This window comes from Nocardia callitridis, assembly GCF_039543305.1.
Lineage (GTDB): Bacteria > Actinomycetota > Actinomycetes > Mycobacteriales > Mycobacteriaceae > Nocardia > Nocardia callitridis.
In genome coordinates, this window is sequence record NZ_BAABJM010000002.1 from 1186223 (window position 1) to 1301565 (window position 115343).

The 115343-nt window shown below is 66.8% G+C and carries 97 protein-coding genes and 1 pseudogene (1 of these 98 cut by a window edge); 31 read left to right on the forward strand and 67 right to left on the reverse strand.

Annotated features, from left to right (window positions below):
• The first annotated feature begins 239 nt into the window (after positions 1–239).
• Complete coding sequence (locus ABEA50_RS14165) at positions 240–467, forward strand: hypothetical protein (protein WP_345495797.1); 228 nt, start codon at positions 240–242, stop codon at positions 465–467.
• Positions 468–674: 207 nt separating this feature from the next.
• On the opposite strand, the gene ABEA50_RS14170 is transcribed toward ABEA50_RS14165, so the two are convergent.
• From ABEA50_RS14170 to ABEA50_RS14200, 7 genes are all read right to left on the reverse strand, one after another.
• A complete protein-coding gene (locus tag ABEA50_RS14170) occupies positions 675–1508 on the reverse strand; it encodes a shikimate dehydrogenase (RefSeq protein ID WP_345495798.1) in 834 nt (277 codons plus the stop codon).
• Between the two features lie 29 nt (positions 1509–1537).
• The gene (gene mltG, locus ABEA50_RS14175; protein WP_345495799.1) at positions 1538–3163 is read right to left on the reverse strand and encodes an endolytic transglycosylase MltG; all 1626 of its coding nucleotides are present in this window, start codon (positions 3161–3163) and stop codon (positions 1538–1540) included.
• Complete coding sequence (gene ruvX / locus ABEA50_RS14180; protein ID WP_345495800.1) at positions 3160–3684, reverse strand: Holliday junction resolvase RuvX; 525 nt, start codon at positions 3682–3684, stop codon at positions 3160–3162. Before ruvX ends, mltG begins: the two co-directional genes overlap by 4 nt.
• 59 nt (positions 3685–3743) lie before the next feature.
• Complete coding sequence (alaS, locus tag ABEA50_RS14185) at positions 3744–6407, reverse strand: alanine--tRNA ligase (protein WP_345495801.1); 2664 nt, start codon at positions 6405–6407, stop codon at positions 3744–3746.
• 580 nt (positions 6408–6987) lie between these two features.
• Entirely contained in the window at positions 6988–8331 is a 1344-nt protein-coding gene (locus ABEA50_RS14190; RefSeq protein WP_425577610.1) for a replication-associated recombination protein A, read from the reverse strand.
• Positions 8332–8415: 84 nt separating this feature from the next.
• Positions 8416–8745: a hypothetical protein gene (locus tag ABEA50_RS14195; RefSeq protein ID WP_345495802.1), complete on the reverse strand. Its 330-nt coding sequence runs from the start codon at positions 8743–8745 to the stop codon at positions 8416–8418.
• A gap of 196 nt (positions 8746–8941) precedes the next feature.
• Positions 8942–10111, reverse strand: coding sequence for a phosphotransferase family protein (locus ABEA50_RS14200; RefSeq protein WP_345495803.1), 1170 nt, complete (start codon positions 10109–10111; stop codon positions 8942–8944).
• A 192-nt stretch (positions 10112–10303) separates the two neighbouring features.
• On the opposite strand from ABEA50_RS14200, the gene ABEA50_RS14205 reads away from it, so the two are divergent.
• Entirely contained in the window at positions 10304–11530 is a 1227-nt protein-coding gene (locus ABEA50_RS14205) for a DUF2189 domain-containing protein (protein ID WP_345495804.1), read from the forward strand.
• Between the two features lie 36 nt (positions 11531–11566).
• Here ABEA50_RS14205 and ABEA50_RS14210 read toward each other — a convergent pair whose 3' ends face one another.
• Positions 11567–12535 carry a DUF389 domain-containing protein gene (locus ABEA50_RS14210; protein ID WP_345495805.1) on the reverse strand — a complete coding sequence of 323 codons (969 nt, stop codon included), beginning with the start codon at positions 12533–12535 and terminating at the stop codon, positions 11567–11569.
• An 87-nt stretch (positions 12536–12622) separates the two neighbouring features.
• Positions 12623–14428 carry an aspartate--tRNA ligase gene (gene aspS, locus ABEA50_RS14215; protein WP_345495806.1) on the reverse strand — a complete coding sequence of 602 codons (1806 nt, stop codon included), beginning with the start codon at positions 14426–14428 and terminating at the stop codon, positions 12623–12625.
• 161 nt (positions 14429–14589) lie between these two features.
• Between aspS and ypfJ the strand changes: the two genes are divergently transcribed.
• The gene (ypfJ, locus tag ABEA50_RS14220) at positions 14590–15516 is read left to right on the forward strand and encodes a KPN_02809 family neutral zinc metallopeptidase (RefSeq protein WP_345495807.1); all 927 of its coding nucleotides are present in this window, start codon (positions 14590–14592) and stop codon (positions 15514–15516) included.
• A gap of 391 nt (positions 15517–15907) precedes the next feature.
• Here the strand turns inward: ypfJ and ABEA50_RS14225 are convergent, their stop codons facing one another.
• Together ABEA50_RS14225 and ABEA50_RS14230 are read right to left on the reverse strand one after the other, a co-directional pair.
• The gene (locus ABEA50_RS14225) at positions 15908–17500 is read right to left on the reverse strand and encodes a hypothetical protein (protein ID WP_345495808.1); all 1593 of its coding nucleotides are present in this window, start codon (positions 17498–17500) and stop codon (positions 15908–15910) included.
• Complete coding sequence (locus ABEA50_RS14230; RefSeq protein ID WP_345495809.1) at positions 17497–17826, reverse strand: type VII secretion target; 330 nt, start codon at positions 17824–17826, stop codon at positions 17497–17499. The genes ABEA50_RS14225 and ABEA50_RS14230 overlap by 4 nt, the downstream gene beginning before the upstream one ends.
• 283 nt (positions 17827–18109) lie before the next feature.
• Between ABEA50_RS14230 and ABEA50_RS14235 the strand changes: the two genes are divergently transcribed.
• From ABEA50_RS14235 to ABEA50_RS14265, 7 genes are all read left to right on the forward strand, one after another.
• A complete protein-coding gene (locus ABEA50_RS14235) occupies positions 18110–19114 on the forward strand; it encodes an NAD-dependent epimerase/dehydratase family protein (RefSeq protein WP_345495810.1) in 1005 nt (334 codons plus the stop codon).
• Positions 19115–20123: 1009 nt separating this feature from the next.
• Positions 20124–22763 carry an aminotransferase class III-fold pyridoxal phosphate-dependent enzyme gene (locus tag ABEA50_RS14240; protein WP_345495811.1) on the forward strand — a complete coding sequence of 880 codons (2640 nt, stop codon included), beginning with the start codon at positions 20124–20126 and terminating at the stop codon, positions 22761–22763.
• A 105-nt stretch (positions 22764–22868) separates the two neighbouring features.
• Entirely contained in the window at positions 22869–25214 is a 2346-nt protein-coding gene (locus ABEA50_RS14245; protein ID WP_345495812.1) for an MMPL family transporter, read from the forward strand.
• Positions 25215–25244: 30 nt separating this feature from the next.
• A complete protein-coding gene (locus ABEA50_RS14250) occupies positions 25245–26447 on the forward strand; it encodes a saccharopine dehydrogenase family protein (RefSeq protein ID WP_345496564.1) in 1203 nt (400 codons plus the stop codon).
• Positions 26448–26500: 53 nt separating this feature from the next.
• Positions 26501–27550, forward strand: coding sequence for an Rv2578c family radical SAM protein (locus ABEA50_RS14255; RefSeq protein ID WP_345495813.1), 1050 nt, complete (start codon positions 26501–26503; stop codon positions 27548–27550).
• Between the two features lie 124 nt (positions 27551–27674).
• Entirely contained in the window at positions 27675–29612 is a 1938-nt protein-coding gene (locus tag ABEA50_RS14260; RefSeq protein WP_345495814.1) for a 2-oxoacid:acceptor oxidoreductase subunit alpha, read from the forward strand.
• On the forward strand, positions 29609–30688 hold the full coding sequence (locus ABEA50_RS14265; protein WP_345495815.1) for a 2-oxoacid:ferredoxin oxidoreductase subunit beta: 1080 nt from the start codon (positions 29609–29611) through the stop codon (positions 30686–30688). The genes ABEA50_RS14260 and ABEA50_RS14265 overlap by 4 nt, the downstream gene beginning before the upstream one ends.
• On the opposite strand, the gene ABEA50_RS14270 is transcribed toward ABEA50_RS14265, so the two are convergent.
• The 3 genes from ABEA50_RS14270 to hisS form a co-directional block, all read right to left on the reverse strand.
• Entirely contained in the window at positions 30685–31707 is a 1023-nt protein-coding gene (locus ABEA50_RS14270; protein WP_345495816.1) for a malate dehydrogenase, read from the reverse strand. The two genes, ABEA50_RS14265 and ABEA50_RS14270, sit on opposite strands and share 4 nt — an antisense overlap.
• Positions 31708–32014: 307 nt before the next feature.
• Positions 32015–32662 (reverse strand): hypothetical protein, encoded by a 648-nt coding sequence (locus ABEA50_RS14275; protein WP_345495817.1) that lies wholly within the window; start codon positions 32660–32662, stop codon positions 32015–32017.
• Between the two features lie 59 nt (positions 32663–32721).
• Positions 32722–33999: a histidine--tRNA ligase gene (hisS, locus tag ABEA50_RS14280; protein ID WP_345495818.1), complete on the reverse strand. Its 1278-nt coding sequence runs from the start codon at positions 33997–33999 to the stop codon at positions 32722–32724.
• Positions 34000–34166: 167 nt separating this feature from the next.
• Between hisS and ABEA50_RS14285 the strand changes: the two genes are divergently transcribed.
• Together ABEA50_RS14285 and ABEA50_RS14290 are read left to right on the forward strand one after the other, a co-directional pair.
• A complete protein-coding gene (locus tag ABEA50_RS14285; RefSeq protein ID WP_345495820.1) occupies positions 34167–35024 on the forward strand; it encodes a peptidylprolyl isomerase in 858 nt (285 codons plus the stop codon).
• Between the two features lie 347 nt (positions 35025–35371).
• Complete coding sequence (locus ABEA50_RS14290) at positions 35372–35935, forward strand: hypothetical protein (RefSeq protein ID WP_345495821.1); 564 nt, start codon at positions 35372–35374, stop codon at positions 35933–35935.
• A gap of 73 nt (positions 35936–36008) precedes the next feature.
• Here ABEA50_RS14290 and ABEA50_RS14295 read toward each other — a convergent pair whose 3' ends face one another.
• The 17 genes from ABEA50_RS14295 to ABEA50_RS14375 form a co-directional block, all read right to left on the reverse strand.
• Positions 36009–36395, reverse strand: a complete 387-nt coding sequence (locus ABEA50_RS14295) for a DUF4913 domain-containing protein (protein ID WP_345495822.1) — start codon at positions 36393–36395, stop codon at positions 36009–36011.
• Positions 36392–38233 carry a type IV secretory system conjugative DNA transfer family protein gene (locus ABEA50_RS14300; RefSeq protein ID WP_345495824.1) on the reverse strand — a complete coding sequence of 614 codons (1842 nt, stop codon included), beginning with the start codon at positions 38231–38233 and terminating at the stop codon, positions 36392–36394. The genes ABEA50_RS14295 and ABEA50_RS14300 overlap by 4 nt, the downstream gene beginning before the upstream one ends.
• Positions 38234–38275: 42 nt before the next feature.
• A complete protein-coding gene (locus tag ABEA50_RS14305; RefSeq protein ID WP_345495825.1) occupies positions 38276–38944 on the reverse strand; it encodes a hypothetical protein in 669 nt (222 codons plus the stop codon).
• Positions 38941–40665, reverse strand: coding sequence for a peptidoglycan DD-metalloendopeptidase family protein (locus tag ABEA50_RS14310; protein ID WP_345495826.1), 1725 nt, complete (start codon positions 40663–40665; stop codon positions 38941–38943). The genes ABEA50_RS14305 and ABEA50_RS14310 overlap by 4 nt, the downstream gene beginning before the upstream one ends.
• Before the next feature lie 91 nt (positions 40666–40756).
• Positions 40757–41065 carry a transposase gene (locus tag ABEA50_RS14315; RefSeq protein ID WP_345495827.1) on the reverse strand — a complete coding sequence of 103 codons (309 nt, stop codon included), beginning with the start codon at positions 41063–41065 and terminating at the stop codon, positions 40757–40759.
• A gap of 73 nt (positions 41066–41138) precedes the next feature.
• Positions 41139–43214, reverse strand: coding sequence for a hypothetical protein (locus ABEA50_RS14320; protein ID WP_345495828.1), 2076 nt, complete (start codon positions 43212–43214; stop codon positions 41139–41141).
• 7 nt (positions 43215–43221) lie between these two features.
• On the reverse strand, positions 43222–44709 hold the full coding sequence (locus ABEA50_RS14325; protein ID WP_345495829.1) for an SCO6880 family protein: 1488 nt from the start codon (positions 44707–44709) through the stop codon (positions 43222–43224).
• Positions 44706–46175 (reverse strand): hypothetical protein, encoded by a 1470-nt coding sequence (locus ABEA50_RS14330; RefSeq protein WP_345495830.1) that lies wholly within the window; start codon positions 46173–46175, stop codon positions 44706–44708. Before ABEA50_RS14330 ends, ABEA50_RS14325 begins: the two co-directional genes overlap by 4 nt.
• A gap of 169 nt (positions 46176–46344) precedes the next feature.
• A complete protein-coding gene (locus tag ABEA50_RS14335; protein WP_345495831.1) occupies positions 46345–47163 on the reverse strand; it encodes a hypothetical protein in 819 nt (272 codons plus the stop codon).
• The gene (locus ABEA50_RS14340) at positions 47160–47843 is read right to left on the reverse strand and encodes a hypothetical protein (RefSeq protein WP_345495832.1); all 684 of its coding nucleotides are present in this window, start codon (positions 47841–47843) and stop codon (positions 47160–47162) included. Before ABEA50_RS14340 ends, ABEA50_RS14335 begins: the two co-directional genes overlap by 4 nt.
• Before the next feature lie 29 nt (positions 47844–47872).
• Positions 47873–48148, reverse strand: a complete 276-nt coding sequence (locus tag ABEA50_RS14345; protein WP_345495834.1) for a hypothetical protein — start codon at positions 48146–48148, stop codon at positions 47873–47875.
• An 8-nt stretch (positions 48149–48156) separates the two neighbouring features.
• Positions 48157–48453, reverse strand: coding sequence for a hypothetical protein (locus ABEA50_RS14350; RefSeq protein ID WP_345495835.1), 297 nt, complete (start codon positions 48451–48453; stop codon positions 48157–48159).
• A gap of 55 nt (positions 48454–48508) precedes the next feature.
• Positions 48509–49180, reverse strand: a complete 672-nt coding sequence (locus ABEA50_RS14355; protein WP_345495836.1) for a hypothetical protein — start codon at positions 49178–49180, stop codon at positions 48509–48511.
• Complete coding sequence (locus ABEA50_RS14360) at positions 49177–50052, reverse strand: MinD/ParA family ATP-binding protein (RefSeq protein ID WP_345495837.1); 876 nt, start codon at positions 50050–50052, stop codon at positions 49177–49179. Before ABEA50_RS14360 ends, ABEA50_RS14355 begins: the two co-directional genes overlap by 4 nt.
• 15 nt (positions 50053–50067) lie before the next feature.
• Positions 50068–51081 carry a hypothetical protein gene (locus ABEA50_RS14365; protein WP_345495838.1) on the reverse strand — a complete coding sequence of 338 codons (1014 nt, stop codon included), beginning with the start codon at positions 51079–51081 and terminating at the stop codon, positions 50068–50070.
• Positions 51082–51138: 57 nt separating this feature from the next.
• The gene (locus tag ABEA50_RS14370) at positions 51139–52800 is read right to left on the reverse strand and encodes a cutinase family protein (RefSeq protein WP_345495839.1); all 1662 of its coding nucleotides are present in this window, start codon (positions 52798–52800) and stop codon (positions 51139–51141) included.
• Positions 52801–53207: 407 nt separating this feature from the next.
• Complete coding sequence (locus ABEA50_RS14375) at positions 53208–55670, reverse strand: RelA/SpoT family protein (protein WP_345495840.1); 2463 nt, start codon at positions 55668–55670, stop codon at positions 53208–53210.
• 558 nt (positions 55671–56228) lie between these two features.
• Between ABEA50_RS14375 and ABEA50_RS14380 the strand changes: the two genes are divergently transcribed.
• On the forward strand, positions 56229–56600 hold the full coding sequence (locus tag ABEA50_RS14380) for an MmcQ/YjbR family DNA-binding protein (RefSeq protein ID WP_345495841.1): 372 nt from the start codon (positions 56229–56231) through the stop codon (positions 56598–56600).
• A 290-nt stretch (positions 56601–56890) separates the two neighbouring features.
• On the opposite strand, the gene ABEA50_RS14385 is transcribed toward ABEA50_RS14380, so the two are convergent.
• Entirely contained in the window at positions 56891–58480 is a 1590-nt protein-coding gene (locus ABEA50_RS14385; RefSeq protein WP_345495842.1) for an ATP-binding cassette domain-containing protein, read from the reverse strand.
• A gap of 161 nt (positions 58481–58641) precedes the next feature.
• Entirely contained in the window at positions 58642–59928 is a 1287-nt protein-coding gene (locus ABEA50_RS14390) for a M20 metallopeptidase family protein (RefSeq protein WP_345495843.1), read from the reverse strand.
• A gap of 164 nt (positions 59929–60092) precedes the next feature.
• Between ABEA50_RS14390 and ABEA50_RS14395 the strand changes: the two genes are divergently transcribed.
• From ABEA50_RS14395 to ABEA50_RS14405, 3 genes are all read left to right on the forward strand, one after another.
• A complete protein-coding gene (locus ABEA50_RS14395; protein WP_345496566.1) occupies positions 60093–60746 on the forward strand; it encodes a trimeric intracellular cation channel family protein in 654 nt (217 codons plus the stop codon).
• Between the two features lie 372 nt (positions 60747–61118).
• Positions 61119–62303 carry an aminoglycoside phosphotransferase family protein gene (locus ABEA50_RS14400; RefSeq protein WP_345495844.1) on the forward strand — a complete coding sequence of 395 codons (1185 nt, stop codon included), beginning with the start codon at positions 61119–61121 and terminating at the stop codon, positions 62301–62303.
• Between the two features lie 208 nt (positions 62304–62511).
• On the forward strand, positions 62512–63768 hold the full coding sequence (locus ABEA50_RS14405) for a cytochrome P450 family protein (RefSeq protein ID WP_345495845.1): 1257 nt from the start codon (positions 62512–62514) through the stop codon (positions 63766–63768).
• A gap of 43 nt (positions 63769–63811) precedes the next feature.
• On the opposite strand, the gene ABEA50_RS14410 is transcribed toward ABEA50_RS14405, so the two are convergent.
• Positions 63812–64633, reverse strand: a complete 822-nt coding sequence (locus ABEA50_RS14410; RefSeq protein WP_345495846.1) for an SDR family NAD(P)-dependent oxidoreductase — start codon at positions 64631–64633, stop codon at positions 63812–63814.
• 113 nt (positions 64634–64746) lie between these two features.
• On the opposite strand from ABEA50_RS14410, the gene ABEA50_RS14415 reads away from it, so the two are divergent.
• Positions 64747–65361: a TetR/AcrR family transcriptional regulator gene (locus tag ABEA50_RS14415; RefSeq protein ID WP_345495847.1), complete on the forward strand. Its 615-nt coding sequence runs from the start codon at positions 64747–64749 to the stop codon at positions 65359–65361.
• A 43-nt stretch (positions 65362–65404) separates the two neighbouring features.
• Here the strand turns inward: ABEA50_RS14415 and ABEA50_RS14420 are convergent, their stop codons facing one another.
• The 3 genes from ABEA50_RS14420 to ABEA50_RS14430 are packed head-to-tail and all read right to left on the reverse strand — an operon-like array spanning position 65405 to position 68160.
• Positions 65405–65995: an isochorismatase family protein gene (locus ABEA50_RS14420; protein WP_345495848.1), complete on the reverse strand. Its 591-nt coding sequence runs from the start codon at positions 65993–65995 to the stop codon at positions 65405–65407.
• Between the two features lie 3 nt (positions 65996–65998).
• Entirely contained in the window at positions 65999–67726 is a 1728-nt protein-coding gene (locus tag ABEA50_RS14425; protein WP_345495849.1) for an MFS transporter, read from the reverse strand.
• On the reverse strand, positions 67723–68160 hold the full coding sequence (locus tag ABEA50_RS14430) for a MarR family winged helix-turn-helix transcriptional regulator (protein WP_345495850.1): 438 nt from the start codon (positions 68158–68160) through the stop codon (positions 67723–67725). The genes ABEA50_RS14425 and ABEA50_RS14430 overlap by 4 nt, the downstream gene beginning before the upstream one ends.
• 551 nt (positions 68161–68711) lie before the next feature.
• Here ABEA50_RS14430 and ABEA50_RS14435 point away from each other — a divergent pair.
• The 4 genes from ABEA50_RS14435 (at position 68712) to ABEA50_RS14450 (ending at position 74581) form a co-directional block, all read left to right on the forward strand.
• Positions 68712–70118 carry a family 2B encapsulin nanocompartment shell protein gene (locus tag ABEA50_RS14435; protein ID WP_345495851.1) on the forward strand — a complete coding sequence of 469 codons (1407 nt, stop codon included), beginning with the start codon at positions 68712–68714 and terminating at the stop codon, positions 70116–70118.
• Between the two features lie 62 nt (positions 70119–70180).
• Complete coding sequence (locus tag ABEA50_RS14440; RefSeq protein ID WP_425577649.1) at positions 70181–71236, forward strand: polyprenyl synthetase family protein; 1056 nt, start codon at positions 70181–70183, stop codon at positions 71234–71236.
• Between the two features lie 28 nt (positions 71237–71264).
• Positions 71265–73958: a terpene synthase family protein gene (locus ABEA50_RS14445; RefSeq protein WP_345495853.1), complete on the forward strand. Its 2694-nt coding sequence runs from the start codon at positions 71265–71267 to the stop codon at positions 73956–73958.
• A 254-nt stretch (positions 73959–74212) separates the two neighbouring features.
• Positions 74213–74581 (forward strand): hypothetical protein, encoded by a 369-nt coding sequence (locus ABEA50_RS14450; protein WP_345495854.1) that lies wholly within the window; start codon positions 74213–74215, stop codon positions 74579–74581.
• Positions 74582–74639: 58 nt separating this feature from the next.
• Here the strand turns inward: ABEA50_RS14450 and ABEA50_RS14455 are convergent, their stop codons facing one another.
• The 5 genes from ABEA50_RS14455 to yajC all read right to left on the reverse strand — a co-directional run bounded on the left by ABEA50_RS14455 (position 74640) and on the right by yajC (position 80599).
• Positions 74640–75212, reverse strand: a complete 573-nt coding sequence (locus ABEA50_RS14455; protein WP_345495855.1) for an adenine phosphoribosyltransferase — start codon at positions 75210–75212, stop codon at positions 74640–74642.
• Between the two features lie 36 nt (positions 75213–75248).
• Positions 75249–76967 carry an ABC transporter substrate-binding protein gene (locus ABEA50_RS14460; protein ID WP_345495856.1) on the reverse strand — a complete coding sequence of 573 codons (1719 nt, stop codon included), beginning with the start codon at positions 76965–76967 and terminating at the stop codon, positions 75249–75251.
• 18 nt (positions 76968–76985) lie between these two features.
• On the reverse strand, positions 76986–78212 hold the full coding sequence (secF, locus tag ABEA50_RS14465; protein ID WP_345495857.1) for a protein translocase subunit SecF: 1227 nt from the start codon (positions 78210–78212) through the stop codon (positions 76986–76988).
• A gap of 5 nt (positions 78213–78217) precedes the next feature.
• A complete protein-coding gene (gene secD / locus ABEA50_RS14470; protein ID WP_345495858.1) occupies positions 78218–80044 on the reverse strand; it encodes a protein translocase subunit SecD in 1827 nt (608 codons plus the stop codon).
• Positions 80045–80215: 171 nt separating this feature from the next.
• Complete coding sequence (gene yajC / locus ABEA50_RS14475) at positions 80216–80599, reverse strand: preprotein translocase subunit YajC (RefSeq protein WP_345495859.1); 384 nt, start codon at positions 80597–80599, stop codon at positions 80216–80218.
• 305 nt (positions 80600–80904) lie between these two features.
• Here yajC and ABEA50_RS14480 point away from each other — a divergent pair, with 305 nt between their 5' ends.
• A complete protein-coding gene (locus ABEA50_RS14480) occupies positions 80905–81222 on the forward strand; it encodes a hypothetical protein (protein ID WP_345495860.1) in 318 nt (105 codons plus the stop codon).
• An 88-nt stretch (positions 81223–81310) separates the two neighbouring features.
• Here ABEA50_RS14480 and ABEA50_RS14485 read toward each other — a convergent pair whose 3' ends face one another.
• On the reverse strand, positions 81311–82822 hold the full coding sequence (locus ABEA50_RS14485) for a flavin-containing monooxygenase (protein ID WP_345495861.1): 1512 nt from the start codon (positions 82820–82822) through the stop codon (positions 81311–81313).
• 53 nt (positions 82823–82875) lie between these two features.
• Between ABEA50_RS14485 and ABEA50_RS14490 the strand changes: the two genes are divergently transcribed.
• Both ABEA50_RS14490 and ABEA50_RS14495 read left to right on the forward strand, forming a co-directional pair.
• Positions 82876–83541 carry a TetR/AcrR family transcriptional regulator gene (locus ABEA50_RS14490; protein ID WP_345495862.1) on the forward strand — a complete coding sequence of 222 codons (666 nt, stop codon included), beginning with the start codon at positions 82876–82878 and terminating at the stop codon, positions 83539–83541.
• A 108-nt stretch (positions 83542–83649) separates the two neighbouring features.
• A complete protein-coding gene (locus ABEA50_RS14495) occupies positions 83650–84207 on the forward strand; it encodes a DivIVA domain-containing protein (RefSeq protein WP_345495863.1) in 558 nt (185 codons plus the stop codon).
• A gap of 242 nt (positions 84208–84449) precedes the next feature.
• On the opposite strand, the gene ruvB is transcribed toward ABEA50_RS14495, so the two are convergent.
• The 3 genes from ruvB to ruvC are packed head-to-tail and all read right to left on the reverse strand — an operon-like array spanning position 84450 to position 86722.
• Complete coding sequence (gene ruvB, locus ABEA50_RS14500) at positions 84450–85547, reverse strand: Holliday junction branch migration DNA helicase RuvB (protein WP_345495865.1); 1098 nt, start codon at positions 85545–85547, stop codon at positions 84450–84452.
• A gap of 6 nt (positions 85548–85553) precedes the next feature.
• Positions 85554–86156 (reverse strand): Holliday junction branch migration protein RuvA, encoded by a 603-nt coding sequence (ruvA, locus tag ABEA50_RS14505; protein WP_345495867.1) that lies wholly within the window; start codon positions 86154–86156, stop codon positions 85554–85556.
• Positions 86153–86722: a crossover junction endodeoxyribonuclease RuvC gene (ruvC, locus tag ABEA50_RS14510; protein ID WP_345495869.1), complete on the reverse strand. Its 570-nt coding sequence runs from the start codon at positions 86720–86722 to the stop codon at positions 86153–86155. The genes ruvA and ruvC overlap by 4 nt, the downstream gene beginning before the upstream one ends.
• Before the next feature lie 132 nt (positions 86723–86854).
• On the opposite strand from ruvC, the gene ABEA50_RS14515 reads away from it, so the two are divergent.
• Both ABEA50_RS14515 and ABEA50_RS14520 read left to right on the forward strand, forming a co-directional pair.
• On the forward strand, positions 86855–88348 hold the full coding sequence (locus tag ABEA50_RS14515; protein WP_425577611.1) for an alpha/beta hydrolase: 1494 nt from the start codon (positions 86855–86857) through the stop codon (positions 88346–88348).
• Between the two features lie 97 nt (positions 88349–88445).
• Entirely contained in the window at positions 88446–88652 is a 207-nt protein-coding gene (locus ABEA50_RS14520; RefSeq protein WP_345495871.1) for a DUF5988 family protein, read from the forward strand.
• Positions 88653–88718: 66 nt separating this feature from the next.
• On the opposite strand, the gene ABEA50_RS14525 is transcribed toward ABEA50_RS14520, so the two are convergent.
• The 5 genes from ABEA50_RS14525 to aztB all read right to left on the reverse strand — a co-directional run bounded on the left by ABEA50_RS14525 (position 88719) and on the right by aztB (position 94882).
• Positions 88719–89471 carry a YebC/PmpR family DNA-binding transcriptional regulator gene (locus tag ABEA50_RS14525; RefSeq protein WP_345495872.1) on the reverse strand — a complete coding sequence of 251 codons (753 nt, stop codon included), beginning with the start codon at positions 89469–89471 and terminating at the stop codon, positions 88719–88721.
• Between the two features lie 115 nt (positions 89472–89586).
• On the reverse strand, positions 89587–90237 hold the full coding sequence (pdxT, locus tag ABEA50_RS14530; RefSeq protein ID WP_345495873.1) for a pyridoxal 5'-phosphate synthase glutaminase subunit PdxT: 651 nt from the start codon (positions 90235–90237) through the stop codon (positions 89587–89589).
• Between the two features lie 544 nt (positions 90238–90781).
• Positions 90782–91948 carry a zinc metallochaperone AztD gene (aztD, locus tag ABEA50_RS14535; RefSeq protein WP_345495874.1) on the reverse strand — a complete coding sequence of 389 codons (1167 nt, stop codon included), beginning with the start codon at positions 91946–91948 and terminating at the stop codon, positions 90782–90784.
• Positions 91949–91979: 31 nt separating this feature from the next.
• Positions 91980–92888, reverse strand: coding sequence for a zinc ABC transporter substrate-binding protein AztC (aztC, locus tag ABEA50_RS14540; protein WP_345495875.1), 909 nt, complete (start codon positions 92886–92888; stop codon positions 91980–91982).
• Complete coding sequence (gene aztB / locus ABEA50_RS14545; protein WP_345495876.1) at positions 92885–94882, reverse strand: zinc ABC transporter permease AztB; 1998 nt, start codon at positions 94880–94882, stop codon at positions 92885–92887. Before aztB ends, aztC begins: the two co-directional genes overlap by 4 nt.
• Before the next feature lie 50 nt (positions 94883–94932).
• On the opposite strand from aztB, the gene aztA reads away from it, so the two are divergent.
• The gene (gene aztA / locus ABEA50_RS14550; RefSeq protein WP_345495877.1) at positions 94933–95583 is read left to right on the forward strand and encodes a zinc ABC transporter ATP-binding protein AztA; all 651 of its coding nucleotides are present in this window, start codon (positions 94933–94935) and stop codon (positions 95581–95583) included.
• On the opposite strand, the gene ABEA50_RS14555 is transcribed toward aztA, so the two are convergent.
• Positions 95580–96011 (reverse strand): helix-turn-helix domain-containing protein, encoded by a 432-nt coding sequence (locus ABEA50_RS14555; RefSeq protein WP_345495878.1) that lies wholly within the window; start codon positions 96009–96011, stop codon positions 95580–95582. The genes aztA and ABEA50_RS14555 overlap by 4 nt on opposite strands.
• Before the next feature lie 50 nt (positions 96012–96061).
• Between ABEA50_RS14555 and ABEA50_RS14560 the strand changes: the two genes are divergently transcribed.
• Complete coding sequence (locus ABEA50_RS14560) at positions 96062–96697, forward strand: class I SAM-dependent methyltransferase (protein ID WP_345495879.1); 636 nt, start codon at positions 96062–96064, stop codon at positions 96695–96697.
• 100 nt (positions 96698–96797) lie between these two features.
• Here the strand turns inward: ABEA50_RS14560 and ABEA50_RS14565 are convergent, their stop codons facing one another.
• Positions 96798–97619: an acyl-CoA thioesterase gene (locus ABEA50_RS14565; protein WP_345495880.1), complete on the reverse strand. Its 822-nt coding sequence runs from the start codon at positions 97617–97619 to the stop codon at positions 96798–96800.
• A 110-nt stretch (positions 97620–97729) separates the two neighbouring features.
• Between ABEA50_RS14565 and ABEA50_RS14570 the strand changes: the two genes are divergently transcribed.
• A complete protein-coding gene (locus ABEA50_RS14570; protein ID WP_345495881.1) occupies positions 97730–98338 on the forward strand; it encodes a nucleoside/nucleotide kinase family protein in 609 nt (202 codons plus the stop codon).
• Positions 98339–98364: 26 nt separating this feature from the next.
• On the opposite strand, the gene ABEA50_RS14575 is transcribed toward ABEA50_RS14570, so the two are convergent.
• The 14 genes and pseudogenes from ABEA50_RS14575 to ABEA50_RS14640 form a co-directional block, all read right to left on the reverse strand.
• Positions 98365–98874 carry a hypothetical protein gene (locus tag ABEA50_RS14575; protein ID WP_345495883.1) on the reverse strand — a complete coding sequence of 170 codons (510 nt, stop codon included), beginning with the start codon at positions 98872–98874 and terminating at the stop codon, positions 98365–98367.
• 101 nt (positions 98875–98975) lie between these two features.
• Positions 98976–99878: a pyridoxal 5'-phosphate synthase lyase subunit PdxS gene (gene pdxS, locus ABEA50_RS14580; RefSeq protein WP_345495885.1), complete on the reverse strand. Its 903-nt coding sequence runs from the start codon at positions 99876–99878 to the stop codon at positions 98976–98978.
• A 461-nt stretch (positions 99879–100339) separates the two neighbouring features.
• Positions 100340–100759, reverse strand: coding sequence for a PIN domain nuclease (locus ABEA50_RS14585; RefSeq protein WP_345495886.1), 420 nt, complete (start codon positions 100757–100759; stop codon positions 100340–100342).
• Positions 100756–100971, reverse strand: coding sequence for a type II toxin-antitoxin system VapB family antitoxin (locus ABEA50_RS14590; RefSeq protein ID WP_345496567.1), 216 nt, complete (start codon positions 100969–100971; stop codon positions 100756–100758). Before ABEA50_RS14590 ends, ABEA50_RS14585 begins: the two co-directional genes overlap by 4 nt.
• Before the next feature lie 123 nt (positions 100972–101094).
• Complete coding sequence (locus ABEA50_RS14595) at positions 101095–102138, reverse strand: NUDIX hydrolase (RefSeq protein ID WP_345496568.1); 1044 nt, start codon at positions 102136–102138, stop codon at positions 101095–101097.
• Entirely contained in the window at positions 102138–103262 is a 1125-nt protein-coding gene (locus tag ABEA50_RS14600) for a glycosyltransferase family 4 protein (protein WP_345495887.1), read from the reverse strand. The genes ABEA50_RS14595 and ABEA50_RS14600 overlap by 1 nt, the downstream gene beginning before the upstream one ends.
• A 365-nt stretch (positions 103263–103627) precedes the next feature.
• A pseudogene (locus ABEA50_RS14605) lies at positions 103628–104560 on the reverse strand (phosphatidylinositol mannoside acyltransferase); the annotation flags it as partial.
• A gap of 29 nt (positions 104561–104589) precedes the next feature.
• Positions 104590–105273: a phosphatidylinositol phosphate synthase gene (gene pgsA / locus ABEA50_RS14610; RefSeq protein ID WP_345495888.1), complete on the reverse strand. Its 684-nt coding sequence runs from the start codon at positions 105271–105273 to the stop codon at positions 104590–104592.
• Positions 105267–105863: an ATP adenylyltransferase gene (locus ABEA50_RS14615; protein WP_345495889.1), complete on the reverse strand. Its 597-nt coding sequence runs from the start codon at positions 105861–105863 to the stop codon at positions 105267–105269. The genes pgsA and ABEA50_RS14615 overlap by 7 nt, the downstream gene beginning before the upstream one ends.
• Positions 105863–107947, reverse strand: a complete 2085-nt coding sequence (gene thrS / locus ABEA50_RS14620) for a threonine--tRNA ligase (protein WP_425577612.1) — start codon at positions 107945–107947, stop codon at positions 105863–105865. The genes ABEA50_RS14615 and thrS overlap by 1 nt, the downstream gene beginning before the upstream one ends.
• A gap of 232 nt (positions 107948–108179) precedes the next feature.
• Complete coding sequence (locus tag ABEA50_RS14625) at positions 108180–109169, reverse strand: (2Fe-2S)-binding protein (protein ID WP_345495891.1); 990 nt, start codon at positions 109167–109169, stop codon at positions 108180–108182.
• Positions 109142–109570 carry a TIGR02611 family protein gene (locus tag ABEA50_RS14630; protein ID WP_345495892.1) on the reverse strand — a complete coding sequence of 143 codons (429 nt, stop codon included), beginning with the start codon at positions 109568–109570 and terminating at the stop codon, positions 109142–109144. Before ABEA50_RS14630 ends, ABEA50_RS14625 begins: the two co-directional genes overlap by 28 nt.
• A gap of 93 nt (positions 109571–109663) precedes the next feature.
• Complete coding sequence (locus tag ABEA50_RS14635) at positions 109664–111898, reverse strand: bifunctional SulP family inorganic anion transporter/carbonic anhydrase (RefSeq protein WP_345495893.1); 2235 nt, start codon at positions 111896–111898, stop codon at positions 109664–109666.
• A 316-nt stretch (positions 111899–112214) separates the two neighbouring features.
• Complete coding sequence (locus ABEA50_RS14640) at positions 112215–114443, reverse strand: SulP family inorganic anion transporter (RefSeq protein ID WP_345495894.1); 2229 nt, start codon at positions 114441–114443, stop codon at positions 112215–112217.
• Between the two features lie 247 nt (positions 114444–114690).
• On the opposite strand from ABEA50_RS14640, the gene ABEA50_RS14645 reads away from it, so the two are divergent.
• Together ABEA50_RS14645 and ABEA50_RS14650 are read left to right on the forward strand one after the other, a co-directional pair.
• A complete protein-coding gene (locus ABEA50_RS14645; RefSeq protein ID WP_345495895.1) occupies positions 114691–115146 on the forward strand; it encodes a helix-turn-helix transcriptional regulator in 456 nt (151 codons plus the stop codon).
• 10 nt (positions 115147–115156) lie between these two features.
• Positions 115157–115343 carry the 5' portion of a VOC family protein gene (locus ABEA50_RS14650; RefSeq protein WP_345495896.1) on the forward strand. The gene runs 218 nt beyond the window's last position, so the window shows 187 of its 405 coding nt (coding positions 1–187); it begins with the start codon at positions 115157–115159; its stop codon lies beyond the right edge, outside the window.

A 115343-nucleotide genomic window follows, 5' to 3' on the forward strand; every position in this document is an offset into this window, starting at 1 on the left:
CACTCGATGCCACTCGATGCCACTCGATGCCACTCGATGCCACTCGATGCCACTCGATGCCACTCGATGCCACTCGATGCCACTCGATGCCACTCGATGCCACTCGATGCCACTCGATGCCACTCGATGCCACTCGATCACCCGCACGAACCCTGAACTGCCCGCTCCGAATTCCCGCCCGGCTCACCCGGACCACTCCGCTAGGCGCATCGCTCCCGAGCGTCACCCGAGACTCGGGGGTGACATCGGCGAGAGCGCGGGTCGCCTGGCACGGCCGGTTCCTCGCGGCGGCGGTCGGCTCGGCCGCCATGCACCAGGCTGATCAGCGAATGCGCCGACTCGACGAGTTGGTCGCCGCCGCACCGATTGTTCGTCGGCCTTCCTTCGGTACGTCGAAGTGCACGGACGTGCGGCTCGAGACCGAAATGCAGTGGCAACTGACGCATCCGAAGGTCTCGCAGGGGTAGCAGAGCGAAACCTCGCCTGCTCATTTCACCCACTCAGCTGCGGTACTCGATCAGCCCGAATTCACCAAGCCTGGCTGAACTCGCCGCCGACCAAAGGTAGTGGGCAGCGGGTCGGTTCGACTCAGCTCGAGCAGGATCGCCGACCACCACGGTACCTACTACCGTGGCCGAGGTGGCGACGACGAAGGCTGCCGAGCGGGGCCAGCACTACGCCTCGGCCAGTGCCTCTGACATCGCGGCGCGCGGCGCCCGCTGTCCGGTGAACTGTTCCACCTGGCCGTATGCCTGGTTCAACAGCATCCGCATCCCGCCGACCACCGTATGACCGGCACGTTCGACCGCCTCCGCCAGCGGCGTCGGCCACGGGTGGTAAATCGCGTCCAACACGACGGGTGCGGCCGAAACCGCCTCGGCCACCAGCGCGGCCGCCGTCGCGGGGATGGTGCTCACCACCGCGTCCGCGTCGACACACGCTCGGCGCAGCGGCCGCTCGGCGAAGTCGATCACCTGCGTGGCGAGCCCGAGTTCGACGGCGAGATCTCTTGTGCCAGAAGCTCTTGCGGCATCGCGAGCGACTATGGTCACCGATTCGGCGCCCAACTGCCGCAGGGCGAGCAATGCCGGACGAGCGGTGCCACCCGCACCCAGCACCACGGCCGCACCAGCCTCGGTCACCCCGCCCTCGCGCAGCGCGCCGAGCACACCGTCGACGTCGGTACAGTCGGCACGCCACCCGTCCTCGGTGCGGACCAAGGTGTTCGCCGAACCGACGAGTACCGCGCGCTCGCTCCGTTCGGTGGCGTAGGCCAGCGCGGCTTCCTTGCCCGGCATCGTCACCGAAAGGCCCACCCATTCCGGCCCGAGCCCGTCGACGAACGCGGGCAACTGTTCGGCCGTGCACTCGACGCGCTCGTAGGTCCAATCCAGGCCGAGCGCGCGGTAGGCGGCCAGATGCAGCTGCGGTGAGCGCGAATGCGCGATCGGCTTCCCGAGCACCGCCGCCTTACGCACACCGGTCACCCGGCCCACCTGCTTCCTCACGATCGATCCGAACTTCCCGTGCGGCTAACTCAGCGCCCGCTGTCGAGAATCCCGCTCTGCCTTGCCTTCTCGATATTGTTCAAGTGCTCCTGGTAACCGTCGGTGAACAGCGTGGTGCCGTCCTTGTCGACGGTCACGAAGTACAGCCACGGTCCCGGTTCCGGATTCTCGATGGCGCGCAACGCATTCAGTGACGGCGAGGCGATCGGCGTCGCGGGCAGGCCGGGTGAGGCGTAGGTGTTCCACGGGGTGACCGCCTCCCGGTCCACATCGGTGGTCGCCACCTCGGTGCGATCGAGCGCGTAGTTGACCGACGAATCGAACTGCAACGGCTGATCGATATCCAGCCGGTTCATGATCACCCGCGCGACCTTGGACATGTCCTGTGGCAACGCTTCTCGCTCCACCAACGATGCCGCGATCAACGCCTCGTACGGTGAAAGCTTGGTCTGTGCCCCGGTGGGCTGCAAACCGGTCGACTCGTATTGCGCCGCGCTCGTGGACACCAACTGCTTCAGAATACCGAGCGGAGTGCCGCTGGGGTCGAAATCCCATGTGCCCGCGGCGATCAGGCCCTCGAGCTGCCGTGCGTGATCAGGAACCTTACGCACCGCGTCCTGCGCCCAGGTCGGGACACCGAGCGCGTCGAGGTCGGCGCTGGCACCGGCCTGGTCGAGCTCTTCGTAGGTCACGCACTTCTTCGCAGCCGCGTCACCGACACAGCTGGCGTCGGCGATCTTTCGGTAGATGCCTTCCTTGCGCGCGCCGGTCGTCACATCCCGCTGATCGTGCAACTGGCGCCCCTCCGAGATCACCAGATTGCCCACCCGCGACATCGGGGCGATCAACGCGGTGACCGCCTCGGCCGCGGGACTGTTGCTCGGGATGCCGTAATAGCCGGGCTGCACCGAGTTCATGTTCGAGTTCCGCACCGCCGCCTGCACGAACGCCCCCGTGCTTGCGACCACACCGCGCTCGACCATCGTCGAGGCGATCTGCTGCGAGGTGTCCCCCGGTTCCACCTGCACCACGACGATCGGTCCCGCCGGTCCGGCGAAATCCTCCGGCCCGCTGAACGAATCCACCAGCTTCATGGCGCCGTAAACCACGACACCGCCGACCACCAGCACCGCGACGATCGCGAGCAACCATAGGTTCCTGCGGCGACGCTTACGCTCGGCGGCTTTGCGCGCCGCGGTACGCGAGCGTCGACCACGTGTCGACCGCGCGCGCTCGGGTGCCGCGCGCCGGGTCCCGCGCTGGGGACGCTCCGCGCGCTCGGGGGGCGGACGCTGCGCGCGACGGCGCGGCGGCGGGGGCGGGGCGATGACCGGCGCGTCATCGTGCAGATAATCCTCGTCCTGGTACTGCTCGCCCGGATATGCCTGATCGGGATACACCTGGTCCGGGTAGTCGTCGTCCAGGAAGCCGCCATCGATGAAGTCCGGCTCGTCGCCGTAACGCGGGATCACCGTGGTCTCGTCGGCGAATTCACCCCACTCGTCGTCGGGTTGGTGCGCAGCAGGGGCCTGACTGTGACGACCGTGGCGGCCGTCGCTTTCCTGCGCACCCCACGCCGAGTCGTCTCGCCGGTAGCGGCGATCGGCCTCCCGTTGCCGAAAACGCTCCTCGGCCTGTGCCCACCGGTCCGTCATTCCTCGTCCTCGGACGAATCAGGTCGCACCGCTTCCACCGACCTCAACACCGCACTCCGTTCGTCCAACCATCCTTGCAGGATCGACACAGCCGCCGCCTGGTCGATCACCTGCCGCTGGCCACGTGCGCGAACTCCACTGTCCCGCAATGCACGTGCAGCTGTCACCGTAGTCAAACGTTCGTCGGAAAGTCGTACCGGGACCGGCGCGACAATTTCCCGCAACCTCTTGGCAAATGCGTTGGCCAGTGTCGCAGCGGAACCGCTCTCCGCACGCAATGTTCTGGGCAACCCGACGATCACTTCGACCGCCTCGTATTCGCGAACGATATCGGCGATCCGCGCGACATCGGCGGACACCGTGTCGCGTCGCGTGTTCTTCTTCACCGTCGCCACAGTTTCCACGGGAGTGGCCAGGATGCCGTCGGGGTCGCAGGAGGCGACTCCGATCCGCACGCTGCCCACGTCGACGCCGATCCGCCTACCCCGCCCCGGATCGGTCTCGGGGTCGGGTCGATCCACGACGAAACGAGGATCGGGCGACGACGAACGCGGTAGCCGAGGGCTGCCAGGGTCGTCCATCACCCGGCGAGTTCAGCCACCCGGGCACGGACAGCGGCCAAGCCCTGCGGGATGCCAGAAGGCTGCGAACCCGCGCCCTGCGCCATCTCCGGCTTGCCGCCGCCACGTCCCTCGATGCTCGGGCCGAAGCTGGATACCAGCTCACCCGCCCGGAATCCGAGCTCCTGCGCGCCCTTGTTCACCGCGACCACGAACGGCACCTTGCCCTCGACAGTGCCGAGCAGCACCACCACGGCGGGATCGGTACCGAAACGACCCTTGATGTCGGTGGCCAACGTGCGCAGATCACCAGCGGCGACACCCTCGGGGGCGGCGACCGCGACCAACAACACCGAACCGAAACGCTCAGCCTGGTCCACGAAGCTGCTCGCCGAGGAGAGCACCGCCGCCATCTTCGTGCGCTCGAGCTCCTTCTCGGCCACCTTCAGCCGCTCGACCAGCTGCTCGACACGTCCTGGCACTTCCTCCGACGGCACCTTCAGCGACGACGCGACACCCGCGAGCAGCGCGCGCTCCTTGGCCAGGTACCGGTAGGAATCCAGGCCGACGAACGCCTCGACACGGCGCACCCCCGAACCGACCGACGACTCACCGAGCACCGTGATCGGGCCGATCTGCGAGGAATGCCGCACGTGCGTCCCACCGCACAGCTCCATCGAGAACCGTCCGCCGATCTCGACGACACGCACCTCGTCGCCGTAGTTCTCGCCGAACAGCGCCATCGCGCCCATCTGCTTGGCCTTCGGCAGATCGGTGACAAAGGTGTTCACCGGGAAGTCCGCGCCCACCGCGTCGTTGGACACCGCCTCGATATCGGCCCGCTGCTGCTCCGAGAGCTGCCCCTGCCAATTGAAGTCGAATCGCAGATAGCCCGGCTTGTTCAGTGATCCCGCCTGCACCGCGTTCGGACCGAGAACCTGTCGCAACGCGGCATGCACCATGTGGGTGCCGGAATGTCCCTGGGTGGCACCGCTGCGCCACGCCGGATCCGCCTGCGCCAGCACCACATCGCCCTCGGTGATCTGGCCCTGCTCCACCGTCGCCTTGTGGACCCACAGCTGCTTGGCAATCTTCTGCACGTCGTTGACCCGCAATCTCAGCCCCGAGGCGGTGATCGTGCCACGGTCGGCGATCTGACCACCGGACTCGGCGTACAGCGGACTGCGATCGAGGATCACCTCGACGTCATGGCCTTCGGTCGCGACCGGAACCCGCACGCCCTCGGCGATCAACGCCAACACGTTCGCCTCGGAGGTCAGCTCGTCGAAGCCGGTGAACTCGGTGGCGCCGCGATCGAGCAGTTCCTTGTAGATGGTGAGATCGGCGTGCGCGTGCTTACGCGCGTTCGCGTCGTCCTTCGCGCGCTTGCGCTGCTCGGCCATCAGCGAACGGAACCCGTCCTCGTCGACGGCGAGACCGGCCTCGGCGGCCATCTCCAGCGTCAGATCGATCGGGAAGCCGTAGGTGTCGTGCAGCGTGAACGCCTCCGAGCCGGGAATCGTGGTTCCGCCCTCGGCGCGCACCGCATCGGCGGTGTTCTCGAACAGGGTGGAGCCGGTACTCAGCGTCTTGAGGAACGCCGTCTCCTCACCCACCGCGACGGTCTCGATGCGCGCGAAATCCGTGGCCAGCTCGGGATAGGACGGCGCCATCAGCTCGCTGACGTCCTTCATGAACGTGCCCATCACCGGCTGCTCGGCGCCCAGCAACCGCGCCGAACGCACGATGCGACGCAACAGGCGGCGCAGCACGTAGCCGCGCCCGTCGTTGCCGGGATTCACGCCATCGGCGATCAGCATGGCACCGGTGCGCGCGTGGTCGGCGATGACGCGGAACCGGACGTCGTCCTCGGCGGAAACGCCGTAGGTCCGGCCGGTGACCTGCTCGGCACGCTCGATGATCGGGCGCAGCAGGTCGGTCTCGTAGACGTTGTCGACACCCTGCAACAGGAACGCCACCCGCTCGATACCGAGGCCGGTGTCGATGTTCTGGCGTGGCAGCGGGCCGAGGATCTCGAAATCGTCCTTGCTGATCCCCTCTCCGCGCTCGTTCTGCATGAAAACGAGGTTCCAGATCTCGAGGTAGCGGTCCTCGTCGGCCTCGGGACCGCCGTCGACACCGAACTCCGGGCCGCGGTCGTAGTAGATCTCCGAGGAGGGACCGCACGGGCCGGGGATACCCATCGACCAGTAGTTGTCGGCCATGCCGCGCCGTTGCAGACGCTCATCGGGGATACCGGTCTCGCGCCAGATCTGCGCCGCCTCGTCGTCGTCGTAATAGACGGTGGCCCACAGGCGTTCGGGATCGAAACCGTAACCACCGTCCTCGACACTGTCGGTCAGCAAAGACCAGGCGTGCTCGATGGCGCCGCGCTTGAAGTACTGGCCGAAGCTGAAATTGCCCGCCATCTGGAAGAAAGTGTTGTGCCGGGTGGTGATGCCCACGTTCTCGATATCACCGGTGCGCACGCACTTCTGCACGCTGGTGGCCAAGTCCCACGGTGGGGTCTGCTGCCCGAGGAAGAACGGGACGAACTGCACCATGCCCGCGTTGACGAACAGCAGGTTCGGGTCGGCCAGGATCAACGAGGCGCTGGGCACCTCGGTGTGGCCGGCCCGGACGAAATGGTCCAGGAAGCGCCGTCGAATCTCGTGGGTCTGCACAGGTATCCAGCTTACCGGTGGGGTGCACGTCATTTTTCATCGACTCGGCGGTGCATGCGTTGACTCCCCGTCGCGCATGCTCATCGCGGTTCGCTGTCCCGTGTTTCGCACCCGGCAACAGCACACGACCCGCCGTCGACCTCGACCGATACGAGCGGTCAGCCGGTGACAGCACTCAGCCACATTCGGCGAGGCCACCCTTCCCGCCCCGTCAGACCGCCCTCGCGATCGACTCGCTGCCAGCCATGTCCGACTCGTTGCCAGCCAGCTCTGCTGTGCGGCGTCCGACACGTGGAACTGGCATCGGTCGCGGATACGGTAACCGCGGGTCACCAGCATCATCCTGCGCGCGGGCATTGGCTCGCCGAGCGCGGGTTCGAGCAGCAGGCAGCGACAGCGCCCCGTGCACGCCGCGACCTCGAACCAGCACCCCGGCAACGGCAACCCATCAGCACACCCAGACCATCTTCGGGCGGCTCTGCGACCGGGTTTGATCTACCGCGCCGAGCGACTGGTCAACCGGTCGCCGCAACTGCGGACCGCGATATCGAGGTCATATAACGCGGCACACCCAGCACACTCAGCCGCGGATGATGCGCCGCAGTTTCTCGACTCGCGGTCCGACCTCGCGTTCGTGCCCGTGATCGGTCGGCGCGTAGTAATCGACGCCGACCAGCTCGTCCGGGGGATATTGCTGGGCGAGCACGCCGTCGGGATTGTCGTGCGGGTAGCGGTAGCCCTTCGCGTTGCCCAGTTTCGCCGCGCCCGCGTAGTGCCCGTCACGCAGATGCGGCGGCACCGCCCCGGCCTTGCCAGCGGCCACGTCGGCCATCGCCGCACCGATGGCCGCCACCACCGCACCCGACTTCGGCGCGGTCGCCAGATGAATCGTCGCCTGCGCCAGCGCGAGTCGACCTTCCGGCAAGCCGACCATGGCTACGACCTGCGCGGCGGAGGAAGCCACCTGGAGTGCGGTGGGATCGGCCATGCCGACGTCCTCGCTCGCGTGAATCATCAAGCGGCGGGCGATGAAGCGCGGGTCCTCCCCCGCGCTCAGCATCCTCGCCAGATAGTGCAGCGCGGCGTCGACATCCGAGCCGCGAATCGATTTGATGAACGCGCTGATCACGTCGTAGTGCTGGTCGCCGCCTCGGTCGTAGCGCACCGCCGCCTTGTCGACGCTGGCCTCGACGAGCTCGAGGTCGACGGTGCCGTCGAGCGAGGATTCGGCGGAGGCCTCCAGCGCGGTGAGCGCACGTCTGGCATCACCACCCGCCACCCGGACGATGTGCTCGGTGGCCTCGGGAGTGATCGTGTACTCGTCGGCAAGTCCGCGTGGATCGGCGGCGGCGCGGGTGAGTACCGCGCGGATGTCGGCGTCGGTGAGCGAGTGCAGTTGCAAGACCAGCGAGCGCGACAACAGCGGCGACACCACCGAGAACGACGGATTCTCCGTGGTCGCGCCGACCAGTAGGACGATCCGGTTCTCCACCGCGGCGAGTAGGGCGTCCTGCTGGGTCTTGGAGAAGCGATGCACCTCGTCGATGAACAGCACGGTCTGTTCGCCCGCCGTCAGCCTGCGCCGGGCCAGGTCGATGACCGCACGCACCTCCTTGACCCCCGCCGACAACGCCGACAACGCCTCGAACCTGCGTCCGGTCGCCTGCGAGATGAGCGCGGCGAGCGTGGTCTTTCCCGTCCCCGGTGGACCATAGAGCAGCACGGACGCCGCGCCCGACCCTTCGATCAGCCTGCGCAGCGGCGACCCGGGCCCGAGCAGATGGCCTTGGCCGACCACCTCGTCCAGTCCTGCGGGCCGCATTCTGACCGCGAGCGGCGCGCCGGTATCCCGGCGTACCACCGCATCGATCGAGTGGCCCGCGTCAGCGGTGTCGCCGGGCACGTCGAACAGACCATCGCTCACGGCAAGCAGGTTACCGAGCGGCACCGACAGCACGGCGAGGCCATAGCGGCACCGCCGCGCACGTCCGTAGTTCGACCGCGCGGCCTATCCCCCGCCGCCGCAACCACCCCCACCACCACAGCCACCGCCGCCACCACTACAGCCACTCCCACCGCCACCGCACCCGTTGCCCGAGTTCCCGCCTCCGCTACCAGCACCGAAGGCCGCTACCCCGGCCGCACCGAGGCCGTACTGCCCCGCACGGCGATGCTTGCCACGCCTGCCGATCTGCTTACCCAGATCGACTCCGGCCTGGCCTGGAGACCCCGGCGGCCGATGGCGTCGACGCATTCCGCGCAGCACCAGCATCAGCACCACTCCGTCGACCACCAAGAATGCGCACACGGCAAAAACCACGATCAGCACAGTGTTCACACCAGTTCCCCGCTCCCGGCGCAGTAGCGGTCGAATACCGCCTCTGAGCTGCGCCTCCACGAGAAGAATACCAACGGGCACCGACAAGTTTCGGGCTCAAATCTCCTGCACAGCGACTCTGCGGAACTGGCACCTCGAGAGAGGTCGGCCCGACCATATCCGCATCGTCACCGACCACATCATCGCCGAGTTCGACCTAGTCGCCCCAGCGCTCTTCCAACCGCGCCGACACATCCTCGGCGAAGTCGCCGACGGCATCGTCGCCGAAGCACCGTGCGTCCTCGGCCAGCGCCGCCCAACGATTGATCAGCGCCTCCGAACGTGGCACCGACAATCCGTGCTCGCGGGCGGCGGCGATGCGGCCGTGGTCGGCGGGCAGGAACCAGTAGGTCGACAACCACACCCAGATCAGGCGCGCCTCGAGGATGCGTTCGGCGAGAAGTTCGTCGTCGGCCAGCGCGGGCCAGACTCCCACCACTTCGGCACGCCAGGCTTCCACCATCAGTGCCGCGCGTTCCCTGGACAATTCGATATCGCACAGGCAACCGGGGAACGAGACGAGCGCGTAGGCGATGTCGAGGGTCGCGTCCCGGAATCCACCCCACTCGTAGTCGAGGAAGCGCGCGCCTTCCTCATTGAGGATCACATTGTCCGGGCACAGGTCCGACGGGCTGAACGCGCGGAAACGCCCCGCGGAGAACAGGCGGTTGCCTCGGACAATACGTTCGGCGATCTCGCCGGGCACGTCGATACCGAGTTCGTGATCGAGCAGGCCGGGCACCTCGGCGATCGCCGATTCGGCCTGTTGGGCGATGCCGTCGACCCGATGCGCGACGTCCACCCTGCGCAGCAAGGCGACGAAATCGGCCTCGCGACCCACGGTCGCGGCGTGCATCCGCCCGAGCGCTTGCGCGAACGCCATCAGGCCATTGCCGACGGCGGGTTCGATCCTGGCCTGGAGCACGGAGGTGAGTCTGCTGTTGTCACCGAGGTCGCTGAGGATCAGCAGCCGCTCGGGAAGACTGTGTGCGATCAGGTAGGCGCCGGGACGGTGCTCCCGACTGAGCGCCGTGCTGAACTGGTAGGACACCGCCTCGCGGAGGAATGCGGAATCGATGCTGACGACACCCGGCGCCAAGCCGCCGATTCTGGGGTCGCGAGCAGAACCTCGGACCTGCTTGATAATGAGGGTTCGCGGTAGCGAGAAGGCGTTCTCCGCTACCCGTACACGCAGGACGGTGGTCCTGCCACTTCCACTGAGTTCCATCGGATCGCTCAGCTTTACCGGAGCACCCATTCGCTTTGTGAGCAACTGCTGCGCTGCGGACACGACTTCGGCGGCGCGTTCGGCCAATAGTGCGGTCATCGCCCTTCAAGCTACTCGCATCCGGTCACTTCTAGCGAGCGGTTCGACAACCTTTCCGTGTCGCCCGGCGTGTCCACCGCACGCCTGGTGCACGCGGGGCCGCCCGCTTGACACCATTGCAGCCGTCAGGTTCTCTCATCGTCAACTGCTCTGCGCCACACCGCAAACCAGTTGAGTGGAAAGGTCCACCGCATGACCGACACACCGCCGCACGCCCCGAAGGACTCCGGCGGCACGGCCCCCGATCCCGCCGACGAGCACACCCGTGCCGAGCCGGAGCGCCGCGGCAGCGCCAGCGCACCCGAGCCCCCCGGGCCAGGTACGGGGTACCCGCACCTGGAAGGGAGCGGCACCGTGCAGTACGGCGTCGAGCAGCCGGAGACCGCTTCCGCGCACCAGGCGCCACCGAGCCACGCGCAGCCGAGTACGGCGCCCCCTGCTGCCGAACAACCCGGTACCGAACACCACGGTGGCGCGCAAACACCTTCCGGCACCGGACAATACGACCAAGGGCCCGACACCGGCTACCCCCGAGCCGAGCCGACCTACGGCCCACCAGGAACGGGCCCGCAGGCAGCGGCTCAGCAACCCGCAGCACCGACGGCAACCCCGGTCGCACCCGCCAGGGGCCAGCAGTATCAGACCCCGCAGTACGCCGACTATCAGCAGTACAACCCGTATCCGGAATACCCCGAGCAATCCGGATATCAGCAAGGACAACAGGAATACCACCAGGCTCAGACCATGCCGATCGGCGACCAGCCGACCTACGGCTACCAGCGCGCCAAAGGCAGATCCGGCAATCTCGATGTCGGCCAGGCACTGAGTTACGGCTGGGACACCTTCCGCACCAACGCGGGCGCATGGCTCGGCGTCACCGCGATCGGGTTCGTCATCTACCTGGCGTTCGTCATCGTCGTCCAACTCACCGAACCGACCTCGATGCTGCCGGTGCTACTGCTCTTCCTCGCGGTCTCGGTGTGTTTCTGGTTACTGCAAGCCGCCATGCTTCGCGGCGCGCTGTACGAATCCGACGGCAACCGACCACCTTTCGGCTCGTTCTTCCGAAACCTCAACGCGGGCAATGTCCTACTCACCGCGGTGCTGGTTCTGGTGCTCGCGAGCATCGGCGCCCTGTTCTGCGTCATCCCCGGCATCGCCGTCGGCGTCCTGTGCATGTTCTCGCTGAATTTCGTGCTCGATCAGGACATGGGGCCGTTCCAGGCGATCAAGTCCAGCGTGCTGCTCGTCGTCGCCAACCCCGTTCAGGTATCGCTGCTGGCGCTGGCGGTCCTGCTCATGACCGTCGCGACGGTATTCACCTGCGGTATCGGCCTGCTGGTGGTGGGCCCACTGTCCGCGCTCGCGGTGACCTTCTCCTATCGCACACTCAACGGTGGCCGAATCACGGCCTACTGACCCGTTCACACACGTCCTGTTCGCGTCGCTGGCGCGTTATCGGTTGCGGGACAACCGACTTCGCAGCCAGCGCGCGAACCGGCCGATCGGCCCGCGCTCGCTACCCGCGCCGGGACGAAACACCAACACCAGCGTCGCCGCGATCACGATGCCCGCGAGATTCACGGCCAACTGACCGGCGGACAGGAACGCGATATGCCACTGCCCCAACGTCGCCGCGATCACGGCGAAACCCGCGGCGGGGACGGTGGTCACCGAGATGAACACGCCAACCAGTGCCGCGGATTTCTCCGAGACCAGCGACAACATGCCCGCCGCACCGGCGAGCAACGCGACGACCAGGGAAAATGGGCCGACCTTGTAGATGAAGTCGACATTGCGCACGCTCTCCACCCCCGCCAGCGTGATCCACCCGAGCTTTTCCCACACCAGGGTCGCCAGCAACGTCACCACCATGGCCACCGGAAAGCCCACCAGCAGCGCGATCGCCGACCGCCGCGCGAGTCGAGAGTCCCTGCGCACCAACCCGACCGCGAACGCGGCCAACGGGCCGAACTCCGGCCCCACCACCATCGCGCCGACAATGGTCACCGGCGAATCCGTCGCCACACCCACCGCCGCGAGCAGGCAGGCGATCGTCAGGAACGCCAGGAAGGTGACGTTGAGGGTCGACTCCTCATGCGTTTGCGTGAGGAGTTCTTCCCACACCACCGCATCCGACGGATCGCCCGGCGACTCCTTGGCCGCAGTCTTGCTCGCCTCCGACAACACCGTCTCCACCGGTGTCAAGGTGATCGCGCCGTCGCGGCAAATCCCCAGTGCCGTGAGGTGTTCCAACACGTCGTTGGCGCCCTCGCGGGCGATATCGGCCTGGATGAGGTCGCCCGAGGGAGCAACGGCGATTCCCCGCGCCAAGGTCACATGGGTGATGCCGGGGTCCTCGGCGAGGACCGCCATCGCCTGGTCGGTCGTCTCCGCCGGGCTGATCACACGAAGATGAAGCACGGCGCTCCCCTGTAGTCTCGGCGCGGTAGGTGGTCTCGCGGGTGCGCACACCCGCGAGACCGTCCAGCCCGCGAGGGATCGAGCAGGTTACTTCTCCGGCGGTGCCGCGGCGACCTTCGCGTCCGCACCCTTCGGCGTCGGCTTGGCGTCGATGCCGGATTCCCGCCGCTGCTGCGGCGTGATCGGCGCGGGCGCGTCGGTCAACGGGTCGACACCGCCGCCGGTCTTCGGGAACGCGATGACCTCACGAATGGAATCGAGTCCGGCGAGCAACGCGACGATCCGGTCCCAGCCGAAGGCGATGCCGCCGTGCGGCGGTGCGCCGAAGGCAAAGGCGTCCAAGAGGAATCCGAACTTCTCCTCGGCTTCGGCCGGACTGATGCCCATCACCTGGAACACCCGCTCCTGCACGTCACGTCGGTGGATGCGGATGCTGCCGCCGCCGATCTCGTTGCCGTTGCACACGATGTCGTAGGCGTAGGCCAGTGCGGAACCGGGGTCGGTGTCGAAGGTGTCGACCGATTCCGGCTTCGGCGAGGTGAACGCGTGGTGCACCGCCGTCCACGCCGAATGTCCCAGCGCCACATCGCCGCTCGCGGTCGCCTCGGCGGCGGGCTCGAACAGCGGAGCGTCCACGATCCAGACGAACGCCCAGGCGTTCTCGTCGATCAGACCGACCTTGCGGGCGATCTCACCACGCGCCGCGCCCAGCAGCGCACGCTGGGCCTTCGGCTCACCCGCCGCGAAGAACACGCAGTCGCCCGGCTCGGCGCCGACGTGCTTGGCCAGCCCCTCGCGCTCGGCCTCACTCAGGTTCTTGGCCACCGGGCCCGCCAGCGTGCCGTCCTCGCCGACCAGGATGTAGGCCAAACCCTTGGCGCCGCGCTGCTTGGCCCATTCCTGCCACGCGTCGAGCTGACGCCGCGGCTGACTCGCACCACCCGGCATCACCACGGCGCCGACGTACGGCGCCTGGAATACCCGGAACGGGGTGTCGACGAAGTAGTCGGCGCATTCGGTGATCTCGACACCGAAACGCAGGTCCGGCTTGTCGGAGCCGAAACGACGCATCGCCTCCGCGTAGGTCATGTGCTGGATCGGGGTGGGGATCTCGTGGCCGATCAGCTTCCACAGTGCCGACAGGATCTCCTCGGCCAGCACAATGACGTCTTCCTGACGCACGAAGCTCATCTCGACATCGAGCTGCGTGAACTCCGGCTGCCGGTCGGCGCGGAAGTCCTCGTCGCGATAGCAACGCGCGATCTGGTAGTACCGTTCGATGCCTCCGACCATCAGCAGCTGCTTGAACAGCTGCGGGCTCTGCGGAAGCGCGTAGAAGCTGCCCGGCTGCAACCGTGCCGGCACCAGGAAGTCGCGGGCACCTTCGGGGGTCGACCGGGTCATCGTCGGGGTTTCCACCTCGACGAATTCGTGTCCGGCCAGCACCGAGCGCGCCGCGGCATTCGCCTTGGACCGCAGGCGGATCGCGTGTGCTGGGCCCTCGCGGCGCAGGTCGAGGTAGCGGTGCTTGAGTCGCACCTCTTCGCCGGGCTGCTCGTCGAGCTGGAACGGCAGCGGCGCGCTCTCGTTGAGCACCTCCAGCTCGGTGACGTTGACCTCGATACTTCCGGTCGGCAGTTCCGCGTTCTCGTTGCCCTCCGGTCGCAGTTCAACGATGCCGGTGATCCGCACGCAGAACTCCGCGCGCAGTCGGTGCGACTGCTGCGCGGGTTCACCTTCGCGGAAAACCGCCTGCGCGACACCCGACGCGTCGCGCAGATCGATGAAGATCACGCCACCGTGGTCGCGCCGCCTGGCCACCCATCCGGTGAGGGTGACGGTCTGACCGGCATGCTCGCTTCGCAGCGAACCAGCCAAGTGGGTGCGCAGCACGGGGTTCCTTTCGACGGCTCGGGCACCTGTGTCGTGCGACCGGGTGCGGTCTCATCGTAGTGAGACGAATGCGCCGGGCGGAAACCGATATCGCCGTGCCCGTGCCAAGCTATATCGGCACCGCATAACCCAGATGTAGCCACGACGAGAAAGTGACGACGATGACCTTCAACGAGGGCATGCAAATCGACCCGAATCGGGCCTCCTCGGGGGGCGGCCCGGGAAGGGGCGGCAAGCTCGCCCTCGGTGGCGGCGCCGGCGGTCTCATCGTGCTGGTATTGACCTTGTTGCTCGGGGGAGATCCCGGTTCGGTCCTCGGTCAATTCACCGGGGCGGGCAGCGATCAACAGACTACGGCGGGCACCGAGGGCACACCGGAACACTGCAAGACCGGCGCGGACGCCAACCGCTACATCGACTGCCGCGTGGTGTTGACCGCGCAGAGCCTGGACACCGTGTGGGGCGCTCAGCTCCCCGAGCAGACCGGCACCCGGTATGTGGCGCCCGCGCTGCGCCTGTTCTCCGGCGCCGTCTCCACCGGGTGCGGCAACGCCACCAGCGAGGTCGGCCCGTTCTACTGCCCCGCCGATCAGACCGCCTACTTCGACACCAGCTTCTTCCAGGAGCTCACCGCCCGTTTCGGTGCCAGCGGCGGACCACTGGCCGAGGAGTATGTGGTGGCACACGAGGTGGGCCACCACATCCAAACCCAACTGGGCGACATCAACCGCGCGCAGAACGACCCGAAGGGTGCCGAGTCCGGCGCGGTGCGCACCGAGCTGCAGGCCGACTGCTACGCCGGTGTCTGGGCGCATTTCGCCGACAAGTCCCCCGCACCGGGCAGCAGCCAACCGTTCCTGAAGCCCTTGTCGGACACCGACATCAAAGACGCCCTCTCCGCCGCCTCCGCGGTCGGCGACGACCGTATCCAACGAGCCGCCCAGGGCAGGGTCAACCCGGAAGCGTGGACCCACGGCTCCTCGGACCAACGCCAGAAGTGGTTCCTCGCGGGATACAAGTCCGGCCAGGTGAACGCCTGTGACACCTACTCGGCGCGCAGCCTGGACAACCCCGCCGGAGCACGCTGACCGCGGGCCTGCCGTCTGCCGAAGGGTCGGTGATCATCCACGTGGAGCGGGAACCCACAGGTCCCTGAGCGCCGGACGCGGCGACGCGGGCCTCGCCTAGGGGCGTGGCCACGTGCCGAAAATTCAGCAGAGCCCGACTGCGCCAAGTGTTATCTACACACCACAGCACGGCCTGTTGCGGCCGCTGAACTCGGCGCGGCCGATGGAACTAGGTAGATACACCGGAGGCGGCAGAAAAGCAGCCGCACTTCGCCTTTCGGCACTCAACGCGAAGGGTCTTTCGCAGAGTGGCAGCCTACCTACCGGACGTACCAGGACGCAGTTTCTCGAGTCGCCGCTCTCCGACATGGCAATGCCGGAGAGCGGCGCTACTCGAAGTTCTTGCCACCGACTAGAACTGGTCGTTCTCGTAGTCCGAGCCCACCATTTCGTCGGAGTGCGTCGCACCGATGACGTCCGGGGTCGATTCGCCGAGTGGGCCGGTGAGGTCGTCGTTGCCGGTGCGGCTCTGGTAGGGCTGCACGGTACGCCCGTGCTCGTCGTCACCACCGCCACGGCCGGGACCCGGGCCGGGGCCCATGAAGCTGCTACCTCCCGGCGCGGTGCTTCCCGCGCCGGGACCGAACGGCATGCCCGCCATTCCTGGCACGCCTGGCATCCCTGGAATCGATGGCAATCCGCTACCTGGCAAGCCGGGGATCTTCGGCATCGAGGACAGGCCGGGTCCAGGGCCGGGGCCGGGCGCACCGGTGGACAGGCCGGGAATATGCGGGGAGCCGGCCGAGGCCGTGGTGGTGGACAGGCCGGGCGACGAGGAATCCAGCCCGGAGGAGGACAGGTTGCTCCCCGCCTCGGACGCCATACCCTGGGCCTGGTCGAGCACCGGCTGACCGATGTTCTCGGCGGCCGACTGCGCCGCCTGCTGCGCTTCCGGCCCCATCAACTGCGAGACCGCGCCGTTGAGTTCAGCGGTCTTTCCCGCGAGATCGCCCCTGGTCGAATTGACGACGCTGACAGCGTGTCCGAGGTGATCGGTCGCCAACCCCATCAGGTACGCCTGCGCGGGCGGGGTGAGGATCACCGGAGCGACCGTCGAGGCCTGGGTCGCGAACGAGGCGGCGATGCTGAGCAGCTGCGAATTGCCCTGTTGCACCACCGAAGCGGCGCGCTGGGTGATCTCGGAGATATCGATGCCGCGCTGGCTGGTCTCCTGCCCTTCGGTGGTCGCCTGCTGGCTCGCGGTCTGCGCACTGTTGGCCGCCTTGCCTTGCCAGACCTGTTCCACCGTGCTCATCGCACCTTTGCCCACCTGCATGGCGGAATCGATGAGCTTCGAGGACTGATTCAAGATCTGGGTCGGGTCGAGGGCGCCCATCACGCCGGTGCCGAAGCTGTTGAGCAGATCGAGGATCGGCTTCATCAGCACGTCGACGCCCGGCAGCCCGGCCACGGCGAGGCCCTGGGTCAGAGCGGCGGCGGGGTCGGCGGGCATCGCGGCGATATCCGGTGCCGCGGCCGAGGCCGGTGCCGCGCCGGAGGAACTGGCGCCGCCGAGCGCGTTGTTCAGCGCGCCCCGCGCGGAACCGAGTGCGCCGTTGGCGAATTCCGTGAGCGGCGCGGCGGCCTGCTGAATACTCGCTCCGGTGTCACCGAGCAACGCGGACACATCCGACGGCAGGCCGGATGGATCGCCACCGTCGAGCCCACCGGGACCCGGCATGCCGCCGGGCACCCCTGCGCCGTTCTGCGTGTCCTCGGAGACCTTGCGCGACAACCAGAATTCCGGCGGCTCGACCGGCGGCAGGTCTTCGGGCAGTTGTGGCAGCGAGACGTCGACGAACGCCTGGTTGGCGGCGTCCTGCATGCCGTCGGCCGCGGCCTGCTCACCGACGGACTGGCTGGCGGAGTGGTCGACGGCGTGCAGCGCCGACTGACTCTCGGGCGCGATCACCCCGGTATCGACGCCGGTATCGAGTGACCTCATACCGCGCCGCCGATCTCCCCGGCGATCGCGCCGAGCGCACCGGCGTTGTCCCAGTCGACACCGTCGAAGGCAGCGGCCGAGCTGAACGCCGATTCCGAGAGCTTGTTGTATTTGCCAGCGAGGTCGTTGATGTCCTTGGCCTGCAACACCTGTGCGGCCGCGAACATCGCCAGATAGTCGGCGCCGATCAGGCCGAATACCGGCACGAGCGCGGAAACATTGCGCACCGCATCGAAATTCGCCGCCCCCGCGATATCGCCGGCGATCCCCTGGTTCGTCGCGGCGAACGCGCGAACAGCTTCGGTCTCTACCGAGAGATCACTCATCGAGTTGCCCCCCAAATCGTTGTGAACATCGTGTCGTGAACATCATCGCCCGTTGACGTGTCGGGAACATCGGCGGTCATGGCCGTGTGCTCCCTGCTGAACGGCATGCGCGCCGAACCGGCATGGCCGCCACGGTTGGGCCCAATATAGCCGACGTCACCGACAACTTTCGAGTGGAGCGACCGACCGAATCCCGAACCAGCCACCCGAGGCGGGCCCGCACGAAAGAACCCGAAGGGCCGGTTCGGGTTACAAATTAGAACCTGTTCTATATTCTCGAAGCATGAAGGTCGCAGTCACCGGCGCAGCCGGGTACCTAGGCACCAACCTGCTCCGCCTGCTCACCGAGCGCGGCGACGAGGTCGTCGCCATCGATCGAGCGATACCCGACACCCCGGCACACCCCAACGTCACCTGGGTCACCGGGGATGTCCTCGACCCGGAATCGATGCGTGCCACCCTGACGGGCGCCGAAGTCGTCTACCACCTGGTCGCGGTGATCACCCTGGCCGACAAGCACGACCTGGCCTGGCGGGTGAATACCGAGGGCGTACGCGTCGTCGCCGAGGCCGCCCTGGCCGTGGGTGCCCGCCGCATGGTGCACGCCAGCTCGATCCACGCATTCGATCAATACGGCTGCGGCGGACACATCGATGAAACGGCCAGCCGTTCGACAGATCCCACGCTTCCGGTCTACGACCGCTCCAAGTGGAACGGCGAAATCGCGCTGCGCTCGGTGATCGATCGCGGCCTCGACGCGGTGCTGTGCAACCCGACCGGCGTCTTCGGCCCCCTCGATTACAGCAAGCCGCTGTCCAGGATCAATCGCAGCCTCAAAGACGCCGCGCGCGGCCGCATTCCCGCGATGGTCGGCGGCGGATTCGACCTGGTCGACGTGCGCGACGTGGCCAAGGGCCTGGTCCTCGCCGGCGAACACGGCCGCACCGGCGAGAACTACCTGCTCGGCGGGTCGATGGTCTCGATGTTCGACCTCTGCCGCCTCGCCGCGCGCCACGGCGGCTCGAAGGGCCCTCGCTTCACCATCTCCCCCAAGCTCATCTCCGGCTTGATTCCGGTACTCGCGCCGATCGGCAAGCTGCTCGGCTCCGATGTCGTCTCGAAGGCCGCGCTCGGCGCGCTCGTCTCCGCTCCCGTCGTCGACCACGGCAAGGCCGAACGCGAACTCGGTTACCAGCCGCGCCCGTTGGACGAGACGGTCCGCGACCTCGTCGCCTTCTTCGCCGACCCGGAGGACGCGACTCACTCGGCCCCCGCCTCGGTCGGGTAACCCCACCCGCCCGAGCCCGATCAGCACACCCCGGATATCGCCGCGTCGACACCGCACCGTCGACGCGGCGACTCACGTCCAGGGGAGAGCCAACCCGCCCCGGTCATCGCGCAAGCGAACGGCACTGAGCCGCCTAATGATTCACGGCCAGCCAACAGACCCGGCAGCTGTGCGATGTTCATTTCACCGACATCTGTCGGCACACCACGAGTCACCTTTCCCGAACATATTGTCGCGACCGCGTTGTCGCCGAAACGGCCCAGCCCGTGAGCCGAGACCCGGTGTGCGACACCGAAATCGGTGCCAACCTCGGCATTTGCGCCGGTCGTGGTGACCCGGAACACCAGACCTTGCGTGTTACTGAAAGTATCGGCTACTTTTGGGATGTGTCAGGGGTTCGTCACGGAATCTTCGCCAACGCGAGGATCCGCTGGAGAGGGGTAAATCCACATGTTCAATGGATGTCCGTCGCGGTGAATCGGTAGCTCTCGGCATACCGAGCCGTAGGGAGAACCCCTACGGAAAATGGTTCACCGCGCCACATTTCGGTCACCGGCCGTGCGACGACCACGGGTGGCCGCACACGACACAGCAGGCACAACTGCCGCCGTGTCCTTTTCCGCATACGCGATCCGCACCGAAACCAACGGTACGGCAGCGCGCATGCGGCTGATTTTCTCGTGCGTCGAACACGCAGTGCCGCGCGTCTTCACGATGCGAATCAATCGGATCAGCTACGGGGTACCACCATGCCTCCACTCGGCGGCATGTGACGTAAACCACTGTGCCACAACGTATTCAGAGCGCTCCGAACACACCCGGAACCACTCCTTCCTGGCATAGCTCAGCCACTACCGCGCAGCGACGCGCAGCTGTTCCTCGCGAGTACAGCCCATTCAATTCCTGTGAACATCTGGTACATGAGAACCGGTTCTCCGACGGAAGCACGTTCGGGTCAACGTGGATTTGCAACAACCGTCTGCGGAAAATCGGGGGAGGAATATCTACTATGTCTGATCTGACCGGTAAACGTGGTGCGGTCCAAGAGGTGGGCCGCCTCGCCACGTGGCTCCCCTATTACGGAGCGCGCGGCTACCGAAACTATCGGCGCGACGGGTCGAAACAACGCGTCGCCGCCGACCTGCGGGAATTCCTGCTGCGCATGGGCCCGATGTACACCAAGGCGGGACAGATTCTCGGCACACAGACCGGCCTGTTCGACGCGGACGCCATCGCCGAGTTCCGCGACCTGTTCGCCGACATGCCCGCCATGCCACCGGCGCAGACCGAACGACTCTTCTATGAGGTCGCCCATCCCGATCTGCTCGACCGGTTGATCTCGTTCGACCCGGTCGCCCTCGCCGCGGGCACGGTGGCCCAGGTACACAGGGGCCAACTGGACACCGGCGAACACGTCGCGCTGAAAATAGTGAAATCAGGTGTTCGCGAACGTCTTTCGGCCAGCACCGTCGCCACCTCGGCGATGCTGGCAACGCTGCAGAAACTCATCCCCGCCGCACGGTCCTACGACGCGCTCAGTCACTTCGCGCAACTGCGCCCGTTCCTCATCGAACAATGCGACATGCGCCTGGAGGCGCAGCGTCAGGAGCAGGTCGGACAGAACTTCGCGGCGCACCCGTTCGTCCGGGTTCCGCACGTACACCGAGACCTGTGCTCGGAAAACATTCTGGTGATGGAGTTCATCGACGACGCCGTCCCCGGCACCGAGTTCGAGAAGTGCACCTACCCCAGGGCCGAACTCGCCCGCCGCATGCAGGACACCTTCTACACCATGGCGTTCTTCCACGGCCTGTTCCACGTCGACCCGCACCCAGGAAACATGATGCTCACCAACGACGGCGAGATCATCATGCTGGACTACGGTCTGGTCGGCTCGCTCTCCGAAGACGGCAAGTGGGCATTGGCCTCGTTCTATTACGGCTGCATCCAAAAGCAGTGGGACCGCGCCGTCGACCGCTTCATCGCCGCGTTCACCGTGGCGCCGAAACCGGATTCGACCCTGGCGTCGCGGTATCGGCGCCAACTGATCAACGTGTTGCGCTACCACTTCGAGGAAAAGGCCGACACGTGGTCGACCATGGGTTTCTTCGACGACGCCACCAGGGTGCTTCGCACCGCGAATTGGCGTCTGACCACCGATTTCACCCTGCTCGGCCTGGCATTCCTCACCGGTGAGGGTCTGATCAGCGCGGTCGACCCCGAGATAGACATCTGGACCAACGCCCGCCGATTCACCGACCGCTTCTCGCCCTTCATGAGCGAGGAACTCGAGACACTGTTCGACACCAAGATCGCCGACCACATGCCGAAGTCGATGGCGATCAAGCGCGATCGCGACCGCGCGTTGATCGCCCAGACCCATATGGACCGCTACGTTCTGCCCAGTGCCTATCCGCTCATCGTCGAGAGCGCCGAGGGCAGCACGATCACCGATATCGACGGTAATACCTACATCGACCTGGCCAGCGGTTTCGGGCCACACATCCTGGGCTACCGACCGAAGGTCGTCGTGGAGGCGGTGAACGCGGCCATGGCGAAGGGCGCGGTCAACGCGATCGGCAATACCGCCGAGGTCGACCTCGCACAATTGATCAGCGAAGCCTTCGGCGGCGAAAAGGCCGTGGTATTCACCAATTCCGGGACCGAATCGGTGCTCACCGCGTCCAGGATCGCCAGGGCCGGCACGGGAAAGGACCGGATAGCGAAGTTCGAGGGTCACTACCACGGCTGGTCCGACCAGGGCATGGTGTCGTCGTGGTTCCGCTACAGCGGCACGGCGAGCGAACCACTGCCGATCAGCAATTCGGCTGGCGCACAACGCCATGTGGTCGACAACACCCTGGTGTTGCAGTACGGGTCGCCGTTGTCGATCGAACGCATTCGCGCGAACTCCGACTCGTTGGCCGCGGTGTTGATCGAGCCGATGCCATCGATGGCCGTCGACTACGACGTCGAATTCCTGCGCGCGTTGCGCGCGGTTTGCGACGAGTGTGGCGTGCTGCTGATCTTCGACGAGGTAGTCAGCGGTTTTCGGGTCAGCTACGGCGGCGTGCAGACCTTGACCGGCGTCTCACCCGACATCACCTGCCTCGGCAAGATCGTGGGTGGCGGTCTGCCCGGCGGCGCGGTGGTCGGTGATCTGCGGTCGATGTCGACCGCGCGGACCACCAACGATCCCTTCGAGGACTGGGCCACCCGCGCCTTCTGCGGCGGCACCACCAGTGGGAACTCCGTCTCCACCGCGGCGGGTGCCGCGACACTGCGTCATCTGCGGGACAACCCGAGCATCTACTCCGAACTCGACGCACGCACCGATTACCTGCGCGAAGGCCTGCAACGGGTCGCCGAGCGGGAAGGTGTGCCCGCCACGGTGAGCGGAAAACACACCCTGTTCAGCATCGGCTTCGACTACGCCAAGCCCGCACTGGCGCGGGATCAGACCGCGGGAAGCCACGTCAAAGCGACCCTCGCACTGGCCTATTACATGCGCCTGAACAAGGTGTATCTACCCGAACTGCACACCATTCTGCTCAACGACGCACACACCTACGACGATCTCGACACCGTCATCGACTCGTTCGGCACCAGCGTCGGAGAAATGAAGCGGCACAAGTTCTTCGTGTACTGACCCGCCGCACGCGTCCCGCGACGCGGTCCGAACCCGGCTGTCGCACAGTCGGATTCGGCCCGCGCCGCGACACCACTTCCCTCGATACACGAAGGCGATATCACGATGCGAACCCGTTCTGCGGACGGACCCGATGTGGGCCACGGCGACGTAGGAACCCCGCGACCCGGCCTCGCGGCCACCTGGGCGCGACTGTGTTACCGCTTGCGCTGGCCGATCCTCGTGGCCTGGGCGGTGATCGCCGTCTGCGGCGGCAGCCGATTCGACCACCTGGAGGACCATCTCCGATTGCCCGACTACTCGATCTCGGGTTCGGATTCGCAGCGCACCGCCGACCTGATCACCGAGCGTTTCCCCCGGTTGGGCACCGAACAGGTCGCCATCGTGGTAACCGGTGACGATACCGACGCCCTCGCGCGAGCGGTCGGCAGTATCACCTCGGCACTGCACGGCATCGAGGGTGTCGGTGACATCGTCGACCCGACGACGCCGCAGGTCGGTCCGGAATTGTTGGCCGACGACAGCCGCACCGCACTCGTCCTCGCGCCGTTGAACGGTTCGGTCTCCGAACGTGACACCCGCACCGACCGCATCGAATCCGCGCTCCACGAGGTGGCACTGCCCGCGGGGGTAGCCGCGGACCTGACCGGCGAGACACCGCTGAACAAGGCGCTCGCCGATGTGGAAAGACAGGATCAACTGCGTGCGGAGATCATCGGACTCACACTCGCGGTGCTGTTGCTGCTGTGGGGGCTGCGTTCGCTGCTCGCCGCGGTGCTCGCGGTCGGCTCGGCGGCCATGGGCGTCACGCTGAGCAGCATCGGCATCGCCGGTGTTTCGGGAGTCGCCGAGACCTCCCAGTTCGCGCTCGTCGTCGCCACCATCATCGGGTTGGCGGTGGGTGTGGATTACGCGTTGTTCATGATCAGCCGGTTCCGCGAGGGGCTGCCGGGGCGCGGTGCGCCCCCGGCGCGTCCTGAGCAGGTGATCGCCGCGCTGCGCACCTGCATGCGGACCTCGGGTCACACGGTGATCGTCTCCGGGGTCATCGTCATGGTCTCGTTGTGCTCCATCACCGTCATCGACGGGCCGGTGTTTCGCGATATCGCCATCGCCGCGGCGCTCGTCGTGTTGTGTTCGCTCCTCGCGGCGATGACGGGATTGCCCGCGCTGCTGTCGGTTTCGGCCACACGGCTACGGCCTCGTGCGACGCGTCACACCGACTCGCCGGAGGGCACCTGGTATCGCTGGGTGGCGTTCGTGCAGCGACGACCCGCGTCGTTGGGTATCCCGGCGGCGGCGTTGCTCGTCGCGTTGGCGATACCGGCGGCGGGGATGCGCCTCGGCCTCGACCTCGGGATTCCTACCCTGTCCCACACCTCGGCCGGTTCCGGATACTCCTCGGCCGCAGCGGCTTTCGGCGGTTCGGCCGTCGCACCGATCCATGTGTCGGCGTGCACCGATGACGCACAGCCGTTGTCCGACAACCAAACCGCGGCGGTCCGCGAGTATTTCGACGACGTGCGGAAGGCCGAGGGGGTGCTGTCGGTGGCCTCGGCATTCGACGCCACCTTCGGGCGGCCCGGCCAACCGGATCCGCGTCGGCTCGCCGGTACCCCCCTCGGGTCCGAACTCGATGACGTCCTCGTAGACGACATCGGCGCGCCGTCGTGTCTGCTGGGCGTGGTGCAGTCCGATCAAGCGGTGGACTCCCCCGCGACCACCCGACTGGTCGGACACCTGCGTGATGCGGGCGCTCGACTCGCACCGCTGGGCGTCACGACCGGCGTCGCCGGAATGGCCGCGCAGTACCGCGACATCGCCACCGAGACCAGCAGGATGTTCCCCGTGGTGATCGCGCTGGTTTTGGCGTTGTCGCTGGTCTATCTGATCGTGATGCTGCGAAGTATCGTCATCCCGATCAAGGCGATCGTCCTGAACGCGTTGGCCACGGCCGCCGCACTCGGCGCGACCGTCGCGGTGTTCCAGTACGGGTATGGGGAGTCGCTGCTCGACTTCCACAGTGTCGGAACGATTCAGGCGTTCCTGCCGGTCGCGATGTTCGCGGTGTTGTTCGGCTTGTCCATGGATTACGAGGTGTTCATGGTGCAGCGCGTGCGCGAGGAGTATCTGCGCTGCGGAGACAATCGGGAGGCGGTGCGCCGGGCGATGGGCGCGGTGGCTCCGCAGATCACCATCGCGGGTCTGATCATGATCGCGGTGTTCGGCGCGTTGACGGTGGCCGATGTCCTCGAGCTGCAACAGATCGGGTTCGGCCTGGCGATCGCCATCGCGATCGACATCACGGTGCTGCGACTGATCGTCGTCCCCGTGCTCATGTCCGTGGCCGACAAGTGGAACTGGTGGTTGCCCTTTCAGGGCGCGACGTCACACGAACAATCCCCGAAAGACCATCCGTTACCGAAAGTTACAGATAAAGTACCGGGGTAGCCGAACAGCGTAAGGGGACTTCAGGTGCGGGTGCTGGTACTGGGTGGAGCTGGGGAAGTGGGGCGAGCGGCCGCACGGGTGCTCGCCGCCGACAAGCAGGTCGATCACCTTGTCGTGGCCGATCTTTCCGAGGCGCGGGCACGGTCGGTCGCCGCCGAACTCGGCGCGCACTGTAGCGCGCAGGCGCTCGATGTCACCGACCATGCCACCCTCGTCGCGACAATCCGACAGTCCGACATCGTGGTCAACACGGTCGGACCGTACTTCCGTTTCGGGCCCGGCGTGCTGCGCGCGGCGATCGAGGCGAGACGCGACTACATCGACGTCTGCGACGACCCCGCACCCACCCTGACCATGCTCGACATGCACGCCGAGGCCGAGGCGGCCGGCGTGACCGCGGTCCTCGGCATGGGCGCCAGCCCCGGCCTCGCCAATCTGCTTGCCGCGCAGAGCATCGCGAACCTGGATCACGCCGACACCGTGATCACCGGATGGAACCTGGCCATGGCGCAGCCCGAGACCCGCTCGTGGACACCGAGCGCCGCGATCAGCCACGGGATCGAACAGGTCAGCAACACCATTCCGGTGATCCGCGACCGGCAGCGCGTATGGGAGAAACCGCTACGCAAAACCGTCGTCGACTATCCGGGACTCGGCGCCGCGACCGGCTGGACGTTCGGGCATCCCGAGCCGCTCACCCTCGCCCGCACGTTCCCGCACCTGGTCGAGAGCGTGAACGTCGCACTCGCACCCCGGCATGTCGCGGGTGTCTTGAACCTGCTCGGGCGCGGCGTGACCCACCGCATCCTGAACCACTCGACCGCGGCGTCGCTCGCGGCCGTCGCCGAGAATCTGCTGCCGGCGGGAACGGTGTCCGTCCTCGCCGATTCCGGCCTGCCACCCCTGTTCGCGTTGAGCCGAGGCATCAAGGACGGGGCACCCGCGACGGTGGCCTGCGCGCTCGGCCAAGTCCCCGGGCTCAGCATGGCCGAGGTAACCGGCATCCCGCTCGCCGTCGGCGCCCTGCTGCGCGCGAACCGGCCGGGCGTGCACCCACCCGAAGCCGTTTTCGTCCCGGAGCAATTCCTCGCCCGCCTCGCACCGCAGTGCCTCGGACGCCCGAGCGCGGACTCACTGACGGTCACCACCTCGACCTTCGCCACGGACGCCGCCAATTCCGCGGCGCTACGACGCGGCTCGCTGATCACCGCACTGATCACGGCGGGACGGTAGCGCCCCGACGGAGATCGCTTGACACCGATTAGAACACATGTTCGACTGACGGGGTGCGTTGGCAAAGTCAAACCCTCGACGCCGATGACGGCGCCCTGCCCGGCCTGTCCAGGGCGGGATTCGTGCGCACGGTGCGCACCCCGGAATTCGACGGCGTCACCTTTCACGAAGTGCTCTGCAAGAGCGCGCTGAACAAGACACCGTCGGCGTCGAACCTGCCGTTCGGCTGGACCATCAATCCGATGCGTGGCTGTTCGCATGCCTGCCGCTACTGCTTCGCGCGCGGCACCCACGAGTACCTCGAACTGGACGCGGGCCGCGACTTCGATTCGCAGATCGTGGTGAAGACCAACGTCGCGGCCGTGCTGCGCAAAGAACTCGGCAGACGTTCCTGGCAGCGCGAGCCGGTCGCGCTCGGCACCAATACCGATCCGTACCAGCGCGCCGAAGGCCGCTACCGGCTGATGCCGGGAATCATCCGGGCGCTCACCGATTCCGGCACCCCGTTCTCGATCCTCACCAAGGGCACCCTGCTGCGCAGGGACCTGTCGTTACTCACCGTCGCGGCGCGTACGGTGCCGGTGCGGATCGCGGTGTCCCTCGCGATTCTGGATATGGACCTGCACCGTGGCCTGGAACCGGGGACGCCGTCGCCCAGGGGCAGGTTGGAGCTGGTGCGCACGCTCACCGAGGCGGGATTCGCGGTGAATGTGATGGTGGCGCCGGTGATTCCGTGTCTCACCGATGGCAGCGCGCACCTGGACGCGCTGTTCGCCGCGATCGCCGAGGCCGGTGCCACCTCGGCACTCGCGATTCCGATGCATCTGCGCGGACCCACCAGGGGATGGTTTCTCGGTTGGCTCGCCGAACAGCATCCCGCGCTCCTGCCACGCTATCGGCAGCTCTACGGCCGCGGCGCCTACGTGACACCGGAGTACACCGCCTGGCTGCGCGCACGCGTCGACCCGCTCTTGGACCAGCACGGTCTGCGCCCGCACAGCCCCGACGAACCGGCCCCCGAACGCGACGAATCCGCGCGTGAACCGCAGTCCCGACCGGAAACTCCCGCGCGCGGCGACCCGCAGCTGGCATTGTTCGCCTGAGCCATCACCGGCTGGGCCACCACCGATTCCCCAGCGACCCGCTCGCTTCGGGGCCGCCACGGCCTCGATCGGAGTACGTTGGCGACCAGCACCCTCGCTTCGACAGAGGAAGTGATGCAGGCACATGGATTCGCACCAGAACAGTGTCGGCGCAACGACATTGGAGAAGGTCGTCATCCGGTTCGCCGGCGACTCCGGCGACGGCATGCAGCTCACCGGTGACCGGTTCACCCATGAAGCCGCCGCGTTCGGCAACGACCTGGCCACCCAACCCAATTTTCCCGCCGAGATCCGAGCACCGCAGGGCACGCTGCCCGGCGTCTCGTCGTTCCAGATCCAGATCGCCGACTACGACATTCTCACCGCGGGCGACCAGCCCGACGTGCTGGTCGCGATGAACCCCGCCGCGCTCGCGGCCAATCTCGGCGAACTGCCGCGCGGCGCCACGCTGATCGTCAACACCGACGAGTTCACCAAGCGCAATCTCGGCAAGGTGGGTTACCGCACCGACCCGCTCGACGGCGACACCCTCGCCGGTTTCGTGGTGCACCGCGTCGCCATGACCACACTCACCCTCGGAGCCGTCGCATCCACCGGTATCGGTAAAAAGGACGGTCAGCGCGCGAAGAACATGTTCGCCCTCGGCCTGCTGTCCTGGATGTACGGGCGACCGATCGGCGGGACGGAGAAGTTCCTGCGCACGAAGTTCGCCGCGATTCCCGAGGTCGCCGAGGCGAACGTGCTCGCATTCCGCGCGGGCTGGAATTACGGCGAGACCACCGAGAGCTTCGCCACCACCTACCGGGTTGCCCCGGCGAAGCTGCCGCAGGGCACCTACCGGCAGATCACCGGCAATACCGCACTCGCCTACGGTGTGGTCGCCGCAGGGCAGCTCTCGGGACTACCGGTTTTTCTCGGCACCTACCCCATCACTCCGGCCTCCGACATCCTGCACGAGCTGAGCAAACACAAGAACTTCGGCGTCACCACCTTCCAGGCCGAGGACGAGATCGCCGGAATCGGTGCCGCGCTCGGCGCTTCGCTGGGCGGCGCGCTCGGCGTCACGAGCACCTCGGGGCCCGGTCTCGCGTTGAAGAGCGAAACCATCGGCCTCGCGGTGATGACCGAGCTGCCGTTGCTGGTCATCGACGTGCAGCGCGGCGGACCGTCCACGGGTCTGCCCACCAAGACCGAGCAGGCCGACCTCACGCAGGCGCTCTACGGCCGCAATGGCGAATCGCCGGTGGCCGTGCTCGCACCCCGCTCACCCGCCGACTGCTTCGCGACCGCACTGGAGGCGGCCAGGATCGCGCTCACCTATCGGACACCGGTGCTGTTGTTGTCCGACGGCGCGATCGCCAACGGGTCCGAGCCATGGTCGATTCCGCGTGTCGCCGACCTGCCCACGATCGATCCAGGCTTCGAGCCGGACCACGATCCCGGTCCCGACGACGAACCCTTCCAGCCCTACGCGCGCGACCGCGACACCCTCGCCAGACCACTCGCGGTGCCGGGAACAGCGGGCCGCGCGCACCGCATCGGCGGTCTGGAGAAGTCCGACGGCAGCGGTGACATCTCTTACGACCCCGCCAATCACGAGCTGATGGTGCGGCTGCGTCAAGCCAAGATCGACGGCATCACCGTGCCCGACCTCGAGGTCGACGACCCCGGTGACGCGGCCGACGTCCTGCTGATCGGCTGGGGCAGCTCCTACGGTCCGATCGGTGAGGCCTGCCGCCGCGTGCGCCACCGAGGCATGTCGGTCGCCCAGGCGCACCTGCGGCATCTGAATCCGTTGCCCGCCAACCTCGGTGCGGTGTTGCGCGGGTATCGCACCGTGGTCGCGCCGGAGATGAACGGCGGTCAACTCGCCGGATTGTTGCGGGGAAAATACCTGGTGGATGTGCGGCCGTGGACGAAAATCGCCGGGACCGCGTTCGGCGTACGTGAACTCGTCGGCGTCATCGAGGCGGCGCTGGACGGTTCGTTGACCGATCGAGAAGAGCAGAAGGTTACCGCCGCGCTCGCGCGGGCCACCTATCGCGGCGGGAGTCACGCATGACCATCATCGAAACACCCTTCGTGGGAACCGATCTCGGTATCACGGGAGTCTCGGAGGTGCCAACGGCGACGACGAAGCAGAAGCCGAAGGACTACACCTCGGATCAGGAGGTGCGCTGGTGCCCGGGCTGTGGTGACTACGTGATCCTGGCGACGGTGCGCGGATTCCTCGCCGATCTCGGATTGCGCAGGGAGAACATGATGTTCGTCTCGGGGATCGGCTGCTCCAGTCGGTTTCCGTACTACTTGGAGTCCTACGGTCTGCACTCCATCCACGGTCGCGCGCCCGCGATCGCGACCGGTCTGGCGGTGACCAGGCCGGACCTTTCGGTGTGGGTGGTGACCGGTGACGGCGACGCGCTCTCGATCGGCGGCAATCATCTGATCCACGCGTTGCGCCGCAATGTGAACATGACCATCCTGCTGTTCAACAACCGGATCTACGGCCTCACCAAAGGGCAGTATTCGCCCACCTCGGAGGAGGGCAAGGTCACCAAGTCGACCCCGATGGGTTCGGTCGATCACCCCTTCAACACCCTGTCGGTGGCGCTGGGCGCCGAGGCGAGTTTCGCCGCACGCGCCATGGATTCCGATCGGGCCGGACTCACCGAGGTCCTGCTCGCCGCCGCGCGACACCGAGGCACCTCGTTCGTGGAGATCCTGCAAGACTGCCCGATCTTCAACGACGGTTCGTTCGACCAACTGCGGCGCGACAATGCCGCCGACCACCTGATCCCGCTGCGACACGGGGAACCCATAATTTTCGGCGCCGACAACGAATTCGCCGTCGTACAAAGCGGTTTCGGACTGGAGATAGTCTCGACCAGGACGGTGCGCGAGTCCGACATCATGGTGCACGACGCCCACGCCGACGGCCCGGAATACGCCTACGCACTGTCGCGACTCTCGGATCAGGACCTCGGGCACGTGCCCACCGGGATCTTCCGCAGCGTCCGCAGACCCACCTATGACGACGCCATCCGCGCGCAATCGGAGTCAGCGGCTGAACGCGCACCGCTCGGCGACGACTCGCTCCAGCGGCTACTCAGCGGCCCGGAGACCTGGACCGTCGACTAGCCCCTGTCGGACACGGGTTTGGCGAAACCGAGGCCGATCACCGCGTCGCGTTCCTGACGCAACTCCGCCACACTGACATCGATGCGCGCTCGGGCGGCATCGTCGATCGCCAGATCCGGCACGATCGTGTATTCCCCCGCGGCGCAGGTGACGGGGAACGAACTGATCAGTCCTTCGGGAACGCCGTAGGAGCCGTCGGAAGGCACCGCCATCGACACCCAGTCCCCCGCCCGACTGCCGAGTGCCCAATCATGGATGTGGTCGATCGCCGCGCTGGCGGCGCTGGCCGCCGAGGACGCGCCGCGCGCCTCGATAATCGCGGTTCCCCGTTGCTGCACGGTCGGAATGAAGTAGTCGTCGAGCCAGGTGGGGTCGCCGATCACCTCGGACACCGGTCGACCGCCGATGGTGGCGTGCGCGACGTCCGGGTACTGCGTCGCGGAGTGATTGCCCCAGATCGCGACGCGGGCGATGTCCTCGGCGGGTGTCGCGCTCTTCCTGGCCAGCTGTGCGAGGGCGCGGTTGTGGTCGAGGCGGGTCATCGCGGTGAACCGCTCGCCCGGCACGTCGGGCGCGTTGCTCTTGGCGATGAAGGCGTTGGTGTTGGCCGGGTTGCCGACCACGAGCACCCGCACGTCATCGGCGGCGTTGGCATTGATCGCGGCACCCTGCTCGGTGAAGATCGGACCGTTGGCGGCCAGCAGGTCGGCCCGTTCCATCCCGGCTGTGCGCGGGCGGGCACCGACGAGCACCGCAACATTCGCCTCGGAGAATCCGGCTGACGTGTCGTCGCTGATATCGATCGATTCCAGCAGTGGGAACGCGCCGTCCTCCAACTCCATGGCGACCCCTTCGAGGGAGGCGACCGCGGCGGGAATCTCCAATAAGCGCACCCGTACCGGCGTGTCAGGACCGAGCAGCGCGCCGGAGGCGATACGGAAAAGCAAACCGTAGGCGATCTGCCCCGCGGCTCCGGTCACGGTGACGGTGACGGGCGAGGTCCGTGCGGCGGCGCTCACGACAACTCCTTGCGGTAGGCGGATTCTCGCGCTCAACACTAACGACGGTCATGCGGGAGCCGAGCGCACGGTGAGCAACACGACAGTGGGTTCCCCGGCACTGTTTCGGTCTGGCGAAATGCGCTTGTACAGGGAAAACGGTCCCGCGCATCACGGTCGGTCCGTATCACGACTGTGGCACGTCACTCACCTGCCGGAGCCTTCGAACGCGGCTCGGAGGAGCCGTTCGGTTCGCCGACTCGGCGACTGCCGCCCGTGCGCGACCCGCGCTCGAGGCGGCGGCGACCGAACGCTGCGGCGCCCTTACTCAGACCAGGGTCGCGATCTCACTGTCGGTCAGCACGATCGGCGACACGTAGTCCTTGCCCCGCGCCAACTGCACGGCCCGATACAGCGGTCGCTGTTCCAGCCCCGCGTCACGTGCCTCGGTGCGCAGTTGCTGCACCAGCATCTCCGAGACCGCGATGGCGGCGGCGAGTTCGCTCGTGGCCAGAGCGTCCGCCAGGGTGCGCAGGCCGAGCAGGTGCAGTTCGCGACCGCTGCCCGCGTCGGTGTACATCGCCAGTGGGATGAGCTGGGTGTCGGCACCGGCCGTGATGCGCAGGGCGATGCGGCTCAGGCGGCCCGGATACACCAGCACCTCGACGCCGTTGGCCGCCGAGACCACCAGCTGCCGCTCCCCCAGCACCTTGCGGGCGTGGATGGTGTTGTCGATCAACCACATTCGGCGCCGCCGCACCCCGATCGCGTAGCCGACGGTGGGAACGGCCACGGCCAACCCGATGCCGACGGCGATCGGCAGACTCACCACGGTCGCCGCCAGCAGGGCGGCACCCACGCCGATTCCCGCCGCGGCCAAGGCGAGCTTGCGCAGCATCGGCGCGTATACCTCGGGTGCGACCAGGTCCAGCCCGACCGCCGGAGCCGGTTGCCCGCCACCAGAATTCGTCGACAACGCTCCGCCTCGCCTCCGGCACGGGACCCGAGTGTCCCGCGACCAACCCGATGAGCGTACTAGTCGGCCGCTGCCACGGCAGTACGGATCTCGGCGAGTACGTCCGCCAGCGCCACCTGGCGTTGCTCTCCGGTCGCCATGTCCTTGAGGCCGATGCTGCCTTCGAACAGGTCGCGGTCACCGAGCACGAGGGTGAATTTCGCACCGGAGCGGTCGGCGGCCTTCATCGACCCCTTCACACCGCGACCGCCGTAGGCCAGGTCGACCCGAATCCCCTCGGCGCGCAACCGCGCGGCAAGCACCACCATGTGCTGCCTGGCGGCTTCGCCCAGCGGCACGCCGAATACCTCGCAGCGACTCGAATCACCCGCGGACTTGCCTTCGGCGGCGAGCGCGAGCATGGTCCGGTCGACGCCGAGTCCGAACCCGATGCCCGACAACGGTTGCCCACCGAGCTCTTGCATCAGCCCGTCGTAGCGGCCACCACCACCGATGCCCGACTGCGCGCCGAGCCCGTCGTGCACGAATTCGAAGGTGGTCTTGGTGTAGTAGTCGAGGCCGCGCACCATGCGCGGGTTCACCACGTAGGGCACGCCGAGGGCGTCGAGATAGCCGAGCACCTGATCGAAGTGCTCCTTCGCCGACTCCGAGAGGTGATCGATCATCAGCGGAGCGTTCGCCGTGAGCGCGCGCACCTCCTCGCGCTTGTCGTCGAGTACCCGCAGTGGGTTGAGCTGCGCCCTTCGTTTCGTCTCTTCGTCCAGCGGCAGGGCGAACAGGAACTCCTGCAACAACTCTCGGTACTGCGGCCGACAGGTACTGTCACCGAGCGAGGTGAGTTCCAGTCGGAAGCCGGTGAGCCCGAGTGCGCGGAAACCCGCGTCGGCGACGGCGATCACCTCGGCGTCCAGCGCGGGATCGTCGATGCCGATCGCCTCGACGCCGACCTGTTGCAGCTGACGGTAACGTCCCGCCTGCGGGCGCTCGTACCGGAAGAACGGCCCGGCGTAGGAGACCTTCACCGGCAGTTGACCGCGATCGAGTCCGTGCTCGATCACGGCGCGCATCACTCCCGCGGTGCCTTCCGGGCGCAACGTGACACTACGGTCACCGCGGTCGGGGAAGGTGTACATCTCCTTCGCGACCACGTCGGTGGATTCGCCGACGCCGCGCGCGAACAGGGCGGTGTCCTCGAAGACCGGCAGCTCGATATGTCCGTAACCGGCCAGTCGAGCGGCGTTGACCAGGCCGTCGCGTACCGCGACGAACTCGGCCGAGCCTGGTGGCACATAGTCCGGTATCCCCTTCGGGGCACTGAAGCTGCTGGTCTTGGTCACGAACGTCAGTTTTCCCCACTACGCCCCCGCAAGTCCAACCGATCGCACCGAACCACGGGCGGGGTCGGCCCTGGACGCGGGCCCTGGACACGGGCACTGCCGAGCACTCACAGGAACAAGTGGCACACTCGTATCCCGATGTCACCGGATACGGGAGGAACGTGGTAGTGCCGAGCAACGAAGAGCGACGGGCAGCGGCGAAGCAAAAGCTGGAACATCAGCTCGCCGACCGGGCCGATCGGGCACGTAAGCGCAAACGACTCACCATCGCCGGGTCCGCACTCGGCGTCGTCGTGGTCGTCGCGGCTGTGACCGGCGTGTACTTCCTGACCAGGAGCGACGACTCCGCCGACAGCGCGCAGCCCAACGCACAGCTCGCGGCCCAGGCGCCGGAGGCCAAGGCGAAGGCGGCGACGGTGAACTGCACCTATCGCGACGGACAGAAGCCCGCGGACAAGCCGGTCGACAAGCCCAAGGGCGACGCCATCCCGACCACCGGCAAGAACGCCGAGGTCAGCGCCAGCATGGTCACCAATCAGGGCCCGTTGGGTCTGACGCTGAACAACGCGGAATCGCCGTGCACGGTGAACAGCTTCCTCAGCTTGTCGTCGAAGAAGTTCTACGACAACACCGAGTGCCATCGCATGACCGCCGACGACGGCCTGAAGGTGCTCCAGTGCGGCGATCCGACGGGTTCGGGCGCGGGTGGCCCCGGCTACGAGTTCGACAACGAGTACCCCACCGATCAGTACGCTCCCGAGGACCCGAAGGCGCAGGAACCGATCACCTACGAGCGCGGAACGCTGGCCATGGCAAATGCCGGTCCCGGCACCAACGGCAGTCAGTTCTTCCTGGTCTACGGAGATTCGAAGCTGCCGCCGCAGTACACGATCTTCGGCAAGATCGACGACAACAGCTTGCCCACCCTGGACAAGATCGCCGAACTCGGTCAGGACAATGCCAACGGCCCCGGCGATGGCAAGCCGAACCAACCGGTGAGCATCCAGTCGGTGGACATCGACTGATCGTCTCCTGATCACCGCCGCGGCGGGCGAGAAGTGATCTTCCGACAGACGCGCTCGCCCGCCGAAGATCATCTCGGCGGTTGGCCAGCACACGAAAAATGTGCGATTCAAGCTGATGACAGACACGGCCGTACCGCCGTGTTCGGTGCTCGTCGGGTAATCTCGAACGAGGAGTTTTCGTCCGAGGTTTCGTGTCTTCGATGCTTTCGTGGCGGGGGCTCCGTGGTGTCACGTTTGGCAGGCGGGACATCGCTTCGTCGAACGAGTGATCGGCGTTCGCGTCGCGGTGTTCGGAACATCGCACCACCAGCAGACCATCACGATCACTGCGATATCGGGGAGCAGCCATGTCCGAAGAACTGGACGACATCGGCCGCGAAACAGCGGCCATGATGAAGACCATGTTGCAGATAGCGACCCTGGTCGCCTTGAAGGCCCGTGAGCGTGGTCAGAAGGAAGCCGAAGCCCGCGTCAAGGTCACCCAGGCCCGCATGAAGGAGCAGCGGGAGCTGCAAATTCGCGAGGCTCGTGACTCCAAGGCGAAAGATCCACGCAATACCGAACTGTCGCGGATGATGGTCGATCGGCCGTTGGAGCGCAAAGGTGTTTCGTTGGACAAGGATCGGTCGATGGACCAGTCGAGAATCGGCGCAGCAGCCGCAGCGAGTGCCAAGCCGGTGATCCGCTACGACTCCCCAGAACGCCGCATGGCTATCGCCGCGCATCTCGCGAAGGCCGGTGTCGCACCGGAATTGGCCGCGGTACGCATGCTCGCCGAGGTCGGCCAGGCAAAGCCGCTGACGGCATTACAAGAACGCTCCCAGGAGCCGCCGATGGTGACTCGTGCTCGCGAGATGGAAGAGCGCGCCCGAGCACGCGCCCAAGCGTTGGAACGCGCACGCACGCGCTAGCGGTTCACGCACTCGCCACAAAGGCCCGCCGCCACGGCGGGCCTTTGTCATTTCTGTCCCGAACGTGGCCGGCTTACTCCGGAAAGTGACTGCCTTCCGGGTCGGTGAAGAGGTCGTGCGGAGGTGGTGTGACCGGCAGTGGCGCCAGCATGTCCTTGTGACCATGGCGGACGCTGCAATACTGGAACGGTCCTCGGGGGCTGAACAGGACTTCCATATGCCTGTCGGCGTGGTCGAGGAACCACACGCTGTGTCCGGTTTCGCGGTATCCCCGCAGGTATTCCCAAGATCGCCACAGTGCCTCCAGGCGCGCGATCGCCTCCGCGTGGCGCCACCACTCCGGGCACCACACCGTGTCACCGACGTCGGTAACCTGGCGCCGGTACACCATCGTGAGGTAGTTCTCGACGAAATCGGCCACCCCTGAATAGACCGTCACGCGCTCGCTCAGCTCGGTCACAGTGGACGAACCTCCTCGACCTGTCCGTATTCCTGCGGCGGCTCATTCTTGTTCAACGACAGCTGCCTGTCCAGGACAAGGTCCGAGATCAGCGTCTTGCGTTGCGGATCATGTTGCGAAATGGACTGTTTCACCTCGTCAGCGTACTCGCCCTCCCACCACGGGACCGTTCGCACGAGCACAGGCGGTGCGCCGGAAGGGAATACGATGATTCGTCCGCGCGGCAAGGTGGCAAGCGCGTTCACCGAGAACGTCTTGGACGAGCCGAGCGAACGCGAATAGCTTTTGCCGCCTTTGGATTCCGACATCGACTGCGAGATGGAGTCGTAATCGCCGAGCACATCGGAGCGCTCCTGGAGGAACTTCGTGTCATCGACACCGCTGCCGAGGACCTTGATATTCGCGGCCGCCCAGAGCGCGTTCATGCCACTGTCGCCCCAGCAGCGCACACCCTGCGCCCAGGATTGCAGCACCGTCATCACCACGATGCCGCGCGAGCCGAAGTGGCTGTACTGCTTGGGCAAATCCTTCCAGCGCACCACGTTCGCGGCCTCGTCGAGCACCGCGAGCAGCGGAATGGCAAGGCGCCCGCCCGGCGACAGCGACGCCTTGCGCATCGCGACGTCGATCACCGCCTCGGTGAGCGCACTGACCAGTGGTCCCGCCGAGCCGCGCCCCTCCAACGACAAGCAGTAGAGGGTGCCGTTGCGTTCGATGAATTCCAGCTCGTCGAACTGCCTGCGATCGCCGCCGGGGGTAATCCACGCGTGCACGTTCGAGAGTTTGAGGCAGCGGAGCATCTTCTTGGCGGTGCCGAAGATACCGCTGCGGGTTCGTGGGTCGGTGTTGTACTGAGACGCCAGCCCCGAAGCGCTGAAGTGGTGCTGCGTCGCACGCAACAACTGGATGGGCTCCGAATTCTGCGGGTCGGTGACCCACTCCCACACCTGCGTGATCGGCCTACTCCTGGTGCCGTCCCCGACCGCGGCGGCGAGAAACAGTCCGGCGAGCAAGTCCTCGGCCTCTGGGTCGAAGAACGAATCGCTGTCGTTGTCGGAGCCGTCGTCTCCGTCGGCGAAGTGCCCCGCCAGCCGCGCCGCGCGCATCTCGCAGCCCTCGTGGCGCGCGTCCACCCAGGCCAGCGGGTCCCAGAACCAGGTGGCGTCTTCGTCGGCAACACCCTGCGGGTCGAACACGAATGTGGGACTCCCCTTGGCCTCGCGCACATCACGCGTCGCATCGACCACGTCACGCTTGTTCGAGGTGGCCAGTACCGGCCCGATCGCGGTGAGGATCGCCGGGATCACTCGCGAGGTCGACTTGCCCTGGCGAGGACCCCAGATGTCCAGGTGCAGATCCTCATACGAGCCGTACAGCATCACGCCGTCGGCCACACCCACGCCGATCGGGACGCCGGGAATGTCGTCGTAGCCCAGGCGCACGCCGAGCTGGTCGGCCTTCGCCCGCACACCCGCCTCGGTGAGCATGGAGATCGCGCCGCCGTTACCCATCACGTCGGCCTTGTCGTCCACGCCGAGTCGGCCCGCGCTGGCGCGCTTCTTCCGGTACCTGCGGAAGACGACATAACCGATGCCGAGCGCGACGACGAGCAACACGATCACCGTCGAGGCACGCGGCCAATGCAGGTTCCCGCGCACGAGGTCGGCGATGATCGCGATCGGGTTGATCGGGATGTTCTGTGGTGTCACCGCGAGCTGGTTGCCCAATTGCAGTGCGCCCCAGAGCACGACGACGAGCACGAAACCGGCGTATGTCGCATACAGCCCGACGTCGGGTAAGGCCGCGGCCGGGTCCTTCACCGGTTTCTTCTTCGCCATCTCTGCCTCCTGTTTCGGCCGTCCTGGTAAAGCTTTGCTCGATCAGCGGAACGCGTCCAGTCGCCAGCCGTCGGGTGTGGCCACGACGGTAGCGATGACCGTAGCGGGCGGCAGTGGTTCCTTGCGCCCGTCCGGGTAGACGACGGTCTGCTCGATGCCGATCTTGAACTGCTGCACATTCGGGTCGGTATTCGGCGGTCGTTCGCCCGCGGCGAAGGTGAACGCCTCGATCCTGGCGCCCGCCGCACCCCAATCCGCCCACTGTAGGGAGGGATTCGGGGTGGACTCGGCCGCCGGTGGAGTGTTCAGCATCCGGGTCAGGCTCGGCCCCAGCCATTTTCGCGCCCGCGACAACGAATCCCCCTGACTCTCCGTCGCGGGCAGCCAAGTGTAGATCTCGCGCAGTGCGGTGACGGCGACACCGTCGGGCGTGGTCGGATCCGGCGCGGGCGCCTGCTCCAGCAAGCGGGTCGTCGAGGTGGGCGACTGCGGCCCACTCGATTCCGAGTCGCCGCTGCCGCATGCCGAGCCGAGCATCGCAACGCTCACCACCAGCATCACCACCAGCTTCGCGCGTGCCTTATGACTGTCTTTCCAGGGTAGACCGTCACCGCGAGACGAAGGGCGCGATGAGCGGTGCGCGTCTCGCGTCGCAAGCACCCGGATCGCCGCCGCACGAACGTGAATCGCCGCCGCACGAACGTCAATCACAGCACCCTCCTCGCCCTGGCATCACCAGGGACCGCCAATTCACCGACACCACCACCGGATCGAGCGTCGGCGCCCGGCACGGCCTGCAGCATCCTTCCCGCACCGGTGTAGATGCCGACTTCGGCGGGGCCGCGCGACCCGAATTCACTGAATACCAGGTCACCGGGCTGCACAGCGTTCAACGACACCTCGCTGCCCGCCTCCCACTGCTGCTCGGCGGTGCGCGGCAAGGTGACGGTGCCCGAGGACGCCGCGAACACCGCGGCCGCGGTCAAGCCGGGCGCGTCGAGTCCACCACCGGTGGGTCCCTCCGGTCCGCCGCCACCCCACACATACGGCGTGCCGCGCCACTGATCGGCGGCGCGCACGATCTCGCTGCCACCGGAGCCCTCCTCGGGAGAAAACCGTCCCATCGAACCGGGCGCCCGATACTGCGCCTCCATCGCCAGAATATTGCGCACATAGGGTTGAGTCTCGGAGTAGTGCGCCGCAAGCTGATTAGGCATGCCGCCGGAGGCGAGCACCGCACCTTCACCGGCGTTGTAGGCAGCCAGGGACAGCGCGGCGACATCGCCCTGCACCCTGCCTTCGGATTTCCAGCCCTCGATCTTGTGCGCGATCGCGCACATGTAGCGGCCCTGACCGATGATGGCATCGCCGTCGTCCCACACGCTGGCGCTGCCGTTGCCGTCGGCGTCGATCACATACGGCTGGCCGTCATCGGGATTGGTGGAGGCGGCGGTCCCCGGCAGGAACTGCGAGAGCCCCTGCGCACCCGCGGGTGAGGTCGCGCCACGCCGAAAACCCGACTCCTGCTTGCCCTGTGCCGCCAGCAGTGACGGGCTGATCTGCGGGCAGAGCGAACCGGCGCGGCGGTACCAGATCTCCAATTCCGGGGGCACCTTGCCTTCGGCGAGCGCGCCACCGGCGGTGCCGAAGCCGAGGTTGCACCGTGGGTCGGTCGAATACGCCTGGGCGCCACCGACATCCGGGGTCGGCGCACCGTCGAGCCATGGCATCGGGTCGATCTGGCGTCCCCCGGTGAAGCGGCCACCCGGCACGATCTCGAAATGCAGGTGCGGGCCGCTGGATTCGCCGTTGGAACCCACCGCACCGATCGGCTGGCCCGCGCTCACGGTGTCGCCGACGTGCACCCCGACTCCCGAATCCCACATGTGGCCGTACACCGCGGAGTACGAACGGCCATTGGTGTCGACCGAGTCGACCACGATCCAGTTGCCGAAACCGGAGGCGGGCCCCGCGGCGACGACGCGACCATCCGCGACCGAGTAGAAGGGGGTGCCGTCGGCGGCGGCGAAGTCGACACCCTTGTGCGCACCGCCGCGCGAACCGAAGGTGTCCGAGATCGTGAAATCGCCCGTGGCCAACGGCATCGTGCGTCGCACGCCGAGACCGGCGGCCAGCGAGGGCACCGCGGTACCCGTGGCAGCGCTGGTGCTCGTACCGGGTGCGGTGGTGGGCCCCGGCGGTGCGGCCGCGCCTTGCGCACGCGGATCACCCGGCGCGTAGCCGCCCAGCGGCGGGAGGCGCGATTGTGAGCCGAGCACCGAGGAGCCCTCGCACGGATCATCCACCGAGGGCAGCACGATCACCAGCACGACGGTCATCAGACCGAGCACCGCGCCGAGTGCACCCCACAGCAGTCCGCGCCCACTCACCCGCGCCCACGCCTCTCGCTCACCGGTCCCCCTTCGGCCCATGCACCGAATCGCCCTTGCTCGCAAATCATTTCACGACAGCACAGGCCGAGGCGCCGCACCTCGACCACCGCCGTCGTCACCGACGGCAATGTCACGTTCGGCGCCGGGATTCGTTGAGCGTGTCGGCCAATGCCCGGTTCACCTCGGCGGCCGCGGCCAATTGTTGCTGCAACGCGGCGACCTTGCGGCGCAGCGCGGAGGCGTCCATGCGTTCCAACCCGGGCCCTTCGGCCGCGCGCACCCAGTTACGCACCGAGTTCGTGTGCACGCCGATCTGATCGGCGACAATCCTGCACGCCTCCGACTCGCTGCGCAGCCTTCCGGTCAGCGCCACGACCTGCGCGACCGCGGCGTCGCGCACCTCGGGCGAGACCCGACGGTAGGAACGGTGCGGCATCATCTCACCCACCGCCTGCCTTCGACCACTTGCCCAGCGGCGCGCCACCCCTCGGGTTCCTCGCGCCGCCGGGTGCTCATGCGCCGCTCCTATCCGGCAAATCCGTTCCTGGCGAGCTGAATTCACTGAATCGCTGATTGGTGTCGTGCACGCCGCTGTCCTTCTCCGAGGCGGTGAACTCCATATGGAACGGGATGCCCGGCCGACGGTCCTCGCCGATCTTCAGCAGGAATTTACCCGTCCCCGGCGGTGAGGGACGCTGCTGTCCCGGCTTGAGCGCCTCACCCGTCAACGCTTGCGGCGCCGACCAGCCGGTGACCATCTCCGACTCCGCCGAGGTGAACGGCACCGTGCTGTCGAGGCGCTTGAGTTCCTCCGCGGGGAGCGCGCCGAAGATCTTGGCGCGCGCGCGTTCCAGGAAGCCGAGCGCCTTCGCGATCGAGGCCTCGGAACCGAGTGATTGCAGGTCCTTGATGGTGTGGCTGATCATGATCAGCGCCGTCGCGATGCCACGTTGCAGGCGGGTCAATTCGTCGACCCGGTCGACCATGAAGTCGCCTAGTCCCAGCACCTGCCACAGCTCGTCCATCACCACCTGGAAATACCGCTGCGGCCCCAGGTCGGCGTCGGCGAGCACGTGTGCGGCCTCCACCGAGGCGAACCCGTCGGCCCAGCAGGCCAGCATGACGGCGGCCTTGAGTTTCTTGTCGCCGGTGGGGATATGCGAGACGTCCATGCACACCGCGACCGCGCTGGTGTCGATCGGCACCGTGGTCTGCCCGTTGAAGATCGCGCCGAACGGCCCCTGGGTGAGCGCGCGCAACGACCGTCGCAGCCCCTTGATCGCGCCCTGGTATTCCGCGACACCATCGCAACCGGCGTCGAGCATCAATTCCTCACCGCCCGCGACGATCACCTCGAGCAGGTTCTCCATGATCGGCGGCCGATCCGGGGTGTAACCGCTGCCCTCGCGGTAGAGGATGCGCAACGCCGTGGAGATCAGCGTCTCCTCGTAATCGCGCACCCGGTCGCCACGCACCAGCTCGACCAGCCCGGCGATCAAGGTCACCTGCCGCGCGCGCAGGTCCTGGAACACCTGCAGCTGCAGGTCCGGGAATTCGGCAAGCCGAGGCACCACCGCGCCGAGCACGCCCGCGGCCAGCGGATTCAGCTTGCCGTGACCGTAACCCAGGTCGATGACCTGGCCGCCCACCATCTCGACCAGCTTGCGGTAGTCGGGTTTCACGTCGGCGAGGATCATCGGGGTGATGCCCTGCGCGATGCCGCCGAGCACGATCCGGCGCACCAGCGAGGACTTACCGAAACCGTTGAGCCCCAGCACGAACAAGCTGGGCGCGGTGATGAAGCTGCCGCGCATGAACCAGTTCATCGGGTCGAAGCAGACCGGTGACCCGGTGTGCAGGTGCGAGCCCAACGGCGTACCGATCAACGGCGCACCCGCACCGACCGACCACGGCCAGAGCCCGGCAACCTGCGCGGTGGTGGCGCGATATTCGACGGTGCGGCCGACCACGTTCATCCGGCCGCCGCCCGCGCCGACATAACCACGATCGGTGAGTTGCGCTGTGCTGCGGTCGAACCCGTCCTCGTAGGCCTGTTCGGCACGCGCCGCGTAGTTGCGCCGACGAATATCGTCGGTGCGCACACGGAACTGCGCCCAGGCCCCGCGCAAACCGGACTGCTCGCGGGCGATCATCTCCAGCTTGGTGCGGGTCGCCTCGTCGAGCAGTGGCGGGCCCGACTGCTTGCGCTTGTCGGCGCGCGCCTTCGCGCGTAGTGCCGCCTTGTCCGTCTGCGGGGTGCCCATGGCCCGGTCCGCGGCGTAATCGGTCCGAGGCAGGCGAGGACCAGGCGCACGACGTTGATTACCGCCGCCGCGCGGATCCTGCTGGCGCGGCATGCGCTCGGTACGCGCCGCGCCGCCCTCGCGGACCGGCCTGGTGGTACGGGTGCCACGGCCGGCGCCATCGCGCGCGGCCCTGCGCTCCCGATCGGACATCTCGGAGGTGCCGAGACCCGACCTGTCCTCGCCGTTCACCCGCGCCGCGTCGCCGCGACGCGGACGGTCGACACCGCCGCGTCTGCGCCCCGCGTCTCGGTCGCGAACGGGTGGCTCGTACTCACCTGCCATGAATTACTCACCCCGCCAGTGCCTTCGGAATTGTCGCGTGTTCGGGCAGGATCACACCGCACCCGAGGGAGGCCGCGAAGGCCGCCGACTGGTAGCGGTAACACCGCCGAATCTTCAAGCGCGCCTGGGTCGACAGGTCGCGCGTGATGGCCTCGATCCGGGGCAGATCACCGCGCAACGGCTCGGTGATCGTGACCAGCGCACCGAAGCGGGTCACACCGTGACCCCGTGCTTGCTCCTCACGCGCCTGCTGGGTAGCGCCCACCCGCAGGGTCGCGGACGCGGACACCACGCCGCGTTCGCTCTGCTGTGCCACCAACGCGTTCTTGAAGTCGTCGTCGACGATCTCGGCGGCGTCCGCGGCCGAATGCGGCCGGTAGACGATCGCGATGCGCTTGCGTGGCACTTCGGGATTCGGCGCGAGCAGGCGCTGCAACACCCGCTCGTCCACCGCGCCCTCGGGTGCGGCGTCCATCTCCCAGGTGACCGAACGGCCGCCGTCGTGCACCAACTGGTCCCACTTCTCGTCGTGCGAGATCGGTCCGGCGTCGGCCCAGTCGAGGCCGTGGCCGCCCGGCTCGCCCGCGGCGACCTCGAGGTCCGCTTGGGAAGCAGGATCGTAGCTGCGCCGGATGAACGAGATCACCTCGTCGGCCGACATCGGCTGCGCGCGCACACCCGCCTCGGCCAACGCCGCGCAGATGCCGGGCAGGCGACGACCGATCTCGACGGCCTCCTCGGCGGGATTCCTGCGCCGCTCGGCGGTGGTGGCCTTGAAGGTGATCGACACCCTCGGCAGCAGTTGTACCCGCTCCTGCGGCAGCTCGGTGGCCAGCTCGTACATCACCTGTTGCGCGAGATCCGGCGCGTCCGGCCTCGTGATCGTGGAAACCTCGGTGAGCAGCCGGTTTCCGGTCTCGGGCACGGTGTCGATCACCGGGACGACGGCGACGATGTCGCTGGTCTGCCCGACCGAGGCGAGGAACGTGCCCCACGCCGAGACCCACCGATCGATCACCGGTTGGTCCACCGCCTCATGGCCCTGCGGCCATGCCCGCAGCACCACCGTGTACTGCGCGAACTGCGGCAGGTGAATCATCCCGAAGCTGTAACCGCCCGCGTCGATGCCCTCGTAGAGCTTCGACGGCGCAAGCAGACCCGGCAGTCGGGTGACGCCGCCGGGAATCCGGGAGAACCGCCCGCCGCGATACACGTGTTCGCCGCGCTTGCGCGACTGCATCCAGTTGAACATCATCAATCCCGTCTCGTAGCCCGAGCGGCCCCCCGTCCGCCACACCAGTGGAACCATGATGACGACGCCGGTGCCACCGACAATGAACCCCCACTGGAAACCACCGACCATCGCGGTGATCAGCGCCGTGATCACGACCGCGAAGCCGATCACGGTCTCCTCCCAGCGCAGGCCGAAAAGGCCTGCGCTGCGGGGCTTCTGCCACAAACCGTAGGAGCGGCGCTCGTAAGTGTCGGTCGTCATCGTGGAATGGTGCTCCTCCCGAGGTCGGGCGAGCGGTTCGTCCAGCGGTCGCCGGCGACATCACCCATCGTTTCGTCGGCCCGGTTCATTCCGCTCGTCGCGGCGCGGGCCGCGCCGATCCTGCCAGCGGCGCTGGCAGCACCGGACGGGGCCGAGCCCGCCGGTCCCGACGCGCGCGGCGGTCCTTGCGGCTGTCCACCGCCACCCCCACCGCCGCGCGGTGGTGTCGGCGGCCCTCCGCCACTACGCATCGCACCCGAACCACCCGGCGGGCGCGGGGTGTTGCTTCCGCTGAAGTATCCGGCCGAACCCGGTTGTGCCGCGGCCTTGCTCGCGACCGCCTTGGTACCCATGGCACCGAGACCAGCGGCGGCGATCAACGTGCCACCGGTCGCGGTGAGACCGGAGCCACCGCTACCGACGATCGCGACGGCGGGCGTCACCAGTCGCATCAAAGCGGGCAACACGAACGCGACGCTGCACAGCAGCACGATCGCCACCAACATCCGTTGCGCCTGTTCGCCATCGGGCAATCCGCTGGTCGAGGTGAGCGAGTCGACGTGGCCCGCCGTGGTGAACGCGATCATGTACACGATCGCGGCCACCGGTTTCCAGAGCATGAACGCGATCAACCAGCCGATCAGCTTCTGATAGGACTGCTTGCCGACGTTCATTCCCGACGCGGCCGCCGCCAACGGAAGCACACCCGCGGCGATCACCAGCAGGCCCTGCCGCACGATCGCGAGCACGATCTGCGCCAACGCTCCGAGCAGGCCGACGATCGCGATGATCAACACCAAGCCCGGCGAGAACGCTTGCAACTTACTGGTTTTCACCATCAGCTCGGCCAAACCCTTGGCATTACCGTTGGTCGAGTCGTTGATGATCCACTCCGAGAAGCGATCCGAGGCCTGCGTCCCCGCGACGATCACCGCGCCGAGCATCCACGAGCTGAACACCACTCTGGCGAACATTCTGAAAGACTCGGCCGCCTCGTTCATCGCGGCCCCACGTCTGGCTTCGGCCAATCTGGCGCCGGACAGGATCACCGAGGCGATCAGCAGCAGGATCTGTGCCTGATAGGTGTAATCGTTGATCTTGGTGAACAACGAACCCGAGTCGCTCACCGCCTCGTTGGGCACCTTCATCCAGAAGGTCAGCGCCAGGATGATGGCCTCACCGAGACCGTTCATCAGCGAGTCGACCACCTTGCCGAAGGTCGAATCCCACGCCTTGTCCTTGACCGCGTCCGCCGCCTGACCGGGATGTGATCCGGCATTGCTCGCCTTGCACGCGGCCGACGCGGCGTCACCGAGCGAAATGCCGGGGATGCCGAGATTGTCCAGGGTGTCGTGAATCTCGTTACAGGTCTGGTCGTAGCCGTAGGTCTGGCCGTAGGCCACGGTCGGTGTCGCGATGATCACCGTGAACATCACGGCGAGGATCGTGACCAGTCGTCTCAGCATTGCGTCCACCCCTCGATACCGCGCAGGGACTCGATTCGGACTCGTTCGCCCATCATCGTGGTGCGCCTCCGATCTGCGTAGCGCCACCGGCACTCAACTATTTCTCGAGCCTTTCTCGTGCACTGAACCATCGTGAAATCCGCTGCGTGGCTTTCGGTTCCGAGGACGGTCACCATAAGGTCCACCCCTGGAGCGTCTCGAGGTACTCCGATTGCGCCGCCGCCGAGGCCGAGGTCGGCTTCAGTCGCCAATCTCCCGCGTCCCAGACCATGACCAATCGGATGGCCGCCCAGAGTTGCTTGCCATCGACCACGGGACCACGGGTGGCGAGCCGGACGATCGCCAGGTCGTCGGCGTAGTCGTCGATCTTGAACGCATCCGAGGCGGTGAAGTATCTGGTGATGCTCTCCGGTTGCTGCTTCGGCAGCCGGTCGGACGCCAAAGCCTGGTCGTAGGAGGCGATCTGCTGAGCCGAGACCCGCACCTGCCGCACATACAGGTCACGGTCGGCCGGGCGCGCGTTGAGCCGATAGGTGATCTGGGCCGCCGCCAGCGCCGCACCCTGCGGGGTATGCGAGTAGCCGACGGCGAGATCGTCCTCGATCCGAGTCGGGCCATCGGAGGTGGAGAAGGGAACCGAGGCACCGTAAACCCGCTGCCAACCCCGTGGCTCGGTGGTGCCAGCGGGCGCCGCGGTCAACCAGTCCGGGTCCGCGGAATTGTGTTGCAGTGCGGGATCTTGCGGAAGTGGTTGTCCCGCCGAGTTGTTCGGCACATCGATGCGCCTGCCGAAGATGTCGGTATCGGCGGCGGCGAACCCTTCCCCGCCGGAGGCCACGGCGACCGGCGGTGCGGCGCCGGGCTTTTCGTCGTCACGGCCGATGAACACGAACAGTCCGACGATCACGATCAGCGCGAGCACGGCCGCCGAGGCCACGACACCGAAGGAGACGCGGTCGCGCTGATACGACTGCTCCTTCTGACTCACTTCGGTGCCTCCAATGTCACTGTGTCTACCGGCAATTCGTCGATCGGGTCGATCGGCCTCGTGGGTGATCCCTGGTCGGGCAGACGTAATCGCCAGTCCCGCGCGAACCACTCGACGGCGGTGTGGTTCACCGCTTTCGAGTTGTCGGAGTATTCGGTGAACACATCGACGGTGGATCTCTGCTCGGTGTAGTCGGTGATCTTGTACCCGAGCAGCCGTGGCGCGTACTCCGGCGCGGCCGGCCCGGTGATCGACAACTGGATCCGATTGACCGCCCACTCGTCCTTGGCCGGGCCCGGCACCAATTCCCCTGCCGCGATCTGCGCCCACTGACTGTCGGCCGCGACCGCGAGCCGCACCGCATGGGTGAGCGCGGCGACCGCGGCGCCACGCGGCGAGTGCTCGAAGCCGGTCGCCGCCCCGGCGGCAGTCGAGGTCGGGCCCTGGTCGGTCTGCGGCAGCGGCACCCCTTGAAAGGGTTGCCACCGCACATTCGACGGTGCCGCCGACAAGTCGGGGCCCGCCGCGTCCGCACCGCCACACCCGACCGCGGCCAACAACACCGCCGCGGCGCCGAAAGCGCCCGCCGCAGACCTACTCGGCCGCACGGCATGCGACGACGCCAAGCCGCGCCGCGCCGTCAGGACGCCGCCATCGCTCGCCGCGTCGTCATTGCTCACCGTGTCAGTTCCCGTCCCGATTCGATGATTCACCCGGGCAGGAACGCGAGCGCGATCCCGGAAGCCGTGCTCGCCACCGAGGCGCCGAGCAGGCTCATCAACACGCCGTGCGAGGAGTCGTTCATGGCCAGATCGCTGCGAAACGCCATCCACAGCTTGCCCGCGGACACGATCATCCAGGTGAGGCAGACCAGCAGCACGAACCACAGCAGCCAATTCAGCAGCTGCATCAGTGGTGCGAGCACCTCCGCGGGCATCTGCTTGTAGGCGAGCAGTTCGGCCGCGGCTAAGCGCACGGTTGACATCGTGAACCTCAGGTCCCGATGACGGCGTTCATGATGGTGCCCGCGCTGGTGGCGATCACGCCACCGATCATGGCGCCCGCCACCATCTTCGGCGACTCCAACCCGCCGCCGGTCCACTTCTCCCAGGCGAACTTGCCGCCCGCGTAGACGATGCCGCAGATGCCGGACAACAGCACGAACCAGGTGAGGTATCGCACCAGCTGAAGAATCTTCTCCGAGCCAGGAGGCGCCTCGGGGGTCGGATTACCGACCTGCGCGAGGACAGTGCCGTACGTGTCCTGCACGGCGAGGAGGATCATGCTCATCGGGGTGCCTTTCTCGAAAATGGTTGGGTTTTCGCCGATTTCGATGCGCGTACGTTCACTGATCGCGCGGCTTCCTGCTGCCGGGGCTCGGTGCGCGTTGTGCTGTCGCCGATTCCGCCAGCGCCGCTCGTGCGGTGGCGACGATGTCGACACCGAGGCTCATCACCTCGGGCGGCACCTCGTCGAGGGGGTCGATCTTGCGTTTCTTCTGCGGCGCTTGGTCGCCGGGGGTCCACACCGGCAGATTCTCCGGCTCGACCAGCATCCACTCCTCGTACCAGGGGACCTGCCAGACCGGGCCCGCGAGCGAACCGACCACTTCGCGGTAGCGCCGGATCTCGGCGGGCATCCGCCCGGGCCGCGCGGCGACGGTGACGAGGCCGAGCACGTCCGCAGGACCGGCGAAGCCTGAAAGGTGTTGGCGCAGAAGGTCGTGCGCTCTGGTGAGTCCGGCAATGGTCTCCCTGGCCACCAGGACGACAAACGGTGATTCGCGGTCGAAGACGCCGGGCCAGCGGCGGCCCGAATCCGCCGCGGGCGCAAGCACATGCGCGAGAGTACTGGCTCCGGCACCGCCGTGCACACCCAACATCCACACCAGCGGGGCGCGTCCGATTCCCGGCACCGGCCGGTCCCAGATGCGCGCACGACGAGACTCCGGCGGTGCGACGACACCCGCGGGCGCGGCGGGATCAGGCTGGCGTGGGAATGGCATGGCGGCGGTCATGATGCCACCCCGTCGAGCAAGCGCCGGTACGCGCGACGCGTCGGCTCGGCGAGCTGTTCGTGCCGCACGAGCTCACCGCGCGCGAGATGCGGGTCGTAGGGAATCTCCCTGATCTCGCGAACCCAACCCGAAAGGTGCTCACGCAAATGCTCCGCAACCTGCGGCGGCTCATCCGGATACTGGTGTGAGACAACAATTGTGGTGTCGCCGACGATTCCGGTGCCCTGCCCTTCCTCGGTGTCGCCGAACTGGTCGTCGAGCCACTCCAGGGTGACCCGCAGCCGATTGGCCGCATCCGTACGCGCCGGAATCGCGAGGACGAGCGCGACCTCCGCGTCATCGAGCAGTGGTCGCAGCTGACGCCCGGCTATCGGGCTGCCGCCGTCGTAGACCCCGGTGTAGCCCGCGTCGTGGACGGCCCGCGCCACCGTGAGATATGTCGCACGTCTGCGCAGCGGATCGGCGTCGCGCCACAGCAGGCCGAACCCCGAGGTCGCCCGCGACATGCACTCCTTCAGCGGTGCCGGTTCACCGTCGCCAGCGCCGTACAACCACGACTGCAAGTTGATCGGGTGCAGATGTTCGTCGGCGCCACGCAACGCGAGGTCGCTGCCCGCCATCGTCGCGTCCACCGCCACCGTCGACGTCCCCGCGGCACCGAGCTCGCCGGCGAGACCGAGCGCCGTCGTGGTGGTGCCGGAACCCCCGCATCCGCCGACCACCAGAATCGGCCGCTGGACCGGCTGCTGCGCACCGGAAACACCTCTGCCACGCCGCAACCGCACTACCGGAGCCTTGGCGCGCGCGGACCGCCCCGACGACGCACCCTCCTCGGGTGCCTCGTCGAGCCAGCGGCTCCAGTCCTCGCCCATCGTCTTCCGCTCCTTCTATCCGGCCCGAATGCCCGTGATGAGCGTCCGGCCGTCGATCACCGTGGTGCCGACCGTCTGCTTGCTGTAGGTGGCGGCGGCACCGCCCGGCCGGTACTCGGTCACCTCCACCGAATACTCGTTCGCACCGAGCCGAACGACCCGCACACAGTGTGTGGTTCCCGCCGGAACCGAATCGATGCCGCGTTGAATCGCCTCGACGGGCGCGACGGCGGCATTCGGGGCCAGCACGGCTCGTGCTCGCTCGGCGGAACGCTCCACGTAGTAGGCGTATTGGAAGGCGAGCACCACGTCGGGACCGGAGTCGGTGGAACCGGCGTCCGCGCCACGCACGATCGAGTTGTCCCGTTCGGTCGGACACGCGGTATCGGCCTTGCTCGAATCCCCGCCCGAGTACAGGCTGTTCGCGGTGAAGCGCACATCGGCCGTCGAGGGCAGGTTCGGCGAACTCGCCGCACCGACCCCCGCCGAACCGTGCAACAACCACACCGCGGCGGCCGCGGCCACCACGAGCACGAGCACCGCCGCGATCAAGGCCACTACGGCACGACCGCGACGGGCGGCCAGCTCACGGTAGGCCTGCTGTTTGGCGCGACGCCGCAGCGCGGGCGAAGCCAACGGGCGCGCGCCCGAGTCCTCGTCGTACTCGCCGCCGTAGGCACCGTCGTCCGACCACGGAAACCGGACCAGATCGGCGTTCCTGCCCACCGGATACTCGTCGTCGGGGCCCGGCGCGTGGCCGACCACCCAATCCGACCAACCGCCGACGAACTCGCTGCGCTGCGCGGGCAATTCGACGGGCACGTTCTGCGGTGGTCGGTGCCACTCGGGTTCGTCGTCGGGACGCGGGTCGGTGCTCGGTCGGCCGCGATACCGCGCGGGCGCCTCGTCCTCGCCGGAGCCGGGCGCGGCCGTGGTCGCCTCGTCGTCGGGCTGGCTGGTGACCGGTGAGCCGGTCTCCGGTTCCAGCGCGCCATACCAACGCGAAAGCTGTTTGTACGACTTCAACATTCCCCCATTCCCGCTGAGCCAGGCACGTGGTGTCGCATGGTCGGACCCTCTCGGCGATCAGTTCATGGAGAACGGTTGGGTGTCGGATACGTCGGGGCGCTCGGTGGACGGGATCAACCTCGCGCCATCGGATAAGACGCCATCGGCTCCTGTCCCAAACGGAAATTGTCCCGTACCGGACGAATTCGGCGTAGTCGACGCGCCGGGCTCCGTTCCTGAGAATCCGTAGGGTGCCGACCCCGATCCGCCCGTGTCGGAGCCACCTTTCGGGGCGCCGTCCGAGCCGTATCTGGCCGAGACATCCCGCGCCGCCGCGGCGAACCAGTCGGCGACGAATCGGGTCGGCGCGTCGCCGTTCGCCGACACCGCGGCGGTGCCGTACGCGCCGTGACGCTGGATGGTGTCCCAATAACGCACCCAGGTCGTCGTATTCAGCAACTCGCTGTTGTCGGTGATGTTCTGCACCACCGCGTCGAACGCCTGGGTCACCAATCGCACGCCGGTGGTCGGTGGAATCAATTGTGGAACGGCGCCGACCAGTTTGGCGCCGAGCGAGAGCAACGCGGCGGGCGGATTCGCCAACCCGACCGTTGCCAACTCGGAGATGGCCGCGGGATTGATGACCGTCTTCGCCACGGTGACCACGGCGTTGAGCCCGATCATCCCGACCTTCAGCAACGCCTGGAGTGCGCCGGGCAGGTCCAGTGGGGTGCGCGGATCGGCCGCGTCGGCCAGGCGTTGGGAGATCGACTTCTTCGGCGAGATCGACAGCGTGGCCAGCGAATTGCCCTGGAAATCCTCGTTCACCACCTTGGTCGCGGTCTTGATCGAGGTGAACGCGAGCGCCTGCGCGATGGACGACAGCGAGGCGATCGGATCGCCGCCGCTGAGTTTCGCCTGGCCGGCGACCTCCGCGACGGCCTTGAGGATCGGGGCGCCCTCCGGCGCATCGCACGCGAGATCGCCCGAGGCGCAGAAGCTGGCGACACGCCCGGTGAGCGCACCGAAATTCGCCGCGGTGTCCCGCGAGGGGCCGATACCGCCACCCGCCGCCGGTTCCTGCGGGAGCGCCGCGAGCGCGGACAATTCGTCGCCGGAGGTCCCCGGCGCGGCATCCGGGGTCTGCTTTCCTGGCGAGCCGGGAAACAGCGGTGCGCCGGGGTTGCGAGTCGGGTCGGCGAACAACGCGACCGCGGCGACCTTGTCCGCGGGCAGCACGCCGCGATCGGCGCCGATCTCCTGGGCGAACATCGAGGCGACGTGCGCACCTTGCGAATACCCGACTACCGCGAAGCGGGTCTCGGGACACTTGGCGGCGATATCGCCCGCCATGGTGCGCAGCCGGGTCAGCCCACCCTGCACCGATTCCGAATACGGCACCGCGCCACCGGCGGTCGCGCCGCCGAAGCCGGATTCGTAGGGGACGTAGGCACGGTCGACCATGCCGGGGTCGGGTTCCTGGGCCAGCAGCGGACGAAAGACCGTCGACAGCATGCCGGTGTCGGTGGTGGGCGCCGCATCCGGCGACGATTCGCCGGTGCCCTGAATGCCCAAGGCGTACAATGCCGGGCAGGAGTTGATCGCCAAGGTGGTCGAAGGGCCCGCCGGATTCGGGGGCTGCGCCATCGCCGTTCCCGCGGCACCGAGGGTGAGACCTGTACTGATGGTGAGACTCAGTGCGATCACCACTCCGGTGATTCTTGCCGTGCAAACAGTCATAGCGACCCACCATCAAGTCGTGTTGCCCGCATACTCAACGCCGTGAAACGCCTTAGACCGTAACAGATTCCGGCTATGACCGCCCAGCCCGTGTAAATCTTCCGTGGAACCTCGCGCGCCCGGCGAGGAGTGATCGCGCGTCACCGGGAACGCACCGGCAAATTTCCGGTAAGCCCAGCTTGTTTCGACGGAAGCGGCCGTAAAAATGTTCGTGCGACAACGGAAACCCGTTGTCGCACCAGCTAATTCGAAGTTACACGCCGACCGGATGATACTCGGCGCAGCGCGGCCACCCACCCCGGCAGCGGATTTCAGCGAACTTCGAGTTCATGCGAGTGCCGACCCCGCGCCGCCGAGGAGATGCCACCCCGGTGGCATCTCCCGACCGTTCAGGCGAACCGCCCGTGTCAGGTAGCCGAGGTCACCCGGTAGACGTCGTACACGCCCTCGACATTGCGGACCACATTCAGCAGGTGCCCCATGTGCTTGGGATCACCCATCTCGAAGGTGAATTTGCTGATCGCGACCCGATCACCGTGCGTGGTCACCGACGCGGACAGGATATTCACCTTCTCGTCGGCCAACGCCTTCGTCACATCCGAGAGCAACCGCGTGCGATCGAGCGCCTCGATCTGAATCGCCACCAGGAACATCGAGGACGGCGACGGCGCCCACTCCACGTCGATGATGCGTTCGGGCTGCTCGCGCAGCGAGTCCGCGTTCGTGCAGTCCGTCCGGTGCACGCTCACCGCGCCGCCGCGAGTCACGAAGCCGAGGATCTCGTCGCCGGGCACCGGGGTGCAGCACTTGGCCAACTTCGCCACCACACCCGTCGCGCCGGGAATCAGCACACCCGCGTCGCCGGTGACGCGCTGACGCGCCGGTGTCCGCGACGGCGTCGAGCGCTCGGCGAGCTCGTTCTCCACATCGCCGATGCCACCGAGCTGGGCCATCAGCCGCTGTACGGCGTGATGAGCCGAAACCTGGTTCTCGCCGACGGCGGTGTAGAGCGCGGAGATATCGGTGTAATGCAACTCGTTGGCGACAGCGTTCATCGCGTCGACGCTCATCAACCGCTGCAGCGGCAGACCGACCCTGCGGACCTCCTTGGAGATCTGCTCCTTACCGCTTTCCAGCGCCTCCTCGCGGCGTTCCTTCGCGAACCATTGGCGGATCTTCGCCTTGGCGCGCGGCGAGACCACGAACTTCTGCCAGTCCCTACTCGGGCCCGCGTTCTCGGCCTTCGAGGTGAACACCTCGATGACCTCGCCGTTTTCCAATTGACGTTCCAACGCCACCAGACGTCCGTTGACGCGCGCGCCGATGCACTTGTGCCCGACCTCGGTGTGCACCGCGTAGGCGAAGTCGATCGGCGTCGACTTCTGCGGCAGCGTGATCACATCCCCCTTCGGGGTGAACACGAAGATCTCCGGCGACTTCAGGTCGAAGCGCAGCGACTCCAGGAACTCGGCCGGATCGGCCGCTTCCCGCTGCCAGTCGAGCAGCTGGCGCATCCACGCCATGTCGTCGACCTCGGCGGTGTCGGTGGTGTGGCGCCCCTTGGTCTCCTTGTAACGCCAGTGCGCCGCGATGCCGAACTCGGCGGTGCGGTGCATGTCCTGGGTGCGGATCTGCACCTCGAGCGGCTTGCCGTCCGGGCCGACCACCGTGGTGTGCAGCGACTGGTAGACGCCGTAGCGCGGCTGGGCGATGTAGTCCTTGAACCGGCCGGCCATCGGCTGCCACAGCGAGTGCACCACGCCGACGGCCGCATAACAGTCGCGCACCTCGTCGCAGAGGATGCGGATGCCGACCAGGTCGTGGATGTCGTCGAAGTCTTTGCCCTTGACGATCATCTTCTGGTAGATCGACCAGTAGTGCTTCGGGCGACCCTCGACCACCGCGTTGATCCGCGACGCGGCCAGGGTGTTGACGATCTCGGCGCGCACCTTGGCCAGGTAGGTATCGCGCGAGGGCGCGCGGTCGGCGACCAAACGCACGATCTCGTCGTACTTCTTGGGGTGCAGGATCGCGAACGCGAGGTCCTCCAGCTCCCATTTGACCGTCGCCATACCCAGGCGATGAGCAAGGGGCGCAATGACTTCGAGGGTTTCCTTGGCCTTCTTCGCCTGCTTCTCCGGCGGCAGGAACCGCATGGTGCGCATGTTGTGCAGGCGATCGGCCACCTTGATCACCAGCACGCGCGGGTCGCGCGCCATCGCGATGATCATCTTGCGGATGGTCTCGGCCTCGGCGGCGGCGCCGAGGTTCACCTTGTCGAGTTTGGTGACGCCGTCGACCAGGTGCGCGACCTCGGGGCCGAAATCGTCGGTGAGCTGTTCGAGCGAGTAGCCGGTGTCCTCCACCGTGTCGTGCAGCAGCGCGGCCACCAGGGTGGTGGTGTCCATGCCCAGCTCGGCCAGAATGTTGGCGACCGCGAGCGGGTGGGTGATGTAGGGGTCGCCGGATTTGCGGAACTGGTGGCGGTGCTTCTCGTCGGCGACGTCGAACGCGCGTTGCAGCAGCGTCAGGTTCGCCTTCGGGTAGAGCTCGCGGTGCACCGTCGCCAAGGGCTCAAGCACCGGCTTGACCGCGGCGATGCCGCGCTGACCGGTCATCCTGCGCGCGAGGCGGGCGCGCACCCTGCGCGAGGCCGAGGACGGCACCGACGACGGCGCCAACGCCGCACCGGGCGGACGCGGCGGTGCGGAGTTCTCGGCCGGTTTCGGTGGGGCGCTCGGCTTGCTCTGCTTCGGCGCTGGACCAGGTTTGGGCGGCGTCGCCTGCCCTTCGTTGGTGGATTGTGCGCCGTCGAACGACGAGCCGCCTGTCGATCCCTCGACATTCGTCTCGTCCAGATGCTGAGTCATGCCACCACCTCTCAAGCCGCGAACGGCCCACCCTACCCGCACGCGGCAACCGCCCAACCACCAACTTTAGTCCCGTGAGCGCGCTCGCGTCGGGTGTCGGCCCACCTGCGGGAATCCCGATGTCGCTGGTCGGCCCGGTTCCTGGTCGGCGCGAGCTCGCCAGGGCGAGCCCGGCGACCCGATACCAGGACACCTGCGGACACTCCGTGTCGATCACACGCGAAGGCTGAAGCGGCCGGTTCGACCCAACCAGGGTCGTGTGCGCGGTGCACGGCGCCACGATGGAGCCCCGGCGTCAGCAACCCGGTCATCCCCCGAGGGCAAAGCAGCACGTCAGGCCGACCAGCTCGCATGCGGACCACTCACCACGGTGCACGGCGGCCGCGATGGATCACCGGAGTGAGCAACCTTGTTCACGGCCCCGAAGTCGAAGTGCCCGTCAGGCCAGCCGAGCCGCTCACCGTGCGGCGGCGCCAGATCGAGCGCCCCGCCTCAGCAACCTGTACACGACCCCCTGAACCGCGGGTCGGTGTCGGTGCCCCGTTTTACACTCCGGTCGTGGACCCGTTGACGCGCGTCAGGAAAGCATGCCTGCGACTGCCGGAGACAGGCGAGCGCCTGTCACACGGTGCGCCGACCTTCTTCGTCCGCGCCAAGACCTCCTTCGCCAAGTACGTCGAGGGCTCGCACAACGAGGCCGGTCCGACCATCTGGTGTCCCGCGCCGCCCGGCGTACAGGGTGAGGTGGTCGACGCCGAACCACACCGGTTCTTTGTGCCGCCCTATGTCGGCCCGAGCGGGTGGATCGGCGTGCGGCTGGACGTGGACCCCGATTGGGCGGAGGTCACCGCGATCATCCGCGACGCCTACCGGATGAAGGCGCCGAAGAAGCTGAGCGCGCAGCTCGACCGAGCCGAGCGCCCGGCATAGGAACCGCTGGGCTGCCGAAATGGTGCAGCACGCTAGCTTGGGTGCGGCCCGCCCGTCCCGCGATCTCGCGGAGCGAGCCGCCCCGCGATCCGGTAGTCACCACTTCACCACCGCGTCGCCACCGATAGTTGTTCCGGCAGGCATCTCAGGCGCGGTCGCCGCCTGCTGTAGTTCAACGACGACCTCGCCGTAGTTCGACGACACGGCACGTACCGCACCAACGCTTCGCCAGGACCGAGGACCGGATCGGGCATCTCGGCCAGCACAAGGTGGCGCGGCGGTGCACCGCGTCAATCGAGCGTTCCCTCGACCAGTCCTGTCTCGGTCAACTCCACCCTGCGGGTGACGCCGAGGTCGGCGAGGAAGCGTTCGTCGTGGCTGACCACGATGAGCGCACCCTCGAAGCTCGCCAACGCCTGGGTGAGGTGGGCGAGGCTGGGTAGGTCGAGGTTGTTGGTCGGCTCGTCGAGCAACAACAATTTCGGTGCGGGGTCGGCGAGCAGAAGCATCGCCAATGCCGCACGCAAGCGTTCACCGCCCGACAGCGCCGCTGCCGCGACATCGGAATCCGTGCCACGGAACAGGAATCGCGCCAACTGGGCGCGCACCCGCTCCGCCGACGCGTGCGGTGCCGCGGCGGCCACGTTCTCGAACACGGTGCGGTCCGGATCGAACAGGTCGAGCCGTTGCGGCAGCATCCGCCACGCCACGCTCGGTGGTGTCTCGACCAGCCGACGCAACAGCGTCGTCTTGCCGATCCCGTTGCGGCCGGTGAGCGCGATTCGTTCCGGACCGGTCACCCGCCACGTCACGGTCGGGCCGCACGACAGCCTGGCCTCGGTCAGTTCGACCACGTTCTGGCCCGGATACAGCCGGGTCCCTGGCAGGTCCACCCGGATCTCGCGGTCGTCGCGCACCGCGTCCTCGGCTGAGCGCAGCTGTTGTTCGGCGGAGTCCAGCCTCTCGATGTGGGTGTTGCGCAATTTCGCCGCTGAGACCTCGGCCTGCCTTTTTCGTTGTCGCATCACGATTCTCGGCTCGTGCTTGGTGTCGTACATCTTCTGCCCGTAGCGCTGCCGACGCGCCAGTTTGATTCTGGTGTCCACCAACTCCCTTGACTGCTTGCGCACATCGCCGCGTGCGTCGCGGACCGCGGCTGCGGCAGCGTGCTGCTCGCCCTCGATAATGCGTTCGTATTCATCGAAATTGCCGCCGAACACCCGCAGTTCGCCCGCACGCAACTCCGCGATGGTGTCCATTCGCGTCAACAGTTCTCGGTCGTGGCTGACGATCAACACGGTGCCGGAGAACTGGCGCACCACGTCGTAGAGTCGTGCGCGCGCGAGGTGGTCGAGGTTGTTGGTCGGTTCGTCCAACAACAGCACCTCGGGCTCGGTCAGCAGTTCGGCGACCAGACCGAGCAGGACCGTCTCGCCGCCGGACAGCGTTTCCAGCGTGCGGTCCAGTCCCGACACCGCGTCGGCGACGTAGTGCAACCCGAGTCGCCCGAGCAGGGCGAGCGCGCGTTCCTCGATATCCCATTGCTGGCCGACGATCTCGAAGTCCGCCGCGGCGACGGAACCGGATTCGATGCGGTGCAACGCTTCTCGGATCTCACCGATGCCGAGCACGGTGTCGACACGGTGCCCGCCGCCGAGGCCGAGATCTTGGCGCAGATAGCCGAGTCGCCCGCTGTGACTGATCGAACCGCGCTCGGGTGCGAGGTCACCCGCGATCAGCCGCAGCAGCGTCGACTTGCCTGCCCCATTGCTGCCGACCAAGCCGATCTGCGCGGCGCCGAATGTCGCGTCGAGCCCGTCGAACACAGGGGTGCCGTCGGGCCAAGCGAAAGTGAGGTCGGAAAAAGACAGAGTGCCCATGCGTACTCCAGAGGTGGCTACGGATACGCGGCGCGCGAATGCGGACCGCCCGAGTGGCTACCTCATGAGAGCAACGGCTGACTCCGTTCGACGGGAACAAGACCACAGAAGAATAAACCTCGCCTACCGCACGCGGCAACCCCTTTATTCCCGCAGCGGGATCATGAGATCGTCAGCGCTCCCGAGAGATGATCGTAAGCGGCGTAGGTGTGCAATCGCACCCCGTCGCGCAGGGTGTCGTCATCGGCGTAGAAATGCGGATTATGGTTCATGACCATCCCACGACCGCCGGGGATCGCCGTCGGTTGGCCATCCGAGCCGAGTTCACAATCTTGCACGCCGAGCGTGACGTAGAGACCGCCGTACTTGTCGATGAATTCGGCGACGTCATCGTAGGCGAGCGTCGGTTGCGTCTCGACGACCCGATCGTCACCGGCGACCCTGCGCAACGTCGGCAGCGCGGCATCCAGCCATTCCTGCCGGTTATACACCGGCGGGACGTCCTGCAGGTGTTGGACGTCGGCCGAGCAGTTATAGGCCTGTGCGGTGTGCTCGGCAAGAGTCGCGAGCCGACGCCGCACCTCGGCCATATCCCCGCCGACCGAACAACGCACAGTGCCCCAGAGCGTTACCTGCGAGCCGATGATGTTGAACCGACCGACATCCTCGATATGACCGATGCTCACCGTCACCGGATCAAAGGCGGGAACTTGCCGATAAAGCTGCCCGATGCCGGACAGAATGGCGCCCACCGCCGGCATCGGGTCGGCACCGAGCCACGGCATGGATCCGTGTACCTGCTGACCGGATATGGTGATCTTGACGAGCCCGGAGGCGGCGAACTGGTTCCCGGCCCGGTACCCGATATACCCCTTGGGATACGGCATGACGTGGAATCCGAAGGCCATCGTCGGGGTCTGGTCACCGAAGACGTTCTGAGCGAGCATTTCCCGCGCGCCGCCCTTCTCCTCGACCGGCGGCCCCTCCTCCGCGGGCTGGAATACGAACAGCACCGTTCCCGCCAATTTGTCACGCACGTGCGCCAGCACCGAAGCCGCGCCGAGCAGCATGGCGGTGTGGCAATCGTGCCCACAGGCGTGCGACACCGGAAACGGGCCGCCGGGATAGTCCTCGTCGACCGTCTGGGAAGCGAACTCCACTCCCGAAAGATCTGGGACAGGGAGTGCGTCCATATCGGCGCGTAGCGCGATGACCCGAGCACCCGACATGCCGCCGCGCAGCACACCGACCACACCGTGCCCAGCGATGTCGGTGCGTACTTCGTCCAGACCGAGGCTGGTCAGGTGGTCGGCGACCAGCTTCGCTGTCTCGACCTCCCGATTGGAGAGTTCAGGGTGCCGATGCAGGTGGTGGCGCCACCGCACCACCTGCTGCTGGATCTTCCCCGCGGCCCGATCAAGCTCGTCGTAGATCGTGCGGTCGGACATGTGGGCTCCGATCTGTCGGGGAAATTCTTCGAATCACACCGGCCGATTTTCGGGAACTCGTGATCCATCATGCATAATTTCCGAATGCTCGACGGTGGAACGGCCGATATCACCGTTCGACACGACAGGCAGGGATTCTCGACGATGGCACCTCCGTGACACACATGATCGATATCGGTGCGGCGGCGGGGATCGCCACGCAGGTCGGCGATCTGCTCGGCACCTTCGCGTTCGCGATATCGGGCGCGCTCATGGCGGTTCGCAAGAATTTCGACATCGTCGGCATCGCCGTGCTCGCGTGCGCGACCGCCGTGGGCGGGGGCATTATCCGCGACCTCGTCGTCGGTGTGACTCCGACGGCGTTCGTCCAGCTACGTTATCCGGCCGTGGCACTGCTGGCAGCCCTACTCATCTTCCTGTGGCATCCGCCGCGACGACTCACCCACCGGCCGCTCGACGTCGCCGACGCGATCGGCCTCGGGGTGTTCTGCGTGACCGGGACCGTCACCGCCTATACCCACGGTCTCGGCGCCCCGTCGGCGGCGGCGCTGGGCGTGGTGACCGCCGTGGGCGGCGGCATCATTCGCGACATTCTGGCCGGGGTTCGACCGAGCATCTTGCATCCCGAACAGGAGATCTATGCGGTGCCCGCGATGCTCGGCGCGGTGATCACGGCGCTGCTGTTGCATGTGGGTCATTCGACGGTGATCACCGGCACCTTGGCCTCGCTGGCCGTGGTGGTGCTGCGCGTACTCGCGTTGCGATTCCATTGGCGCGCACCGTTGGCGCGACCTACCTCGCGGCGCCCGAAGGACTGAAGCGCGAGCACCGGGGCCCGGCGCGGGCAGTGTCCACTGGCGGCCGGTGCCTACCCGGTCGACAGCACAGCACGAATTACCCGTAACCGAGATACACCGAAAAACATTGCCGCGCAAATAATCTTGCACGCCCACTTGACACGATCGTGGTTGCCCGCATCCGCACGGCGGGAGTCGCCGTAGCCACCGCCTCTACCAGCACATTGGTCAGCACCGACCCGCCCGACGGCCGTCTCGGACACAGACTGGATGTGTCATCAAACTCGTTGTCGTGCAATCTTTTTCGTCTTGCTCATGTACTGTCCTGCGTGCTGCGCACCGACGGCAGCCAGTGGGGACAGTCGCGTCACAATCCGGGAATCGAGGCACCACATGCACCACAAGCTCTGGCTACTAGGACGATCCGCCACCGTAGGCGGACATCTGTTGCGCGAGAGCGTCGTCCGGCCCAGAGCACGGGTCATCGAGGACGTTCCGATCTCCGGCGAGACCCTCACCCCACAGTGGCTCACCGCAGTGCTGTGCCGTACAACCGAAGGCGCGGAAGTACTTTCGTTCCGCACCGAGAACGGCAGCAAGGGCACCGCCACCCGCGTGGCGCTGCGCGTCGAATACAACGACGCGGGCACCGAGGCCGGGCTGCCGACCGAATTGTTCGCCAAGACCACCACGGCCTTCAGCCAGCGCATCCTGCTCGGCGGCGGAAAGATGATCGAGGGCGAGACCAGGTTCTTCCGCGACTTCCGTCCGCTGGTCGAGATGGAGGCACCGATCGGGTACTGGGGCGCGGCCGACCCCGGCTCATGGCGATCGATCGCGCTGATGGAGGACATCGCTGCCACCCGAGGCGCGGTGTTCAGCGAACCGAACGCCCCCATCGGCCGCGACCAGATCGAGGATCTGGTCCGTAATCTGGCTCGACTACACCGGACGTTCTGGCAGCACCCGGCCATCTCGGTCCTCAACGACCCGAACTACATGCTCCAGGCCTACCTCGCCGCGATCGACATGAAGAAGCGCTGCGCCGTGGGACTGCGGCGCGCCGAGGAAGTGGTCCCCGAGGCGCTGCACGGACAGAGCGAACGCCTGTGGCGTGGCGTCGAACGCGCACTCGACATCGCGACGACCGACCTCCCCCCGACACTGCTGCACGGCGACCCGCACATCGGCCAGACCTACCGCACCGCCGACGGGCGCATGGGCTTCGTCGACTGGCAGGTGGTGATGCGCGGGGGCTGGGCGCACGATTTCGCCTACACCGTCAATTCCGGGTGCGAACCGGAGGATCGCCGCGCCTGGGACCACGACCTGTTGAAGGCGTATCTGGACGAACTCGGCGACCTGGACGGCGCGGCACCTTCGTTCGATGAGGCATGGCTGACCTATCGACGCCAATCCCTGTTCGCCTACGCCGCTTGGGCTTTCACCATCGGCCGCGCCACCTATCAGCCGAAGATGCAGTCCGAGCAGACCTGCCTGACGCTGTTGCAGCGCATCACCACCGCCATCGACGACCACGATTCGTTGGGCGCGCTCGACATCCCGGCCTCGGTGTAGTGCGGTGCTGCGCACACCGCTACCCGTCGTCGATCCGAACCGTCCCGCCGCCGCGCGGCCGGGTCGTCCCGAAGGCGTTCGTCCGCGCGGCGGGAGCCCGCGCGTGTTCCGCCACCGATTCCGGCCGAGTCCGGCTCATGCGCTCCCCGAGGCAGTGACTCGACCCGGAGCAGGTGTACCGCCACTCGAATAGTCTGGAGTTCACCCTTTGAATACGCCGCAATCGCGCTGGCCGCTGCACACCTCCCCGGTACAGCAGGGCTCACCCTTCGAAAACAGCGACCAGCGCGTACCGCTGCACACCGCCGAGTTCGCCGCCGACCCACACACCGCCTACGCCGAGATGCGTCGGCGCTACGGCTCTTTGGTCCCGATCGAACTCGCGCCCGACGTCCCGGCGACGCTCGTGGTCGGCTACAACACCGCGGTGCGGATTCTCAACGATCCCGAGCACTTTCCCGCCGACCCCCGCGCCTGGCAGCAGAACGTCCCCGCCGACTGTCCGATCCTGCCGTTGCTCGAATGGCGGCCGATGGCCAGCCGGTGCGCCGGTGCCGAATTCGTCCGATATCGCGGGGCGATCACCGCGAGCATGGCCGAAGTGGACCTGTACGCCCTGCACAATACGGTCGAGCGGATCGCGGTGCCGCTGATCAACTCCTTCTGTGAGGACGGCGCCGCGGATCTGATTCGCCAGTATGTGTTCCCGCTGGCCTTCGAGGTGATCAACGCGATGCTGGGTTGTCCGCCGGAGATCGGCCAGCAGGTCGCGGCGGGCACCGCGGCGCTACTGGAGGGTGTCGACGCGGAGAAGGGCAATCAGATGCTCGGTGAGGCGTTGATGCAACTGGTGCAGCTCAAACGCAGCGAACCCCGCGCCGACATCACCTCGGTGCTGTTGCAGCACCCGGCCGGGCTCGACGATGTCGAGGTGTCCCACCATGTTTCGCAGGTCTACGGCACCGGCATCGAGTTCCAGCTGAACCTGATCGTCAACACCCTGCTGCTGATCCTCACCGACGAGCGGTTCGGCGACAGCGTGATGGGCGGAAACCTTTCCTCCCGTGACGCGATCGACGAGGTCCTCTTCAACGACCCGCCGTTGGCGAATCTGCTCATCACCTACCCTCGGCAACCGATGCTCATCAACGACGTGTGGCTGCCCGCGCATCAGCCAGTCGTCATCAGCATGGCCGCCTGCAACAACGACCCCGCGATCCGCACCGACACCGTGTCGGGCAATCGCGCCCACCTGGCCTGGGGCATCGGCCCGCACGCCTGTCCCGCGCAAGCCCCCGCCTACCTGATCGCCCAGAACGCCATCGATCAACTCCTCGACGCGCTACCCGAGATGCGTCTCGACCGCTCCACCGGAGCGCCCGAATGGCGACCGGGCCCGTTCCATCGCGCGCTCACCGCGCTACCGGTGACCTTCCCGCCTACCGCACCGATGCCAGCACTGTAGGCGGAGCGACCACACGATCCGGCCCGACCGGTCGGCGCCGAGCTCAGCCCGGTGCCATCCGGCTCAGCTGTTCCCACTCCCGGTGCACGGCGGCGCGCGCCTCGTTCATCTCGTGCACCTGGTCGTAGGACACGCTGCCGACGATGAGCCGACGGGGCGGGTCGGCTAATGCGGCCAGCTCCCTGATGACCGGTGCCGCCGTGCTCGGGTCGGGGCCCGCGTCCGTACCCCACATCCGCGCCAGTTCGTCGCGCAGGGCGTCGTAATGCGGCAACGGCTCGGTGGCAGTGGCGCCGGTGGTGAAAAGGCCGGTGGCGTAACCACCCATCTCGACGTTGGTGACCTTGATGCCGAGTCCGGCCACCTCCATCGCCATGGCCTCGGTGAGCGAGGCCAGCGCCGCCTTGCCCGCACCGTAGAAGCCGACCGATGCCATGCCGGCACCGGCCGCCATCGAGGTGACCTGTAAGAGGTGACCGAATCCCTGTGCACGCAACCGGGTGAGCGCGGCCTGCGCCACCCACACCGCGCCGAAGAAGTTCACGTCGAGGTGTGCCCGGATCTGCTCCTCGGTGGCTTCCTCCACCATCCCGTACAACATGCCGCCCGCATTGTTGACCACGACGTCGACGGTGCCGAACGCGGCGAAAACCTTTGGTACCACGGCGAATACGGCGCCACGGTCCGCGACGTCCAGCGCGAAGCGAACCAAACTTCGGCCGTGCTCCTCGGCAAGTTCGTCGAGCGGCGCGGTGTCGCGAGCGACGGCGACCACGCGATCGCCCGCATCCAGCGCGGATTCGACGAAGGCCCGGCCGAGTCCACGGGACGCTCCGGTGATGAACCACACTTTGGCGGTCGTCATCTGCTCTACCTCCTTTGTCGAGACGGTGCGTCTCGGTTCACCAAAAGATAGACCACCCGCCACCACAAGTCAAGACGGACCGTCTCGTCTCGATTACTGGTACGCTGGCGACCATGCCGAACGCCTCGACTTCCGATGGCCCCCGACGCAGCGAACGCGCACGTCAGGCAATCCTCACGGCCACAAGGGAACTGGTCTCCGAAGTGCCGTACGCCAAGATCTCGATCGAATCCATCGCCGCGCGCGCGAAGGTCGGTAAGCAGACCATCTACCGGTGGTGGCCATCCAAGGGCGCGGTGATCGTCGATTCGTTCCTCGCGCTGAGCGAGGCGACGACCGACCCGGAGTCCGCCGGATCGGCGATCACGTTGCCCGACACCGGCGACCTCGAGGCCGACCTGAAACTTGTCCTGCGCGCCACCGTCGCCGAGTTCGCCGACCGAGACTTCGAGCAGCCGATTCGCGCGCTGACCACCGAGATCGTCAACGACCCCTCGCTCGCCGCGCTGTACCGGGAGAAATTGGCGCACCCGGTGGACGAGGCGAAAAAGACCCGGCTCCGCAGCGCCCAACGGGCAGGTCAGCTCGCCGAGGACGCGGATCTCGAGCTGGTCCTCGAAGTGCTCTACGCGCCGCTGTTCCAGCGGTGGCTGTACCGCTCGGGTCCGCTCACCGCGCAGTACGCCGACTCACTCGTCGAGGCCACTCTCCGCGCCTTCCGACCGTGACACATTCCCCGACGCACAGCGAAACCGCTTGTCGATCAACCGATCACAGCGACTCGCGGGTCTTCGTCAGCAGCTCGATGACCTCCTCCGCGCTCCCCCGCTCCCCCAGATGCGGGAAGGTCACCTCGACGCTGTGGCGGTGTACCTCGGTGCTGCGATCGGCCATGGCGTCGGTGGCCAGCGTGACGTGATAGCCGTGGTCGTAGGCGGCACGCGCGGTGGACTCCACCCCGATGCTGGTCGCGATGCCGCCGAGCACGATCTGGGTGATGCCACGCCGACGTAGTTGCACGTCCAGGTCGGTGCCGTGGAAGGCACCCGGATTGTGCTTGGTGACAAGGAGATCCTCGGGGTGTCCCCACAGTTCGTCGACGATCAGGTCCCAGCCCTCGGGGAAAGCGCGGCCACCGCGCCCGTGCTCGGTGCGACCCACCGGCGCGTCGGCGCCGTCGGCGGCGAAGCTGACCCGCACGAGGACGACGGGTAACCCGTGTGCGCGAAAGGCTTCCGCAAGCCGGACCGAGCGGTCGATCACCTCGGCGGCGGGGTACGGCTCGGTCGGTATGGTCGCGATGCCGCGCTGGAGATCGATCAGAACCAGCGCGGTACGCGGGTCGAGCGTGGTCATGGTCATGAATTACTCCTCAGGATCAGGGTTTTCGACAGATCTTTTGGTGGCGGGACCTCCTGCGCGCAGGACCGCGACACCGGCGAGCAGCGCCAGCGTCGCGCCGAAACCGAACACGATCATCAGGCCGGAATGGAACGGCCCGGAGATCAACTGCGGGAAGAACTCTCGCCCGGTCAGCGTTTGCTGCTGTTCGGCGCTGAGCGTGGGCAGCACGCTGCTGGGTTGCAGCAGGTGCGCGATCGGGTTCTCGCCGAGTTGCGCGGCGAACAGTGTCGCGACCGGTGGCAGGGTGGACACCTCGCCCGCCACCTGGGCCGACACGCCCTGCTGTTGCAGTCCGGTGGCCATGGTGTGCGGCAGGCTGCTGGCCAACCCGGCGACCATCAGCGCGAAGAACACGGCGATCGACACGGCGGTGCCGGTGTTCTGGAAGGTCGAACGCACCCCCGAGGCCACGCCGCGCTGGTGTGCGGGCACGCTGCCCATGATCGAGGACGAATTCGGCGAACCGAACATACCGCTGGAGACGCCGTTGATCAGGATCAGCAGCGCGAAGATCCAGTAGTCGAAGTCGATCGGCAACAGCAACAGCCCGACGAAGCTGGCACCGAACAACCAGGCTCCACCGGTGGCGAGCCCGCGTGAGCCGACCCGGTCGGACAGATAACCGCTCACCGGTCCGGCGATCAGGAATCCCACGGTGAGCGGGAGCATGAAAATCCCCGCCCACAAGGGTGTTTCGCTGTAGTCGTAGCCGTGCAGTGGCAGCCAGATGCCCTGTAACCAGATGATCAGCACGAACTGCATACCGCCTCGGCCGATGGAGATGGCGAGGCTGGCGAGATTGCCCGCGGTGAACGCGCGCACCCGAAAGACATCCAGCGGAATCATCGGCGCGCTGACGCGCTGCTCGATCAGGACGAACGCGACCAACAGCGCCAGTCCACCGATACCCATGCCGAGGACGAGCGGGTTGGTCCATCCCATGGCGTGCCCGCCATGCGGCTGGAGTCCGAAGGTCACCGCGATCAGCACCGAGGACAGTCCGACCGCGAAGGTGAGGTTGCCCCACCAGTCGATACGGCCGCCGCCGCGGCGGCCGGTCTCGCGCAGGGTGCGGTAGGCCCAGATGGTGCCGAAGATGCCGACCGGCACATTCACCCAGAACACCGCACGCCAATCCCATGCCGCGAGCAGTCCCCCCGCGACCAGGCCGATGAACATGCCGGCCAGCGCCGCGACCTGGTTGACGCCGAGCGCGAATCCGCGTTGGTTCGCGGGAAACGCATCGGTGAGGATGGCAGCCGAGTTCGCGGTCAGCATCGAACCACCGACGGCTTGCAACACCCGCCAGCCGATCAACCACATGGCGGCGTGCCCGCCGACCAACGGGTCGAACGACAGCAGCACCGACGCGATGGTGAACACGACGAACCCGGCGTTGTAGATCTTGACCCTGCCGTACATGTCACCGAGTCGCCCGACGGTCACGGTGAGCACGGCCTGCACCAGTCGGTAGCCCATGATCATCCACAGCAGGTAGGCGATATTGCCCGGCGCCAGCGGGTCGAGGTGGATGCCGCGAAAGATAGCGGGCAGCGCGATGAGCACGATCGACCCGTCCAGGCCCGACATGAACACCGCCGCCGTGGTGTTGGTGAGCGCCGCCCATTTGTAGCGGCTGGTCGGTTCCTGTTGCTGGCGAGCCCCTTCGGTGATCTGGCGAGCAGTCACAGTGCGCGTGCGATTCGTTCCAGCAGGGGTGCCGCCGCGGCGAGCTGCGCCACTTCCGTGTCGGAGAATTCCCGCGCGAGCGCGTCGGCGATCAGCTCGACGCGGATTCCGCGCTTCTCGTTCAGCACCCGCAGCCCTTCTTCGGTGAGGGCGAGTACCACGCTGCGGCCGTCGTTGGGATCGGCGCGCCGTTCGATCAATCCGCGCGCCTGCAGGCCGCTGAGCGTGACGCCCATGGCTTGCGGGGTGATCTGCTCCATCCTGGCCAGTGCCGCCGAGGTCGCGGGACCGCCGCGATCCAGCCGCGCGAGCGCCGTGCGTTCGGGCATGGTCGGCTCGCCGGGCACGCGTACCTGCCGGATCCGCCGCGCCACCGCGCCCACCCCGACCATCAAGGCGCTCGCGATCTCGACGGCCTCGTGCTTCTCGGACATATCATCAGGCTAACTGATCAGTTTAGTTTATCAACTCGGGCAAAAACCCCATCCGGGACCATCGCGACATCGAGTTGCGCTCCGTGCCCCTACCGCCCCGAGTTCACGTCGACGACGTCACCAATGACATTGCGGCACACCGGGTCGGTCACCCGGAGGTGGGCCCTTCCGAGCCATGCAGAGTGCGACATCCGGCGACGAACCTTGCATTACGAGACCGACAACGATCCCGACATCACCGGACTAGACGGTATGCCGCCGCCATATTTTTCGGCGCGCGCCAGCGAATTGCCGCGACATAACCGCCGAATAGCTGTGACACGCCGAGGATCTCGTTGATCTTCCGGGTTTCCATTGCGCCGACCCGATTCCAGGGCCTACCATCGACAGAGTCTTCGAACGCGCTCTAGCGCAAGACATTTCATCGAGCACCCAGGATATATGAGCACACGTAGGTGTGCCTTTTTCGTTGTGGCAGAACCGTTTTCATTCCCTGTCGGCTCCGACAATCTCATCACGTCTCGGCGAGCATCTCGAGGTGAGGATCACTTATGACCATCGAACTGTCGACGTCCGCGCAAGACCAGATCCGTAAGAGTCTCGGCACCGCCGCCGCCCAGCGGTTGGCGACCACCACGAAGTCCGAACCGCAGATGCAGGGAATCAGCTCGCGCTGGCTCACCCGCATGCTGCCGTGGACGCAGGTCAACGGCGGTGTTTATCGTGTCAACCGTCGACTCACGCATACCGTCGGCAACGGCGAAGTCGAATTCGTCATCGAAGGCGGTTCGGCCCGCGTCATCCCCCAGGAGCTGCGCGAACTCCCGCAGCTACGAGATTTCGACGACGAGGAAACGCTGCGTGCGCTCGCCGAACGTTTTCAACAGCACAACCTCGATCCCGGCACCGTGGTCGCGGAAATCGGCAACCCCATCGACCGGGTATTACTCGTCGTCCACGGAAAGCTCAACAAGATCTCTGCCGGCGAATTCGGTGAACAAACCAAAGTGGGCATGCTGGGCGGCGGTGACTATTTCGGCCACGACGCACTGGGGGAGGATTCGGGCACCTGGCCAGTCACCATCAAGACGGTCACCAGGACAACCCTGCTCGCGCTGCCGAGAACGGCACTCGAGCCGCTGCTCGAAGCTAATCCCGCACTGCGCGAACAGATATCGCGTGCACAGAGCGCCGCGAGCAACCCGCAGAACAATCGGGGCGAGGCCGATATCGAGATCGCCTCGGGCCATCACGGCGAACCACTGCTCGGCGGAACCTTCGTCGACTACGACGCGAACCCGCGCGAATACGAGTTGGGTCTCGCACAAAGCCTGCTGCGGGTACATACCCGAGTCGCGGATCTCTTCAACGACCCGATGAACCAGATCGAACAGCAGCTGCGATTGACCATCGAGGCCCTCTACGAACGCCGCGAAAACGACCTCGTGAACAATCCCGATTTCGGCCTGCTGCACAACTGCGATCTCAAACAACGCATCTACACCGAATCGGGCCCGCCCACCCCGGACGATCTCGACGAATTGCTCAGCATGCGCCGCAGCACGGAATTCTTTCTCGCGCATCCGAAAGCGATCGCGGCGTTCGGCAGGGAATGCAGCAAGCGCGGCATCTATCCGGACCCGGTGAACATCGACGGCCACCGGGTTCCGGCATGGCGCGGCGTCCCGATCTATCCGTGCGGAAAGATTTCGGTGAGCGATACCCAGACCACCTCGATCATGGCACTGCGCGTCGGGGAGAAGAACCAGGGCGTCATCGGATTGCACCAGACCGGCATTCCCGACGAGTACGAGCCGAGTCTCAATGTTCGTTTCAAGGGGATCGACGACCAATCGATAATCTCCTACCTCGTCAGCTGCTATTACTCCGCCGCCGTCTTGGTTCCCGACGCGCTCGGCGTGCTCGACAACGTCGTGGTATCGCGCCAAGCGGACTGACGAGACTCGCGCGGTCGCGGCGTGGATCCGCGGTGTGTCATCGGTGATATTCGAGGAGAAGAATTGGGGGCAGAGTGATGGTCGATATCGTGTCGACACCACCACAACAGCGGGCCGCGGTAATTCTGCGTCATGCCCGCACCCTGTGTGAACCTGTTCTGCGGGAAGCGATTCGCACGCTACCCGAACCCATGTCCACCATGGCCGGATATCACTTCGGTTGGTGGGACACCGCGGGATCACCGGTCCACGCCGCGGGCGGAAAGGCGCTGCGTCCGGCACTGACTCTCGGTGCCGCCCTCGCCTGCGGGGCGAGGGCGCACGACGCGGTGCCCGCGGCGGTCGCGGTGGAATTGGTACACAATTTCACGCTGCTGCACGACGACATCATCGACACCGATCGGACACGGCGTGGACGTCCGACGGTGTGGGCGGTGTGGGGCAGCGCCGATGCGATCCTGCTCGGCGACGCTCTCCATGCGCTCGCGATGCGCGTCCTGGTAGCGGGACTGCCGGATACCGTGGCCGCTGCGGCGGTCGCGCGATTGTCGGGCGCCGTGGTCGACATGTGCATCGGTCAGCACCTCGACACCGGATTCGACGCCGGTACACAACACGCCGATACCTCCGAGTACGTCCGCATGGCCACCGGCAAGACCGGCGCGCTCATGGGGTGTGCCGCCGCCCTCGGCGCGCTCTGCGCCGGGGCGGACGGCGCCACGGTCAGCACGCTGGAGTGCTTCGGCCGCGAACTCGGCCTCGCGTTCCAGTTCATCGACGACCTGATGGGTATCTGGGGCGATCCCGCGGTCACCGGTAAACCGGCCGACGACCTGGCCCGCCGCAGCATGTCGCTTCCGGTGATCGCCGCGCTCGAGTCGGGCACACCCGCCGCACGGGAGCTGGCCGCCCTTTACCGCACCGAGGGACGCGCGGGGTCGATCGACAGCACACGGGCCGCCGCGTTGGTCGAGGCGGCGGGCGGTCGACGATCGGCGCAGGAATTCGCCGACCGACGGGTGCGCTCGGCGATCGCGGCCATCTCGGTCCTGCCCGATCGAGACGCGGCGGGCGATCTGATCGCGCTGGCGCAACTCGCCTCCCACCGCGAGCGATAACCATCAGGCCCACCGACGAGGAGTGACGATGCGCCCCTTCGAGCTTCCCGAGTTCTACCTGCCCTATCCGCCGAGGCTCAACCCGAATGTCGACCGCGCGCGGGCGCACGCGCGCGGGTGGGCCGAGGAGATGGGTTTCTTCGAAGACCAGCAGGGCCGCCATATCTGGGACGAGACCGACCTGGAACGCCACGACTACGGTCTGCTGTGCGCCTACACCCATCCCGATTGCGATGGCGACGAGCTGGACCTGATCACCGACTGGTACGTCTGGGTGTTCTACTTCGACGATCACTTCCTCGAGCTGTTCAAGCGCACCCGAGACAACAGGGGCGCCAAAGATTATCTGGATCGCCTGCGCGCGTTCATGCCACTGCACGGCGAGGCGATGCCCGAGCCCACCAATCCGGTGGAACGTGGCCTCGCCGACCTGTGGGTGCGCACGGTGCCGCAGATGTCGGTGCACTGGCGACGACGTTTCGCCGCCACCACGCGTGCCTTGCTCGAGGAATCGCGCTGGGAACTGACGAACATCTCCGAAGGGCGGGTTGCCAACCCGATCGAATACATCGAGAAGCGCCGCATGGTGGGTGGCGCACCGTGGTCGGCGAATCTGGTGGAACACGCTGTGGGTGCCGAGATTCCGCCCTCGCTCGCGGACGCGCGCGCCCTTCAGGTGTTGCGCGACACCTTCTCCGACGCGGTGCACCTGCGCAACGACATCTTCTCCTATGAGCGTGAGGTGCGCGCCGAGGGCGAGAACGCCAACGGAATCCTCGTTATCGAACGGTTTTTCGGCTATCCCACGCAACGGTCGGCGGAGGTGGTCAACGACCTACTCACCTCCCGGCTACAACAGTTCGAGCACACCGCGCTCACCGAGCTGCCGGTGCTGTTCGCCGACCGCGCGGCGGGGCCGCTCGAGCAAGCCGCGGTGCTCACGTACGCGAAAGGGTTGCAGGACTGGCAATCCGGCGGCCACGAGTGGCACATGCGGTCGAGCCGGTACATGAATTCCGGTTCGACGGGTGGCGCGAATCCATTGGCGCGCGCGTTCAAACCGTTCGGGGTCGGCAGTTCCGCGGCCTACCTGTTCGCACCCGTCAGCACGCCGAGCCTGCGCAGAATCACCCGATTCACCAATCCGCCGTCCGAGCCCGTCGGCCCGACACCGCTGCCCGAGATCTGCATGCCGTATCGGTTGCGGCTGAGCCCGCACCTCGACGCCGCGCGAACGAACCTGACGCACTGGGGCGCATTGGTCGGCTTGCACGACCCGATACCCGACCTGGCGGGCCAACCCCTGTGGAGCCCACAGGATCTCGTCGACTTCGACTTCCCGCTGTGCTCGGCGGGACTCGACCCGGATGCCACCCCCGCCGAACTCGATCTCTCGGCCAACTGGCTCACCTGGGGAACCTTCGTCGACGACTACTACCCGCAGGTGTTCAGCCGCCGTAAAGACCTGGCAAGCGCGATCGCCCAGGGCAAGAGATTCCACGTGATCATGACCGCCACTCCCGGCTCCGCGCCCGTGCCCGCCAACGCGATGGAGCGCGCATTCGCCGACCTGTGGCGGCGCACCACCGCGGTACTCGACGCCACGCAGACCGCCGAATTCGCCGCGGCGGTCACCGCTTTCACCGACAGCTGCGAATGGGAGGTGGCCAACGAGATCACCCATCGCATTCCAGACCCGGTCGACTACGTGGAAATGCGCAGGCGCACTTTCGGTTCCGATCTCACCATGGCACTGTCGCGGTTCTCGCACGGCGGGCTGGTACCGCCGAGGGTGTATCGCACCCAGACCATCCTCGACCTGGAACATACGGCCACCGACTACGCGACGCTCCTCAACGACCTGTTCTCCTACCAGAAGGAAACGCAGTTCGAGGGCGACTTCCACAATGCGGTGCGGGTGATCCAGAACTTCCTGGAATGCGGGCGTGACGAGGCAGTCGAGACCGTGAACAACCTGATGACGGCACGGATTCAGCAGTTCGAACGCATCGTCACCACACAGTTGCCCGTGCTTTACCAGGAATACGACCTCGACGCCGACGCACGGGCCGCCCTGGACCGACGCGCCAGCGAACTCGAGGACTGGATGGCGGGCATCCTGCACTGGCACCGGGAATGCTTCCGCTACGACGAACCCCACCTGCACGCGCGCTACGGACCCGACACCGACGCCTCCGCAACCACACCCGAGCCACCGGAGACTCCCGCGCACCCTACCCCGCACCGCCCGACCGGCCTGGGCACCACCGCGGCCCGCGTACACGACCTGCGTCCTACGACGGCTACCGCGGAAACCGCACCGGACACCACACCCACGTCGGAAGTAGCGCAGGAACCACCCGCACGCCATTCCCCGCACCACCCAACCGGCCTGGGCACCACCGCGGCCCGCCTACTCGACCTTCGTCCCGCGGCGGCCCCCGCACCGGACACCACACCCGCGTCCGAGGTAGCGCAGGAACCACCCGCGCACCCGTCCTCGCACCGCCCAACCGGCCCGGGCGCCACTACCCGAGCACCCGACCCCCGCACCGCGGGCGTCTCGACCGACGGAACCGAGCTGGACGCCGCGCCCACACCCGAACCGCGACATGCGCCCGTGGGCCACTCGCACCGCCCAACCGGGCTCGGCACCGCCGGGACACGAGTGCACGACTTCCGTCACGCGGCATTACCTACGTCCGGCGTCGCCTCGGGATAACGCAAGGACCCGTGGGCGGACGCGGAGCCGGCCTTCTCGGTGTCGTTGCGACGGGAAAGTCGTCACGACATGAGCGAGATGAGCGGGTGATGCCCCGGTGTCTCGTCCGAGTGGCCCGGATTCGGAAACCACGATCGCCGAGTACACGGCACCCACATCCGACGGCTGGGGGTCGTCACGGCGCTTCCACCACCTCGGTCGCCGAGCGCGCAGGCCGGATTCCCCAACGCTGGTGACCGATTACGGTACCGATCATGGACACGAAGACCGTGGAGCGCCCGCTTCTGTGCGTGGCGCTCTACGTCGTGGTCTCGGCCGCACTGGGTCCCGCGACCTATATCCTGGGCTTCAGCCTGTTCACCAACGGGAGCTGGGATTACTGCGGGCGTGTGCAATCCGGCCCGAATTCCGAGGACGCCGCCTTCCGGTACGCCGAGATCTTCCAGATCACCAGCGCCACAGCGCTGCTCATCCTGGGAGTAGTCGTTCTCGTCGCCCTGTGGCTCCCCCGCCAGCACATCAGCATCCTGCGACGCGGCATCGCCACGCTCGGGATACTCCCCATGCTCTGCGGCTACGGCTTCGTCATTCACATGGCCGGCTACTCGGGACTGAGCTGCTGACCCGGCCACAACCCGGCGCCACCACCACGGCGACGCGGTGCCGCTGGGAACCGAAGACTCAGATCTTCACGATCGAGGTGAGCGGATAATCGCCCTGGCGTTCCCGACCGCTGAGCTCCTCGAGCTCCAAGACCACGGCGGCGGCGACGATCTCGGCACCCGCGTTGGTGAACAGCGACGCCGCCGCGGCGAGGGTGCCGCCGGTGGCGAGCACGTCATCCAGGAGCAGAATGCGGCGGCCGGTGAGGTCTACCCCGTCCGCGGGGATTTCCAGTGCGGCCGAACCGTATTCGAGGTCGTATTCGCGAGCGAGGACCGGGGGCGGGAGCTTCCCGGCCTTACGCACCGCGAGGACGCCGGTACCGAGCGTGGCGGCGACGCCGGCGCCGAGCAGGAACCCACGCGCATCGATGCCCGCCACCAGATCCACCTCGGGGGTGCAGTGCGCGAGGCAGTCCAACACGTCACGAAAGCCCTCCGCGTCGGCCAGCACCGGCGTCAGATCCGCGAAACGCACGCCGGGAGTGGGGAAATCATCGCGCCAGCGAGTCAGGCGCTCGACCGACTCGGCAGCTCTGGTCAGCCGTTCGTCGACCAGTTCGTCGGACTCGATCGCCGCGTGCTTGCTCATCGATACCTCTCCATGTCACGTCACCCTCGACACCTGTTACCGCGTCAGTACCCAGCGGTCCATATTCCACCCGGACCCCGCCTGGGTGGGGCCCGCGACACCATTGCGCAAACCGTTGTGGAAAGCGATGGTGCGGGGGGTGGCGAACAGTGGAATGCTCGGCAGGTCCGCCCACAACACGTTTTCCGCTTCGGTGAGCAGACTCAGTTTTGTGGCCGAATCATCATCGGCCGCAAGCTGATTGGTGATCGTATCGTAACGACCGTTAGCGTAACTTCCGAAATTGAGGCCATCGCCGGCCACCAAAGCGCTGGTCGCGGCCACTCCGTCGGCCGAGCCGGACGGGCCGGGCGCCGACGCGGTGCCGCCGAGCACGGCATCGACCTGACCACCGGTCAGCTGCGCGGGCGTGAACTCCGGACTTCCGGCGTCGACCACGTTGATACCGGCCGGTTTACACGCCTCGGCGATGATCGACACCGTCCTGGCACGCCGGTCGTCCGGAAGCTGGTAGCCGATGCGGACGGTCGGATTCTTCGTTCCCGACGCCGACGCCGCCTTGATCGCCGCGCCGACATCCGGGTTCGCGTACTTGTTGGCACCCCCGGTGACGGCCGCGTAGTACAGCGAGTCCTGTTGCACCACATGCGCGTTCAGCGGACCGGAGCCGAGACCGTTCGGCGGGGCATCCTTGGCCCTGCCCACGTCGTTGAACAGCTGCTGCCTCGGCACGCACAGGGCGAACGCGCGCCGCAGATCGGCGGAGCCGAACACACCCCCGGTAGCCAACGTCAACTGCTCGGCACCGCGACTCGGCACGTCCTGGGCGGTGAACCCGTCCAGCTGCAGGCCGTTCACCGACCCCATGCCGACATCGACCACACCGACGGCGTTGTCGGCGATCTTCTGCTGTACATCGACGCCCTTGGGCCACACCACGATCCGTGGGGTTTCGGGCTTCTCCCCCCACCATCGTTCGTTGGCCACGAGCACCAAGCCGTCCTCGGCGCTGTAGGACTCGATCCGGTAGGGACCCGAGGAGGGGAAGTTCGCGATGTCGATATCGCCGGGTTCCAGCTTCCATCCGGTATTCCAGAACTCGGCGACCCGGCCGATCGCGCTGGGGTCAGCACCCGACACCGCGGTCACCACATCGGAGACATTCGCCGCCCGAGCCGCCACATGCGCGGGCATCAGCTCGCCCGCGGCGAAGAGCGTGCGCCACGGTAGGTAGTGCCGATCGGGCCGGAAGACCACCGTCGCGTCCTTGGAGCCCGGCTGGCAGTCCACCCGCTCGATATCCGAGTACCCCGCGGTGGTCGCGGCGTCGAACAACGGAACCTCACCGTGCTCACCGGGTTTGGTGTACTTGCCGCTGTGCGCGGCCCAGGCGAGCACCAGGTCGTCGCACGAGGTCGGCACACCGTCGGAGTACGTGCTGGCGGGGTTCAACCGATACTGGATGGTCTGCGCCTCGCCCGGCACCTCCTTCGCGGTCCCGAGGTCGGTGTCGGCGACCTGCTGTCCGGCCGGACCCGTGTAGAAGAACCCCGTGAGCACCCGGCCGAACACGGCGGCCGAACCACTGCTCGCACCGAGCGCGGTGGCGCCGTTATAGGTGGCGAGCGTCGCGTCGACGGCGTAGCCGATGGACGGAACCTGGTCTTCGCTGGAGCATCCGGTCACCGCCGCCCCGGCCAGGGCGCTCGCGACGAGCGCTCCGATCAGTCGAGTGACGCCGCCTGCCTGTCGCATGAAACCCCTGCCTGGTTGTCAGTGCCGCCGCTTCTGCCTTTTCCCGGTAGGTCGCGCACCGGTTCCCGGCCCCTGTCCCGCCGGTTCGCGAGTCCTGCGCGGTGCCGGTTCGTCGTTCCTGCCCGTCGCCGCGCGCAGGCGACGATCGGCTTCGGCACTGGCCCGTGCGCTCGCGGCCCCGGAACGACGTGCCTTGATCTTCTTGGTGTGCGCGGCCACCGGACCCCACCGCTCCTTGATCGACACCAGCAACGGTGTCGCGAAGAAGATTGAGGAGTACGTGCCGACCAGCAGGCCGACCAACTGCACCAGCGCGAGGTCCTTCAGCGTGCCGACGCCGAGCATCCAGACCGCGATGACCATCAGGCCGACGATCGGGAGGATACCGATCAAAGCCGTGTTGATCGAGCGCATCAGCGTCTGATTCACCGCGAGATTGGCCTGCTCGGCGTAGGTTCGGCGATTCAGATGCAGAATGCCCCTGGTGTTCTCCTCGACCTTGTCGAATACCACCACCGAGTCGTAGAGCGAGAACCCGAGAATGGTCAGGATGCCGATCACGGTCGCCGGCGTCACCTCGAAGCCGACGATCGAGTACACGCCTGCGGTAACGGCGACGTCGAAACCGAGGGAGGCCAGCGCCGCCAACGCCATGTGCAGTTCGAAGCGCACCGTGATGTACACCGCGACCAGCACGAGGAACACCACCAGCGCGATCAGCGCCTTTCGGGTGATCTGACTTCCCCAGGTCTCGCTCACATCCGACGCGCTGATCGCGGCCCGGCTCTCGGTACCGCTGCCGTCCTTGGGATGGAAGGCATTGAACAGATCCGTGGACAGCTTTTCGGTCTGTGCGCTGTCGAGCGCTTCCGACCGGATCAGGATCGTGGCGGCCGCACCGGTACCGACGGTCTGCACCGACACCGGGTCGCTGCCGATCGCGTCGTGGTAGACCTTCTCGGTCTCACTCGTGGTCGCCGAGCCGGCGGGGAACTGGATCTTCGATCCGCCCTCGAAGTCGATACCGAAGTTGAAGCCACGAAAGAGCATGCTTCCCAACGAGATCAGCACGATCACCAGGGTGATCACGTACCACATACGGCGTTTGCCGATCACCTCGATCGCACCGGTACCGGTGTAGAGGCGGTTGAGGAATCCGTGCCTGGGCGGGGCACTGCGCACCGAGGAGTAGACGTCGGTGGTTTCGGTGGGGTTGGGTCCCGACTTGGTGTGGCTGTTGGTCATCGCGCTCACGCCTTCCCGACGGCGGCCGCGGCCGCCTTCCGCTCACGGGCTACCTGCTGGATCGCGCCGAGGCCGTTCACCGACGGCTTGGACCAGAACGCGGTCCGCGAGGTCAGCAACACCAGTGGCGCGGTCACCAGGAACACGACGACGACGTCGAGGATGGTGGTGAGGCCGAGGGTGAAGGCGAAACCCTTCACCTGGCCGACCGCGAGGACATACAACACCGCGGCGGCGATGAAGCTCACCGCGTTACCCGACAGGATGGTGCGCCGGGCCCTGGCCCACCCGCGTGGCGCGGCCGAACGGAAACTTCGGCCCTCGCGCATCTCGTCCTTGATGCGTTCGAAGAACACGACGAAGGAGTCGGCGGTCATACCGATACCGATGATCAAACCGGCGATGCCGGCGAGATCCAGGGTGAATCCGATCCACCTGCCCAGCAGCACCATGATGCCGTAGACAGCCAAACCCGATGCGACCAAGGACAATCCGGTGATGAAGCCGAGCATCCGGTAGTACGCGAGGCAGTACAGCAGCACCACCGCGAGTCCGACGGCACCGGCGAGCAGACCCGCCTTGAGCGAGGACAGCCCGAGGGTCGCCGACACGGTCTCGGCTTCGGAGATCTGGAACGACAACGGCAGCGAACCGTACTTCAGCGTGTTCGCCAATTCCTTGGCCGAGCTTTGGGTGAAGTTACCCGAGATCTTGGTGTTGCCGCCCTGCTGCGGTCCCTCGTCCACCGTCGGGGCGCTGACGACCCTGGAGTCGAGCACGAACGCGACTCGCTTGTTGACGTATTCGCCGGTGAGCTTCGCCCACGAGTCGCTACCGCTGGACTTGAAGTTGAGGTTCACCACGTTGCGGGAGGACTGCTGGTCGAAGCCCGAGCTGGCGTCCTTGATTTCCTGACCGTCGATGCGGGTTTTGTCGAGCAGCAGGATTTCCTGACCGTTGGTCGAGCAGGTGACCAAAGGCAGGTTCGGGTCGTCGTTGCCCGCCAGCGGGTCTGCCTTACCGCAATCCAGCGCCATCGCGGCGGCTTCCTGCGTCGCGGGGTCGTCGCTCTGGCGCAGCGCCTTCGCGGTTTGGATCTCACGACTGGTCTGTTCCGACGGCGCGAGGTTCGGGTCGGCGGGCGCGGGGGTCTGCGACGGCGCGGGTGCTTGCGAGGGAGCAGGCGCGCCCTGGTCGCCGTTCGGGGTGGGCGCGGGCGGTTCCGGTGCCTGCGCCGGGAAGACGCGTCCCTGCGGCTCGGACTGTTCATCCCCCGCGGGCGCTGCCGGAGCTTGTTCCGGTGCCGCACCTTCCGGAGCGGGTGCCCCTGTGTCTCCGCCAGGAGCCGGTGCGCCACCGGGAGCTTCCTGACCCCGTTGCGGTGCCTCTTGCCCCGGCTGGGGTGCACCCGGTGCACCCGGCTGGTGCTGCCCCGCCTGTTCACGCGCGGAGACCGGGATGGCCTGCAACACCGGACGGATGTACAGCTTGGCGGTGGTCGCCAGCGTCTTGGCCTGCTGGCCGTCGTCGCCGGGCACCGTGATCGCCAGGTTGTCGCCGTCGATGACGACCTCGGAACCGGAGACGCCGAGGCCGTTGACGCGGCTTTCGATGATCTCCTGTGCCTTCTTCAGGCTGTCCTGGTTCGGCTTGCTTCCGTCAGGGGTACGCGCGGTCAAGGTGACCCTGGTGCCGCCTTGCAGATCGATACCCAACTTGGGCTTGAGCGACTTGTCGCCGGTGAAGAAAACCAGCGCGTAGATCACGGCGAGTAGCGCAACGAAAACGCCGAGCAACCGGAGCGGATGCGCCGATCCCTGCGAAGGTGGCACAGTACGTCATCTCCTATGCGAGAGGTCGGGGTCAAGAAAGAACATCAGGGAAAACACCGAGGAAGAACACAAAGCACGAAGGAACTGCGCGCCCCGACATCGGACACGGCCGATCAGCCGCGCACGCGGGCACCTACCCGGGGCGAATCGGGTAGGTGCTACCGAACGAAGTCAGTCCTTGGTCAGCCGGGTCTCGGTCTGATCGGAGGTCTCCTCGACAACGGTGGTCTCGGCCTCGGCCTGCGGAGCGGTCTCCTCCTCGGCCGGGGTGGCCACCGCGACGTCGCCCTCGGGCAGCTCGTCGTCGACGCGCACCTCCCGAATCGCCTGGCGCAGCCACGTGGTGACGACGTCCTCGGCGATCTCCAGATCGACGGTCGTTTCGTCGACCTCGACCACCGTGCCGTACAGGCCGGAGGTGGTGATGACCCGGTCGCCGACCTTCACGGTTTCCTGCATGTCCGCGACCTTCTGGGCCTCACGCTTCTGGCGCCGAACGCCGAGAAACATCGGGATGAGCAGGGCAACCAGTAGAAGCGGAAACAGAAGTTCCATCGTCGAAGTCAGTCCCTAGTTAGTGGGTGGGATGGACAAGTACCCACACAGTCTGCCAGTTCCGTTTGTCCCGCGCGGGCGCGGGTGTTCGCGGCTCCCTGGCGTCCCGAACTGATAGCGCTCCTCGCACTTCGCTCGAGCGGGAAGATCACCACCTTCCGGTGGGTGCTGAGTGGTCCGCCGAAGTGCGACGTCATCTGTGATCTGAATCACATATCGATGATGGAACCCCTTGCGCTACAAGGCCGTCCAACACAACAAGCCCGAAAAGCCGGGGGAGATCACCGAAAGGACAATCCATGTCGATGTCAACTTCCATCAGGACCGCCAATACGAGTCGTCGCGCCAAGCAAGTTATGTTCGCTCTATCGGTGGCGGGAATTCTCAGCGCGGCCACGGTGCAAACGGCGACTGCCGCGCCCAACATTTTCCGGTCAGAAGGCGAATGCATGGTCGCGGGGGGGCAGGCTGTCTCGGCAGCCGGCGGACCTTCAAAGCTGGGATTCCAGTGCAGCGTCGTCCACCACGTGCCGGCGGGTATGCTCGATTGCCCGGTGAATCCGGCGACGGAGAGGGACGGCTGCTCCGTCGAGTACTACGAACTGCGGTGGTGGAACATCTGATCTGTGCGCGCGAAAGGCGCTCTGACCTGAAATAGTTCGGTCTACTCAGGACCGAATAACACAGGATCCGAGCGCCTTTCCGGTGCGGTTACGCCGAAGGAACTTCCGGGATGCTTGTCGCGCCGTACCTGTAATCGTCGAGCGGGAAGCTCACCGCGTGCCGGTAGGTGCTGACAGTGCTGTTGGGCCGCAACAGCGCCGCCTCGCCGTGCTGATTGAAGTAGTAGCTGCGCGCGGTGGAGCAGTCGCCGCCGTAGAAGACGGAGGAGCCGAGCTTGTCGGTGACCCGGTCCAGGAATTCGGTGTTCGCCCGTTCGGTGACCTCGAAGGTGGTCTCGCCGCGGCGCACCAGCTCACCGAACAGCCTGCCCATGTGCTTCATCTGCGCCTCGATCGTGGTGAAGTACGACAGGCCGCTGTAGGAGTAGGGGCTGTTGAGGCTGAGGAAGTTCGGGAACTTCGGGACGGTAATCCCCTCGTATGCCTGAAATCTGTTGTCGCGCCAAAACTTTCCGAGGTCGGTGCCGTCGCGTCCGATGATCTCGATGGCGGGAAAATTGACGTCCCAGAGATTGAACCCGGTGGCGAGGACCAGGGTGTCGATCTCGGTCTCCGTGCCGTCGGCGGTCACGATGCCGCGCGGCGTGATCCGCTCGATCGAGCTGGTCTCCAAGCGCACGTTCGACCGGTTGAAGGCACGGAAGTAGGCGTTCGAGAAGGTGGGACGCTTGCACCCGAAGTCGTAATGCGGGGTGAGCTCACGTCGGGTTCGCTTGTCGCGCACCGAGGTACGCAGGTGCGCCTTGGCCAGCAGGCCCGCGGCCCGATTCAGCGGCTTGGCCTGCTTGAAGTGCAGGACGCCGATCACCATCAGCGCCTCGAGCATCGTGGTGTTCACCATGCGCGCGACCTGCTGCGTCGCGGGCACCCGCTCGAACAGCGTGCGCACCGCCGCGGGGATCGGCGCGTCGACCTTGGGGACAACCCAGATCGGGGTGCGCTGGAAGACGGTCAGCGCCTCGGCACGTTCGGCCAACTCGGGAACCAGTTGCACGGCGGTGGCGCCGGTACCGATGATCGCGGCCTTACGGCCGGTGACGTCGAAGTCGTCCTCCCACGCGGTGGTGTGGATGATCTTGCCTTCGAAGGTGTCGATGCCGGGGAACGGCGGGGTGTAGGGCTGGGAAAGGAACCCGGTCGCTGCGAGTAGATAGCGGCTGGTGAGGACCTCGCCGTCGGCGAGCGAGACCTCCCATTGCTGCTCGTTGTCGTCCCAGCGGGCGCCGCGCACCTCGGTGCCGAAGCGCATTCGGCGGCGCAGGTCGTATTTGTCGGCGACGTGCTCGGCGTACTTCTTCAGCTCGGCGCCCGGCGCGAACAGCCTGCTCCAGTGCGGATTGGGCTCGAACGAGTAGGAATAGGTGACCGAGGCGATATCCACCGCGAGGCCGGGGTAGTGGTTGACGTGCCAGGTCCCGCCGAGATCGTCTTCGCGTTCGAGGACGACGTAATCACCGAGACCGAGCCGATCGAGCTGGATCGCCGCCCCTATTCCGCCGAATCCCGCACCGACGACCACCGCGTCGTATCGAGGCGCCACGTCGAACCTCCACTCCCATATCTCCCGACGGGAGATGAATCGCTGTTCCCAGAATGACACATCATTCCGTTATTGACGACTGTATCATCGGGCAGGTGACGAAGCCATCCACGCGTGCCGAGCGACGCAAAGCCGAACTACGGCAAGAGATTATCGATACCGCCTTCGTCTGCTTCGCCGAAAAGGGCTACCACGCCACCGGAATCGCCGATATCGCGGGACAATTGGGCATCGGCCACGGCACCTTCTACCGATACTTCAGCAATAAGCGCGACATCATCGACCACGTCATCGACGATCTCGCGGCCCGCATCGTCGCCGCGCTCGGCCTGGAGAACGCGCCCGACGCCGCGGCGACACTGGACGAATACCGCGCCCAGGTCGACCGGATCGGCAGCGCGCTCACCGAAATCCTGGTCACCGACCGCAGGATCGCCCAGCTACTGCTGTTCCACGCCACCGGCATCGACGACGAGCTCACCGCGCGCCTCTACGGTCTACTCGACACCGCCGACGCGCTGACCGCGGGATATCTCGATCATGGCGTCGAATTGGGTTATCTGCGTGCGGATTTGGATACCATGAATACCGCGCGAGCGGTCACGGGAATGCTGCTCGCCGGTGTCGTCCACGGCTTACGCGAGCCCGACGAACAGTCCGTCACCGCGCTCAACCAGGCGATCAGGCGCCTGCTCATCGACGGCGTCCGCAAGGACTGACCCGATTCCCGCTGTTCACAGGCACGAGGTTCGAACAAGACCGATGAACGACCCACAACAGACCACCGAGTACGCAAATCACGCTTCGGCGCCCGCTCACCTGTCAGAATGTCGCCCGTGAAGCCCGAAGACCCGCACCGGATCCGATTCTCCGCCCCGTCCTCGGGGCAGCGCGGTTATCACGCCGACGAGGTGGACGCGTACCTCACCGTGGTCGCGGCCACCATGAACGGCGAGGGCACCCTCGTCGCCGACGATCTACGTCGCGTCACCTTCGACGTCGCACCCGCCGACGGGCGCGGGTATCGAGCCGACGAGGTAGACGACTATCTCGACCGCGCACGCGTCGAACTCGAACATCGCCAACGCGGCACCCGACCGTCACCCTCGGGCGAGGGCGCCCTGCTCACCCACGCCGACGTACACCAGGTGCATTTCGGTCGAGCCCCTCTCGGCAAGCAGGGCTACCGCGAAGACGACGTCGACGACCTACTCGACCGAATCGCCGACACCTTGGCACACCGCCGCCCCGGCAGTCTCACCGCCGCCGAACTCCGCAAAACCCGCCTGCGCCGCAAACGATTCGGCGGCTACCGTCTGGAGGAGGTGGACGCCTTCCTCGCACTCGCCAAATCCACCCTCGGCTCTCCCCCGGCCCGTCGGTGAAACCTCCACGACCAGAACAACACTGAGCCATTCCACGAGCCGCCGAAACCCATGTTTTCCGAGCGCGGCGAGACACGAAACAGTAAGTGCGCAGGCCCGTCTCGCAGTGGAGTGGTCGTCACGTACGCGACGAAGGAACAGGTCACGGGGTACTCGACCACGAGATACCAGGGGCATCAGCCGCCAGAAACCCCAGCGGGAGGTCGATCGCCCCGCACCGCGGCGCGATCGCCGTCAGTATTTCATTCGAACAAGTCCAGCGTCGGATGATGTTCGCGCCCACGCACTTCGATAGCGCCCACCGTGAGGTCGGCGGGCGCGACCATGCCGAGGTGTTCCCACGCGGCAGCGGTCGCGACCCGACCGCGCGGCGTACGCGCGACCATCCCCGCCCGCACCAGGAAGGGCTCGCACACCTCCTCGACGGTGGCGGCTTCCTCCCCCACCGCCACCGCGAGCGTGGAAACACCCACCGGTCCACCACCGAAACCACGCACCAGCGCGCCGAGTACCGCGCGGTCCAAACGATCCAGACCCAGCTCATCGACGTCGTACACCGCCAGTGCGGCATCGGCGATCGGCCGGGTGATGCGCCCGTCGGCCCGCACCTCCGCATAATCGCGCACCCGGCGCAACAACCGGTTGGCGATTCTCGGGGTGCCACGTGAACGGCTCGCGATCTCCACGGCCGCATCGGCTTCCACGTCCAGCCCGAGGATCTGGGCCGAGCGCAGCAGGATGTGCAGGAGTTCATCGGTTTCGTAGAAGTCCATGTGACCGGTGAAGCCGAACCGATCACGCAGCGGACCGGTCAGCGAACCCGACCTGGTGGTCGCGCCGACCAGGGTGAACGGCGCGATATCCAACGGAATCGACGTGGCGCCAGGGCCTTTGCCCACCACTACGTCGACGCGAAAATCCTCCATCGCCAGATACAGCATCTCCTCGGCCGGCCGCGCGATCCGATGAATCTCATCGATGAACAACACGTCGCCCTCGACCAGATTGCTCAACATCGCCGCGAGGTCACCCGCGCGTTCCAGCGCCGGCCCCGAAGTGATGCGCAACGCGGTGCCGAGTTCACCCGCGATGATCATCGCCATGCTGGTTTTGCCCAGGCCGGGCGGGCCGGACAACAGCACGTGGTCGGGGGTGCCGCCGCGCTGCTTCGCCCCGCGCAACACCAGCGCCAACTGCTCACGCACCCTGGGCTGGCCGATGAAATCGTCGAGAGATTTCGGGCGAAGACTGGCCTCGATCTCGCCGTCGGAGTTCAGATAGCTTGCGCTGACCTGGGATTCGGAGTCGTCGAGGTCGGGGCCTTCAGTGCCGTCTGCCATGCGTGCCTATCGATTCTTGCCGAGCGACCCGAGTGCGGCACGCAACGCGGCGGCGGTATCGAGGTCGGGACGTTCGGCGAGCACCGCGTCCACCGCGGGTTCGGCTTGTTTGGCGGGGAATCCGAGTCCGATCAACGCCTCGGTCACCTGTTCGCGCACCGGGGTCGCCGCAGGAGTGCTCGCACCGGGCAATCCGGCGGGTACCGGAACCAGATCCACCTTGTCGCGCAACTCGACCACCATGCGTTCGGCGCCACGTTTGCCGATGCCGGGCACCCTGGTCAGCGCCGCCACATTGCTCTCGGCCAACGCCTTGCGCAACGCCTCGGGCTCCAGCACCGCGAGCACCGCCATCGCCAGCCGGGGGCCCACCCCGGACACGGTTTGCAGCAGGCCGAACAGGTCGCGCGCCTCGGTGTCGGCGAAACCGTAGAGCGTCATCGAGTCCTCGCGCACGATCATCGAGGTATAGAGCCGGATCTCGACGCCGACGCTGAGCGTGGCCAGGGTCGCCGGGGTCGCGTTGAGCCGATAGCCGACGCCCGCCGCCTCGAGCACCGCGTGATCGAGCGCGATCTCCAGCACCTCGCCGCGTATCGACGCGATCACCCGCGCACCGCCTTTCGTTGTTCGGCCAATCGTTCGGTGTAGCGCTTGCGTGCCGCGGCGGCCTTGGCTTCGGCCTCGGCCATCCGCGCCAGCAGCGGCGCACGCCAACAATGGCAGATGGCCAGGGCGAGCGCATCCGCCGCATCCGCCGGTTTCGGCGCGGTCCGCAAGCCGAGTATGCGCGTTACCATCGCCGTGACCTGGGCCTTGTCCGCATTGCCGTTGCCGGTGACCGCGGCCTTCACCTCGCTGGGTGTGTGGAACGCGACCGGTATGCCGCGGCGCGCGGCCGCGAGCGCGATGACCCCGCCCGCCTGCGCCGTCCCCATCGCGGTGCGCACATTGTGCTGGGCGAAGACGCGTTCGATCGCGACGGCGCCCGGTTCGTGGGTATCCATCCAGTGCTCCGCGGCATCGGCGACCTGCAACAGCCGCTGCGCCAGATCCAGATCCGGTGGGGTGCGCACCACGTCCACATCCAATGCGGTGACCTTGCGCCCGATCCCACCCTCGACGATGCTGAGGCCGCATCGAGTGAGTCCGGGATCGACACCCATCACCCGCACGACTTCCCCTCTCCTCGGCCACGACACGAACAATTGTTCGAGAGTCTAGCCCAGGCACCGATTTTCGCGATCGAGCGACACGGACGCCCGCCACGCCTCGACGCCGCGCGACACCCGGAGTCCGGGACACTTATGCGCACGGCAGGAGATTCACAGGTTCTTGCGAGGAATGTTCTCCACAATCCCAGGGTGCCCGTTCTCGCAGCCCCACCGATTCCGGCCGCGCCGCCGACCACATTGTCCGCTGGCCACACCGGTTTCGCACACGGGACAGCCCTGTTGCAAGGCTGGCTACCGCCGACCGTGGAGGCCGTCGCCGCGATCGCGCTCGGACTCGCCATCGCGCGAATCACCAAGCGATGGTGGTTGATCCAACTGCCGGTGTGCCTGCTCGTCGGTGTCGGCGCCGCGCTCCTGGCCCGCTGGTACGTCCACGACCAGGGCCTGTCGTCGGATCCGGCGCCGACCGCGTTGTGGCTGTGTGTCGCCGCGGTCGCGACGGCCTCGGCGGTGACCGTCGTCGGGTGGCCGCGCACGCCGTGGTGGCGCCGCGGCGTCGCGCTCCTCGCGATACCGCTCACGCTGCTCAGCGCGGCGCTCGTGGTGAACCAGTGGGTCGGCTATTACCCGACGGTGCAGGCCGCGCTGAACGCGTTCACCGCGGGCCCGCTGCCGCATGAGACCGACGAGGCCGGATTGGCTACCCTGCGCGGCACCGACATCGAGACCGGACGGGTCGTCCCGGTGCAGATCCCCGAGGACGACAGCCATTTCGCGCATCGCACCGAGTACGTTTACCTTCCGCCCGCCTGGTTCACCGGTCCCACCCCGCCGGCGCTGCCGGTCGTGATGATGATCGGCGGCGAATTCAACACCCCGGCCGACTGGTTGCGCAGCGGCCAGATCATGCCCACCGTCGACAAGTTCACCGCCGAGCATGCCGGACAGGCACCGATCATGGTCTTCGTCGACGCCAGCGGAAGCTTCAACAACGACACCGAATGCGTGAACGGTCCGCGCGGCAACGCCGCGGACCACCTCACCGAGGATGTGCCGAAATACGTCGAGTCGACCTTCGGCGCCTCGACCGACCCGGCGAAATGGGCGGCGGTCGGCTGGTCGATGGGCGGCACCTGTGCCGTCGACCTCGCCGTCACGCATCCGGAACTACTGCACACCTTCGTCGATATCGCCGGGGACCTCGGACCGAGCACCGGCGACCACGAACACACCGTCGCACGGCTGTTCGGCGGCGACGAGCGGCGATGGGCCGAGTTCGACCCGTCGACGGTCATGGCGGCGCACGGACCTTACACCCAGGTCGCGGGCCTGTTCGATGATCTGACACCGCCGCGCGCGGCCGCACAACCCCCGCGAGGCCCGCACCCACCCCCCGTCGAGGTGGCCGATGCCGACGCCGGAATCGGTGGACGCGACGCGGTCCCCGACACCGGTGAGGTCGGCGCCGCCGAAACACTCTGCGCGCGTGGACGTTCAGTGGGCATCGACTGCGCCATCCATACCACCGAGGGCGAGCACACCTGGCAATTCGCCGCCGAGTCGTTCACCTCGTCGCTGCCGTGGCTGACCGAGCGCCTCGGCCTCGCGGCGCCCCCGACACGCTGAGTCGGCACCCGCAGGCGCGTGACCGGGAAAAAGACTCCGACGCGCCTGCTTCGGTGAATCCACGAAATGAACGCCGAAACGCTTCTACTATCCGAGGATGAGCAACGTTGTGAAGGCTGTCCTCGAAGGTGGGCCGAAAGACTTGCCCGCTCGCATCGTTCCGATCACCCCACCCGGCATCGAACTCAGGGTCGCGTTCCACGGCGGATTCGAGCACTTCAAGGTCACCCAACGCGAACAGGACACCCCGGAGGGACGTCTACGGGTCTACGAATGGTGTGAGCACAGCACGATCGGCACGTAACCTACCGCCGACCACGCAGACGCGGCCGGTCCGCACGGACCGGCCGCCCCAACACGTCGAGGACACTCAGCTGTCGAGCTCCGCGAGGATCTCGTCGGAGATGTCGACATTGGTGTAGACATTCTGCACGTCGTCGCTGTCTTCCAGCGCGTCGATCAACTTGATCACCTTGCGCGCGCCCTCCAGGTCGACCTGCACCGACACCGAGGGTTGGAAGCCGGACTCGGCGGAGTCGTATTCGATGCCCGCCGTCTGCAATGCCGTACGCACGGGGACCAGGTCGGTGGGCTCGCTGATCACCTCGAACGATTCGCCGAGGTCGTTGACTTCCTCCGCTCCCGCGTCCAGCACCGCGAGCAGAACGTCGTCCTCGGAAAGGCCGTTCTTCTCCAGCGTCACGAAACCCTTGCGGGTGAACAGGTAGGCGACCGAACCGGGGTCGGCCATATTGCCGCCATTGCGCGTCATCGCGACCCGAACCTCACCGGCGGCGCGGTTGCGGTTGTCGGTGAGGCACTCGATCAGTACCGCGACCCCGTTGGGTCCGTAACCCTCGTAGGTGATGGTCTGCCAGTCGGCGCCACCGGCTTCTTCGCCGCCGCCACGTTTGCGGGCGCGCTCGATGTTGTCGTTGGGAACCGACGTGCGTTTCGCCTTTTGGATGGCGTCGTACAGAGTCGGATTGCCGTCCGGGTCACCGCCACCTGTGCGGGCCGCCACCTCGATGTTCTTGATCAACTTCGCGAAGAGTTTCCCTCGTCGCGCGTCGACCACGGCCTTCTTGTGCTTGGTGGTGGCCCATTTGGAGTGGCCGCTCATTCCCCTACTTCCCTCAGGTCGATGGCATGTCAGGTCGTGTGCCGAAGCGGTACGACCGGGCGAACAACTCCCCCAGCTTACTCAATCGGTCCGTACGCCCTTCCGAACCGGGTCCTCAGGCGGCGCGAACCAGATCCACGAACAGCCGGTGCACCCGCAGATCACCGGTGACCTCGGGGTGAAACGAGGTGGCGATGACATTGCCCTGTCGCACCGCGACGATCCGACCGGCCGCGGGGCCGTCGGGCACGGTCGCCAGCACCTCGACGTCGGGCCCGGCCCGCTCCACCCACGGTGCGCGGATGAACACCGCGCGCACGGGGCCGTCGTCGAGTCCGGCGAACGCCAGGTCGGTCTCGAACGAGTCGACCTGGCGCCCGAAGGCATTGCGGCGCACCGTCATATCGATTCCCGACAGGTGCTCGGCGTCGACGCGGGTATCGAGCACCTCGGAGGCCAATAGGATCATTCCCGCACAGGACCCGTAGGCGGGCAATCCGTCGCGCAGCCGCGCACGCACCGGTTCGAGCAGGTCGAAGACGTCGAGCAACTTGCTGATGGTCGTCGACTCGCCGCCGGGCAACACCAGCGCGTCGACCCGGTCCAGCTCGGCGGCTCTGCGCACCAACACCGGCTCGGCGCCACAGTGCGCGAGGGCGGCGACATGTTCTCGTACGTCCCCCTGGAGAGCCAGCACACCGATGGTGGGCGTCGAGGCCGAGGGCGCGACGTCGGCGACAGGTACTGCGACCGGGGAAGCGTTCACCCCCGAAGTTTACGAGCGCAGCCGGTGTGAACGCGCTCACGGTACCGACAGGCACCGTAAGTCCAGGATTGTCGACGCGGCACAGGCGCGGCTTCGACCACCACGAGCACGCTCGGACGCCGTGCCGAGCAGCCGCACGCCTCACCACGGTCGACAGGCCCCGACCGCGCACCTCGCCGGACCCGATCCACTGTGCGCGATCACCTGCACCAAGGGCGAGCTGCGCTGTACCGATTCCGGTCGCCCGTCAGAGCTGCGAACCTTCCCCGTCCACTGCGAGTTCGGCACCGGTCGTATACGTGGCATCGAATGCCAGGAACACCACCGCCGCGGCGATTTCGGCGGGCCACGACGCTAAGCCCTGGTGCTCGGAGAACTGGTGAGCTCCCCGTCATCGGCCAAACTTCTATACGCAGACGCCTCAGCTACGTCGACCGCCCGAATGACAAGGTGGCCGACACCGCAGCGGAAAACGACCGGCAGCGGGGTCCGGCCCGTGCGGCGGCGCGGTACAGGGTCCGTGCCGCCGCATGTCGCGGATGCCTTACTCGGCCACACCGCTGAGTTCGTTGGGTGCCGCCGCCAGCGTGGTCTGCGCGGCGACGGTGCCGGTGGCGAGGTCGATCCGGTAGACCTTCTTGCTCGCGGTGTCGGAGACGTAGACGTCGCTGCCTCGTGTGAAGATCGCGGGCCGCGCTTCCTGCCACCGCAACGGCTCCTCCCACGCGTCGGTCACCGGGATGGTGCGCACCACGGCACCGGCCTCGGGGTCGATGACGTGGATTCGCCCGTCGGTTCCGAGCACAAGGGCCTCCCCCTGTGGCCCGCGAGCCAGCGAGCGGAAGGTGTAGCTCGTGCCGATATCCACCAGCCGAATCTTGCCCTCGCGCGTATCGATCAGCGAAACCTGGTGCGGGCGCTCGAGTTCGGCGTCCTTGTCCTGCTTGTAGTCGCCGAGCGCGATCGGTGAGGCCTCGCTTCCCGACTGGTTGCCGATCCGGCCGTACGGCGTGGGGCTGTGCACTTTGGTGATGGCGCCGTCGCGATAGACGAGCGCGCCCGTTTCACAGCCGATGACGACGGCCTCACCCTGCACGGTGGATTCCCCGTGCACACCGGCGCAGTCCTCGTTGCGCGTGATCTCCTTGCGGTCCTTGTCCAGCACCGCGATACCCGTGCGCTTCTCCTCGGTGCCGAGTGTGAGCACCAGTTCCCCGTTCGACAGCTCGACCGCGACGCCGTGGTGTGGTGCCGCCGCCTTGTACGACGAAGTTTCCGGCTTCTCGTGGTCGAGTTGCTTCGGATCGAAGGCGGTGACCTCACCGCTACCGTCGGCGAACAGCACGGTGCGTCCGGCGTGACGCACCACGTGTCCGGGTTTGGCCGCGGGGAAAACAGTGTCGGTCAACTCGCCGTGTGCGGCGTCGAGCACCTGGAAGCCGTCCTTGGTCGACACCAGGATGTGGCGGTCGTCGCCCGCCGGGTTGAGCCGCAGGAAACCGTCGAGCGGCACCTCACCGGCGGCGGTCAGCGATTTTCCGTCCAGTAGATAGATTCCGCCGTCGTAGGTGACCGCGATCGGCTCGGCGATCGCGGGACCGGACTGCGCGTCGGACGTCGAATCGTCGGTGCCACAACCGGATAGGGCGAACACCGAGCCCAACAGTGCCGACAGTGCCGCCGATTGCGCGGCGCGGGAACGTAACCGCATGTGCTTCTCCATTTTCTCGTGCTGCTGTGAATCAAGGCGCGGCGAGGCCGCGCACGATGGCGTCGGTATTGGCGCGCATCATGTCGAGGTAGGTGGATGCGCCGCCGCCGGGTTCGGTGAGCGACTCGGAATACAAGGCGATCACCCGCACGTGCACACCCGCCTGTTCGGCGAGGACGCGTGCGAGCCGGTCGGGTTGCGAGGAGTCGGCGAAGACCGCGGACACGCCGGCGGTGCGGATCGTCCCGGCGAGCCCGGCCAGATCGGATGCGCTCGGCGAGGCGAGCGTGGTGCCACTCGGTATCACGGCACCGATCACCTCGAAGCCGAAACGCTGCGCCAGATAACCGAATACGTGATGATTGGTGACCAGCTTGCGGCGCTGCGGCGGCAGTGCGGCGAACTGCTCCCCCATCCATCGGTCGAGGTCGGACAGCTGTTCCAGGTAGCGCGTCGTGTTGGCGCGCACGGCGTCGACGTCGATGCCGTCGACCTGGGTGACCTGCTCGCTGATCAGCTCGACCGCGCGCCGCACGCGCGCGGGATCGGTCCAGAAGTGCGGGTCCGCGCCGCCACCGTCGTCGCTGAGGTAACGAATCGGGTCGATCCGCTCACCGACCGAAAGCGTCCGCACCCCGGACTGTTCGGCCGCCTCGACATGACGGTGCACTCCCTCTTCCAAACCGAGTCCGTTGTGCACCAACACATCCGCACGCTCGATCCGTGCCGCCGTGCGTGCGGAGATAGCGAACTGGTGCGGGTCGGCGTTCGGCGGCATCAAGACCGTCACCGCCGCGGTGTCGCCCACCACGGCGCGGGTGAGGTCGCCGAGAATATTGGTGGTGGCCACGATTTCGGGGCCGTCGTCGCTCTCGGCGGTGCAGGAGGTGGCCACCGTCAGCGTGATCAGGGCCAGGCACACGCGGATCAGGTTTCTCATCGGCCGGTCTCCACCATGTGCGCGGGCGCGATGTCCAGGTCGAATGTGCGTGCCCGACGCAGATTGTCGCGATAGTCGATTTCGTGGACGACCCGCGCACCCCCATCGTTGATGTAGGCGCGATCGGTATCGATCTGGATCACCGGCAGCGGCCCGTTGTTCGGGATCGGACCCAGCAACGGCACCTGGCCGGTCTGATCGCCGGTGGCGCTGTCGTAGGAGTGCAGGACGCCGTCGCGGGTCAGCGCGAGCAGGACGCTGCCCTCGCCCGCGGTATTCACCGCGACTGTCGGCCCGGTCTCGATCAAACGCCAGCTCCGCGTGCGAACGTCGAGTACCCAGATCCCGCGCTCACCAGCCCGTGCGACGAGGGTGGTGCTGCCGGGGCGATGCGCGAACTCGCTCGCACGCTCGGGGGCTGAAACTTGTTGTGGATAGCCGATTTTCGCCGACTCGAATCGGCCTTCGGAACCTCGGACGAGCACCGCACCGTCGGCGCAACCGACGACGAACCCGCGTCGTGTCACCGCCGATCCACTCGGTGCGCGACAGCTTTCGGGCGGTGACGAGACCACCGCTCCTTCGCGGGTGCGCACCTCGACCCTGCCGCTGTCTTTCGCGATCACGACGAGGTGCTCGGCGTACGGAACCGCGAGAGCGTCGGCGAGCACGTCGCGCTCGGTGATCCGACCCTCGTCCAGTTCGGCACGATCGAGCAGCGTGGTCCCGGACTCGGTGACCACACCGGTGACGACGGGGTCGCTGTGCACCGCACGCACACCGCCGCGTTCCAGTGCACCGACTTCCCGGATCGCCGCGCGGTAGTAGTGCACGTGATCGCCGTGGTCGACGGTCCAGGTCCCGCCGTCCACGATCCTGGTGGCGGCACCGGTCTCGGCGTAGGCGAAGCGATCGTCGCCGCGCAGACTCGTGATGCCCGACACCGGGTCGACCTCGGTGACAGCGCCGTCGATGAGGTCGACCACCCGCATCGCACCGGCGGTATCGGCGACGACGAGCCGGGTCTGTGGCGCGTCGGTTTCCTCCGCGCCTGCCACGTAACCGTGCGGCGTCTCGACCGGCGCTTCGGAATCCGCTGTGTCCGAACCGCATCCGACCAACGGCACCGCGGCGATCAGAACTCCCAGCAGCGCCACGGTATTCGCGCGCGGCGGCCGGATCCTGGTGCGGGCCCACGCCGCGAACGCGGAGGCGAAGAACAGGCCGACCGCCACCGCGACGATGGTCGCGCCCGCCGCGGTGCCCGCGTGCCACGAGACCAACAGGCCCAACACGGTCGCGACGGCACCGAAGGCCGCCGCCAGCACCATGATCACCGGAATGCGGTCGGCCCAGTAGGTCGCGGCGGCGGGTGGCGCGATGAGCAGACCGAACACCAGCAGCGTGCCCGCGACGTGGAACGAGGCGACGATCGCGACCGTCAGCAGACCGAGCAGTGCCGCCTGCGCCCAGCGCGGCCGCAAACCGAGCGTGTGTGCCTTGCGCGGTTCGAAGGCCAGCGCGACGAACGCGCGGTGGCCGAGCACGGTGATCACCATGGCGATCGCGAGCGCGGCCACGAGATAACCGAGGTCGCGGTCGCGAATGGCCAGCACATCGCCGAAGAGAAACCCGGTGACGTCGACCGCGAACGACTGCGATCGCGACACGATGATGACGCCCGCCGCCAGCATGCCGACGAACATCAGCCCGATCCCGGTGTCCGCGGTGAATCGTGAATTGCGCTGCAACGCGGTCACGCCCAGTGCCATGGCCGCGGCGCTGCATGCCGCACCCACCAGCAGGTTGCCGCCGAGCAGCGAGGCCACCGCGACTCCGGGGAGCATCCCGTGCGCCATCGCGTCACCGAGAAAAGCCATGCCGCGCACCACGACCCACGTACCGGCGAGTGCACAGACACAGGAGACCAACAACCCACCCCACAGCGCGCGTTGCACAAAAGCCACCTCGAACGGCGCAAATAGGACATTCATGACCGACACTCTATAGTGATAATGATTTTCAATTCAAGTTAGGTGTTGAGGTGCCCACGACAACAACCCCCGCGGTCCGCATCGACTCGGTCGCCGCCGGATACCACGCACGACCCGTCCTCCACTCGATCACCACCGACATCCCCGCAGGTCGGATCACCGCGGTCGTCGGACCGAACGGCTCGGGAAAGTCGACATTGCTCAGCGTGATCGCCGGTGTCCTGACCCCGATCTCGGGCACCGTCGTGCGCACCGGAACTCGCCGACCCGCCCTCGTCGTCCAGCACAGCGCCGTCTCCCCCACGCTGCCGCTCACCGTGCGCGACACCGTCGCCATGGGCCGCTGGGCCCACCGCGGCCCATGGCGACGCCTCACCCGCGCCGACCACGCCCTGGTGCACGACTGCATGGACCGCCTCGGTATCGCCGAGCTGGCACGTCGCCGACTCACCGCACTCTCTGGCGGCCAACGGCAACGCGCGCTGCTTGCCCAAGCACTCGCACAGGAGTCCGACCTGCTGCTCCTCGACGAACCCAGCACCGGGCTCGACACCGAAGCCCAACAACAGATCTCACGAATCCTGCGCGAGCTCACCACCGACGGCGTCACCGTCGTGCAGACCACCCACGACCACCAGGAGGCGCTGGAGGCCGACCATCGCCTGCACCTACGCGGCGGACACCTGAGCACCCCCGCCTAATCGGCACCGAAACCGGCGGCCGCGAGGATCTCGGCCTGGAAGTGCGGGCATTCGGTGAAATCCGCATAGCGGCAGGTGAGTACGTGCCCGATCAGGTGTTTCGAGGCTTGAATCCTGGCCAGCTGCTCATCGAGTTCCTCGAGGTGCGACCGAAGGACACCACGGCGGCTCGGGCCGTCACCGGCGTCGAGCAGGTCGCGGGTGCGCGCCAAGCCGAGACCGACCCGTTTGCTGTGCAAGATCAACGCGACCCGCGCTGCCTGTGTCGACGAGTAGCGGCGCTGTCCGCTCACCCGCGTCGCCGGTGTCAGCAGGCCGACGCTTTCCCAATGCCGCAATACATGGGGTGCGAGCCCGAAGCGGGCGGCGAGTTCGCCGATGGACCACGTCGGCTCGGGACGATCCGTCGGCTCGGGGCTTGACTTCATGTTCACATTAACTTGCAGTCTTGGCTCCGACGTCAAGCAGAGGAGCGCCGATGACCAAGCCCGAGACCGCACGATTCTGGGACGAACGCTACGCAAGCCCCTTCGCGTCCTACGGCACCGAACCCAACGACTACCTGCGCGAGGTCGCGGGAAAGATCCCCGACGGCCCGGTACTTTGCCTTGCCGAGGGCGAAGGGCGTAATGCCGTGTTCCTTGCCGGACAAGGACATCGGGTGACCGCGCTTGATCTGTCGGAAGTCGGCCTCGCGAACGCCGCGGCCCTGGCCGCGCGGCACGGGGTGTCGCTCGAGACCGTCGTCGCCGACATCACCACCTTCGACCTCGGCGAACAGCGTTGGGCGGGCATCATCGCCATCTGGGCGCATCTGCCCTCGGAGCTGCGGCCGGGGCTGCACGCGGCCTGCGTGCGCGCGCTGCGACCCGGCGGGGTTTTCGTGTTGGAGGCCTATACCCCGCGCCAGCTGGACCGACCGGGTGTCGGCGGACCGCCGATCGCCGACGCGCTGCCCACACCGGAGGAACTTCGCCGCGACCTGACGGGATTGCGGCTAGAGCAGTGCCGAGAAGTCGATCGCGAGATCGCCGAGGGCACCTTCCACCACGGTGCGAGTACGACCGTGCAGGTGCTCGGCGTGAAACCGGCGGGACCGGAGCCGATCGGCTGAACACAGTCGCTCCACCACTGGCGAGGCGACGCCGCCGTGGTGGCAGCCTACCGGAACTCCGTTGCGGCGTAGCGTGTTTCGGCCACCGTGCGCCGGCGACTCAGTCGGCGCGCAAAGTACGGGTCAGACCCTCTTGCACCACGCTCGCGACCATATTGCCCGCGCGGTCGAAGATCTTGCCCTGGGTGAGCGCGCGACCGAAACCGGCCGACGGCGAAGACTGGTCGTAGAGCAGCCAGTCGTCGGCACGGAACGGACGCAGAAACCACATCGCGTGGTCGAGCGAGGCGTTCTGGGTGTCTTCGTCGGGGTGGGTGACCTTCGAGGAGCCGAGCAACGTCATATCGCTCATGTAGGCGAGGGTGCACACGTGGAACAGCGGGTCGTCGGGCAACGCGTGCCGGTAGCGGAACCACACCTGTTGCGGGGACACCACACCCACACGCTGCGTGACGTGCTCGGGCGGCACGATCCTGATGTCCCAGTGCTCCCATTCGCGCATCATCCACAGTCGCTCGAGACTCAGCGTGGTACTGGCGTCGGGCAGGTCGTCCGGCGACTGCACCGCGGGCATCTCGTCCTGGTGCTGCGGGCCGTTGTCGCCGATGTGAAAAGACGCCGACATGGTGAATATCGCGTCGCCGTCCTGCACGCCGGTCACCCGACGGGTGCAGAACGAGCGCCCCTCGCGAATGCGTTCCACCTGGTACACGGTGGGCTCATCCGGGTGACCCGGCCGAAGGAAATATCCGTGCAGCGAGTGCACCTGGAACCGTGGCTCCACCGTGCGCACCGCCGCGACCAGGGCCTGCCCCGCAACCTGACCGCCGAAGGTCCTCGGCAGCTGGGTCTTGGTGGACGCACCACGGAAGATGTCGCGCTCGATTCGCTCGATCTCCAGCGCCTCTTCGATTGTCGCCATGACGTGAGATTATCCCGCCGCCCCCGATTCGCCCGATTCGCCCACGCCGCTTTGTTGCCCGCCCCACAGCGGGCACGCGAGGCGGATGAGTCGTTTGCTGTGATGGAGGGATGCCACGCTTCGTCCCGATCAGCCAAAACGCGATGCTCGACCTGCTCGCCGAGCGGGTGCGCGCGCTGCGGGATCACACGGTGATCGCGATCGACGGCGCCGATGCCGCGCACCCCGTCGAGCTCGCACACCGGGCGGCCGAGGTGCTGCGCCAGGACGGACGCCAGGCCGAGGTGGTCTCGGTGCACGACTACGTCCGCCCCGCCGCGTTACGGATGGAATTCGGCGTCGACGAAACGTCCTATCGCACAGCGTGGTTCGATTACGCCGCGATCCGACGCGAAGTGGTCGACGCGATGCACGACCACGGTCGCTGGCTGCCGAGATTGTGGGACGAGCGCACCGATCGCTCGGCCCGCGACACCATCCGAAGCGCCCGGCCATGCGCCGTCATCCTGGTAGCCGGGCCGATGCTGCTCGGCCGCGAGCTGGGCTTCGACCTGAGCGTGCGTTTGGACCTCAGCGAACCAGCACTGCGGCGCGCCACGCCGACCGAAGACCGGTGGACCCTGGGTGGACTGCTCGCCCACGAGGCCGAACCCACCGAATCCCCCACCCTGTTCCTGCGCTGGGATCACCCGACCCGCCCGGCGCTGCGGCAATCGTGACCGGCCGGGCGGGGCCGAACGCGCACTCACGCGCAGGCGGGTGACTCCTGGTTCAGATTCGTCAACGCCGTGCAGGCCCATTCCTTCTGCACCTTCCATTCGCCGTTGTCGGCGACGAACGGGACATCCACCGGGTTCTGCTGGCCGTTGACGGTGAGTGTGCCCTGGGCACTGAGGCTTTCCCCGAACGCGGTAACACCGGTGACCTGCGCGACCGCACCGGCCTCCCGATAGGCGTTGGCCAACCGGTTGGGCAATTCGGGGTCGGCTTCGATGCCCTGGACGAGGTTCAGCTTCTCCTCGTTGGGCACGGCCGGGTCCAACGCACGCTGCAACAGGCCGTTCAGCTCTTCCGCGGACGGCTTCGGCGGAACATTCGCCTCCTCGGCGGCGCTGGTGCTCGCCGCCGAGGAGGTCGAAGGGGAAGCGGTCTTCTCGGAGTCGTCGCTGCCACACGCCGTCAGGCTCAGCGCGGCGGCTACGGCGACACCGATCAGGGCGATATGTCCGGTCCTACGATGCGTCAACTGGCTCATCCTTTGCGTTCGCTTGCCGAATTCGACTGACAAGACGGACGCTACCCAGGCCGATTGTGGAAACCATGAGGCCACGGTCTGGCCATCGTGAGAAAGGCGGGTTACCAGCCGCGCTCGGCCAGTCGATGATCCACCGGGAGCTGCTCGACATTGATGCCGACCATCGCCTCACCCAGGCCGCGCGAGACCTTCGCCAGCACGTCGGGGTCGTCGTGGAAGGTGGTCGCCTTCACGATCGCGGCGGCGCGCTGCTCCGGGTTGCCCGACTTGAAGATGCCCGAGCCCACGAAGACACCTTCGGCGCCCAGTTGCATCATCATCGCGGCGTCGGCCGGGGTGGCGATGCCACCCGCGGTGAACAGCACCACCGGCAGCTTGCCGGTCTCGGCGATCTCCCGGACCAGCTCGTAAGGGGCCTGCAACTCCTTGGCCGCGACGAACAGCTCGTCCGCCGGCAGCGAGGAGAGCTTGCGAATCTCCTGGCGAATCTTGCGCATGTGCGTGGTGGCATTCGACACGTCGCCGGTACCGGCCTCACCCTTGGACCGAATCATGGCCGCGCCCTCGGTGATTCGACGCAGCGCCTCACCCAGGTTGGTCGCGCCACAGACGAACGGCACGGTGTAGTTCCACTTGTCGATGTGGTTGGCGTAGTCGGCGGGGGTCAGCACCTCGGACTCGTCGATGTAGTCCACGCCGAGGCTCTGCAAGATCTGCGCCTCGACGAAATGGCCGATCCTGGCCTTGGCCATCACGGGAATGGAAACCGCCTCGATGATCCCGTCGATCATGTCGGGATCGCTCATCCTGGAGACGCCGCCCTGGGCACGAATATCGGCGGGTACCCGCTCCAACGCCATCACCGCGACCGCGCCGGCGTCCTCGGCGATCTTGGCCTGGTCGGCGGTGACCACGTCCATGATCACCCCGCCCTTCAGCATTTCGGCCATGCCACGCTTCACACGGGCGGTACCGACGGTCTGGGTCGTCTCGGGGGTGGTCACGGCTATCTCCTGAGTCATGTGCGCCAATCGGGGTCACGTCCGTACTGAACGCCCCGATTCTAGGCGTCGCGCCCAGACCCCTTGATAGCCAGTTCGGGCGCACTGGTCTGGTGTGAATCGGGCCAGTGCGTCCGGCACCCCGGGGTCACAATGGTGCGACGACCAGCAGTTTCGCCCAATACTCCGCAGCGGCGGGGCCCACATAGGGCAACAGGAAATCGAACAACAGATACGACATGAATCACTACCTCCACGCACCGAACCACGCGCCCGATATCCGAGCACGTCTCGCACTGGCTACCCCGGATACGCCGGTCCAGTCACCCGGAGCACCCGAAAGTGAACCAGATCACACTACAGCGGTCCGGTCAGCGAATGGAACGCACTTTCGGCTGGGGATGTCCGGATGTGGCCGACGCCGCGAGAAGCGGGCGCCGAGATCGTTCGGAGAGACCGCCTCGTCAACCCGCAGCGCCCGGCGGCACCGCCCATTCCACCGACTGACCGGTGATCTCGGCGATTCGGTCGAAGTCGTGGTCGTAGTGGAGCACGGTAAGGCCATGGTGCTCGGCGACAGCGGCAATGATCAAGTCGGGAATCTTGACACTGCGATGCAAGCTACGTCCGCAGAGTTGTTCCTGTACCTGCCACGCTCGTTCCCACGCCTTATCCGGGGTGGGGAGGTATTGCAGTGCGTATCGACGAGCATCCCCCAGGGCCTGGTGATGGTCAGCGGATCTCGCCGACACACCGGCTTCGAGGTCCGCTATCCCACAGGTGGCCAGTAGGCCGCGTTCCATGAGCGGCCCCACCCGTGCATCCACTACATCGATATGCATCCGGAATCCGGCGGACTTATCCAGCAGATATCGCGCGGTCACGACGTCTGCGCCCGCTCGCCGCCCTCCCACATCGCGTTAACCTTCGCTTCGTGCGCTAGGCCGTCCGAGTCACCGACCATCATCGCGCGCAGGTTCCGTGCCGCGCTCTGCCGCAGCGCCACCCGCAGGGCGGCGTGAACGGTGTCCTTCTTCGTCGCGGTCCCCAGTTCCTGCGCTGCCTTCGACAACAAGTCGTCATCGAGGTCGATCATCGTTCGCGTCACACGGCAAGCATACCCCATGGGTGCACAGGTCTTATGCCTCGAGAAGGCATAAGGTGGATGCACAGATGCCCGCGAACCCGCACGACAGAAATTCGTCAGAGCGCGGTCCGGTCAGCGAATGGAACGCACTTCCGGCTGGGTATTTCCGGATGCGGCCGACGCGGCCTCAGGGAGCAGGGTGTCGAGATCGTTCGGGTAGACCGCCTCATCGCGTGCCTGCAAGGCCACGATGTCTTCGGCGGTACACCACTTGTGCGCGCTGATGGTGTCGCGCTCCAGGGTGGTGAAGTTCGTCGTCTGTGGCTCGAAGCCGGGCGCGCGCAAGGCGAAGAACAGTTCCTCGGCGCGGATCAGCTGACCGTTGAACGGGAAGACCGCGATCCGACGCCAGATCGGCCCCTGCAAGGTCGTCGGGTCCGCGCGATAGCCCGTCTCCTCGAACAGTTCCCGCGCCGCGGCGGTACGCAGGGACTCTCCCGGTTCCACCCCGCCGCCGACGGTGAACCAGAACGCCACGTCGGGGGTGCTGCGATCGCTGCCGCGCAGCAGGAGCACCCGGTCGTACTCGTCGAGCAACACGATGCGCGCGCTGGTGCGCAGGGTGTCGACGGGCAGGCCGGTCGCCGCGGCGGGGGTAGCGCGCTCGGTGATCTCGAAATACGTGGGCAGCGGCGCGGTGCCGCCGAGGTGCAGCAGCCGTACCGGACGACGCGTGCGCAGGGCCAAGGTGTCGCGCACGGCATCGTTGTGGAAGCGGCGCGCGATCAGGACGCGCGCTTCGGCGTCGGCCAGTTCGGCCACCAACTGCGGACGCAGATGCGCGATGTCGATACCCGACAGCGCCGAGGACAACCGGTTCTCCACCGTTTCCTTGTCCCGCCGGTCCACCCGCTCGGCCTGGTCGGCCAACGCCGACAACCGCGCGGCACGATCGGTACTGTCCTGGTCCGACGCGGGACCCGCGATCGAGATCGCCACGGCCCGAGCCACCACCGCGCGCCGCGCGAGCGCCGACTCCAACGCCTGCCACGACTGATCCGACCGTACGTGCAACCGGTCGAGCCGATTGGCCGTGGAGTAGGCCCACAAGCCGATCGCGACGATCACCGCGGCGATCAGCGCGAGAACGAGAACCGTGGTCGCGGAGAAGGTGATCATCCTGCGGCCCGCACGCGCACATCACCGACGGTCACGGTCTCGTAGACCCGCAGAATCTGTTCGGCCACCACCGGCCAATCGTATTCGCCGACCACCTGGGTCGCGGTGCGCACCAGGCTCTCCCGCGCCGCGTCGTCGGTGAGCAGAGTATCCAAGGCGCGCGCCAGCGCCGCCGAATCACCAATGGGGACAAGAACTCCCGCCGCACCATCGCGCAACACCCGACGGAAAGCGTCCAGTTCGCTCGCGACAACGGCGGTCTGCGCGGCCATCGCCTCGATCAGGATGATGCCGAAGCTCTCGCCACCCAGATTCGGGGCCACGTAGACATCCGCGCTGCGCATCGCCGACGCTTTCTCGTCATCGGTGACCTGTCCGAGGAAACGCAGATGTGCGGCGTTCGCCCCGGCCTCCTTGCGCAGCCGCTCCTCGTCACCGCGTCCGACGATCAAGATCTCCAAGCCGGGGTGGCGCCGGACCAGCTCGGGCAGCGCGCCGAGCAGCACCGCCATCCCTTTGCGCGGCTCGTCGTAGCGGCCGAGAAACAGCACCGTCGGCCCTTCGCGCGGGTACCCGGGCAGCATCGGCGCCCGCGCGAAGGCGGGCACGTTCACGCCGTTGGGGATCTCCACCGCGTCCGAGCCCAGCGCCTCCACCTGCCACCGCCTGGCCAGCTCCGACACGGCGATCCGGCCGCTGATCTTCTCGTGATAAGGCCGGAGTACGCCCTGAAAGGTGCTGAGTATCAACGATTTCGTGGTCGAGGTGTGGAAGGTCGCGACGATCGGGCCCTCCACGACCTTCAACGCGAGCATCGACAGGCTCGGCGCGTTGGGTTCGTGAATGTGCAGCACGTCGAAGTCGTTGGCCTCGACCCAGCGGCGAATCCTGGTGAAGGTCATCGGCCCGAACGACAGCCGCGCGACCGACCCGTTGTACGGAATGGCGACGGCGCGCCCCGCGGAGACCACGAAGTCCGGCAGCGGGGTGTCGTCGGAGGCGGGCGCGAGCACGCTCACCCGGTGGCCACGCTCGATGAAAACCCGCGCCAACTCGACCACATGCGCCTGCACCCCACCCGGCACATCGAACGAGTACGGGCAGATCATGCCGATCTTCATGAAGGGCCCTCGGTCGAGTCACCGGACGCATCGGACCGCGCGGTGGTCGGACGCTCGACCGCCGAGTCTGTGTTCGCCGACTCCCCAGCCACCGGACGCTCCCGCGCCAGGTGTTCGGTCACCGTAGCTTCGGTCGCCGAAGACGATCCACACTCGGACGCCGGCTCTCCGGCCATAGGAAGCTCCTCTCCCTGGGGCTCAGTCACCACATCGTCGGTCGCCGAAGGGCGCGGTACGGTCCGCTCGGTCGGTGAATCCTCGGTCGCCGTCGGGTCCGTTGTCGAACCCGTGATCGCGGCCGCCCCCGAGATCGCCGCTTCGGTAGCGGAACGCGGCGCGCCCGCTGCCTCGGTCAACGGTCCTCGCGCGGCGGCGATTCTGGCCAACCGCGCCTCGGACAGGTCCTGCTCCCACAGGGGCTGCAACATATGCCAATCCGCGGGATGTGCGGCGATATTCGCCGAGAAGCGATCGGCGACCGCCTGCGCCGCGGCGCTCACCCCCGCGGAAATATCCACCGGTGCTTCCACTTTCATGCCCCACCCCTCGCGACCGTCGGCCTCGGTGAACCACACGTGCACGGGAAGCAACCGCGCTCCGGTCTCCTCGGCCAGTTTCGCCGCCCCCGCTGGTAGCCACGTACGCGCACCACACAACGTCACAGGAACACCGCGCCCGGTGAGGTCGCGCTCGCCCATCAGGCACACCACCTTGTTCTCCCGCAGCCGCGTCGCCAGCAAGCCGAACGGCGGCTGCTCACCGCCGGTCAGCGGAAAAACCTCGAAACCGAGGCTTTCCCGATAGGCGACGAACCGCTCGAACAACGACTCCGGTTTCAGCCGCTCCGCGACTGTCGCGAACGTTCCGTGGTTCTGCACCAACCACACCCCGGCCACGTCCCAGTTCCCCGAATGCGGCAGCACCAGCACCACACCGCGTCCCTCGGCCAGACCCGCCGCCAAGTGCTCGGTGCCCGCCACGGTGAGTTCGCCGATGTCCGCGTGGTTCATCGAAGGCAGCCGGAACGCCTCACGCCAATACCGCGCGTAGGACCGCATGCTCGCCGCGATCAGTTCGTCGGGCACCGCGGCGGGTGTAGTACCCGACACCTGAGCAAGGTTGCGCCGCAACTGGTTCGGCGCACCGCCCTGGCGAAATGCGCGATTGGCACGGCGGGCGACCCGATCGGCACCCCAGTCGAACGCGCGCCGCGCCGTCGACTCCGGCAGTGCGCGCACCAGCCGCCAGCCCGCCGCGTAGGCCAAGTCGGTCGCACCTGACCTAACGCGCTCTGCCATCGAGGGCGCGGGGTCGCCGTCCGATCCGGTCACGAAGACGGCCCCTGGTCGGACCCGTTGGGCGTCGGCGCGGCGGGCGCGATGATCTGGCGCGCGCCGGGCGAATTACGCACCGCGAGCACCCGCTGGAACACCGTCACCACGCTGAGCACGGCGAGCACCCACATCGCGACGTGCACCGCCCAGGTCAACCATTCCAGATTCCAGTAACCACCGATTCCGGTGAAGCCCGCGCCGACCAGCACGATGATCAATCGATCGGGCCGTTCGATGATCCCACCGTCGGCCGAAAGGCCGCTGGCCTCGGCCCGTGCCTTCGCATACGAAATCACCTGCGAGGTCACCAACACGATCAGGGTCGCCACGAACAACGGCTTGTGGTTCTCGTGGAACACCGCCCACCAGGCCAGACCGGCGAAGATCGCACCGTCGGCGACCCGATCACAGGTGGCGTCGAGCACCGCACCGTATTTGGTGCCGCCGCCGCGCGCACGTGCCATCGCGCCGTCGAGCATGTCGAACATGACGAACAGCCAGATCACCATCGTTCCCCAGAACAGGTGACCCGAGGGGAACAGGGTGACCGCGGCGATCACCGACGCCGCGGTGCCGATCAAGGTCATCGCGTCAGGGGTGAGTCCCGTGCTGACCAGAGCTCTGCCCAGCGGCGCGGTGGCCTTGGCGAACGTCGCGCGGCCGAAGAAACTCAACACTGCTTGTCGACCTCGGCCCACGCGCCGGCCAGCAATGCCCTGGTGTCGCGCAACAGTTGCGGCATCACCTTCACGCCACCGACGACGGTGATGAAGTTCGCGTCCCCACCCCAGCGGGGCACGATGTGCTGGTGGAGGTGGTCGGCGAGCGAACCGCCCGCCACCGCACCGAGATTCAGGCCGACATTGAAGCCGTGTGGCCGCGACACCTGCTTCATCACCCGGATCGCCTGCTGGGTGAACGCCATCAGTTCGGCGCTTTCTGCGGCGGTGAGGTCTTCGAGGTTGGCAACCTTGCGGTAGGGCACCACCATCATGTGACCGGGGTTGTACGGGTACAGGTTGAGGACCGCGTACACGACCGCACCGCGCGCGATGACCAGGCCGTCTTCGTCCGACATCAACGGAATGTCAGTGAACGGGTGGCCGGTGGACTTCTCGTCGGTGGCCTTCGCTTCGGCGCTGGCCGCCTCCGCGATGTAGGACATCCGGTGTGGTGTCCACAACCGTTGTAATCGGTCGGGGTCCCCCGCGCCGGTGTCGACGATGCCGTCCGGCTCCGTCGACCCGGCGTTCGGATTGCCGCTCATTACGCCTCCTCGGCCGATCGGATCACGAACCCCTCCGCGGTGGGCGAGTCGTTCTCCCGGTTCGCGATCCACGCCACGACGGTGGCTACCGCTTCGGCCACGGGCACCCCGTTGACCTGGGTGCCGTCGCGGAAACGGAAACTCACCGCTCCCGCGTTCACGTCACGCTCACCCGCGAGCAGCATGAACGGCACCTTTTGCGCGTTGTTGTTGAAGATCTTCTTCTGCATCCGGTCGTCACTGCGGTCGACCTGGGCGCGGACACCGTGCTCGCGCAGTTGCTCGATCACCAGATCCAGGTGCGGCGCAAAGGCTTCCGCGACCGGAATACCCACCACCTGCACCGGCGAAAGCCAGGCGGGGAAGGCGCCCGCGTAGTGCTCGGTGAGCAGGCCGAAGAACCGCTCGATCGAGCCGAACAGCGCCCGGTGGATCATCACCGGCTGTTGCTTGCTGCCGTCGGAGGCGGTGTATTCCAGGTTGAACCGCTCGGGCAGGTTGAAGTCCAACTGGATGGTCGACATCTGCCAGGTGCGCCCGAGCGCGTCTTTGGCCTGGACAGAGATCTTCGGGCCGTAGAACGCGGCGCCGCCGGGATCGGGCACCAACTCCAGACCCGAGGCCGACGCCACCTTGGACAGGGTCTCGGTGGCCTCTTCCCAGATCTCGTCGGAGCCGACGAACTTCACCGGGTCCTTGGTGGAGAGCTCGAGGTAGAAATCGTCGAGTCCGTAGTCCTTCAGCAACGACAACACGAATTCGAGGGTGCTGGTGAGTTCCGCGTGCATCTGCTCTTTGGTGCAGTAGATGTGCGCGTCGTCCTGGGTCATGCCGCGCACCCTGGTCAACCCGTGGATCACGCCGGACTTCTCGTAGCGGTACACCGAGCCGAATTCGAAGAGCCGCAAGGGTAATTCGCGGTAGGACCGGCCGCGCGAGCGGAAGATCAGGTTGTGCATCGGGCAGTTCATCGGCTTGACGTAGTAGTCCTGGCCCGGCTTGCGAACGGTGCCGTCCTCGTTGTACTCGGCATCCAGTTGCATGGGAGGGAACATGCCGTCGCGGTACCAGTCCAGGTGGCCGGAGACCTCGTACAGATTGCTCTTGGTGAGGTGCGGGGTGTTCACGAACTCGTAGCCCGCGTTCACGTGCTGCTGGCGCGAGTACTCCTCCATCTCCTTGCGGATGATGCCGCCCTTGGGATGGAACACCGGCAGACCCGACCCCAGCTCCTCGGGGAAGCTGAACAGGTCCAGTTCCAGGCCGAGCTTGCGGTGATCACGACGCTCGGCCTCGGCCAGCAGGTGCAGGTACTCGTCGAGCGCCTCCTGCGATTCCCACGCGGTGCCGTAGACGCGTTGCAGATCTTCGCGATTCTGGTCGCCGCGCCAGTAGGCCGCCGAACTGCGGGTGAGCTTGAACGCCGGGATGAACTTGGTGGTCGGGATGTGTGGACCACGGCACAGGTCGCCCCAGACGCGCTCGCCGCTGCGCGGGTCGAGGTTGTCGTAGATGGTCAGCTCTTTGCCGCCGACCTCCATCACCTCGGGGTCGTCGATGCCGGACTTGTCGCCGATCAGCTCCAGCTTGAAGGGCTCACCGGCCAGTTCCACCCTCGCCTCGTCGACCGCGACGACGCGCCGCGAAAACCGTTGCGCGCCTTTGACGATCTTCTTCATCCTGGATTCCAGCTTGGTCAGATCCTCCGGGGTGAACGGGCGATCGACCTGGAAGTCGTAGTAGAAGCCGTCCTTGATCGGCGGTCCGATGCCTAGCTTGGCGTCGGGGAATTCCTGCTGCACGGCCTGCGCGAGCACGTGTGCCGCGGAATGCCTGATGACGCTGCGGCCTTCCTCGGTGTTCGCGGGGACGGCGGTGACCTCGACGTCGGTGTCCGGCACCCATGACAGATCCTCGAGACCTTCGTCGGTGCGCACGACAACAATGGTCTCCGGGCCCTTGGTCGGCAGGCCCGCCTCGCGCACCGCGGCACCCGCCGTCGTCCCGGCCTGCACCCGGACGAGGGCAACAGGGCTGAGCGGGGCTGAGGTGGTCACGGGTGTGCACTCCTTGGCGGTAGGCATGGGGCGGGATCGTTCCCACCCGAGCATGGCCGGTCACGGTGTCGCGCCCGGCGCGACCATGCTATCGGGACGACGTAGGGAGTGCGCAGCCCGGCTCTCCCGAGATTCGGCCGCTGTGCTCGAGGACCGTACGAACGCCGAATAGCCGCGCAGGTGGCCGAACCGGATGCGCACGCCACCGCGCGCGAGCAGAACGGCGGCCGAACGAGCCGGGGCACAACCGAACCCCGATTCAGCCGCGTGCGGCCAGCGCGGCCAGCAGCGATTCCCGTTCGGCAGCAGGGCGTTTCGGACAGCTGGTGCACAGCCCACAGCCGGGAACCTCGTAGATCGCACAGCAGGAGATGCGCTGTACGAAGGTGCGGCCACCGATCTCGTGGAAGCGCGGTGTGGGGAGTCGACCACCGAGGTCGGCGGCCAATCGCAGACCGGCGAGGTACTCGCCCGCGTCGAGCGCGCGATTGCCGATCGTGTCGGCGATGATCGCCCACAACGCGGGTATCGCCGCTCCGGAGACCTCCGCTACTTGCTCGATGACCGTTTCAAGAGTGTCGTACAGCGCCGAGGCCGGGTCCTTCGACCGTGTTCCCGCAATAGCGGAGCCGGGCCCGCGGCCACCGGAGATGCACGGCCGCGCATCGCTGGCCTCGCCGTCACGCGACGCCAGCGCTTCGGGTAACGCGGTGGCAGACGATTCGCCGTCGACCACACCACCGCCCCGCACAGCGTCTTCGTACACGACCTCTTCGCTCGTACCCGTGTCGTGCGTCGTGCTGGTCTCCTCACCGAGCGCTTCACCCCGCGATCGGTGACCCGATGCCGAGGCACCGCAGCCGTCGTACACAGCCACGCCGCTCGGGCCAGCACTGTGCCGCGTAAGCCCCTCGCCGATCGCGCTGCCCTGCACTCGGCGACCGGGTACTGAGGAATCGGATCCGTTGAGCGCGGAGCCGACCCGCACTCGGTCGACTCCCCCATCGGCCCGCAGCGCGAACTCGAGTTCCGCGAGCGTCATGCTCGGGGCCGGTCGTCCTTCCGCGTATGCGCGCACGACCGGCTCGATCAAGAGTGAGGCGAGCATTCCCCACCACAGGGTGCCCGCGATGCGCGGCGACCGCGCGCCCCAGGAACGCCCGAGCTCCGTGATGCGAGCCGACAACCACTCCGGTTGTAGTAGCGCGGCCCCCGAAACGGTCACCACCGGAACGGGCTGCTGATCCACCGCCAGTCGATGCCGAACCAGCTACCGATCCAGCCGAAGGTGTTCAGCAACCACAGCGTGACCACCACCAGCAGGAAGGTGGCGATCGCTCCGAGCGCGCGAACGAAGATCCCCTGGCTGGTGTACCACGCCATCACCTGCTTGTACTTGTCCCGCACCCAGGTGAGCACGCGGTGCGCCCATGCGAATTCGCTGGCCAGAATGCCCAGTCCGGCGAAGACGATGAGCCAGCCGGGGCCGGGATACGGGATCGCCAGCACGCCGAGCGCGAGTACGGCGACTCCGACCACGGCCACGCCGATTCGGTAGGCGAGGTTGAGTCCCCTCCGCCGAGCGATGCGTTCACGCAGGCCGCGCAGACCCGTCACGGGGTGCGCTTTCTCGGTCTCCAGCTCGGTCATCTCCTCAGCGTACGAGAACTGTCGATGCGCGTTTGCCGGCAACGCCGATCGGCCCGCCCTCGACAGCAGCGTGGGCGGGCCGAGGTCCGTCGATCAGACGGGTTCGGGAACGGGTAGTCGTTCGGCGTCGTCGCTGATCTCGGTGAGACCGTCGATGCCTACCTCGAGCACCCGCGCGTTGGCGATGTCGAAGAACAGGCCCGTGACCGTGACGCCGCGCGCCTCGACGGCCGCACGCACCGCGGGATGGCGTTCCAGGTTCTCCAACTGCACCGCCACGTTGACCATGCTGAGCTGGTCGACGGGCCCGTACCCCGCGGACTCGGCGGCGATGGCCACCGGGTGATCGCGCAGGAACCGGTCCAGGCTCGGCTGTGCGTGCGCCAGCCAGTTCTCGATCTCCGGTCCGGTCTCGGCGGCCGAGTGCAGTGCGTTCATCGCGCCACACGAGGAGTGACCACACACCACGACGGAACGGACGTTCAACTCGTTCAGCGCGAAGACCAGCGCCGCATTCAGCGACGAATCACCCTCCGCCGGAACGAGATTGCCCACGTTGCGGACGGTGAAGAGGTCACCGGGCCCGCTGTTGGTGATGACGTTGGGCACGATCCGCGAGTCCGCGCAGGTGAGGAAGAACGAGTGCGGGTCCTGCCGGTCACGCAACCCGTCCAGATGTGGACGCACGACGTGCGCGTGGCTGCGGTGGAAGGCGGCGACACCGTTCGCGACCGGGTTGTTGTTGTCCGCTCCGTGGCGCCACGGCCCGAGCACGTCGTCCCAGACCGCGCGTCCGAGGCTGCGGGCGGGCGGACCGGCGGTGGCCTTGGCCATCCGCGCGCTGCCGATCTCGACGAAGTCGACCGTGCCGCCGTTGTCGCGTTGGGCCCGTGCCCAGTCCTCGATCGCCTCGAAGGCGGCGTGGTCGAGGAAGTCGACGGTCATCTCGACGGTCACTTCGGAACCCGAGGGCACCTTGTTCAACACCGAAGACAGCTTGGGCAGCGCGAGGAACGTGCACGACCCGTCGATGGTGACCAGCCAGCGATCGGAACCGGGCAGCTGCCTCGCGTCGATGGCAACCCGGACAACCCGCCACAGCAGCAGCGCGAAGGCGATCGCGAGACCGATCATCACGCCCTCGAGCAGGTTCAAGAACACCGCGCCGAGCGCGGTCGCCGCGTACACCACCAGGTCGCCGGTGCGGCGGGCCATCTTGATGTGCGCGAGCTTGACCAACTGGGCGCCGATGACGATCAGCAGTCCGGCCAGCGCGGCCTTCGGGATCTGCTGCACCAGGCCGACCAGTGCCACCGAGAACACGAGGACCCAGATCCCGTGCAGCACAGCCGAAGCGCGGGAGCGCGCACCGGCCGCCACATTGGCGGAACTGCGCACGATCACACCCGTGACCGGCAGGCCGCCGACCAGACCCGACAGCACATTCGCCGAGCCCTGGCCGATCAATTCCCTGTCGAAGTTCGCACGGGGGCCCGAATGCATCTTGTCGACCGCGACGGCCGAGAGCAGGCTTTCCACGCTGGCGATCAGCGCGATGGTGATGATGGTGACGACCAGTGCCGACCAGTTGCCCCTGGGTAGTTCGGGCAGGCCGATCGCGTCGAACAGCGAGCCGCTGAGCTCGATCCGGCTCGCTCCGGTGGGCAGCACCAGCGAAAGCAGGGTGCCGGTGAGCACCGCGACCAGCGGGCCTGGCAGCGCACGAAGTTTCGCGGGAACGTACTTCCAGCCGACCATCACCGCGATCACCACGGCGCCGATGAACGCGCCACCGCCGTGCAGCGACATGAGCTGTTGCGGCAGTTCGGTGATGTTGGCCCACGCACTGCTGTGCGAGGTGCCGCCGAGCAGCACGTGGATTTGTTGCAGGGCGATGGTGATACCGATACCGGCGAGCATCGCGTGCACCACCACGGGCGCCACGGCGAGGGCGGCACGGGCAATTCGACTCAGCCCGAACAGAATTTGCAGAACACCGGCAATGGCGACGATGAAACATGTTGTTCGCCAGCCGAATTGATTAATCGCTTCGGCGACGACCACGGTAAGACCCGCTGCGGGCCCACTCACCTGTAGCGCCGATCCGCCGAGCGTACCGGCGACGATGCCGCCGATCACCGCGGCGATGAGTCCCGCCGCGATCGGCGCCCCCGAGGCGACCGCGATACCGAGGGACAGGGGAAGGGCTACCAGGAAAACTACGATTGATGCTGAGAGGTCATGTCGCAGAATGGAATTCAGCTTCTCGGCCCAGGGTCTGCCGCCAGGCGCACCAGGCGGCGCGGCGACATCGTATTCAATTGCCATGACTCTCCTTCGCCGACTCGGCCGTCACGGCCGAGGTCGGTTGACGATCTATCTATGTCCAACAGGGCACTTAGACCGCGAACCGGCACTCGCGGTAGGGCGGTCTCGACACGACGACGGGTCGATACGTGAACCGACATAGATTTTATTGGTAAAGCCTTAGCAAAGGCTGAGAAAAATCCCCTGCGTGCAGTGGATAACTTCGGAGAGTTCAAGTGTGCCAGGACTCATCTGCGGTCGTGGTTTCCGGCTTGATTCAAGCTCGTTTCATGTCTGTTTCATCCGGGTTTCGCTCGGTGTCGGCGTCGGGCCGGCTTCACGCGGGCGCCTTGACGACACTGTTGCCTTCGTCGTCGAACTCGGCGATACCGTCTTCGGTCACCGCGATCAGCCGCGCGGTGGCGAGGTCGAAGAACAGCCCGGACACGGTGACGCCCCGTTCCGTGATCGCCTCCTGCACAGCGGGATTCGCCCGCAACGTCTGCACCTGCGTCGCCACATTCACCATGCCGAGCTGGTCTACCGCGCCGAATCCGGCCCGCGCCGCCGCGAGCGCGACCGGATGACCATCGCGATAACGCGCCATGCTCGGGTGTGCGTGCGCGAGCCAGTTCTCCAGCCCGATACCGGTACCGACCTGGTGATACAGCGCCCCCATCGCGCCGCACTCGGAGTGCCCGCACACCACGATCGACCGCACGTGCAAGGTGTCGAGCGCGTAACCGAGCGCCGCCTCGACCGAGACATCCTCCCCTACCGCAGGGATCAGATTGCCCACGTTACGAACGGTGAACAGGTCACCTGGTCCACTGTCGGTGATCACGTTGGGCACGATCCGCGCATCGGCACAGGTAAGGAAGAACGTGTCGGCGCCGGGCCGCTCGCGCAGCCCGTGCAGGTGCGGACGCATGAGATGCGCGTGCCCACGGTGGTAGGCGGCGATACCGCGCGCGATCGGATTGTCCCGGTGTTCGGTGCGCCGCCACGGCCCGATCACCTGGTCGATGATCTGGCGGGAATGTCCGCGCTCCGGCGGTCCCGCGGGCGCGGTGGCCAGCCGGGCGGCGCCGATTTCCACGAATTCCACTGCGGTGCCCTCGGATTCGCGACGCATAGCCCAATCGGTGATCAGCTCATAGGAGGCATGGTCGAGGAAGTCGACGCTCATTTCGACGGTGACGGCCACCTCGGCGGGTACCTTCGCCAATTCCGCTGTGAGCCTGGGCAATGCGAGAAAGGTGCAGGTGCCGTCGATCGTTACCAGCCAGCGATCGGGGCGACCCGACGGCGTCGCCGCGATCGTCACCCGCACCACCCGCCACAGCAGGAGCGCGAAGGCGATCAGCAGCCCGATCAGCATGCCCTGCAACAGGTTCAGGAATACCACGCTCAATACCGTTGCCACGTACACGAACAGGTCTCCGGTGCGCATGGCCAGCCGAATGTGCGCCAGTTTGATCAGCTGCACACCGATCAGGATCAGCAGTCCCGCCAGCGCCGCGGCGGGGATCTGACGCACCAGTCCGGCCAGCGCCACCGCGAACAACAGCACCCACACCCCGTGCAGCACGGTCGCCGCCCTGGTGCGCGCACCGGCCTGCACGTTGGTGAGGCTGCGCACGATCACCGCGGCGATCGGCAACCCACCGAGCAGCCCCGAGACCACATTCGCCGAGCCCTGCCCGATCAGTTCGCGGTCGAAGTCGGTGCCGGTCCCCGGCCGCGCCTTGTCGACCGCGACGGCCGAAAGCAGCGTCTCCACGCTGGCGATCAGCGCGATCGTCACCATGGTCATCACGATGACCGTCCAGCTCCCGGCTGGCACCGAGGGCAGGCCCACCGCGTCGAGCAGCGAGCCGTCCAGGACGATCCGCTCGACGTGCAGCGGCAGGACCAGCGAAAGTACGGTCGCCACGACGACGGCCACCAACGGGCCCGGCACCACCCGCACCGAACGCGGAACGAACTTCCACGCGATCAGGATCGCGATGACAACGAGACCGACGAACAGATCGGCACCGCGCACGGACATCAGTTGATGCGGCAGCCCGACGAGGGCGGCGAACGACGAACTCAGCGAGCTGCCACCGAGCAGCACATGCACCTGTTGCAGCGCGATGATGATGCCGATGCCCGCGAGCATGCCGTGCACCACGACGGGCGCGATGGCCAGCGCCGCGCGGGCGATGCGACTGAGCCCGAACAGGATTTGCCACACACCCGCACCCACGGTGATGAAACACGTTGCTGCCCAACCGAACTGATGCACGCTTTCGGCGATGACGACGGTGAGACTGGCGGTGGGCCCGCTGACCTGGATCGCGGAGCCGCCGAGTAGCCCCGCGACGATGCCGCCGACCACGGCGGCGATCAGCCCCGCGGCGACCGGAGCACCGGAGGCGACCGCGACGCCGAGCGAAAGCGGTAGTGCGACAAGGAAAACCACGATGGAGGCGGGTATATCGGCGCGGCAGAGGGCCGCGGCGCGTTCGGCGAGGCCGGCGCGGGTGAACGTTCGTGGTGCGCGATCGGTGTCGGTGGACATATTTCTCCTTCGCCGCACGACCTGGGTCGTCGCGGTTCATCGGGCGGAACATGTACTGGCATCGAGCGAAACGGCGGGCACGCGACGCGACGGCCGCCGAAGGCGACGCACGTCGAGGAAAGCCGCTCTCAAGGTTAAAGACTTAGCAAAGCTTACGGAAAGCTTCCCGGGTGAAGCAATTCATGCGCAATCAAATTGTGACATAGGTCACTATGCATGGGTTGGCTCGGACGGCTCCTGAGGCAGAATGAGTGCCGTGCCCCCAGACCTCGAAGAGCTTCGACGCCTCCGCCGCGCACGCAACCGGATGGATCACGAGTATGCGGAGCCGCTCGATGTCGCCGCGCTGGCGCGCACCGCGCTCATGTCGAGCGCGCACTTCAGCAGACGCTTCCGCGAGACCTACGGCGAGACACCGTACTCGTATCTGATGACCCGCCGCATCGAACGTGCCACCGCACTGCTGCGGCGGGGCGATATGAGCGTGACCGAGGCGTGCTTCGCCGTCGGCTGTACCAGCCTCGGCTCGTTCTCCGCGAAGTTCACCAAGATCATGGGTGAGTCACCGAGCGCCTACCGCGCCCGCGATCATCGGGAGCTGGAGCTCGTTCCTGGCTGCCAGGTGATGGTGCAGACCAGACCGCGCAAATCACCGCGACGATCGAGCAGTTTCGGAGAAGCTTCCGCCACCGGCGCCGATTAGCGTCGCTTTCATGCCACTAGCCATCAGCACAGTCCATGTCCTGGTCGATGACCCCGACGCCGCGCTCACCTTCTACCGTGACCTGCTCGGACTCGCCGTGCGCAACGAAGTCGAACACGGCGAGTTCCGCTGGATCACCCTCACCCCCGAGGGCCAGCCCGACATCCAGATCGTGTTGTCGAATCCGCGGGCAGGCC

Coding starts and splice junctions, on each gene's coding strand:
- mltG (WP_345495799.1), bottom strand. CDS start 3,163: ATGACGGACCGGTGGGCACAGGCCGAGGAGCGTTTTCGGCAACGGGAG.
- ABEA50_RS14200 (WP_345495803.1), bottom strand. CDS start 10,111: ATGACCGCACTATTGGCCGAACGCGCCGCCGAAGTCGTGTCCGCAGCG.
- ABEA50_RS14205 (WP_345495804.1), top strand. CDS start 10,304: ATGACCGACACACCGCCGCACGCCCCGAAGGACTCCGGCGGCACGGCC.
- ypfJ (WP_345495807.1), top strand. CDS start 14,590: ATGACCTTCAACGAGGGCATGCAAATCGACCCGAATCGGGCCTCCTCG.
- ABEA50_RS14225 (WP_345495808.1), bottom strand. CDS start 17,500: ATGAGGTCACTCGATACCGGCGTCGATACCGGGGTGATCGCGCCCGAG.
- ABEA50_RS14230 (WP_345495809.1), bottom strand. CDS start 17,826: ATGAGTGATCTCTCGGTAGAGACCGAAGCTGTTCGCGCGTTCGCCGCG.
- ABEA50_RS14235 (WP_345495810.1), top strand. CDS start 18,110: ATGAAGGTCGCAGTCACCGGCGCAGCCGGGTACCTAGGCACCAACCTG.
- ABEA50_RS14240 (WP_345495811.1), top strand. CDS start 20,124: ATGTCTGATCTGACCGGTAAACGTGGTGCGGTCCAAGAGGTGGGCCGC.
- ABEA50_RS14245 (WP_345495812.1), top strand. CDS start 22,869: ATGCGAACCCGTTCTGCGGACGGACCCGATGTGGGCCACGGCGACGTA.
- ABEA50_RS14260 (WP_345495814.1), top strand. CDS start 27,675: ATGGATTCGCACCAGAACAGTGTCGGCGCAACGACATTGGAGAAGGTC.
- ABEA50_RS14265 (WP_345495815.1), top strand. CDS start 29,609: ATGACCATCATCGAAACACCCTTCGTGGGAACCGATCTCGGTATCACG.
- ABEA50_RS14290 (WP_345495821.1), top strand. CDS start 35,372: ATGTCCGAAGAACTGGACGACATCGGCCGCGAAACAGCGGCCATGATG.
- ABEA50_RS14300 (WP_345495824.1), bottom strand. CDS start 38,233: ATGGCGAAGAAGAAACCGGTGAAGGACCCGGCCGCGGCCTTACCCGAC.
- ABEA50_RS14310 (WP_345495826.1), bottom strand. CDS start 40,665: ATGGGCCGAAGGGGGACCGGTGAGCGAGAGGCGTGGGCGCGGGTGAGT.
- ABEA50_RS14315 (WP_345495827.1), bottom strand. CDS start 41,065: ATGATGCCGCACCGTTCCTACCGTCGGGTCTCGCCCGAGGTGCGCGAC.
- ABEA50_RS14320 (WP_345495828.1), bottom strand. CDS start 43,214: ATGGCAGGTGAGTACGAGCCACCCGTTCGCGACCGAGACGCGGGGCGC.
- ABEA50_RS14325 (WP_345495829.1), bottom strand. CDS start 44,709: ATGACGACCGACACTTACGAGCGCCGCTCCTACGGTTTGTGGCAGAAG.
- ABEA50_RS14330 (WP_345495830.1), bottom strand. CDS start 46,175: ATGCTGAGACGACTGGTCACGATCCTCGCCGTGATGTTCACGGTGATC.
- ABEA50_RS14345 (WP_345495834.1), bottom strand. CDS start 48,148: ATGTCAACCGTGCGCTTAGCCGCGGCCGAACTGCTCGCCTACAAGCAG.
- ABEA50_RS14350 (WP_345495835.1), bottom strand. CDS start 48,453: ATGAGCATGATCCTCCTCGCCGTGCAGGACACGTACGGCACTGTCCTC.
- ABEA50_RS14355 (WP_345495836.1), bottom strand. CDS start 49,180: ATGACCGCCGCCATGCCATTCCCACGCCAGCCTGATCCCGCCGCGCCC.
- ABEA50_RS14360 (WP_345495837.1), bottom strand. CDS start 50,052: ATGGGCGAGGACTGGAGCCGCTGGCTCGACGAGGCACCCGAGGAGGGT.
- ABEA50_RS14365 (WP_345495838.1), bottom strand. CDS start 51,081: ATGTTGAAGTCGTACAAACAGCTTTCGCGTTGGTATGGCGCGCTGGAA.
- ABEA50_RS14370 (WP_345495839.1), bottom strand. CDS start 52,800: ATGACTGTTTGCACGGCAAGAATCACCGGAGTGGTGATCGCACTGAGT.
- ABEA50_RS14375 (WP_345495840.1), bottom strand. CDS start 55,670: ATGACTCAGCATCTGGACGAGACGAATGTCGAGGGATCGACAGGCGGC.
- ABEA50_RS14385 (WP_345495842.1), bottom strand. CDS start 58,480: ATGGGCACTCTGTCTTTTTCCGACCTCACTTTCGCTTGGCCCGACGGC.
- ABEA50_RS14390 (WP_345495843.1), bottom strand. CDS start 59,928: ATGTCCGACCGCACGATCTACGACGAGCTTGATCGGGCCGCGGGGAAG.
- ABEA50_RS14395 (WP_345496566.1), top strand. CDS start 60,093: ATGATCGATATCGGTGCGGCGGCGGGGATCGCCACGCAGGTCGGCGAT.
- ABEA50_RS14400 (WP_345495844.1), top strand. CDS start 61,119: ATGCACCACAAGCTCTGGCTACTAGGACGATCCGCCACCGTAGGCGGA.
- ABEA50_RS14410 (WP_345495846.1), bottom strand. CDS start 64,633: ATGACGACCGCCAAAGTGTGGTTCATCACCGGAGCGTCCCGTGGACTC.
- ABEA50_RS14415 (WP_345495847.1), top strand. CDS start 64,747: ATGCCGAACGCCTCGACTTCCGATGGCCCCCGACGCAGCGAACGCGCA.
- ABEA50_RS14420 (WP_345495848.1), bottom strand. CDS start 65,995: ATGACCATGACCACGCTCGACCCGCGTACCGCGCTGGTTCTGATCGAT.
- ABEA50_RS14430 (WP_345495850.1), bottom strand. CDS start 68,160: ATGTCCGAGAAGCACGAGGCCGTCGAGATCGCGAGCGCCTTGATGGTC.
- ABEA50_RS14435 (WP_345495851.1), top strand. CDS start 68,712: ATGACCATCGAACTGTCGACGTCCGCGCAAGACCAGATCCGTAAGAGT.
- ABEA50_RS14445 (WP_345495853.1), top strand. CDS start 71,265: ATGCGCCCCTTCGAGCTTCCCGAGTTCTACCTGCCCTATCCGCCGAGG.
- ABEA50_RS14450 (WP_345495854.1), top strand. CDS start 74,213: ATGGACACGAAGACCGTGGAGCGCCCGCTTCTGTGCGTGGCGCTCTAC.
- ABEA50_RS14455 (WP_345495855.1), bottom strand. CDS start 75,212: ATGAGCAAGCACGCGGCGATCGAGTCCGACGAACTGGTCGACGAACGG.
- ABEA50_RS14460 (WP_345495856.1), bottom strand. CDS start 76,967: ATGCGACAGGCAGGCGGCGTCACTCGACTGATCGGAGCGCTCGTCGCG.
- secF (WP_345495857.1), bottom strand. CDS start 78,212: ATGACCAACAGCCACACCAAGTCGGGACCCAACCCCACCGAAACCACC.
- yajC (WP_345495859.1), bottom strand. CDS start 80,599: ATGGAACTTCTGTTTCCGCTTCTACTGGTTGCCCTGCTCATCCCGATG.
- ABEA50_RS14480 (WP_345495860.1), top strand. CDS start 80,905: ATGTCAACTTCCATCAGGACCGCCAATACGAGTCGTCGCGCCAAGCAA.
- ABEA50_RS14490 (WP_345495862.1), top strand. CDS start 82,876: ATGACACATCATTCCGTTATTGACGACTGTATCATCGGGCAGGTGACG.
- ABEA50_RS14495 (WP_345495863.1), top strand. CDS start 83,650: ATGTCGCCCGTGAAGCCCGAAGACCCGCACCGGATCCGATTCTCCGCC.
- ruvB (WP_345495865.1), bottom strand. CDS start 85,547: ATGGCAGACGGCACTGAAGGCCCCGACCTCGACGACTCCGAATCCCAG.
- ABEA50_RS14515 (WP_425577611.1), top strand. CDS start 86,855: ATGCGCACGGCAGGAGATTCACAGGTTCTTGCGAGGAATGTTCTCCAC.
- ABEA50_RS14520 (WP_345495871.1), top strand. CDS start 88,446: ATGAGCAACGTTGTGAAGGCTGTCCTCGAAGGTGGGCCGAAAGACTTG.
- ABEA50_RS14525 (WP_345495872.1), bottom strand. CDS start 89,471: ATGAGCGGCCACTCCAAATGGGCCACCACCAAGCACAAGAAGGCCGTG.
- aztD (WP_345495874.1), bottom strand. CDS start 91,948: ATGCGGTTACGTTCCCGCGCCGCGCAATCGGCGGCACTGTCGGCACTG.
- aztC (WP_345495875.1), bottom strand. CDS start 92,888: ATGAGAAACCTGATCCGCGTGTGCCTGGCCCTGATCACGCTGACGGTG.
- aztB (WP_345495876.1), bottom strand. CDS start 94,882: ATGAATGTCCTATTTGCGCCGTTCGAGGTGGCTTTTGTGCAACGCGCG.
- ABEA50_RS14555 (WP_345495878.1), bottom strand. CDS start 96,011: ATGAAGTCAAGCCCCGAGCCGACGGATCGTCCCGAGCCGACGTGGTCC.
- ABEA50_RS14560 (WP_345495879.1), top strand. CDS start 96,062: ATGACCAAGCCCGAGACCGCACGATTCTGGGACGAACGCTACGCAAGC.
- ABEA50_RS14565 (WP_345495880.1), bottom strand. CDS start 97,619: ATGGCGACAATCGAAGAGGCGCTGGAGATCGAGCGAATCGAGCGCGAC.
- ABEA50_RS14570 (WP_345495881.1), top strand. CDS start 97,730: ATGCCACGCTTCGTCCCGATCAGCCAAAACGCGATGCTCGACCTGCTC.
- ABEA50_RS14575 (WP_345495883.1), bottom strand. CDS start 98,874: ATGAGCCAGTTGACGCATCGTAGGACCGGACATATCGCCCTGATCGGT.
- ABEA50_RS14590 (WP_345496567.1), bottom strand. CDS start 100,971: ATGATCGACCTCGATGACGACTTGTTGTCGAAGGCAGCGCAGGAACTG.
- ABEA50_RS14600 (WP_345495887.1), bottom strand. CDS start 103,262: ATGAAGATCGGCATGATCTGCCCGTACTCGTTCGATGTGCCGGGTGGG.
- ABEA50_RS14615 (WP_345495889.1), bottom strand. CDS start 105,863: ATGAGCGGCAATCCGAACGCCGGGTCGACGGAGCCGGACGGCATCGTC.
- thrS (WP_425577612.1), bottom strand. CDS start 107,947: ATGCCTACCGCCAAGGAGTGCACACCCGTGACCACCTCAGCCCCGCTC.
- ABEA50_RS14630 (WP_345495892.1), bottom strand. CDS start 109,570: ATGACCGAGCTGGAGACCGAGAAAGCGCACCCCGTGACGGGTCTGCGC.
- ABEA50_RS14635 (WP_345495893.1), bottom strand. CDS start 111,898: ATGGCAATTGAATACGATGTCGCCGCGCCGCCTGGTGCGCCTGGCGGC.
- ABEA50_RS14640 (WP_345495894.1), bottom strand. CDS start 114,443: ATGTCCACCGACACCGATCGCGCACCACGAACGTTCACCCGCGCCGGC.
- ABEA50_RS14645 (WP_345495895.1), top strand. CDS start 114,691: ATGAGTGCCGTGCCCCCAGACCTCGAAGAGCTTCGACGCCTCCGCCGC.